Origin of the sequence: Stenotrophomonas maltophilia R551-3, assembly GCF_000020665.1 — a bacterium.
GTDB lineage: Bacteria > Pseudomonadota > Gammaproteobacteria > Xanthomonadales > Xanthomonadaceae > Stenotrophomonas > Stenotrophomonas maltophilia_L.
Map to the genome: position 1 here is coordinate 1,492,866 of NC_011071.1, position 110,879 is coordinate 1,603,744.

Annotated in this window: 106 protein-coding genes and 8 tRNA genes (2 of these 114 cut by a window edge); 66 read left to right on the forward strand and 48 right to left on the reverse strand. The window is 66.2% G+C overall.

The window, feature by feature from the left end; translation table 11 throughout:
• From phoU to pstS (SMAL_RS06740), 6 genes are all read right to left on the reverse strand, one after another.
• Positions 1-118 carry the 5' end (the start) of a phosphate signaling complex protein PhoU gene (gene phoU, locus SMAL_RS06710; RefSeq protein WP_087943698.1) on the reverse strand. 596 nt of this gene lie to the left of the window's left edge, so the window shows 118 of its 714 coding nt (coding positions 1-118); its start codon is at positions 116-118; the stop codon falls past the left edge of the window.
• A 91-nt stretch (positions 119-209) separates the two neighbouring features.
• Positions 210-1,040 (reverse strand): phosphate ABC transporter ATP-binding protein PstB, encoded by an 831-nt coding sequence (pstB, locus tag SMAL_RS06715; protein ID WP_005408788.1) that lies wholly within the window; start codon positions 1,038-1,040, stop codon positions 210-212.
• 19 nt (positions 1,041-1,059) lie between these two features.
• Positions 1,060-1,923, reverse strand: coding sequence for a phosphate ABC transporter permease PstA (gene pstA, locus SMAL_RS06720; protein WP_004151398.1), 864 nt, complete (start codon positions 1,921-1,923; stop codon positions 1,060-1,062).
• Positions 1,923-2,891: a phosphate ABC transporter permease subunit PstC gene (pstC, locus tag SMAL_RS06725; protein WP_012510550.1), complete on the reverse strand. Its 969-nt coding sequence runs from the start codon at positions 2,889-2,891 to the stop codon at positions 1,923-1,925. Before pstC ends, pstA begins: the two co-directional genes overlap by 1 nt.
• An 82-nt stretch (positions 2,892-2,973) precedes the next feature.
• A complete protein-coding gene (pstS, locus tag SMAL_RS06730; RefSeq protein ID WP_012510551.1) occupies positions 2,974-4,062 on the reverse strand; it encodes a phosphate ABC transporter substrate-binding protein PstS in 1,089 nt (362 codons plus the stop codon).
• Positions 4,063-4,704: 642 nt separating this feature from the next.
• A complete protein-coding gene (gene pstS, locus SMAL_RS06740) occupies positions 4,705-5,721 on the reverse strand; it encodes a phosphate ABC transporter substrate-binding protein PstS (protein WP_012510552.1) in 1,017 nt (338 codons plus the stop codon).
• A gap of 552 nt (positions 5,722-6,273) precedes the next feature.
• On the opposite strand from pstS (SMAL_RS06740), the gene SMAL_RS06745 reads away from it, so the two are divergent.
• The gene (locus SMAL_RS06745) at positions 6,274-7,506 is read left to right on the forward strand and encodes a porin (protein WP_004151438.1); all 1,233 of its coding nucleotides are present in this window, start codon (positions 6,274-6,276) and stop codon (positions 7,504-7,506) included.
• Between the two features lie 80 nt (positions 7,507-7,586).
• Here the strand turns inward: SMAL_RS06745 and nth are convergent, their stop codons facing one another.
• From nth to SMAL_RS06760, 3 genes are read right to left on the reverse strand one after another with little or no spacing between them, the layout of a single operon-like run.
• On the reverse strand, positions 7,587-8,279 hold the full coding sequence (gene nth, locus SMAL_RS06750; RefSeq protein ID WP_004151462.1) for an endonuclease III: 693 nt from the start codon (positions 8,277-8,279) through the stop codon (positions 7,587-7,589).
• Positions 8,279-8,632 carry a hypothetical protein gene (locus SMAL_RS06755; protein ID WP_012510553.1) on the reverse strand — a complete coding sequence of 118 codons (354 nt, stop codon included), beginning with the start codon at positions 8,630-8,632 and terminating at the stop codon, positions 8,279-8,281. The genes nth and SMAL_RS06755 overlap by 1 nt, the downstream gene beginning before the upstream one ends.
• Positions 8,633-8,636: 4 nt before the next feature.
• Positions 8,637-9,419 carry an enoyl-CoA hydratase-related protein gene (locus SMAL_RS06760; RefSeq protein WP_004151463.1) on the reverse strand — a complete coding sequence of 261 codons (783 nt, stop codon included), beginning with the start codon at positions 9,417-9,419 and terminating at the stop codon, positions 8,637-8,639.
• Positions 9,420-9,586: 167 nt separating this feature from the next.
• Here SMAL_RS06760 and SMAL_RS06765 point away from each other — a divergent pair, with 167 nt between their 5' ends.
• From SMAL_RS06765 to SMAL_RS06775, 3 genes are all read left to right on the forward strand, one after another.
• A complete protein-coding gene (locus SMAL_RS06765; RefSeq protein ID WP_004151465.1) occupies positions 9,587-10,288 on the forward strand; it encodes an FKBP-type peptidyl-prolyl cis-trans isomerase in 702 nt (233 codons plus the stop codon).
• A 285-nt stretch (positions 10,289-10,573) separates the two neighbouring features.
• Positions 10,574-11,377 (forward strand): CoA pyrophosphatase, encoded by an 804-nt coding sequence (locus SMAL_RS06770; RefSeq protein WP_012510554.1) that lies wholly within the window; start codon positions 10,574-10,576, stop codon positions 11,375-11,377.
• Positions 11,374-12,276: a sulfurtransferase gene (locus tag SMAL_RS06775; protein WP_012510555.1), complete on the forward strand. Its 903-nt coding sequence runs from the start codon at positions 11,374-11,376 to the stop codon at positions 12,274-12,276. Before SMAL_RS06770 ends, SMAL_RS06775 begins: the two co-directional genes overlap by 4 nt.
• Before the next feature lie 427 nt (positions 12,277-12,703).
• Here SMAL_RS06775 and SMAL_RS06780 read toward each other — a convergent pair whose 3' ends face one another.
• The gene (locus tag SMAL_RS06780; RefSeq protein ID WP_004151497.1) at positions 12,704-13,270 is read right to left on the reverse strand and encodes an N-acetylmuramoyl-L-alanine amidase; all 567 of its coding nucleotides are present in this window, start codon (positions 13,268-13,270) and stop codon (positions 12,704-12,706) included.
• Positions 13,271-13,342: 72 nt separating this feature from the next.
• Between SMAL_RS06780 and SMAL_RS06785 the strand changes: the two genes are divergently transcribed.
• A complete protein-coding gene (locus SMAL_RS06785) occupies positions 13,343-13,870 on the forward strand; it encodes an alpha/beta hydrolase (RefSeq protein WP_012510556.1) in 528 nt (175 codons plus the stop codon).
• Positions 13,871-14,014: 144 nt separating this feature from the next.
• The gene (rlmKL, locus tag SMAL_RS06790; protein WP_012510557.1) at positions 14,015-16,153 is read left to right on the forward strand and encodes a bifunctional 23S rRNA (guanine(2069)-N(7))-methyltransferase RlmK/23S rRNA (guanine(2445)-N(2))-methyltransferase RlmL; all 2,139 of its coding nucleotides are present in this window, start codon (positions 14,015-14,017) and stop codon (positions 16,151-16,153) included.
• A gap of 121 nt (positions 16,154-16,274) precedes the next feature.
• Here rlmKL and SMAL_RS06795 read toward each other — a convergent pair whose 3' ends face one another.
• The 7 genes from SMAL_RS06795 to aptA form a co-directional block, all read right to left on the reverse strand.
• Entirely contained in the window at positions 16,275-16,604 is a 330-nt protein-coding gene (locus SMAL_RS06795; protein ID WP_012510558.1) for a DUF3325 domain-containing protein, read from the reverse strand.
• Positions 16,601-18,238: a PepSY-associated TM helix domain-containing protein gene (locus SMAL_RS06800; protein ID WP_012510559.1), complete on the reverse strand. Its 1,638-nt coding sequence runs from the start codon at positions 18,236-18,238 to the stop codon at positions 16,601-16,603. The genes SMAL_RS06795 and SMAL_RS06800 overlap by 4 nt, the downstream gene beginning before the upstream one ends.
• Entirely contained in the window at positions 18,235-18,549 is a 315-nt protein-coding gene (locus SMAL_RS06805; protein ID WP_004151582.1) for a DUF3649 domain-containing protein, read from the reverse strand. The genes SMAL_RS06800 and SMAL_RS06805 overlap by 4 nt, the downstream gene beginning before the upstream one ends.
• A 107-nt stretch (positions 18,550-18,656) precedes the next feature.
• Positions 18,657-20,882: a TonB-dependent siderophore receptor gene (locus SMAL_RS06810; protein WP_012510560.1), complete on the reverse strand. Its 2,226-nt coding sequence runs from the start codon at positions 20,880-20,882 to the stop codon at positions 18,657-18,659.
• 291 nt (positions 20,883-21,173) lie between these two features.
• Complete coding sequence (locus tag SMAL_RS06815) at positions 21,174-22,460, reverse strand: DUF445 domain-containing protein (RefSeq protein ID WP_012510561.1); 1,287 nt, start codon at positions 22,458-22,460, stop codon at positions 21,174-21,176.
• A gap of 118 nt (positions 22,461-22,578) precedes the next feature.
• Positions 22,579-23,457: a ParB N-terminal domain-containing protein gene (locus SMAL_RS06820; RefSeq protein ID WP_012510562.1), complete on the reverse strand. Its 879-nt coding sequence runs from the start codon at positions 23,455-23,457 to the stop codon at positions 22,579-22,581.
• Positions 23,458-23,520: 63 nt separating this feature from the next.
• On the reverse strand, positions 23,521-24,873 hold the full coding sequence (aptA, locus tag SMAL_RS06825; RefSeq protein WP_012510563.1) for an omega-aminotransferase AptA: 1,353 nt from the start codon (positions 24,871-24,873) through the stop codon (positions 23,521-23,523).
• A 166-nt stretch (positions 24,874-25,039) separates the two neighbouring features.
• On the opposite strand from aptA, the gene SMAL_RS06830 reads away from it, so the two are divergent.
• Positions 25,040-26,536 (forward strand): aldehyde dehydrogenase, encoded by a 1,497-nt coding sequence (locus SMAL_RS06830; RefSeq protein ID WP_012510564.1) that lies wholly within the window; start codon positions 25,040-25,042, stop codon positions 26,534-26,536.
• Positions 26,537-26,689: 153 nt separating this feature from the next.
• Here the strand turns inward: SMAL_RS06830 and SMAL_RS06835 are convergent, their stop codons facing one another.
• Positions 26,690-27,331, reverse strand: a complete 642-nt coding sequence (locus SMAL_RS06835; protein WP_012510565.1) for a hypothetical protein — start codon at positions 27,329-27,331, stop codon at positions 26,690-26,692.
• Positions 27,332-27,478: 147 nt separating this feature from the next.
• Between SMAL_RS06835 and SMAL_RS06840 the strand changes: the two genes are divergently transcribed.
• Positions 27,479-28,780, forward strand: coding sequence for an MFS transporter (locus SMAL_RS06840; protein ID WP_012510566.1), 1,302 nt, complete (start codon positions 27,479-27,481; stop codon positions 28,778-28,780).
• Here SMAL_RS06840 and SMAL_RS06845 read toward each other — a convergent pair.
• The 3 genes from SMAL_RS06845 to SMAL_RS06855 all read right to left on the reverse strand — a co-directional run bounded on the left by SMAL_RS06845 (position 28,761) and on the right by SMAL_RS06855 (position 32,293).
• On the reverse strand, positions 28,761-29,222 hold the full coding sequence (locus SMAL_RS06845) for a bacteriohemerythrin (RefSeq protein ID WP_012510567.1): 462 nt from the start codon (positions 29,220-29,222) through the stop codon (positions 28,761-28,763). The two genes, SMAL_RS06840 and SMAL_RS06845, sit on opposite strands and share 20 nt — an antisense overlap.
• Positions 29,223-29,307: 85 nt before the next feature.
• A complete protein-coding gene (locus SMAL_RS06850; protein ID WP_012510568.1) occupies positions 29,308-30,651 on the reverse strand; it encodes a diguanylate cyclase in 1,344 nt (447 codons plus the stop codon).
• A 58-nt stretch (positions 30,652-30,709) separates the two neighbouring features.
• Positions 30,710-32,293: an MASE1 domain-containing protein gene (locus tag SMAL_RS06855; RefSeq protein ID WP_041864493.1), complete on the reverse strand. Its 1,584-nt coding sequence runs from the start codon at positions 32,291-32,293 to the stop codon at positions 30,710-30,712.
• 327 nt (positions 32,294-32,620) lie between these two features.
• Between SMAL_RS06855 and SMAL_RS06860 the strand changes: the two genes are divergently transcribed.
• Positions 32,621-33,046 (forward strand): hypothetical protein, encoded by a 426-nt coding sequence (locus tag SMAL_RS06860; protein WP_012510570.1) that lies wholly within the window; start codon positions 32,621-32,623, stop codon positions 33,044-33,046.
• Positions 33,047-33,173: 127 nt separating this feature from the next.
• On the opposite strand, the gene SMAL_RS06865 is transcribed toward SMAL_RS06860, so the two are convergent.
• Together SMAL_RS06865 and SMAL_RS06870 are read right to left on the reverse strand one after the other, a co-directional pair.
• Positions 33,174-34,772, reverse strand: coding sequence for an MASE1 domain-containing protein (locus SMAL_RS06865; RefSeq protein WP_012510571.1), 1,599 nt, complete (start codon positions 34,770-34,772; stop codon positions 33,174-33,176).
• A 198-nt stretch (positions 34,773-34,970) separates the two neighbouring features.
• Positions 34,971-36,248, reverse strand: a complete 1,278-nt coding sequence (locus tag SMAL_RS06870; RefSeq protein ID WP_012510572.1) for an NAD(P)/FAD-dependent oxidoreductase — start codon at positions 36,246-36,248, stop codon at positions 34,971-34,973.
• A 161-nt stretch (positions 36,249-36,409) separates the two neighbouring features.
• Here SMAL_RS06870 and SMAL_RS06875 point away from each other — a divergent pair, with 161 nt between their 5' ends.
• The 3 genes from SMAL_RS06875 to SMAL_RS06885 all read left to right on the forward strand — a co-directional run bounded on the left by SMAL_RS06875 (position 36,410) and on the right by SMAL_RS06885 (position 39,763).
• Entirely contained in the window at positions 36,410-37,171 is a 762-nt protein-coding gene (locus tag SMAL_RS06875) for a gamma-glutamyl-gamma-aminobutyrate hydrolase family protein (protein WP_012510573.1), read from the forward strand.
• Positions 37,168-38,562: a glutamine synthetase family protein gene (locus tag SMAL_RS06880; RefSeq protein WP_012510574.1), complete on the forward strand. Its 1,395-nt coding sequence runs from the start codon at positions 37,168-37,170 to the stop codon at positions 38,560-38,562. The genes SMAL_RS06875 and SMAL_RS06880 overlap by 4 nt, the downstream gene beginning before the upstream one ends.
• 91 nt (positions 38,563-38,653) lie before the next feature.
• Positions 38,654-39,763 carry a polyamine ABC transporter substrate-binding protein gene (locus SMAL_RS06885; RefSeq protein ID WP_004151739.1) on the forward strand — a complete coding sequence of 370 codons (1,110 nt, stop codon included), beginning with the start codon at positions 38,654-38,656 and terminating at the stop codon, positions 39,761-39,763.
• Between the two features lie 56 nt (positions 39,764-39,819).
• Here the strand turns inward: SMAL_RS06885 and SMAL_RS06890 are convergent, their stop codons facing one another.
• Complete coding sequence (locus SMAL_RS06890; protein WP_012510575.1) at positions 39,820-41,220, reverse strand: flavin-containing monooxygenase; 1,401 nt, start codon at positions 41,218-41,220, stop codon at positions 39,820-39,822.
• A gap of 273 nt (positions 41,221-41,493) precedes the next feature.
• Here SMAL_RS06890 and SMAL_RS06895 point away from each other — a divergent pair, with 273 nt between their 5' ends.
• The 4 genes from SMAL_RS06895 to SMAL_RS06910 all read left to right on the forward strand — a co-directional run bounded on the left by SMAL_RS06895 (position 41,494) and on the right by SMAL_RS06910 (position 45,846).
• Positions 41,494-42,630 carry an ABC transporter ATP-binding protein gene (locus SMAL_RS06895; RefSeq protein WP_012510576.1) on the forward strand — a complete coding sequence of 379 codons (1,137 nt, stop codon included), beginning with the start codon at positions 41,494-41,496 and terminating at the stop codon, positions 42,628-42,630.
• Positions 42,627-43,559, forward strand: coding sequence for an ABC transporter permease subunit (locus SMAL_RS06900; RefSeq protein ID WP_012510577.1), 933 nt, complete (start codon positions 42,627-42,629; stop codon positions 43,557-43,559). The genes SMAL_RS06895 and SMAL_RS06900 overlap by 4 nt, the downstream gene beginning before the upstream one ends.
• Entirely contained in the window at positions 43,556-44,398 is an 843-nt protein-coding gene (locus tag SMAL_RS06905; RefSeq protein ID WP_008267688.1) for an ABC transporter permease subunit, read from the forward strand. Before SMAL_RS06900 ends, SMAL_RS06905 begins: the two co-directional genes overlap by 4 nt.
• An 83-nt stretch (positions 44,399-44,481) precedes the next feature.
• Positions 44,482-45,846, forward strand: coding sequence for an NAD-dependent succinate-semialdehyde dehydrogenase (locus tag SMAL_RS06910; RefSeq protein ID WP_012510578.1), 1,365 nt, complete (start codon positions 44,482-44,484; stop codon positions 45,844-45,846).
• Positions 45,847-45,986: 140 nt separating this feature from the next.
• Here the strand turns inward: SMAL_RS06910 and SMAL_RS06915 are convergent, their stop codons facing one another.
• The 7 genes from SMAL_RS06915 to SMAL_RS06945 form a co-directional block, all read right to left on the reverse strand.
• Positions 45,987-47,009 carry a magnesium and cobalt transport protein CorA gene (locus tag SMAL_RS06915; protein WP_012510579.1) on the reverse strand — a complete coding sequence of 341 codons (1,023 nt, stop codon included), beginning with the start codon at positions 47,007-47,009 and terminating at the stop codon, positions 45,987-45,989.
• Between the two features lie 6 nt (positions 47,010-47,015).
• Positions 47,016-48,242, reverse strand: a complete 1,227-nt coding sequence (locus SMAL_RS06920) for a lipoprotein N-acyltransferase Lnb domain-containing protein (protein ID WP_428999159.1) — start codon at positions 48,240-48,242, stop codon at positions 47,016-47,018.
• Positions 48,243-48,262: 20 nt separating this feature from the next.
• Positions 48,263-49,144: a CorC family transporter gene (locus tag SMAL_RS06925; protein WP_004151956.1), complete on the reverse strand. Its 882-nt coding sequence runs from the start codon at positions 49,142-49,144 to the stop codon at positions 48,263-48,265.
• 64 nt (positions 49,145-49,208) lie between these two features.
• Positions 49,209-49,766 (reverse strand): hypothetical protein, encoded by a 558-nt coding sequence (locus SMAL_RS06930; RefSeq protein WP_012510581.1) that lies wholly within the window; start codon positions 49,764-49,766, stop codon positions 49,209-49,211.
• A gap of 28 nt (positions 49,767-49,794) precedes the next feature.
• The gene (locus SMAL_RS06935) at positions 49,795-50,403 is read right to left on the reverse strand and encodes a hypothetical protein (protein ID WP_012510582.1); all 609 of its coding nucleotides are present in this window, start codon (positions 50,401-50,403) and stop codon (positions 49,795-49,797) included.
• 42 nt (positions 50,404-50,445) lie between these two features.
• Positions 50,446-50,931 (reverse strand): rRNA maturation RNase YbeY, encoded by a 486-nt coding sequence (gene ybeY / locus SMAL_RS06940; protein WP_012510583.1) that lies wholly within the window; start codon positions 50,929-50,931, stop codon positions 50,446-50,448.
• Complete coding sequence (locus tag SMAL_RS06945) at positions 50,928-51,914, reverse strand: PhoH family protein (RefSeq protein ID WP_012510584.1); 987 nt, start codon at positions 51,912-51,914, stop codon at positions 50,928-50,930. The genes ybeY and SMAL_RS06945 overlap by 4 nt, the downstream gene beginning before the upstream one ends.
• Before the next feature lie 518 nt (positions 51,915-52,432).
• Here SMAL_RS06945 and SMAL_RS06950 point away from each other — a divergent pair.
• The 3 genes from SMAL_RS06950 to SMAL_RS06960 all read left to right on the forward strand — a co-directional run bounded on the left by SMAL_RS06950 (position 52,433) and on the right by SMAL_RS06960 (position 55,436).
• On the forward strand, positions 52,433-53,383 hold the full coding sequence (locus SMAL_RS06950; protein WP_012510585.1) for an HlyD family secretion protein: 951 nt from the start codon (positions 52,433-52,435) through the stop codon (positions 53,381-53,383).
• A gap of 65 nt (positions 53,384-53,448) precedes the next feature.
• On the forward strand, positions 53,449-54,327 hold the full coding sequence (locus SMAL_RS06955; protein WP_050767030.1) for an ABC transporter ATP-binding protein: 879 nt from the start codon (positions 53,449-53,451) through the stop codon (positions 54,325-54,327).
• Positions 54,324-55,436, forward strand: coding sequence for an ABC transporter permease (locus SMAL_RS06960; protein ID WP_012510587.1), 1,113 nt, complete (start codon positions 54,324-54,326; stop codon positions 55,434-55,436). The genes SMAL_RS06955 and SMAL_RS06960 overlap by 4 nt, the downstream gene beginning before the upstream one ends.
• 66 nt (positions 55,437-55,502) lie before the next feature.
• Here SMAL_RS06960 and miaB read toward each other — a convergent pair whose 3' ends face one another.
• Both miaB and SMAL_RS06970 read right to left on the reverse strand, forming a co-directional pair.
• Positions 55,503-56,921, reverse strand: coding sequence for a tRNA (N6-isopentenyl adenosine(37)-C2)-methylthiotransferase MiaB (miaB, locus tag SMAL_RS06965; protein WP_012510588.1), 1,419 nt, complete (start codon positions 56,919-56,921; stop codon positions 55,503-55,505).
• A gap of 169 nt (positions 56,922-57,090) precedes the next feature.
• Positions 57,091-57,711 carry a glutathione S-transferase family protein gene (locus SMAL_RS06970; protein ID WP_012510589.1) on the reverse strand — a complete coding sequence of 207 codons (621 nt, stop codon included), beginning with the start codon at positions 57,709-57,711 and terminating at the stop codon, positions 57,091-57,093.
• A gap of 80 nt (positions 57,712-57,791) precedes the next feature.
• Between SMAL_RS06970 and SMAL_RS06975 the strand changes: the two genes are divergently transcribed.
• From SMAL_RS06975 to SMAL_RS07005, 7 genes are all read left to right on the forward strand, one after another.
• On the forward strand, positions 57,792-58,760 hold the full coding sequence (locus tag SMAL_RS06975) for a helix-turn-helix transcriptional regulator (protein WP_012510590.1): 969 nt from the start codon (positions 57,792-57,794) through the stop codon (positions 58,758-58,760).
• A gap of 46 nt (positions 58,761-58,806) precedes the next feature.
• Positions 58,807-59,721: a lytic transglycosylase domain-containing protein gene (locus SMAL_RS06980; RefSeq protein ID WP_012510591.1), complete on the forward strand. Its 915-nt coding sequence runs from the start codon at positions 58,807-58,809 to the stop codon at positions 59,719-59,721.
• 211 nt (positions 59,722-59,932) lie between these two features.
• On the forward strand, positions 59,933-60,553 hold the full coding sequence (petA, locus tag SMAL_RS06985) for a ubiquinol-cytochrome c reductase iron-sulfur subunit (RefSeq protein ID WP_004151998.1): 621 nt from the start codon (positions 59,933-59,935) through the stop codon (positions 60,551-60,553).
• The gene (locus SMAL_RS06990; RefSeq protein ID WP_012510592.1) at positions 60,553-61,812 is read left to right on the forward strand and encodes a cytochrome b; all 1,260 of its coding nucleotides are present in this window, start codon (positions 60,553-60,555) and stop codon (positions 61,810-61,812) included. Before petA ends, SMAL_RS06990 begins: the two co-directional genes overlap by 1 nt.
• A complete protein-coding gene (locus SMAL_RS06995; protein ID WP_012510593.1) occupies positions 61,805-62,554 on the forward strand; it encodes a cytochrome c1 in 750 nt (249 codons plus the stop codon). Before SMAL_RS06990 ends, SMAL_RS06995 begins: the two co-directional genes overlap by 8 nt.
• Positions 62,555-62,688: 134 nt before the next feature.
• Entirely contained in the window at positions 62,689-63,324 is a 636-nt protein-coding gene (locus SMAL_RS07000; RefSeq protein ID WP_004152019.1) for a glutathione S-transferase N-terminal domain-containing protein, read from the forward strand.
• Positions 63,325-63,408: 84 nt separating this feature from the next.
• Positions 63,409-63,861, forward strand: a complete 453-nt coding sequence (locus tag SMAL_RS07005; protein ID WP_004152036.1) for a ClpXP protease specificity-enhancing factor — start codon at positions 63,409-63,411, stop codon at positions 63,859-63,861.
• Between the two features lie 153 nt (positions 63,862-64,014).
• Here SMAL_RS07005 and SMAL_RS07010 read toward each other — a convergent pair whose 3' ends face one another.
• The 4 genes from SMAL_RS07010 to SMAL_RS07025 all read right to left on the reverse strand — a co-directional run bounded on the left by SMAL_RS07010 (position 64,015) and on the right by SMAL_RS07025 (position 66,667).
• Positions 64,015-64,365, reverse strand: coding sequence for a DUF3301 domain-containing protein (locus SMAL_RS07010; protein WP_012510594.1), 351 nt, complete (start codon positions 64,363-64,365; stop codon positions 64,015-64,017).
• Between the two features lie 67 nt (positions 64,366-64,432).
• On the reverse strand, positions 64,433-65,434 hold the full coding sequence (locus SMAL_RS07015) for a DUF2272 domain-containing protein (RefSeq protein WP_012510595.1): 1,002 nt from the start codon (positions 65,432-65,434) through the stop codon (positions 64,433-64,435).
• A gap of 115 nt (positions 65,435-65,549) precedes the next feature.
• Positions 65,550-66,401: a carboxylating nicotinate-nucleotide diphosphorylase gene (gene nadC, locus SMAL_RS07020; protein ID WP_012510596.1), complete on the reverse strand. Its 852-nt coding sequence runs from the start codon at positions 66,399-66,401 to the stop codon at positions 65,550-65,552.
• The gene (locus SMAL_RS07025) at positions 66,398-66,667 is read right to left on the reverse strand and encodes a Trm112 family protein (protein ID WP_012510597.1); all 270 of its coding nucleotides are present in this window, start codon (positions 66,665-66,667) and stop codon (positions 66,398-66,400) included. The genes nadC and SMAL_RS07025 overlap by 4 nt, the downstream gene beginning before the upstream one ends.
• 58 nt (positions 66,668-66,725) lie before the next feature.
• On the opposite strand from SMAL_RS07025, the gene purE reads away from it, so the two are divergent.
• From purE to SMAL_RS07040, 3 genes are all read left to right on the forward strand, one after another.
• The gene (purE, locus tag SMAL_RS07030) at positions 66,726-67,229 is read left to right on the forward strand and encodes a 5-(carboxyamino)imidazole ribonucleotide mutase (protein WP_004152080.1); all 504 of its coding nucleotides are present in this window, start codon (positions 66,726-66,728) and stop codon (positions 67,227-67,229) included.
• On the forward strand, positions 67,226-68,374 hold the full coding sequence (locus SMAL_RS07035) for a 5-(carboxyamino)imidazole ribonucleotide synthase (protein WP_012510598.1): 1,149 nt from the start codon (positions 67,226-67,228) through the stop codon (positions 68,372-68,374). Before purE ends, SMAL_RS07035 begins: the two co-directional genes overlap by 4 nt.
• Positions 68,375-68,486: 112 nt before the next feature.
• Positions 68,487-68,828 (forward strand): carboxymuconolactone decarboxylase family protein, encoded by a 342-nt coding sequence (locus tag SMAL_RS07040; RefSeq protein WP_012510599.1) that lies wholly within the window; start codon positions 68,487-68,489, stop codon positions 68,826-68,828.
• 38 nt (positions 68,829-68,866) lie between these two features.
• Here the strand turns inward: SMAL_RS07040 and SMAL_RS07045 are convergent, their stop codons facing one another.
• Positions 68,867-69,445 (reverse strand): superoxide dismutase, encoded by a 579-nt coding sequence (locus SMAL_RS07045; protein WP_012510600.1) that lies wholly within the window; start codon positions 69,443-69,445, stop codon positions 68,867-68,869.
• A gap of 119 nt (positions 69,446-69,564) precedes the next feature.
• Between SMAL_RS07045 and grxD the strand changes: the two genes are divergently transcribed.
• The 11 genes from grxD to SMAL_RS07100 all read left to right on the forward strand — a co-directional run bounded on the left by grxD (position 69,565) and on the right by SMAL_RS07100 (position 82,985).
• Positions 69,565-69,885: a Grx4 family monothiol glutaredoxin gene (gene grxD, locus SMAL_RS07050; RefSeq protein ID WP_004152129.1), complete on the forward strand. Its 321-nt coding sequence runs from the start codon at positions 69,565-69,567 to the stop codon at positions 69,883-69,885.
• Complete coding sequence (locus SMAL_RS07055; RefSeq protein WP_004152130.1) at positions 69,882-70,658, forward strand: SDR family NAD(P)-dependent oxidoreductase; 777 nt, start codon at positions 69,882-69,884, stop codon at positions 70,656-70,658. Before grxD ends, SMAL_RS07055 begins: the two co-directional genes overlap by 4 nt.
• A 230-nt stretch (positions 70,659-70,888) precedes the next feature.
• The gene (locus tag SMAL_RS07060; protein ID WP_012510601.1) at positions 70,889-74,134 is read left to right on the forward strand and encodes a TonB-dependent receptor; all 3,246 of its coding nucleotides are present in this window, start codon (positions 70,889-70,891) and stop codon (positions 74,132-74,134) included.
• Positions 74,135-74,387: 253 nt separating this feature from the next.
• Entirely contained in the window at positions 74,388-75,776 is a 1,389-nt protein-coding gene (gene ppnN, locus SMAL_RS07065) for a nucleotide 5'-monophosphate nucleosidase PpnN (protein WP_004152180.1), read from the forward strand.
• Positions 75,777-75,949: 173 nt separating this feature from the next.
• Complete coding sequence (locus SMAL_RS07070; protein ID WP_004152181.1) at positions 75,950-76,465, forward strand: GspH/FimT family pseudopilin; 516 nt, start codon at positions 75,950-75,952, stop codon at positions 76,463-76,465.
• Complete coding sequence (gene pilV, locus SMAL_RS07075) at positions 76,462-76,959, forward strand: type IV pilus modification protein PilV (protein ID WP_004152182.1); 498 nt, start codon at positions 76,462-76,464, stop codon at positions 76,957-76,959. The genes SMAL_RS07070 and pilV overlap by 4 nt, the downstream gene beginning before the upstream one ends.
• Positions 76,960-76,967: 8 nt before the next feature.
• Positions 76,968-78,125, forward strand: a complete 1,158-nt coding sequence (locus tag SMAL_RS07080) for a PilW family protein (RefSeq protein WP_004152183.1) — start codon at positions 76,968-76,970, stop codon at positions 78,123-78,125.
• A gap of 5 nt (positions 78,126-78,130) precedes the next feature.
• On the forward strand, positions 78,131-78,652 hold the full coding sequence (locus tag SMAL_RS07085; protein ID WP_004152184.1) for a pilus assembly PilX family protein: 522 nt from the start codon (positions 78,131-78,133) through the stop codon (positions 78,650-78,652).
• A gap of 13 nt (positions 78,653-78,665) precedes the next feature.
• Positions 78,666-82,430, forward strand: coding sequence for a pilus assembly protein (locus SMAL_RS07090; RefSeq protein ID WP_004152185.1), 3,765 nt, complete (start codon positions 78,666-78,668; stop codon positions 82,428-82,430).
• 23 nt (positions 82,431-82,453) lie between these two features.
• On the forward strand, positions 82,454-82,861 hold the full coding sequence (locus tag SMAL_RS07095; protein WP_004152186.1) for a type IV pilin protein: 408 nt from the start codon (positions 82,454-82,456) through the stop codon (positions 82,859-82,861).
• Positions 82,862-82,908: 47 nt separating this feature from the next.
• A tRNA-Asn gene (locus tag SMAL_RS07100) sits at positions 82,909-82,985 on the forward strand.
• A 52-nt stretch (positions 82,986-83,037) separates the two neighbouring features.
• Here SMAL_RS07100 and SMAL_RS07105 read toward each other — a convergent pair.
• Positions 83,038-83,532 (reverse strand): GspH/FimT family protein, encoded by a 495-nt coding sequence (locus tag SMAL_RS07105; RefSeq protein WP_012510602.1) that lies wholly within the window; start codon positions 83,530-83,532, stop codon positions 83,038-83,040.
• A gap of 170 nt (positions 83,533-83,702) precedes the next feature.
• Here SMAL_RS07105 and uvrB point away from each other — a divergent pair, with 170 nt between their 5' ends.
• From uvrB to SMAL_RS07120, 3 genes are all read left to right on the forward strand, one after another.
• A complete protein-coding gene (uvrB, locus tag SMAL_RS07110; RefSeq protein ID WP_012510603.1) occupies positions 83,703-85,727 on the forward strand; it encodes an excinuclease ABC subunit UvrB in 2,025 nt (674 codons plus the stop codon).
• Positions 85,728-85,833: 106 nt separating this feature from the next.
• Positions 85,834-85,908 (forward strand) — tRNA-Val (locus SMAL_RS07115).
• Between the two features lie 98 nt (positions 85,909-86,006).
• Positions 86,007-86,081, forward strand: a tRNA-Val gene (locus tag SMAL_RS07120).
• Between the two features lie 91 nt (positions 86,082-86,172).
• Here the strand turns inward: SMAL_RS07120 and SMAL_RS07125 are convergent.
• The 4 genes from SMAL_RS07125 to SMAL_RS07140 all read right to left on the reverse strand — a co-directional run bounded on the left by SMAL_RS07125 (position 86,173) and on the right by SMAL_RS07140 (position 87,836).
• Positions 86,173-86,514, reverse strand: a complete 342-nt coding sequence (locus tag SMAL_RS07125) for a hypothetical protein (protein ID WP_012510604.1) — start codon at positions 86,512-86,514, stop codon at positions 86,173-86,175.
• Positions 86,515-86,743: 229 nt separating this feature from the next.
• Positions 86,744-86,935, reverse strand: coding sequence for a hypothetical protein (locus tag SMAL_RS07130; RefSeq protein ID WP_012510605.1), 192 nt, complete (start codon positions 86,933-86,935; stop codon positions 86,744-86,746).
• 31 nt (positions 86,936-86,966) lie between these two features.
• A complete protein-coding gene (locus tag SMAL_RS07135; protein WP_012510606.1) occupies positions 86,967-87,155 on the reverse strand; it encodes a hypothetical protein in 189 nt (62 codons plus the stop codon).
• Positions 87,156-87,266: 111 nt separating this feature from the next.
• Positions 87,267-87,836, reverse strand: a complete 570-nt coding sequence (locus SMAL_RS07140) for a TlpA family protein disulfide reductase (protein ID WP_012510607.1) — start codon at positions 87,834-87,836, stop codon at positions 87,267-87,269.
• A 162-nt stretch (positions 87,837-87,998) separates the two neighbouring features.
• Here SMAL_RS07140 and SMAL_RS21090 point away from each other — a divergent pair, with 162 nt between their 5' ends.
• Complete coding sequence (locus tag SMAL_RS21090; protein ID WP_004152240.1) at positions 87,999-88,139, forward strand: hypothetical protein; 141 nt, start codon at positions 87,999-88,001, stop codon at positions 88,137-88,139.
• A 54-nt stretch (positions 88,140-88,193) separates the two neighbouring features.
• Here SMAL_RS21090 and SMAL_RS07145 read toward each other — a convergent pair whose 3' ends face one another.
• The gene (locus tag SMAL_RS07145) at positions 88,194-88,478 is read right to left on the reverse strand and encodes a hypothetical protein (RefSeq protein ID WP_004152241.1); all 285 of its coding nucleotides are present in this window, start codon (positions 88,476-88,478) and stop codon (positions 88,194-88,196) included.
• A 32-nt stretch (positions 88,479-88,510) separates the two neighbouring features.
• Positions 88,511-89,278, reverse strand: coding sequence for a MipA/OmpV family protein (locus tag SMAL_RS07150; protein WP_012510608.1), 768 nt, complete (start codon positions 89,276-89,278; stop codon positions 88,511-88,513).
• Positions 89,279-89,422: 144 nt separating this feature from the next.
• Here SMAL_RS07150 and SMAL_RS07155 point away from each other — a divergent pair, with 144 nt between their 5' ends.
• From SMAL_RS07155 to SMAL_RS07225, 15 genes are all read left to right on the forward strand, one after another.
• Entirely contained in the window at positions 89,423-90,094 is a 672-nt protein-coding gene (locus tag SMAL_RS07155; protein ID WP_012510609.1) for a response regulator transcription factor, read from the forward strand.
• Between the two features lies 1 nt (position 90,095).
• Positions 90,096-91,439 (forward strand): sensor histidine kinase, encoded by a 1,344-nt coding sequence (locus tag SMAL_RS07160; protein ID WP_004152244.1) that lies wholly within the window; start codon positions 90,096-90,098, stop codon positions 91,437-91,439.
• A gap of 58 nt (positions 91,440-91,497) precedes the next feature.
• Complete coding sequence (locus tag SMAL_RS07165) at positions 91,498-93,897, forward strand: DNA internalization-related competence protein ComEC/Rec2 (RefSeq protein WP_012510610.1); 2,400 nt, start codon at positions 91,498-91,500, stop codon at positions 93,895-93,897.
• 3 nt (positions 93,898-93,900) lie between these two features.
• The gene (locus SMAL_RS07170) at positions 93,901-94,563 is read left to right on the forward strand and encodes a MotA/TolQ/ExbB proton channel family protein (protein ID WP_004152322.1); all 663 of its coding nucleotides are present in this window, start codon (positions 93,901-93,903) and stop codon (positions 94,561-94,563) included.
• A 3-nt stretch (positions 94,564-94,566) separates the two neighbouring features.
• Positions 94,567-94,989, forward strand: a complete 423-nt coding sequence (locus tag SMAL_RS07175; RefSeq protein WP_004152323.1) for an ExbD/TolR family protein — start codon at positions 94,567-94,569, stop codon at positions 94,987-94,989.
• A complete protein-coding gene (gene msbA, locus SMAL_RS07180) occupies positions 94,986-96,734 on the forward strand; it encodes a lipid A export permease/ATP-binding protein MsbA (RefSeq protein WP_004152324.1) in 1,749 nt (582 codons plus the stop codon). The genes SMAL_RS07175 and msbA overlap by 4 nt, the downstream gene beginning before the upstream one ends.
• The gene (lpxK, locus tag SMAL_RS07185; protein WP_012510611.1) at positions 96,734-97,753 is read left to right on the forward strand and encodes a tetraacyldisaccharide 4'-kinase; all 1,020 of its coding nucleotides are present in this window, start codon (positions 96,734-96,736) and stop codon (positions 97,751-97,753) included. The genes msbA and lpxK overlap by 1 nt, the downstream gene beginning before the upstream one ends.
• 75 nt (positions 97,754-97,828) lie before the next feature.
• A complete protein-coding gene (gene kdsB / locus SMAL_RS07190) occupies positions 97,829-98,602 on the forward strand; it encodes a 3-deoxy-manno-octulosonate cytidylyltransferase (RefSeq protein WP_012510612.1) in 774 nt (257 codons plus the stop codon).
• Positions 98,599-99,087, forward strand: a complete 489-nt coding sequence (locus SMAL_RS07195) for a low molecular weight protein-tyrosine-phosphatase (protein ID WP_004152327.1) — start codon at positions 98,599-98,601, stop codon at positions 99,085-99,087. The genes kdsB and SMAL_RS07195 overlap by 4 nt, the downstream gene beginning before the upstream one ends.
• The gene (locus SMAL_RS07200; protein WP_012510613.1) at positions 99,084-100,496 is read left to right on the forward strand and encodes a hypothetical protein; all 1,413 of its coding nucleotides are present in this window, start codon (positions 99,084-99,086) and stop codon (positions 100,494-100,496) included. Before SMAL_RS07195 ends, SMAL_RS07200 begins: the two co-directional genes overlap by 4 nt.
• Complete coding sequence (gene uvrC / locus SMAL_RS07205) at positions 100,493-102,337, forward strand: excinuclease ABC subunit UvrC (protein WP_004152329.1); 1,845 nt, start codon at positions 100,493-100,495, stop codon at positions 102,335-102,337. The genes SMAL_RS07200 and uvrC overlap by 4 nt, the downstream gene beginning before the upstream one ends.
• Before the next feature lie 18 nt (positions 102,338-102,355).
• Positions 102,356-102,982 carry a CDP-diacylglycerol--glycerol-3-phosphate 3-phosphatidyltransferase gene (gene pgsA, locus SMAL_RS07210; RefSeq protein WP_012510614.1) on the forward strand — a complete coding sequence of 209 codons (627 nt, stop codon included), beginning with the start codon at positions 102,356-102,358 and terminating at the stop codon, positions 102,980-102,982.
• Positions 102,983-103,152: 170 nt separating this feature from the next.
• A tRNA-Gly gene (locus tag SMAL_RS07215) sits at positions 103,153-103,228 on the forward strand.
• Between the two features lie 138 nt (positions 103,229-103,366).
• A complete protein-coding gene (locus tag SMAL_RS07220) occupies positions 103,367-104,473 on the forward strand; it encodes an NAD(P)/FAD-dependent oxidoreductase (RefSeq protein ID WP_012510615.1) in 1,107 nt (368 codons plus the stop codon).
• A 115-nt stretch (positions 104,474-104,588) separates the two neighbouring features.
• A tRNA-Gly gene (locus SMAL_RS07225) sits at positions 104,589-104,664 on the forward strand.
• 66 nt (positions 104,665-104,730) lie between these two features.
• Here SMAL_RS07225 and SMAL_RS07230 read toward each other — a convergent pair.
• Positions 104,731-105,078 carry a hypothetical protein gene (locus SMAL_RS07230; protein WP_041864496.1) on the reverse strand — a complete coding sequence of 116 codons (348 nt, stop codon included), beginning with the start codon at positions 105,076-105,078 and terminating at the stop codon, positions 104,731-104,733.
• A gap of 190 nt (positions 105,079-105,268) precedes the next feature.
• Between SMAL_RS07230 and SMAL_RS07235 the strand changes: the two genes are divergently transcribed.
• From SMAL_RS07235 to SMAL_RS07250, 4 genes are read left to right on the forward strand one after another with little or no spacing between them, the layout of a single operon-like run.
• Positions 105,269-106,732 carry an efflux transporter outer membrane subunit gene (locus SMAL_RS07235; protein ID WP_041864497.1) on the forward strand — a complete coding sequence of 488 codons (1,464 nt, stop codon included), beginning with the start codon at positions 105,269-105,271 and terminating at the stop codon, positions 106,730-106,732.
• A complete protein-coding gene (locus SMAL_RS07240; protein ID WP_012510618.1) occupies positions 106,729-107,868 on the forward strand; it encodes an ABC transporter permease in 1,140 nt (379 codons plus the stop codon). The genes SMAL_RS07235 and SMAL_RS07240 overlap by 4 nt, the downstream gene beginning before the upstream one ends.
• A gap of 10 nt (positions 107,869-107,878) precedes the next feature.
• Positions 107,879-108,607, forward strand: coding sequence for an ABC transporter ATP-binding protein (locus SMAL_RS07245; RefSeq protein ID WP_012510619.1), 729 nt, complete (start codon positions 107,879-107,881; stop codon positions 108,605-108,607).
• Positions 108,604-109,518, forward strand: coding sequence for an HlyD family secretion protein (locus SMAL_RS07250; RefSeq protein WP_012510620.1), 915 nt, complete (start codon positions 108,604-108,606; stop codon positions 109,516-109,518). Before SMAL_RS07245 ends, SMAL_RS07250 begins: the two co-directional genes overlap by 4 nt.
• 2 nt (positions 109,519-109,520) lie before the next feature.
• Here SMAL_RS07250 and SMAL_RS07255 read toward each other — a convergent pair whose 3' ends face one another.
• Both SMAL_RS07255 and SMAL_RS07260 read right to left on the reverse strand, forming a co-directional pair.
• Positions 109,521-109,970: a hypothetical protein gene (locus SMAL_RS07255; RefSeq protein ID WP_012510621.1), complete on the reverse strand. Its 450-nt coding sequence runs from the start codon at positions 109,968-109,970 to the stop codon at positions 109,521-109,523.
• A complete protein-coding gene (locus SMAL_RS07260) occupies positions 109,963-110,364 on the reverse strand; it encodes a hypothetical protein (protein WP_012510622.1) in 402 nt (133 codons plus the stop codon). The genes SMAL_RS07255 and SMAL_RS07260 overlap by 8 nt, the downstream gene beginning before the upstream one ends.
• A 128-nt stretch (positions 110,365-110,492) precedes the next feature.
• On the opposite strand from SMAL_RS07260, the gene SMAL_RS07265 reads away from it, so the two are divergent.
• The 3 genes from SMAL_RS07265 to SMAL_RS07275 form a co-directional block, all read left to right on the forward strand.
• Positions 110,493-110,568, forward strand: a tRNA-Gly gene (locus tag SMAL_RS07265).
• Between the two features lie 142 nt (positions 110,569-110,710).
• A tRNA-Gly gene (locus tag SMAL_RS07270) sits at positions 110,711-110,786 on the forward strand.
• A 67-nt stretch (positions 110,787-110,853) separates the two neighbouring features.
• A tRNA-Cys gene (locus tag SMAL_RS07275) sits at positions 110,854-110,879 on the forward strand; it runs 48 nt beyond the window's last position.

The following is a 110,879-nucleotide window of genomic DNA, read 5'->3' on the forward strand; positions in this document are numbered from 1 at the left end:
TCGCCGCTTCGAGCTGGGCGACGGCCATCTCGCCCATGCGCACGATTTCGGCCACCAGGCGCTGCTGCTCTTCGTCGTAGCTCTTGACGATGTGGTCGTTGGGAAGATTCATGTTCATTCCACTCTGTAGAGTCGAGCCACGCTCGACTGACGTGATTTGTAGAGTCGAGCCATGCTCGACTGACATTGTCTGTCTGTCGACTGGCGTTTCAGCCGAAGCGACCGGTGATGTAATCCTCGGTCTGCCGCTGCGACGGCTGCGAGAAGATCACTTCGGTGCGGTCGTGCTCGATCAGGTCGCCCAGGTACATGAAGGCGGTGTAGTCGGACACGCGCGCGGCCTGCTGCATGTTGTGGGTGACGATCACGATGGTGTACTCGTGCTTGAGCTCTTCGACCAGCTGCTCGATGCGGCTGGTGGAGATCGGGTCCAGCGCCGAGGTCGGCTCGTCCAGCAGCAGCACCGACGGGCGCAGGGCCACCGCACGGGCGATGCACAGACGCTGCTGCTGGCCACCGGACAGGCCCAGTGCGCTCTGCCCCAGCTTGTCCTTCACTTCGTCCCACAGCGCGCCCTGGCGCAGCGCCTGCTCGACGCGGTCGGCCATGTCGGCCTTGCTCAGCTTCTCATGGTGGCGGATGCCGTAGGCCACGTTCTCGAAGATGGTCATCGGGAACGGCACCGGCTTCTGGAACACCATGCCGACCTTGCTGCGCAGGCGGTTCATCGGGTACTTCGGCGACAGGATGTTCTCGCCGTCCAGCAGCACCTCACCGCGTGCTTCCAGCTTCGGGTACAGCGCGTAGATGCGGTTGAAGATGCGCAGCAGGGTCGACTTGCCGCAACCGGAGGGACCGATCAGCGCGGTCACGCGCTTTTCCGGAATCTCCAGGTTGATGCCCTTCAGGGCATGGAACTTGTCGTAGTAGAAGTCCAGTCCACGCGCAGCCAGCTTCACCGGCGACGGCGTGTGCAGGCTCTCGTGCGAGGACGGCACGGCGATGCGCTGCATCGGCACGGCGTTGGAAAGGTCGTTCATGGCGTTATCCACGGAAAGGTCAGTCATGGGAGATACGGTTGCGCAGCAGGATGCCGCGGGCGGCAAGGCTGACCAGCAACACGAAGACAGTCAGCACCAGGGCACCGGCCCAGGCCAGCACCTGCCAGGATTCATACGGGCTGCCGGCGAACTGGTTCATCACCACCGGTACCGAGGCCATCGGCTGGAAGATGTTGTTGTTCCAGTACTGGTTGCCGAAGGCGGTGAACAGCAGCGGTGCGGTCTCGCCGGAGATGCGGGCCAGCGCCAGCAGGATGCCGGTGATGATGCCGGCCGAGGCACTGCGGTACAGCACCTGCACGATCACTTTCCACTGCGGGATACCCAGCGACAGCGCCGCCTCACGCATCTGCGAGGGCACCAGGCGGAGCATCTCGTCGGTGGTGCGCACCACCACCGGCAGCACGATGAAGGCCAGCGACAGTGCACCGGCGAACGCCGAGAAGTTGCCGCCGGTCTGCATCACGTACAGGGTGTAGACGAACAGACCAAGCACGATGGACGGCGCCGACAGCAGGATGTCGTTGACGAAGCGGACCACGGTGCCGGCCTTGCGGGCGTTGCCGTACTCGGCCAGCCAGGTGCCGGCCAGCACGCCGAGCGGGGTGCCGATGCCGATTGCCAGCGCACACATCACCGCACTGCCGAAGAAGGCATTGGCAAGGCCGCCTTCCTGCATCGGCGGCGGCGTCATCTTGGTGAACAGATCCAGGTTGATGCCGGCAAGGCCCTTGGAGGCCAGGGTGAACAGGATCCAGCCCAGGAAGAACAGGCCGAACAGGGCGGTGGCGCAGGACGCGGCAATGGCGATGACATTGCCGATGCGGCGGCGCAGATACAGCGAATCAGCGGTGCTGGACATCAGTTGCCCTCCTTGCGGGACAGGCGCATCAGCATCAGGCGGGCAATGGCCAGCACCACGAAGGTGACGATGAAGAGGACGAAGCCGAGCAGCAGCAGGGCCGAGCGGTAGGTTTCAGTGGCTTCGCCGAAATCGTTGGCGATCAGCGCGGCGATGGTGGTGCCCGGTTCCAGCAGCGACGGCGACAGGCGCACGCTGTTGCCGATCACGAAGGCCACCGCCATCGTCTCGCCCAAGGCGCGGCCGAGGCCGAGGAAGATGCCGCCGATCACCGCCGAGCGGGTGTAGGGCAGCACGATGTCCCAGCTCACTTCCCACTTGGTGGAACCCAGCGCATAGGCCGATTCCTTCAGGCGGGTCGGCACGGTCAGGAACACTTCGCGCATCACCGAGGAGATGAACGGAATGACCATGATGGCCAGCACGAAACCGGCAGTGAGCATCCCGATGCCCAGCGGCGGGCCCTGGAACATGGGACCGATGATCGGCCATTCGCCCAGGGTCTCGTTGAGGAACGGAGTGACGTACTCGGTCATCACCGGCACCAGCACGAACAGGCCCCACATGCCGTAGATGATCGAGGGAATGCCGGCCAGCAGTTCGATGGCGGTACCGACCGGGCCACGCAGCCAGCGCGGCGCGACTTCGGTGAGGAAGAAGGCGATGCCGAAACTGACCGGCACGGCGATGACCATCGCGATGGCGGCGGTGACCAGGGTGCCGTAGATCGGGGCGAGGGCACCGAACTTGTTTTCGACCGGATTCCAGTCGGCAGAGAAGAAGAAGCTCAGGCCCTGCATCTGCAGGGCATGGCGGCCGCCCCACAGCATCGACAGCGCGGCGCAGGCCAGGGCAATGAGGACGAAGATGACGGTGCCGACCAGCACCCATCGGAACAGTTTGTCGTTGCGGGCATCACGCGCATCACGCGTGGACGGGGCGGCTACAGGCTGGGCGATGGCATTCATGGGGACGGCGGGGCCAGGAAGGGGCGGGGCGGCACGGCGTGGCAGAGGCGGTGCCCGCGCGGGGCGGGCACCGTCATGTCCATCACTTCAGGTCAGTCGCCCAGTAGGCCTCGATCTGCTTGACCAGGTCGGCCGGCAGCGGCACGTAGTGCAGCTCGTTGGCCTGGGTCTGGCCGTTCTCGAAGGCCCACTTGAAGAAGGCCAGGGTGTCCTGGTTGCGCTTGGCGTCCTTCGGCTGCTTCTGCATCAGCATGAAGTTGGTGGCGGTGATCGGCCACGCCTGCTCGCCCGGGGCGTTGGTGATGACCAGGTTGAAGTCCTTGGCGCTGGCCCAGTCGGCGCTGGCGGCCGCAGCGGCGAAGGTTTCCGCGCTCGGCTCGACCCAGTTGCCGGCGGCGTTCTGCATGGCGGTGTACGGCATGCCGTTCTGCAGGGCATAGGCCAGTTCGACGTAGCCGATCGAGCCCTTGATCTGCTTCACGTACGAAGCGACGCCTTCATTGCCCTTGCCACCGACGCCGTCCGGCCACTGCACCGAGGTGCCTTCGCCGACCTTGGTCTTCCACTCCGGGCTGACCTTGGACAGGTAGTTGGAGAAGTTGAAGGTGGTGCCCGAACCGTCCGAACGGTGGACCAGGGTGATCTTGCCGTCCGGCAGCTTCACGCCCGGGTTGGCGGCGACGATGGCCGGGTCGTTCCAGGTCTTGACCTTGCCCAGGAAGATGTCGGCCAGCAGGGCGCCGCTGAGGCGCAGCTTGCCGCCTTCCAGGCCTTCGATGTTGACCACCGGCACCACGCCGCCGATGGCGGACGGGAACTGCGCCAGGCCGGCCTGGGCCAGCTCTTCGCTGCTCAGGGGCTTGTCGGAGGAACCGAAGTCGACGGTGCCGGCCTTGATCTGGGCGATGCCGCCACCGGAGCCGATCGACTGGTAGTTGATCTTGGCGCCGGTGCTGGCGTTGTAGTCAGCCGACCACTTGGACACCAGCGGGAAGATGAAGGAAGCGCCGGCGCCGGACACTTCGGCGGTCACCTTGGCACCGGCAGCGGCCGGGGCGGCGGCACCGTCGGCAGCCGGCTGCTGCGCGGCCTGCTTGTCGCCACCGCAGGCCGACAGGCCCAGGGCGATGGCCAGGGAAAGGGCGGCGAGGCCGGCCGAGTGCAGTTTCATGGTCACTCCATAGCGGGGTAGAGCCGACGGCGTCGGCGGATGCGGCTATGAAATGATGTTTTTGTTACAGCCGTATTACGACGATGACAGAGGTGTCCTGGATCACGTTCTGACAAGGGTTTCACGGGGTTGGCCCCGATTCCGCGGGCCCCCGGGGACCCCCGATCTGCGCACCGACCATGACGGTCGGTTGGCCCTTCTAGAGTCGAGCCAGGCTCGACTGCTCCTTGCCCTCGATAGGTGCGGACTCCTTGCCCTCGGTAGGTGCGGACCGTTGGTCCGCACGCTCCAGCACCCAGCCGAGCATGGGCTCGGCTCTACAAACGCCCTTGCCTTTGCTCCCGCTCTTGCCTTCCATGACCCCACCGCGCCCCCGATGAACTGTCGAGAGGCGGTGGGCCAGGACGTGCAGGACCGTCCACGGCATGGATGCCGTGGCCGAGCCCCCAAGGAAGGGTTTACGGCGTGTCCTGCACGCCCTGGCCCACCGACTCACCCACGGATCAGCGAAGGCGCAAACGCTCTTCACGACCGACCCCTAAAAACAAGAAGAGCGCGAGATCTCGAGGATCTCGCGCCCGGGTGGGATCGGCGGGGGAGAGAGGACCCGCCGATCCCGTTCCTGCGGGGGAACGCGCTTGCTTACTTCAGGTTCTGCGTCCAGTAGGTCTCGATCTGGCGCACCAGGCTGTCCGGCAGCGGCACGTAGTCCAGCTGGCGGGCCTGGGCGTCGCCGCTCTTGTAGACCCAGCGGAAGAACTCCTGGGTGGCCTTGCCGTTGGCAGGGTTCTTCGGCTTCTTGTGCACCAGGATGAAGTTGGTTGCGGTGATCGGCCAGGACTCGGCGCCCGGGGCGTTGGTCATCACCAGGTAGAAGTCCTTGGCGCTGGCCCAGTCGGCGCTGGCAGCAGCGGCGGCGAACGAGGCGTCGCTCGGCTGCACGAAGCGGCCGGCGGCATTCTTCATCGCGGTGTACGACAGCTTGTTCTGCAGCGCGTAGGACAGTTCGACGTAGCCGATGCCGCCCTTGATCTGCTTCACGTAAGCGGCAACGCCTTCGTTGCCCTTGCCGCCGATGCCGGCCGGCCACTGGACCGAGGTGCCTTCACCGACCGAGCTCTTCCACTCCGGGCTGACCTTGGACAGGTAGTTGACGAAGTTGAAGGTGGTGCCCGAACCATCCGAACGGTGCACGACGGTGATCTTGGCGCTCGGCAGGGTCACGCCCGGGTTCAGTGCGGCGATGGCCGGGTCGTTCCAGGTCTTGATCTTGCCCAGGAAGATGTTGGCCAGCACGGTGCCGTCCAGCTTCAGCGCGCCCGGGGCGATGCCGGCAACATTGACCACCGGCACCACGCCGCCGATCACCGACGGGAACTGGGCCAGGCCCGCAGCGGCCAGTTCTTCCGGCTTCAGCGGGGCGTCGGAGGAGCCGAAATCAACGGTCTTGGCCTTGATCTGGGCGATACCACCACCGGAACCGATCGACTGGTAGTTGACCTTGTTGCTGGTGGCGGCGTTGTAGTCGGCCGACCACTTCGACATCACCGGGTAGATGAACGAGGCGCCCGCGCCGGTGATTTCAGCGGCGTTGGCGGCGAACACGGACGACGCTGCGAAGACGGCAACGGCAACGCGCGACTTGAAGGCGTGGATCACGGGGTGGCTCCTGGGTTGATTGGGATGCGGGGTTACCCGCCCGGCGCACATTCCATAACGGTTCGATGACAGCGCAGGGACCGTTGTATGACGCAACCGTTACAGTGCTGCCCGGCGCCCGCACAGCAGGGGTGTGAAGGTTCTAAGTGCTGCGGGCAACGTGATGACCAATGCAACGGAGACGGACCTGGCCCGGTTGCGATCACGTTCTATATGTCGCTGATGGCCTGCCCGCTGTGGTCGTCAATGCCATCCCTGCCTGGCATTCCGCAGTGATGCCGCGTCATCCACGCGAAACCAGCGGTGCCGGTGAAGGTCCCGCAGCGACAGGTCCGCGCATGAACGCTGATACGTGACGCCATATGCGGCAAGGGATCGACAAGGATGTGGCGGCAAATGAGTCGTACGCATGACCGCACGAAGAAATCTGTGGTTGGTGCTCAGGTTGTCATTCGGCTGTCATGGTTTTAACGGAATGTTCGCAAAACGCTTGACCGGCCTGCCGGCGTGGCGTTCTGCCCAAGCCATTCCAACCCTCTGGAGAAATCCAAAATGCGTTCCCATTTGCTCGCCGCCGCGGTCGTTGCAAGCCTCGGTCTGGTTTCCGCCGACGCCTTCGCAGCTCCCGCCAGCACGGGCGTATCCCAGGCACAGCTGCAGCAGCTGCAGGCGCAGATCGCTGCCCTGCAGGCCCAGGTCCAGCAGTTGCAGAACGATTCGCAGGCGCTGCAGGCACAGTCTGACGCGCAGTCCGAAGTGAACATCACCCAGGCCCAGGCTCTGGAAGGTGCACAGAAGACCCAGACCAGCGTCGACAAGCTGGCCAAGCTGGTCAATGACAACAAGATCGGCGGTCGCATGTTCTTCGACCTGACCAACATCGACAAGACCAGCAACGGCAAGGACACCGCCGCCAGTGGCACCGGTCTGGACGTCAAGCGCTTCTACCTGACCGTCGACCACAAGTTCAACGACATCTGGTCGGCCAACCTGACCACCGACTTCCAGTACAGCTCGGCCATCGGCAACACCGAACTGTTCGTCAAGAAGGCCTACGTGCAGGGCAGCTTCGACCCGGCCTTCAACCTGCGCGTCGGTGCCGCCGACATGCCGTGGATTCCGTACGTCGAGAAGTTCTACGGCATGCGTTATGTCGAGAACACCCTGACCGATCGCCTGAAGTACGGCAACTCGTCCGACTGGGGCCTGCATGGCTTCGGCAACCTGGGCAACAACTTCAACTACGCGGTCTCGGTCGTGTCCGGCGCCGGTTACAAGAACCCGACCCGCAGCAAGGGCATGGACGTGGAAGGCCGCGCGGCCTATACCCCGAACGAGAACTTCGTGGTTGCCGTCGGTGGCTACAGCGGCAAGCTGGGCAAGGAAACGGACATCCAGAGCGCCGAGAACACCTACACCCGCGCCAACGCGATGGTCGCCTACGCCAGCAGCGACTTCCGCGTCGGTGGCGAGTACTTCCAGGCCAAGAACCTCAACAACGTGATGACCGTTGCTACCGACAAGACCAGCGGCTGGTCGGTGTGGGGCAGCGTGCGCGTCACCGACGGCGGCATCAACGTGTTCGGTCGTTACGATGACACTGACGTCAGCAAGACCCTGGACCCGACCCTGAGCGACAAGTACTGGAACGTCGGTGTCGAGTTCCCGGTCATGAAGAACCTCAAGCTGTCGACCGTGTACAAGTACACGCACCTGGCCAACGCCGGCGACAAGAAGAACGACAAGACCAAGGAATTCGGCGTCTGGGGCGACCTGTCGTTCTGATCACCTGAAGCACCTTGTCTGCAAACGAGGACGGCGGGCCCTGCGCCCGCCGTCTTCGTTTTGTCACACCACGAACGCGGTCACGCCTCGGCAGTGGTCTTTTCCTTGAACCGGCACAGGTCGGCGATCACGCAGCCCGGGCAATCCGGCTTGCGCGCCTTGCACACATAACGTCCGTGCAGGATCAGCCAGTGATGCGCGTCGAGCAGGAACTCGGCCGGAATCACCTTCACCAGTTTGTCTTCCACTTCGCGCACGTTCTTGCCTGGTGCCAGGCCGGTGCGGTTGGAGACGCGGAAGATATGCGTGTCCACCGCCATCACCGGTTCACCGAACGCGGTGTTGAGCACCACGTTGGCGGTCTTGCGGCCCACCCCCGGCAGCGCTTCCAGCGCGTCGCGATCACGTGGCACTTCACCGCCATGCTTTTCCAGCAGGATCGCACAGGTGGCGATCACGTTCTTCGCCTTGGCATTGAACAGGCCGATGGTGGCGATGTACTGCTTCAGCCCGTCTTCGCCGAGCGCGAGGATCTTCGCCGGCGTGTTGGCCACCGGGAACAGCCGGCGCGTGGCCTTGTTGACGCCGACGTCGGTGGCCTGCGCCGACAGCGCGACCGCCACCAGCAGTTCGAACGGCGAGCTGTATTCCAGCTCGGTCTTCGGGTGCGGGTTGAGTTCGCGCAGCCGGGTGAACATCTCCACCACGTCGGCGCGCGGCATCACGCTGCCACGGCGCGCCGGTACGCGCGCGGTCTTCTTCGCAGTGGCCATTACTGTTCCTTGCCGGTGGCGCGGGCCTTGGCCCGGGCGAGAATCGCGGCCGCCGCAGCGGGCAGCGCGGGCTTCACGTCCGGTGCTGCGGCGGGCGTGCGCCTTGCGTCGCGTTCGGCCTCACGTCGCGCCAGACGCACGGCACGGGTGCGGTAGCGTTCGCGTGCGGCCCAGGCATTCTGCAGCTGCTGCTGGGCCTGGCGCAGGCGCTGTGGAAGCTCCGGGTGGCCGGGCAGCAACTGCTCGTCGCCGGCGCGGGCCACATAGTCCATCAGGCCGGCCTGCAGGGCGCCATCGAGATCGTCTGCCTGGACCCGGGCGAACAGCTGCGCGGGGTTGGGTCGGGATGCCATGGCGTCAGCGGTTCTGGAAGGCCGGCGGACGGCGCTGCAGGAAGGCGCTGGTGCCTTCGCGCATGTCCTCGGTGGCAAACAGCAGACCGAACTGCGCGCTCTCGTACTCCAGCCCGGCATCCAGGCTGCATTCGCCGCCCACGTGCACTGCGTCGAGCAGGCCACGCAGGGCCAGCGGCGCCGAGCGTGCCAACTGGCGGGCGATGTCCTGCACGCGGTTGTCCAACGCGTCGGCGGGCACCACCTCGTTGACGATGCCCAGTTCCAGCGCGCGCGCCGCGTTGATCGGAGCACCCAGCAGGCAGAGCTCCAGGGTGGCGGCGCGGCCGCACAGGCGCAGCAGGCGCTGGCTGCCACCGAAGCCGGGAATCAGGCCGAGGTTGATTTCCGGTTGGCCGACTTTGGCGGTATCGGCGGCGATGCGCAGATGGCAGGCCATGGCCAGTTCCAGGCCGCCGCCCAGCGCAAAGCCGTTCACGCGGGCGATGACCGGCTTGGGCATGCGTTCGATCTGGCGCATCAGGGCCTGGCCCAGCAGCGAGAAATCACGTCCCTGAACCGCGCTGAGTGTGTTCATTTCGGCGATGTCGGCACCGGCCACGAAGGCCTTCGGGCCGGCACCGGTCAGCACCACCACGCGTACCTCCGGGGCGGCGGCGGCGGCGCTGAACGCCTCGGCCAGGGCCTGCAGGGTGGCGGCGTTCAGGGCGTTGAGCTTGTCCGGGCGCTGGACGGTCACGGTGCGGATGGCGCCGTCGTCGGCGACAGCGATCAGGGCATCTGCCACGGGGAAACTCCAGAAACGTTAAAAAATAGTGATATTGAACTCTGCAAACGCAGACGGGTCTTAGCCTGCATCGTGAGTAGCGGTTACACGTTGCGCCCGTTATCCTAACCCGTCGCCTCAGGGCGGCGCAGAACGTCCCTGAGTTACCACCCCTGGAGAACTGTTTGATGAAGTTGCGTTCTATCGCGGTCGCCGTCGCGGCCCTGGCCCTGACGGGCAATGCCTTCGCCCAGGACATCGCGTCCGAGAAGGGCAAGCTGAGTTATTACTTCGGTTACGACTACGGCAACAACCTGGCGGAGCTGACCGGTCGCGGTGAGCAGCTGGACATCAACTCGGTGGTGAAGGGCCTGCAGGACGCCTACGCCAAGAAGCAGCCGGCCATCACCGCCGAGCAGCTGAAGCCGGCCGTTGAAGCGTTCCAGAAGCGCGAGCAGGGCCGTGCCCAGGCTGCCAAGGCCGAGTACGAAAAGGCTGCTGCCGAAAACAAGACCAAGAGCGATCAGTTCATCGCGGCGAACAAGGCCAAGGCTGGCGTGCAGTCCCTGCCGAGCGGCGTCCAGTACCGCGTGGTCGAAGCCGGCAAGGGCGCCAAGCCGACCCAGGCCAGCACCGTGCAGCTGGAAGTGGCCGGTCCGTTCCCGTACGGCCAGCGCCCGACCGAAGCCCGCCCGGCCCAGCAGATTCCGTCGATCAAGGTCAGCGAAGTCGAAATGAAGGCCATGCGCGAGACCCTGCTGCAGATGCCGGCAGGCTCGAAGTGGGAAGTCACCCTGCCGCCGGACCAGGCCTACGGTGCCGACCCGCGCACCCCGTTCCCGCCGAACGTGGCTGTGCAGTTCGAGATCAAGCTGGTCAGCGTCAAGTAAGAAACAGCGTCAACATCAACGCGCCGGTGATCCCACCGGCGCGTTTTTGTTTGCGCGCGGTTGCAGAGTCGACTGTCAGTCGACTGCTACGGAAATGCCTCGGTAGAGTCGACTGTCAGTCGACTGCTCTGCGGCCAGCCTGGGGAAATGCCCGCGCTACGCGCGATAGTCGACTGACAGTCGACTCTACCGTTCACGGTCCGCCTCGCGGCCAGCATGCCGCGCGCCGCATCTTCAATCCGCGCAAATCCAGCGTAATCGCGCTACTGTTGCCGAGTGCAAACAATGGAAGAAACGGCGCGTGTTGTCGCAAGTCCCTGCATCGGCGTGTGCAAGCTGGATCCAGACCGGCAGTGCACCGGCTGCGGGCGGCATCTCGATGAGATCGCACGGTGGTCGTCGATGAGTGACGACGAACGCAGTCGCATCCTGCATCGCGTGCAGCCATTGCGCGAACAGCTCCAGCAATCCCTGCGCGGCTCACTGGCCGACCATCACCGCCTGATGCGCGCGCTGCATCCGCTGGCCGATCCCCCTGCGGGTGATGGCTGGAACCGCAGCGAACTGATCGACCTTTTGCCGCCGGGACCGCCGGTGGAAGCGGCAGTGCTGGCCGGTATCGTGCCGCGCGCCAACGGTGCACAGGTGATCCTCACCCGCCGCACCGAAACCCTGCGCACGCATGGTGGTCAGGTCGGATTCCCCGGTGGCCGTACCGAACCCGATGACCGTGACGCACTGGCCGCCGCACTGCGCGAGAGCCAGGAAGAGATCGCACTGGCCCCCGGCCAGGTGCAGGCATTGGGCTATCTCGATCCGTTCGTGACCATCACCGGCTACCGGGTCACCCCGGTGGTGGCGGTGGTCGATCCGGATTTCGTGCCGGTGCCGCAGCCCAGCGAAGTGGCCGAGGTATTCGAGGTGCCGCTGGACTACCTGATGGCCGCCGACAACCTGCGCCAGGTCGAAATCAATCATCGCGGCCGCGTCCGCCATGTCCTCGAGTACGGTTGGCCGGGCCAGCGTATCTGGGGGGCAACCGCGGCCATCCTGTACAACCTGCGTCGCCGCTTGGAGCAAGTGCAATGAAGCCGATCGATCCGCCGTGGACCACGCTTGTCGATGTCGCCACCCTGGCCGCAGTGTTGGGCGAAGGTGTGCGCGTGGTCGATGCACGTGCCACCGCCAGTACAGCCGTGCGCGTGGTCGATGCGCGTTCCTCGCTGGCCGATCCACAGGCCGGCAGCGGCCAGTACCTCGCGGGACATGTTCCGGGCGCGGTGTATGCCGACCTCAATCGGGACCTGTCGGATCTGACCCGCAGCGACCACGGCCGTCACCCGCTGCCGGACAGCGATGCCTTCGCCGCGAAGCTCGGCCAGTGGGGCATCGGTCCCGACACCCAGGTGGTGGTCTACGACGGCAGCGATGGCAGCATGGCCGCCTCGCGCCTGTGGTGGCTGCTGCGCCTGATCGGGCACAGCAAGGTGGCCGTGCTCGACGGTGGCATCGCCGCCTGGCAGGCCGCAGGTCACGCGTTGGCAACCGGCCAGGGCGAAGTAACGGCGCTGCCGGCTTACCCGGGCCGTTTCGACACCACCCAGATCGCCAATGCCGATGAAATCACCGCCCGGTTGAAGCATGCGCCGGGCTGGTTGGTCGACGCACGCGCAGGCGAGCGCTTCCGCGGCGAAGTGGAGCCGCTGGACCCGGTCGCCGGTCATGTGCCCGGTGCGGTCAACCGTCCGTTTGCGCTGAACGTAGTCGACGGCCACCTGCGCGATGCACAGGAACTGCGTGCCGAACTGCAGGGCGTGATCGGTAACCGCGATCCGCAGCAGGTGGTGCTGATGTGCGGCTCCGGCGTGACCGCCTGCCACCTGCTGCTGGCGATGGAAGCGGCCGGTCTGTCCGGCGCACGCATCTATGCCGATTCCTGGAGCGGCTGGGTCAGCGACAGCACCCGCCCGGTGGCCAGCGGCGCCTGAGCCGCGCGGGGTCGGATCCGTTTCCCAACGGGAAACGGCTCTGACCCCCTTGTGCCCGATCTGCACGCAAAGAGCAGTCGAGCGTGGCTCGACTCTACAAAGGCACCTTCCAATCGATTCGATCCCGTGCCGACCAACGGTCGGCACCCACCAACAGCAGCGGGAACCTGTCGAAGGCGGGGTGGGTCCGGTTGCGGGGGCGTGAGCCGCATGGGCCCGAGGCATGCCTCGGGCGGGTTGGGCAGGACGCCCAACCCCGGTCTTGCCGTGTGCGCAGGACAGCGCACACGAGCAAGCCGCGGCCAAGCCCCATGGACGTACTTGCGGCGTCCCTCGCAACCGGACCCACCGTGCCATCCCACGGAATGCAAGCTCTTGACGTTGACGTTGACGTTGCCTCTGCAGGTGCAGGGCGCAGCCCTGCTGCTTACTCCAACCCCTGCAGCGGCACCTTCGCCAGCACCCGCGCCCAGGGGAACAACGGTCCCGGGTCGCGTTTGCGCGCCACCATCAGCGCCGGGTCATCGCTGGCCGGCACCTGCTCCAGGTCCAGCTGGTCGTGCCCGGCAATCCGCCGCAGCGACGGGTAGCGCGCTACCAGCGCCAGCAACAGCTGCTCAAGCGCCTGAAGCTGCGCCTCGGTGTAGGGCTCGTCCATCGCCTGCTGGCGGCTGTCGAACCAATACGGGTAGCGGCCGGTATTGACCAGCTCAATGCCCAGCGTGTGTGCGTTCATGCCACGCACGTGGTGGGCCACGCGTTCCGGTGCCACGTACTGCAGCACGCTGCCATCGCGGTCGATGTAGAAGTGGCCGCTGTTGCCAGCGCCGCTGTCATACAGCACGCGCTCGCCGTACTCGCGGGCCATCGCCAGATCGGGCAGCTCGGTGCAGTGGATCACCACCATCTCCAGCGTGGCCGGGTCGCGCAGCGGCAGGCGGTCTTGGTAGGGCAGGGGCTGCAGCTGCAGGCCGGGCAGGAGCGGGTTGGGCATTCGGCGATGCTAGCATTGCGGCATGAACCTGCCTTCCCTTTCCTCGTCGGCCTGCTCCCATGGAGCGCGCGCATGAGCCGCGGCCACTGCATCCTGTCCCACGGTTTCGAGAGCGGCCCGGAGGCGACCAAGGTCACCGCGCTGGCCGACGTGGCGCAGCGCCTGGGCTGGACCCATGAGCGCCCGGACTACACCGACCTCGATGCGATGAGCGAGGTCAGCAGGGTGGGCGATGTGCCGACCCGCCTGCGCCGCCTGGTCGAACGCACCGCCATCGCTGCCCAGCAGGGCCCGGTGGTGCTGGCCGGCTCCAGCCTGGGTGCCTACATCTCTGCCATCGCCTCGCTGCAGGTGCCGGTGGCCGGCCTGTTCCTGATGGTGCCGCCGACCACCATGGGCCCGATGCCGGCGCTGGACGCCGCGCCGGTGCCGACCACGGTGGTGCAGGCCTGGCATGACGAGGTGGTGCCGGCCGCAGGCGTGATTGCCTGGGCCCAGGCGCGTTCGGCCCAGCTGCTGCTGGTCGACGACGGCCACCGCCTGGAACGCCATGTGGAGGCCTCTGCGCAGGCCTTCGAGCGCCTGCTGCACCAGCTGTGAAGCCCGGGCGCACGGCGCGCCCGCCCGCATTGACTACAATGGCAGCCCCGCCGCCCCCGGCGCGGGCCTGCCGGCCGTGTCCACGGCCCTCCTTCTTGAATGGCCCGGCTCCCTGCCGTGCCTGACCACCTGTGAACCGATCCCGTGAAATTTTTTGTCTCCTGCGCCAAGGGCCTGGAATACCTGCTTGCCGATGAGCTGTCGGCCCTGGGCCTGGAAAAGGCCACTGCCACCATTGCCGGCGTCAACGCCGAGGGCGAACTGGAGCAGGCGCTGCGGATCGTGATGTGGTCGCGCCTGGCCAGCCGCGTGCTGTGGCCCATCGACGCGTTCGAGTGCCCGGACGAGCAGGCCCTGTACGACGGCGTGCGCGCCCTGCCGTGGCACGAGCACATCAAGCCGGAAATGACCCTGGCGGTGGATGCGCACGTGTCCGGCGACAAGATCACCCATGCGCGCTTCGCCGCGCAGCGGATCAAGGACGCCATTGTCGACCGCATGCGTGACGAAGGCCTGGAACGCCCCTCGGTCAACACCGATCTGCCCGACGTGCGCGTGAACCTGTCACTGCGCAAGGGCCGTGCCTCGCTGTCGATCGACCTCGGCGGCGGCTCGCTGCACCGCCGTGGCTGGCGAGGCGCCGCCCACGAGGCGCCGCTGAAGGAAAACCTCGCCGCCGCCCTGCTGCTGCGCGCGCAGTGGCCGCGCCTGCACGCCGCCGGTGGTGGCCTGCTGGACCCGATGTGCGGCAGTGGCACGCTGCTGATCGAAGGTGCGCTGATGGCCGCCGACGTCGCCCCCGGCCTGATGCGCCACGGCAGCCTGCCGCCGAGCCGCTGGCTGGGTTTCGACAAGGCCGCCTGGAAGGCGATCCAGAGCGAGGCACGTGACCGCGAAGCTGCTGGCCTGGCTGCGCTGAAGCCGGTCATCCACGGCAGCGACATCGACCCGACCGCAATCCAGGCCGCGCGCGAAAATGCTGAAGTGGCCGGCGTCGCCCATGCGATCCGTTTCACCCGCGCCGATGTGGCCGACCTGGCTGCGCCGGAGCAGGAAATCGGTGCGGTGGTCTGCAATCCGCCGTACGACGAGCGCCTGGCCGCCGATCCGGCGCTGTACCGTGCGCTGGGCAACGCGCTGCAGAAGGCGGTGCCGCAGTGGCGTGCGAGCCTGCTGTGCGGCAACGACGAGCTGGCCTTTGCCACTGGCCTGCGTGCGGGTAAGAAGTACCAGATGTTCAACGGTGCGCTGGAATGCGCGCTGATCATCTGCGACCCGATCGCCGTGCCCGGACGCGACCCGGCTCAGCCGCGTGAGCTGAGCGAAGGCGCGCAGATGGTGGCCAACCGCCTGCGCAAGAACCTGAAGAAGTTCAAGAGCTGGCGCGCCCGAGAGGACATCACCTGCTTCCGCGCCTATGACGCCGACCTGCCGGAATACGCGGCGGCCATTGATGTCTACGAGGAAGACGGTGGCCAGCGCCGTACCTTCCTGCACGTGCAGGAATATGCCGCGCCGGCCGCGATTCCGGAAAACGACGTGCGTCGTCGCCGCAACGAACTGTTGGCCGCTGCACGGGAAGTGTTCGGCGTGCCGCCGGAGCAGGTGTCGATGAAGTCGCGTGAGCGCGGCAAGGGCGGCAGCAAGTACGGCCGTTTCGAACAGCGTGATGAATTCATCGTGGTGCGTGAGAACAATGCGCTGCTGCAGGTGAACCTGTTCGACTACCTTGACACCGGCTTGTTCCTCGACCACCGCCCGCTGCGCCGGATGATGGCCGAGCAGGCGCTTGGCAAGCGCTTCCTCAACCTGTTCTGCTACACCGGCGTGGCCAGCGTGCAGGCCGCCGTGGCCGGTGCGGCCAGCACCACCAGCGTCGACTTGTCGGCGACTTACCTGCAGTGGTGCTACGACAACCTGGCGCTGAACGGGCAGGGCGGCAACCAGCACCTGCTGGTGCAGGCCGATGCGATGGCCTGGCTGGAAGGCGACCGCGGCCAGTACGACGTGATCTTCTGCGATCCGCCGACGTTCTCCAACTCCGCGCGTGCCGACGACTTCGACGTGCAGCGCGAGCAGCTGAAACTGCTGCGTGCAGCGGTGGCGCGGCTGGCGCCAGGTGGCGTGCTGTACTTCTCCAACAACTTCCGCCGCTTCAAGCTGGAAGAGAACGCCATCGCCGAATTCGCCCAGTGCCGCGAGATCACCGCGCGCACCATCGGCCCGGATTTCGAGCGCAACGCGCGCATCCACCGTGCGTGGGAACTGAAGCGGTTGGGGTAAGCCGATGTTCGGGGTCGGATTCCCTGCGTGAAGCGCAGGGGCTCTGACCCCATCCGGATCTACGTACCCCGAGGTCAGAGCCCTTGCGCTGCGCGCTAGGGATCCGACCCCGGTGGCTCTGCTACAGCAACGCCACCAGCAGCCCGGCCACAGGCAGCGCGATCGCCAGTGGTGCGATCCACTTCGGCCGGTACGGGTACAACCCGAACGACAACACCACGCCGCCCACGGTCATCACGCCCAGCCACAGCACCGGGCCCATTGCCCAGCCGTGGTCGACCACGCACAGTGCAAACGCTACCGTCAGTAGCGCCCAACCCAGCACCCGCCACTGCGTGCGCCGTGCCGGCGCGGCCGCGGCCTTGCCATGCAGGTCATGCTGGTGTTTCTCCATCGCCAGCGACAACGCGGTGAACGCAGAGAACGACAGGGTCAACGCCAGCAACATCATGCGCTGGCCTCCGCTTCGGCGGTTTCCGCAGCGTCAACCGGGGTTTTGGGCGCCGCCGCGGCAGCCGCACGTTTCTTTTTCTCGGCCGCGCTCAACGGTGGCGTCCAGCGCTGCATGCGCCAACCGCACAATGCCAGCATCGCACCGAAGGCGATCATCGACAGGTCAAAGCCGGCCAGCACCCAGTCGCCGTTGCGCAGGGTGTTGCCCAGGTGCGCATGCGTGGTCAGTGCATTGACCACCGGCACCAGCGCGAACGCGGCTGCGCCCAGGTACAGCTGCCACGCCCACATCATCCGCTTCGGCCAGATGAAGGCGGCCAGCAGTGCCGCGCCCCAGGCGTAGAAGAACACGTTGGCCTCGGCGCTGGAGCGCTCGGCGATGTCCAGCGGCAGCAGGCGGTTGCCCCAGAAGTACGCTGCAAAGGCGATCGGCAGGCCGGCCACGGTGCCGATGTTCAACGCATCGACCAGGCGCAGGCCGAAGCCTATGCGGCCACTCTTGGCGTGCTTGGGCCGTTCCTTCACCGCCCACAGCACCACGCCGCTGGCCACCATCAGGCAGCCGACCAGGCCGGACAGGAAGAACAGTGCGCGCAGGCCCCAGTCGGCGAAGCGCGCCAGGTGCAGGCCGTATAGCACGCCGCGGGTGGCGGTGGCGCCACCGGAAGGCGGTGTTTCTTCCAGCAGCGTGCCGTTGACCATGTCGTAGCGCACGGCCGGGGTGTCGGTGGACAGGCGCTTGCCGTCACGCTGGCGGATGTCGATCACTGCATTGGCCGCGCCCGGGTTGGATACGGTGAAGCCGGCCACCTCCACGCCGTGCCAGTGCGCTCGCGCGCTGTCCAGCAGCTGCGCGATCGGCAGCGGCGTGGCGCGGCCTTCGGCCGGCGCGGTCACCTCCGGCATGCCGCCGAAGGCTTCGCTGAAGAACTTGTCCTCGTCCTGTGGGTAGGCGACTTTCACCCCCCACGGCAGGTACATGATCATCAGGGTGACGATGCCGGTGTAGGTGATCATCGCGTGGTAGGGCAGGGCCATCACCGCGCTGACGTTGTGGAAATCGAGCCAGGAACGCAGGCCCTTGTCCTTGCGGAAGGTGAAGAAGTCCTTGAAGATTTTCTTGTGGGTGATGACACCGGTGATGATCGCCACCAGCATGAACATCGCGCAGAAGCCGACCAGGTAGCGCGCCCACAGCACAGGAATGTAGTGCAGGTCAAAATGCAGGCGGTAGAAGAAATCACCGCCTCGGGTCTCGCGGGCCTTCAGTGCCTGGCCGGTGTTCGGGTCCAGTGTGGCATCGCCGAAGCCACCGCGACGGCCACGGCTGGGATCGGCCAGCTCCGGCGGCAGCCGCCAGAACATCTGCATGGCGGGATTGCGCGGCTGCGGCAACGTTACGAACCAGTTCTCGGCCTGCGCGGCATTGGCCTGCAGGTAATCCACGGCACGCTGCGCGGCGACGTCGATGCTGACGTTGCTGGAGGGCAGCTCAGGACGCATCCAGCGGCTGATTTCCTCGCGGTAGTAACTGGCCGTGCCGGCCATGAAGATCAGCAGCAGCAGCCAGCCGACCAGCAGGCCGGTCCAGGTGTGCAGCCAGGCCATCGACTGACGGAATCCGTTCTTCATGCCCAGGCCCCCAGCATGCGCGCGATGACTGCCATCAGCAGGGTGGGGGCGAGGATGCCGACCCACGCACGCAGCGCACTGCGCGTGGCGAACGCCCACAGCGCCGCGCAGGCGGCCACCAGAATGGCCAGCAGCATGCCGGTCAGCACGGTCTGGCCACGTGCGCCGGGCAGCGCCACCGCGCAGAACACGCTGGTCACAGAAGCCAGCGCGTAGCCGCCGAAGATCGCCGCCAGCGAGCGTGACAACACGCTCCAGCGCGGGTTGGAGAAGAAGGTGCGGGGGCTGGCGGTTGCGGGCGAGCGGTCCACGGCATTCCTGCAGGTTTCAGTGAAAAGGAACCGGCGCACCGCAGCGCGCCGGGGTTGGCCATCCGTGGCCGGGCACCGGTCGCAGAACCGGTGCCATCCATCGAGGGTCAGAGCTTCCAGCGCAGTGTCATCGTCACATTGCGCGGTTCGCCCCAGAACACGCCGTCATAGAAACCGACGCGGTTGTAATACTTCTTGTCCAGCAGGTTGTTCACGTTTACCTGCGCGGTGAAGTTCTCGTTGAAGCGATAGCCCGCCGACAGGTTGAGCAGGTAGATGTCGCCCTGTTCGATTGCCACGCGGTCGCGCTTGCCGCTGGTCAGGAAATCCGCACGCGGCTTGTTGCTCAGGCTCCAGATACCGCTCTGCCAGGTGGCGCCACCGCCCAGCCAGAAGCGGCCTTCAGCGCCGCCCGGTCGCCAGCTGGCGTTGAGGCGGAACAGATCGACCGGGACGACGGTGTTCTGGCGCACGCCCTGCGCATTGCGGCTGACGGTGTGGGTGAAGCCGGCCGCCAGGTTCCAGTTCTCACCAAGGCTGCCTTGTGCTTCGATCTCCCAGCCCTTGACCTTGTTGCCCTTGCCGGTGGATCGGTAGGCACTGACCCCACCCGGCAGCGAGTTTTCCGGCACCGAGTCATCGAGCTCGGCAACGTTGTCCTTCTGGCCCTTGAACACGGCCGCGGAAGCATTCAGCAGACCGTCGAAGAACTCGGCCTTGACGCCGGCCTCCCACATGTCACCGACCACCGGTTCGAGGTAGTTGTTGTCCCGGTCACGGTAGTTCTGCGGCTGGAAGATGTCGGTGTAGCTGACGTAGCCGCTGAAGTAACGGTTGAAGTCGTAGATGAAGCCGGCATACGGAGTGAGCGAGTCGTCCGGCTTGTAGCCGCTGCGACGCGTATCGGTCAGGCGACCGGCGGCGTCATGGGTGTAGTTCCAGGTGCGCGTTTCCCAGCTGCCGTAGCGCGCGCCGAGCACCGCGGTCAGCGGATCGGCCAGCTGCAGGCGCGTCGCCAGATAGGCCGCGCGCTGGCGCAGTTCGTCTTCAGAAGCCAGATAGCCCAGGCGGGTAACCTGCAGCGGCGCGACGTCGCCGTTCCAGCGGTGCCAATCCGGTACACGGGTGTAGCTGTCCGGGTAGGCAGCAGTGTCGGTGGCAGGTACTTCACCCTTGCGCACCGATTGGCCGAAACCGAGCACCAGCTCGTGTTCCCGGCCGAACAGCAGGAACGGACCGCCAACGTTGAAGTCGAACACCTGCATGTCGCCGTTCTCGCCGAAGCTGCCGACGAAGGCGCTGATGCCGCTGCCATCGGCATTCGGGTAGCCGGAGGCCCCGTACCACACTGCACCGTCGGTTTCGCGCTTGGAGCGGGTATAGGCGGCCTTGGCGGTCCAGCCGTTGCCCAACTGCTGCTCAAGGCGTGCGAATGCGCTCTTTTCGATGATCGGCCAACTGCTCCAGCGGGCGGACGGGTTGGTCGAGCGCGGCAGGTTGGCGGGCTGGCCATCGGACCCCCAGTACGGCACCACGCCCCAGGTCACGCCTGTGGTGCGCGGCGACTGGTATTCGTAGCCGGCCTCGAGCAGGGTCGTGTCGGTGATGTCGGCCTGGACGATGCCGTAGAACACGTCCTTGTCCAGTTTGTAGACATCGCGGAACGAGTCACTCTGTTGTTTGGCCGCCACCACGCGCGCGCGGATGCGGCCGTCGAGCGCAACCGGGCCACCGAGGTCGGCCTCCAGGCGCTGGTTGCCCCAACGCCCGAGGGTCAGGTTGGCGCTCATCTGGAAGCTGTCGGTAGGACGCTTGCGCACGAAGTTGATGGTGCCCGAGGGATCGCCGGCACCGGTGGTCAGGCCGGTTGCGCCGCGTACCACTTCGATGCGGTCATAGATCACGCTGTCGGTGTTGGTCTTGATGTACCCACCGAAGGTGTTGAGCATCCCATCGACCTGGAAATTGGTGATGTTGTAGCCGCGCGAGACGTAGTTGATGCGCTCGCTGTCGGTGACCGATACCGCCACGCCGGTGACCTGGCCCATCACATCGGACAGCGAGAACAGGCCCATGTCGTCCAGGCGCTGGCGGGTGACCACGGTCATCGACTGCGGTGTCTGGCGCAGCGACAGGCCGAGCTTGGTGGCCGTGCTGGCACGCTTGACCGTATAGCTGTCGACGATATCGCCGTCAGCGGTGACCTGGACCGTATCCAGCGTGCGCGCGGAAGGATCGGCAGTGCCGTCGGCGTGGGCCAGCGGGGCGATCATCAGTGCGGTCACGGCCAGGGCCAGCAGAGTGGGACGAGGGTGGTTCAGCGGCATTGCCATCAGTGCGATTCCATGCAGGACGAAACAAGCGATGGAATGCGCAGACGCAGCAGCCGTGCGCTTCGCGCACGTCGCCCAGCAAGTCCCATCGACGGTGCGCCACCCGTGTAATGCGGGCGACCCGGTAGTCGGGGGATGTACACGGGCGAAGGGGCGGGTGGGTGCGTGCTTCCGTGCCCCGCTTGGCTAAGCGTACAACCGATCGGCAAATGATAGGCATTCGCATTTCGTTAATCAAGCGTGACGAATTCCGTCTCCACGCAGGGCGTGGATCGACTACCGCATGGGCGCCTAGAACCTGAACACCACCGTCGCTGCATGCAGCAGCAGGCCGATCAGGCCGCCCACCAGGGTGCCGTTGAAGCGGATGAACTGCAGGTCGCGGCCCACGCTCAGTTCCAGCTGTTCGACCAGATGCCGCTCGTCCCAGCCCTTCACGGTCTGCGCGATATGCGTGGTCACGCCCTCGCGCAGGCGGCCGGTGAGGCGCTGGGCGCCCTCCAGAAGATGCTGGTTCAGCGCGTCGCGCAGGGCCGGGTCGGCCTGCAGGCTGCTGCCCAGTGACGCGAGGCTGCGCTGCAGGTGGCCGACCAGCGCCGAATCCTCACGCTGCAGGTCGGCACGCAGGCTGGCATGGATGCGCGCCCACAGCCCCTGCACGTACTCCTGCAGGGCAGGGTGGTCGATCATTTCCTGTTTGAGCTGTTCGATGCGCTCGGCCAGGACCGGGTCCTCGCGCAGGCGCTGCACGTAGTTCTGCAGCCAGCTCTCGTAGTCCTGGCGCAGCGGATGCTGCGGCTCGGCCAGCACCTGCTGCAGTTCTTCCAGCACCGCCCGCGCCAGTCGCTCGGCCAGGCTGTCGCCGATCTCATCGATCGGCTTGACCCAGTTCACCGTGCTCGACAGCGTCGGCCACTCGCGCTGGATGTAACGCACGATCAGCTGCGAGGCGCGCTCCTTCACTTCCGGCTGCTCCAGCCAGCGTCCCAAGCGCTGCAGGCCCTCGTCCAGCACGCGCTGGTGGCGTCCGTCGGCGGTCAGCAGGGCCAGCAGCTCACCGGCGGTGGCGGCGGCATTCCACTGCCGCAGCTGCTGCACCACGAAGGCGTGCAGCTGCCGACGCACCGCGGCTTCGTCGAAGAAGTCCAGCGCCTGCAAGGCCCAGCCGCGGGCCATGTCGGCCAGCATCCGCGAGCGCGCCGGATCGGCCAGCCAGCTGCCGAGGCGGCTGGCCGGATCGAATACCTGCAGCTTGGCCAGCAGCACCTGTGGCTCCAGAAACTGGTCGCGCACGAACAGGGCGAGGCTGTCGCCGATGCGTTCCTTGCTACGCGGGATGATTGCCGTATGCGGGATCGGCAGGCCCATCGGCCGCCGGAACAGCGCGACGACGGCGAACCAGTCGGCCAGTGCGCCCACGGCCGCTGCTTCGCAGAAGGCCGAGACCCAGGCCCAGATGCCGCGCTCGCCCTGCCAGTGGCTGACCGCGAAACCGGCCAGCATCAACAGCAGCAGGCCCAGCGCGAGGGCTTTCAGGCGCCGCAGCTGTGCGCGGCGCGGATCGTGGGCAGGCGTCATGGCGGAAGTCTAACCGGCACGGCATGAGCATCTGGTAGTGCCGGCCGCTGGCCGGCATCCGCAACGCGCCCGGAACGTTCATGGGGTTGCCGGCCAGCGGCCGGCACTACCCGTTGGTTCAGAGCGCTTCCAGCTGCTTGCGCAACGCGGCCAGCTGCGCGCGCAGGGTGTCGTTCTCGCGGGTCAGCGCGACCACGCGGCGGCGCAGCGCCGGGGCATCTTCGCCCAGCTGCTCCAGTGCCGACAGCACCTCGGCGTCGCGGCTGGCGATCTGCTCCTCGTCGGCTTCCTCGAAGTCCATCTCGGCCGCTTCGGGCTTCGCTGCGCGCGGCTTGCGCTTGGACTCGCGCACGCGCTTGGCGGCCTGCTTCAGCTCGTCCTTGCCACCGGCGGCGGCGGCACGCTGCTCGTCTTCCGGCAGGTCGGCCACGGCAGCGGCGGCGCTGATCGAGATCATGCCGGCTTTCACCGCTTCCACCACCTCGGCCGCGGCCTGGGCGTGGATGCGTTCGATCATGCCGACCTGGCTGGTGCTCAGCTTGGCCTCGCGGGCCAGTTCGGCACGGCTGACCTTCGGCGCCGGTTCCCACGGTGGGCTGTCCTCACCGGCCTCCTCGACCGTCTCGGCAGTGCCGTCGCTCTCGCGCTGCAGCTGCGCCTGCTCGACCTGCTTGCGGGCGGCCAGGATGTCGCGCTTGCGCAGCGCCAGCACGCCGCGCTGGAAATCGGACACGCTGCGGCGGCCCAGGTGCTGCTCGATCATCCACAGGTGCACGTCTTCCATGCTCTTGAAACGGGTGTTCTGCACGGTGTTGAAGGGCAGGCCATGCTTCTGGCAGATGCCGAAACGGTTGTGGCCATCAACCAGCACATCGCCCCACAGCACCAGCGCATCGCGGCAGCCTTCGGCCAGGATGCTGCGCTCCAGCGCGTCATGTTCGTCCGCGGTCAGCGGGTCGATGTAGGCCTTGAGTTCTTCTTTGACGACGATATCCATGGGCACGGCAACGAGCAGGAGCGGAACCGACCATTGTACCCGCTCGACGCCACCGGTCCGGACTCAGGCGGTGGCCCGGATCATCTCGCCCAGGATGCCGGTGATCTGGTCGATCTGCGCCTTGTCCACGATCAGCGGCGGCGACAGTGCGATGATGTCGCCGGTACAGCGCACCAGCAGCCGGCCGTCGTGGAAGCAGCGCCGGAACACCTCGTAGCCGCGGCTGCCCGGCGCATCCCGGCGCGGCGCCAGTTCGACCGCACCGACCAGCCCGAAGTTGCGGATATCGATCACGTTGGGCAGGCCCTGCAGGGCATGCAACCGCTCCTGCCAGTACTCGCCCAGCTCGATGGCACGCTCGAACAAGCGTTCTTCCGCGTAGACGTCCAGCGTGGCCAGCGCCGCCGCGCAGGCCAGTGGATGGCCGGAGTGGGTGTAGCCATGGAACAGCTCGATGGCCTGCGGCGGCGCCTGCATCAGGGCCGCATGCACGGCATCGCTGGCCAGCACGCCGCCCAGCGGCACCGCGCCATTGCTGACCGCCTTGGCGAAGGTCAGCAGGTCCGGGGTGACCCCGAAGCGCTGTGCGGCGAACGGCATGCCAACCCGGCCGAAACCGGTGATGACCTCGTCGAACACCAGCAGGATGCCGTGGTGGTCGCACAGCTCGCGCAGCCGCTGCAGGTAGCCCGGCGCGGGCAGGATCACCCCGGCGGAACCGGCAATGGGCTCGACGAATACGGCGGCGATTGTCGAGGCGTCATGCAGCGCGATCAGCCGTTCCAGGTCGTCGGCCAGCTCCGCGCCCTGACGTGGCAGGCCCTTGCTGAACGCATTGCGCGGCAGGTCCAGGGTGTGCCGCAGGTAATCCACTCCACCCAGCTGCAGGCTGAATGGCTTGCGGTTGTTGGGCAGCCCGCCCAGCGCCATGCCGCCGAAACCGACCCCGTGATAGGCCTTTTCGCGGCTGATGAAGCGGGTGCGCTGGCCCTCGCCGCGCTGGCGGTGGTAAGCCAGCACGATCTTCATCGCGGTATCCACTGCCTCGGAGCCGGAACTGGTGAAGAACACATGGTTGAGCGGAGGCGGCGCCAATGCCGCCAGCCGCTGTGCCAGCGCGAACGCCGGTGGCGACCCCATCTGGAACGCGGGCGAGTAATCCAGGGTACGCGCCTGCTCGACGATGGCGTTGACGATGTGCGGCCGCGCGTGGCCGGCATTGCAGCACCACAGGCCGGCGGTGCCATCGAGGATCTGGCGGCCGTCGACGTCCTCGTAGTGCATGCCTTCGGCCCGTACCAGCATGCGCGGTGCGGCCTTGTACTGGCGGTTGGCGGTGAACGGCATCCAATACGCGTCCAGTGACTCGGGGCGCTGGGTGGCCAGGTCGTGCAGGTCGCTTTCGGGACGCTTCATGCCAGCTCCATCGGGTCCGATGCGATGAATGTAGCGCAGCCGCGTCACGGCGAGGTCGCGGCGGCTGTCCGCCGGGCCATGCCCGGCGGGCACATTGGATCGCTGATCACGGTCGGGTCGCGACCACATCGGTATAACCAAGACTTGTTGACCGCTGGAGCTTCCCATGGCCGATTTCCCCGACCGCAGCCATTGGCAGACGCTGGCCCTCCAGCTGTCGATGCCGGGCCAGGCCTTCATCGACGGCCGCTATGTCGATGCCGCCAGCGGCGCCCGCTTCGACTGCATCAGCCCGATCGACGGTCGCGTGCTGGGCGCGGTTGCCGACTGCGACGCGCAGGATGTGGAGCGCGCGGTACTGGCCGCGCGGCGCAGCTTCGAGGCGGGCCACTGGTCGCAGGCGAGCCCGGCGCATCGCAAGCGCGTGCTGCTGGCGCTGGCGGCATTGGTGGAGGCGCACGCTGATGAACTGGCCCTGCTGGAAACCCTGGACATGGGCAAGCCGGTGCGTGACGCCCGCCGTATCGACCTGCCCGGCGTGGTGCGCTGCCTGACCTGGACCGCCGAAGCGGTGGACAAGCTGTATGGCGAGATCGCGCCGACTGGCCCGCACGAGCTGGGCCTGGTCACGCGCGAGGCTGCCGGCGTGGTGGCCGCCATCGTGCCGTGGAATTTCCCGTTGCTGATGGCCTGTTGGAAGATCGCGCCGGCGCTGGCGATGGGCAACTCGGTGGTGCTCAAGCCTTCGGAGCGGTCGCCGCTGAGTGCGCTGCGGCTGGCGGCGCTGGCCGCCGAGGCGGGCCTGCCGGAGGGCGTGCTGAACGTGCTGCCGGGCCATGGCGCGCGCGTCGGCGAACCGCTGGCCCTGCACATGGATGTGGATGTGTTGGCGTTCACCGGTTCCACTGCCACCGGCGCGAAGCTGCTGGAGTATTCCGGGCGATCCAATCTCAAGCGGGTCTGGCTGGAATGCGGCGGCAAGAGCCCGCACGTGGTGTTCGCCGACGCGCCCGATCTGGACGCGGCGGCCAAGGCCGTGGCGCAGGGCATCTTCTTCAACCAGGGCGAAGTCTGTACCGCCGGGTCGCGCTTGCTGGTGCAGCGCTCGATCCGTGAGGATTTCGTGCACCAGGTGGTTGCTTATGGCCAGCACATGCAGCCGCAGCATCCGCTGGACGCCGACGCGCCGATGGGCGCGCTGGTGGACGCCGCGCATCTGGACAAGGTGATGCGGGATATCGCACGCGCCGAAGCTGAAGGTGCCCGCCTGCTGTTGGGCGGGCATCGTGCCGAGGTGGAGGCGGGTGGCAGCTATGTGCAGCCCACGGTGTTCGACCAGGTGCGCCCGGAGCAGGCCTTGGCACGCGAGGAAGTGTTCGGGCCGGTGCTGGCGGTGCTCGGTTTCGACGACGAGGCCGAAGCCGTGCGCGTGGCCAACGACAGCCGCTACGGACTGGCCGCCGGTCTCTGGACACGCGATCTGGGCCGCGCGCATCGGGTTGCGCGCCAGCTGCGCGCCGGCAGCGTCTGGGTGAACGGCTGGGATGGCGGCGACATGACCGCACCGTTTGGTGGTTACAAGCAGTCCGGCAACGGCCGCGACAAATCGCTGCACGCCTTCGACAAGTACAGCGAGATCAAGGCCACCTGGATCCAGCTGTAACGACGCGGCTGCTTGACCGCTGTTCGCTCTTTGTAGAGTCGAGCCTTGCTCGACTACTTTTCGTTCTTCGGTAGAGCCGAGCCATGCTCGGCTGCTTCTCGCGAAGAGCAGTCGAGCCTTGCTCGACTCTACAGAAGGAAGACAGCTGTCGAGCTACCGGCAGCGGGCGCTCACCTGCAGCACTGCCGCACGCAGCATGTCGCGGTCGGCTTCTTCGACGGCATTCTGGAAGTAATCCATGTCCTGCCGGCCCAGCTCACACGGGTCGACGATGTATCCCGGTGGCCACAAACCCAGCAGTTGCGCTACGCCATGCACGATCTGCTCGGGGGTCATCTGCCGACGGATCCGGAAGTAGTTGCGGCGCGGCCCGAACGCCGGATGGACCTCGCGCCGACCGATCAGGCGCGGCGCCACGCCCGCTGCGCTGATGCCGTCGCCGCCATCGATGCTGCCCGCAGGCAGGTCCAGCATCAGTGGCGCCATTGCAGGCGATTCCTCGAACGCGGGGGTACTGGCATCCGTAGGTGCCGCCGGGGGCGGGCGTGGCGCTGTCGATGCGGCCGGGCGCGCTGCCTCTGCGGTGGGCTGCGCCGGGCGCGGTTGCGCCGGCACGGGCTGCTTCGGTGGCAGCCAGTACAACGTCATCCTGGCGCCTCCGTCGCTGCGCAGCGTCATCCTGCCGCTGCCCAGCAGCCACACTGCCATCAACCCATGCACCAGCAGCACCACCAGCCATGCCGCCATGCGCGGCAGCTTCGGCGAATCGGACCACGACAGCGCGACTGCAGTCATCGGCAAAGCATCCATGCAGGGACCGGTGGCGCAGCCTAGCGGGTGGCCCGAAAAATTCCGTTGGCATCGGTCTCGGCTGAAACCATCGCCCCGTGCTGCCACCGGCCCGTGGCAGAATCGGGCGATCCGCCGTTACCCGTGTTGCCGATGTCGACGATCACCGCTGCCGCACCGCCCGTGAATTCCCCCCGCCGTGTCCTGCTGGCCAGCCTGATCGGCACCACTATCGAGTTTTTCGATTTCTACATCTACGCCACCGCCGCGGTGCTGGTGTTCCCGCACCTGTTCTTCCCGGACAGCAGCGATCAGGCGGCGCTGTTGCAATCACTGGCCACCTTCGCGGTCGCGTTCATCGCCCGCCCGGTGGGCTCGGCGGTGTTCGGCCACTTCGGCGACCGCATCGGCCGCAAGGCCACGCTGGTGGCCGCGCTGCTGACCATGGGCGTGTCCACGGTGCTGATCGGCCTGCTGCCTACCCATGCGCAGATCGGGCTGTGGGCCCCCGCGTTGCTGGCGCTGTGCCGTTTCGGCCAGGGCCTGGGGCTGGGTGGCGAATGGGGTGGGGCGGTGCTGCTGGCCACCGAGAACGCGCCGCCGGGCAAGCGCGCCTGGTACGGCATGTTCCCGCAGCTGGGCGCACCGCTGGGCTTCCTGCTGTCGGCCGGCATCTTCCTGGTGCTCGGCCGTTGCCTGAGCCAGGACGACTTCCTGCAGTGGGGCTGGCGCATTCCGTTCGTGGCCAGCGCGTTGTTGGTCGGCCTCGGTCTCTGGGTGCGCCTGAACATCCACGAGACGCCCGATTTCAAGCAGGCGCTGGAACGCAAGGCGCCGGTGCGGCTGCCGATGTGGACGGTGCTGCGTGACCATCCGGTACCGATGCTGCTGGGCACCCTGGGCGCGTTCGCCACCTTCGTGCTGTTCTACCTGATGACGGTGTTCAGTCTCGGTCATGGCACCGCGGTGCTGGGCTACAGCCGCGAGCAGTTCCTGCTGATGCAGATGGCCGGCATGCTGTTCTTCGCGCTGGGTATCCCGCTGTCGGCGCGCTATGGCGACCGTTGGGGCACGCGGCGCACGATGATCGTCGCCAGCGTACTGATCGTCGGCTTCGGTGTGCTGTTCGCACCGCTGTTCCAGCCGCACAGCCCGTGGCTGGTCACCGGCTTCCTGTGCCTGGGCCTGTTCCTGATGGGCCTGACCTACGGCCCTTGTGGCACCTTCCTGGCCGAGATCTACCCGGTGGAAGTGCGCTATACCGGTGCCTCGTTGTCGTTCAACCTGGCCGGCATCCTGGGTGCGGCACCGGCGCCCTACCTGGCCACCTGGCTGGCTGAACGCTTCGGCCTGGTCGCGGTGGGCTACTACCTGTGCCTGACCGCGGTGGCGACCCTGTGCGCGCTGATCGCGCTGCATCGGCGCGCACTGCGGCTCAACCAAAGAAGCGCTTGAGCGTGCGCCCCAGCCAGCCGCCGCTCTGGTGTTCGCGGGCGAACTGGTTCAGGTGTGCCTTGACCTGATCGGCGTAGGCCTGGTCATCGCCGCGGATGTGGTTGAACAGCCAGCGCGAGAGCATGGTGCGCAGCTCGTCGCTGATGTCTTCGCCAGCCTGGAAGCGCAGCCGGTACTCGGCCACGCGCTTGATGAAGACCTCATGCACGCGCTTGTGCGCGGCACAAAACGGATAGCCCGCTTCCTCCATCAGCTCTTCCTCGAACGCGAAGTGCGACATGGTGTAGTCCACCACCTCGTCGATGACTTCACCCACTGCCGCACGCTGCATGCTGGTCTGTGCCACGTGCAGGTGGTTGAGCATCTCGATGATGCGGCGATGTTGCTGATCGATCACATCGATGCCGATGTTCAGATCGTCCTGCCAGACCAGTAGTGCCATCCCCGGCTCCCCTTCATGCGTATGTCGGGGCCGACTGTAGAGCCGCCGCGCGGGTGCGGCGTTGATCTGGATCAAAGCGGTCCGGTCAGGGCAGGGCCGGCTCGCGCGGGCGCAGCGGGCTGGCCACCGTGGTGCAGCTGACCCGGTTGCGGCCACCGGCCTTGGCCAGGTACAGCTGGCGATCGGCCTCGGAGATCAGCCGATGCAGTGCATCACGCTGCGGGCGCAGGCAGCACAGGCCGATGCTGACGGTCATGCGAAGCGTCGCGGTGCCGATGTCCACTTCCAGTGCGGCGATGCGCTGGCGCAGCTCCTCGAAGTACAGCAGTGCCTCGTCCTGTTCCATGTCCGGCACCAGCAGGCAGAACTCCTCGCCACCGAAGCGTGCGATCAGGTCCTGGCTGCGTGCGTGCGCGGCCACTGCACCGGCCACCGCGCGCAGCGCATCATCGCCGGCCTCGTGGCCGTGAGTGTCGTTGATGTGCTTGAAGTGATCGATGTCGATCATCGCCACTGCCACGCACTGGCCATGCAGCTGCAGCTGCGGCAACTGGCGCTGGCTCTGTTCCAGGAAGCAGCGGCGGTTCGGCAGGCCAGTGAGGAAGTCGCGGGTGGCCAGGTCCTGCAGGGTGCCGATCAGCTCCAGCTGGTCGACGTTCTGCGAGACACGGCAGAAGAACTCTTCGCGCGAGAATGGTTTGCGCAGGAAGTCATTGGCACCGTTCTTCAGGAAGCGCGGGATCAGGGAGGCGTCGGTATTGCCGGAGATGCCGATCACCGCCACCTTGTCGCGCGAGCGCAGGGTGCGCAGGCGGCGGGTGAATTCCACGCCCTGCATGCCGGGCATTTCCTGGTCGACCACCGCCAGGCGGATTGCCGGATGCGCCTCGATCGCGGCCAGGCCCTCGTTGCCATCGGCCGCTTCGTGCACCTCATGGCCATACATGCGCAGCAGGGCGGCGGCATAGCCGCGCGCGGACGGCGAATCGTCCACCACCAGCGCCGCGATGCGACGGTTGCGTTCCAGCCGCTGTACCAGCCACACCAGGTAGTCGATGCTGCCGGGGGTGTTCTTCAGTACGTAGTCGATGATCTGCTGCTGCAGCACGCGCTTGCGCAGGTCCTCGTCGTACACGCCGCTGACTACCACGGTCGGCAGGTCACGCTTGAGGAAGAACTCGACTACCGCATCGCGGTCGCCGTCGGCCAGCACCAACCCGGTCAGCACCAGGAACCAGCCGCCACCCTCGCTCAGCAGGCGATCGGCCTCGGCCAGGGTGGAGGCGATCACCACCGGCAGTTCCAGGCGCTGCTCGATGGCTTCGCGCAGCATGCCGGTGAACGCACGGGAATTTTCGACCAGCAGGATCCGCTGTGGCAACGGATCGGCCAGGTCGCCATCGACGGCGGCCTGCGGCAGGACGGGCATGATGCGGTGGCTCACGAAGGAGGGCTCGGCACGGATAGCGGCGGTTTCGGGCGTAACTTTAGCCGGGCAGGGGGCGCGGTTGGGCCGGCTGTGGGATCGGGGATTGAGGCGTCGTGGTCGGTTCGTGCAACACGAGACGCAGTCGGTTGCCACGACAATGCACCGCGCCGCCGTAGGCCAGTATCCTGCCGGCGAGACGTTCGAAGGCCTGGTGGGTTGTCTGCGGCGACAATGCACAGCCACGGTCAAGCAGGGCAATGACCGCTACGATGCCACGGCGGCTGCCAACACTGCCGCATCGCGCCCGCACGCAGACTTGCCCCGCTTCCAGTTCCAGCAGCAGCGAAACCGCTTCGATCAATGTGCGGTAGATCGCCAGTTGCAGATCCACATTCAGCGCGGAGGGATTGCCTGTCAGCCGGGGCTGCGTGACGCGGTGGGTGTTGCTCCATATTTCGTAAGCGCCGCCGCCCTGAAGGGCAACATAGAGCCCGACCTGCTCCAGTCCCGTAGGGTAGACCAGACTGGCCTGTTCACGAAACAGGCGCGAGTGCACGGAAGTGGCGTGTTGCAGGCTGTTGGCTACCGCATGGTGGCCCTGGGACCTCAGCCAGCTGATCATCTCGCCGAGCGAATTATCCATGCCTTCGCCCAGGTGCTTGAGGTGGGCAGCGCGCTCGCGAAGTTCACGTTCGCTGGTCTGGTGTGAACTGCGTGCCAGGCGCAGGGCGTTCCGCTCGGCCTGCCAACGGGCCTGCGCGCGTTGATGGTGGTAGCTGATGCTGGATCCCAGCGCGAGCAGTGCGATGCTCATGACTGCCATGTTCTGCTGGGTGGCGAACGTGCCGAGGTCGAAAGAAGACGGCAGGCCAGTGCTGGGCGTAGCGCCGTGAAGCGGGAGATTCAATAGCGGAATCGCGATGGCAGCGCCACGCCACCCATGCATGAAGGTCAGGGCGATGGCGGGCAGCGCCGCCAGCAGGACAAGGTGTGTGCGGGTGGTATGGGCACTGCCGGCTGTCAACTGCATGCCCAACCCCAGTATCAGCATCGCCAGAATCGCCACAGCCGTAGGCGCGACAAAGCGAGCGCTCCAACTGGGTTCTGCATGCCGCTGGCTCCATAGGAAGGCCAGCGGGACCAGTGTGATGATGGCGGCGAAGTGGCCAAAGATCGTCCGATCAACCGCGTCCAGCAGGTTGCTCGGCGGCGGATTCGACCAGAGAACGTATGAAATGCTCAGATTGAGAGCCGGGACGAACAGCGCCGTGCAGATCGACAACGAAAGCAGCCAGAGACCGGTGGCTGCTTCGGAGGGTGTTCTCATCCGATGCAGGTAGACCACCAGCATCGCCATCGGCATCAGCAGCGTCGAAGCCAGGATGACCCAGTCCAGGCCATAGGTGTCGATCATGGGGATGCGCAGCGTTGCGAAGTACGCATACTCGCCCAGCAGTAGATATGGCCACAGGCGGGTCGGGACAATCAGCAGCGCGGCAGCCCGGATACCCGCTGGCAGGAAAAACTGGTCCAGCGAGAACTGGCGCGAGGTGAGGCAACTCAAGGCATAGACGGCCGCGAGTGCGATGCCGGCTGGTCGGATCCGGAAGCTCAGTTCAATTGCGTTCTTGAATCGGTCCAAGCCTGGGCCTCCCTTGCTTCGGGGCATCACGCCAAGCTCCCGGTGTGGACACTATCTATAGACGAAGGGACGTGCAATCTCCAGGGCTGCATCGAGCGCCCGTAGAGGCGCCGGTAGACAATGCCTGATCGTCAGCGGCGGACGCAATTTTCCACATGGCGTCCGGATGCGTGCCGCTATGTATCAAGGAAGCCAGTAGACATATAGTGGTCCTTGCATGTCCGGGACAGGCAAGGGGCTGTGCGGCGGAGCATCGACTCCGGCGCTCGACTCAACCGGGTGGGTGTTTCACCGTGCTCATCATTTTCTTTACCAAGGAGGAAAAAAATGCGAATAGCTAATGCTGGAGCGGCATTGGGATTGGTCATCGCCGCTAGCCTGCCGGTGTCGGCTTGGGCGCAATCCGACGACCACGGAATCCGTATGAGCCAGCGGGGTCTGGGGGAGGCATTCCCTGCAACGGTCAATATGAGCCAGGATCCTGCTTGGCAGGTCTACGGTTTCCAGCGTGATGGCATTTCCTATTTCCAGGTAAATGACCTCGCTGGCCGCGTGCAGGTCATCATTGGCAGTGCTGGTGGTGTTTTCTGGGCGCTCCCGGCCGGCAAGGCGCAGATACCCGTATCGTTGCCGGGCCAGCCGTTGCCCATGCCAGACAATGCAATCCGCTCGCTGGTTTATCGGGGCAACGGTTTCGTGCTTGTGCGCTATAGCGCAGGTACGAGTGTGGTATGGGCCATCGAAACGCAGTAATCATTGGTCAGCAGGGGGCGCACGTCGCCTGCTGGTCGACTGTTTCCAGCCAGCTTTCCGTCAGCCATGTGCCCGTTCACCGGGCACGCCGGGGCGGCAGCGGTCACGCATTGGCCTGCTCTTGGTCCTAGGCGGAGGAGGCTACGCGGGAACCGAATGAATCTCTTTCGAGATGTTCGCGCCGTGTCGTGGTGCCTGACTCCACCAGCACCATGACAATGCGGCTCTGACGGCAATGAACGGAGCCACCAAACGCCAGCGCACGCCCGGCCAACCGCTCCCTGACCAGGCTGGAGGTTGTCGCAGACAACGCGCGATGCCGATCCAGCAGCGAGGCTGTCATCACAATTCCACGCTGTTGCCCCGCGTTGATGCAGCGCGCCCGCACGATGACCTGCCCAGATTCGCTCTTCAACAGCAGAGATACTGCGTCGATGAGAGTCCGGTATGCCGTCAACTGTAGGTCCAGGCTGAGCTGGCAAGGATCACCGGCCAGGCGCGGTTCGGCTACGCGGTGCGTATTCATCCAAGCCGAACGTACACCGCCGGCTTGCAGTGCGACATACAGCCCCAACTGCTCAAGCGCGGTGGGGTACACCAGACTGGCCTGTTCGCGGAACAGCCGGGAGTGCACATTGGCTGTGTGTGTCAGGCTGCTGGCGATCGCCGAATGACCGTGGCTGTTGAGCCAGTTGATGACTTCTGAAAGCGACAGATCGATGCCATCACCCAGCTTGCGCAGGTGAATCGCGCGTTCGCGAAGATCCGATTCGCTCGCCAAGTGAGAGCTGCGCGCGAGATTGATGGCGTTCTTTTCTCCCACCTCACGCAGCTGATAGCGCCGGTGATAGTGGCTGATACGCGAGCCAAGCAGCAGCAGTGCTACGCCCGTAATGGCCATGATTTGCTGCGTCGTGAAGGTTGAAGCGTCGAAAGCCGCTGCATAGGGCTTTGGCGTAGTCAGGCCGATGATCAGGTTCAACGCGGGCACCCCGATGGCCGCACCGCGCCAGCCATGCAGGCACGTCAGAGCGATCGCCGGAAGACCCATCAGCAACTGCAGGGACGTCCTGAGTGTACTGGCTTCGGTGGGAATCAACGATGCGGTAACGCCGAGCAATGTCATCAACAACAGGGCTACGGCGGTGGGACCTGTGAAAATGGTCTTCCAGTGTGGCTCGGTGTTCCTCATTGCCCAAAGCAATGCGAGGGGAGTCACCGTAAGGATGGCAATGAAATCACCGACACTGAAACGAACTGCGCGGGAAAGGAACGCAAGCGCCGAATCTGCGGGTGGCGTTGGCCAAAGCAGTTGGGAAAGGCTCACATTCAAAAGAGTGACCACGATGGAGGAGAGGAACGCGATGGCCAGCAAACGGGAGGTGACCGAGTTCGCCAAAAATCTGCGGGCCCAGTGGGTGATGAGCATTACTGCGGGCATCAGCAAGGCTGAAGCGAGGGCGGCCCAGGCTACGCCGTATTTCTCGATCATCGGCAATCGCATCTGCGCGAAGTAGGCATACTCGCCCAACAGCAGATAAGGCCAGAGTCGCGGTGGGCATAGCAGCACCGCAGCCACGCGAACGCCGGCGGGCAGATAGAACTGATCGAGCGAGAGCTGGCGTGTAGCCCAGCAGGCAATCGCATACAGCACAGCCAAGGCAAGTCCTGCCGGATGGATGCGCAACTTCAGCTGCAGGCCTTCATTCCACCAGTTCAATCGCACTACCCCTTCACAGTACGTTCCCTGTCAGCATCCATTCGCCGCGGGACCCGGTTCTTACCGACGGTATCGACACGCGTTCGATTATGCAATCGTTGCTGCGTTCTGCCGGGCAAGTGAGAAAATCATCACATGAATACCCGCGGCGATGAGTTTCACAGTTTTCGAGGGAGGTCAGATTCAGCTCGCTTCCCGATCAGCTCACCACAACGCATCCCGCAATTTGTACCAGGACATCGCCGCCACCAGCAGCGGCGTGCGCAGCAGCCGGCCACCGGGGAAGGGGGCATGCCGCAGGCGCTGGAACACGTCCAGACGCTCGCTCTGGCCGGCAATGGCGGCGGCGATCACCTCGCCGGCCAGCCCGGCGGCGGCCACCCCATGGCCGGAGAAGCCCTGTGCGAAGTACAGATTGCCGTCCAGCCGGCCCCAGTGCGGGGCGCGGTTGCGGGTGATGTCCACATAACCGCCCCAGACCTGGTCCAGGGCCACGTCGGCCAGCTGCGGGAACACCTGGTGCATGCGCCGCTGCATCACGCCGTGCAGGCCGGGTGGGGGCAGGGCCGAGTAGCTGGCGCGGCCGCCGAACAGCAGCCGGTGGTCGTGGCTGAGGCGGAAGTAGTCCAGAGCCCATGCGGTGTCGGCCACGGCCATGTTGTTGCCGATCAGGGCCCGGGCGCGTTCAGCACCCAGCGGCTGGCTGGCGCCGATATAGGTGCCCACCGGCATGATCCGCCGTTCCAGCTCGGGCAGCAGGCCCTGCAGCCAGGCGTTGCCGGCCACCACCAGATGCGCAGCGCGCACGCTGCCCTGAGCGGTATGCAGGGAAGGCTGTGGTCCCCGCTGCACGCGGGTCACCGCGGAGTTCTCGTGGATCACCACGCCGGCGGCGCGCGCCGCATCGGCCAACCCGCGTGCATACGCCAGCGGTTGCAGGTGCGCGCTGAGCGGGTCGAACATCGCGGCGCGGTAGCGTGGGCTGTCCAGCTGCGCGCGCAGGGCATCACGGTTCCACCATTGCATCGGGTAGTCGTAGTGGCGCTGCAGGTGCTCGCAGTTGGCCAGTAGTTCACGCTCATGCCGTTCGCGGATGGCGACGCTGGCATGGCCTTCCACCCAATGGCAGTCGATGCCGTGGCGATCGATGCGGGTGCGCATCGCCTGCACCGCGTCACGCGACCAGTCGAACAGGTGGCGCGCATCGTCGCGGCCGAGCTGGCGCTCCAGCTCGCCCACCTCGCAGCCATAGCCCACCAGCGCCTGGCCACCGTTGCGACCGGACGCGCCCCAACCGATCCGCTGCGCGTCCAGCACCACCACGCGCTGGCCACGCGTAGCCAGTTCCAGTGCTGCGGTCAGGCCGGTGTAGCCCGCGCCAAGCACTGCGACATCGGCCTGCACATTCCCCTGCAGCGAGGGAAGTGCGGGCGGCTCGGGCAAGCTGGCGGCGTACCAGCTGGGCGGGAAGGCGGCGCTCATCGCAGGCCTTGCGGGCGCAGTACGGACGGGCGGAGCGGGGGAGGGCGATCAGCGTTCACGCGCTTAGTTTCGCCGATGCGTGACGGCCATGGTGTGACGGCGACGACTTGCCGCGTTCGCCGGGCGACGGGTAACGTGTCGGCACGCCAAGGAGTTTTCCCATGCGCCGCCTGCCCTGGGTGGGCCTGCCCACCGACAGCACCGTGCTCGGCCATCACCGCTTTGCGGTGGCCGGCGAGAAGTACGTGCGCGCGCTGGCCGAGGCGGCCGAGGTGACCCCGGTTGTGTTGCCGAGCCTGCGGCCTCCTTTGCCGGCTGGCGAATGGCTGCAGGGGCTCGATGGCCTGCTGTTGACCGGCGCGGTCAGCAACATCGAACCGCAGCACTATGAGGGCGGCCGCAGCTGGCCAGGCAATCCGCACGACCCGGCGCGCGATGCCAATGCCTTTGCGTTGCTGCACGAGGCGCTGGCGCTGGATCTGCCAGTGCTGGCGATCTGCCGCGGCTTCCAGGAAGTGAATGTCGCGCTCGGTGGCAGCCTGCATCCGCAGGTGCATGCGGTGCCGGGCCTGGCCGACCACCGCGAAGACCCGCAGGCGCCGGTGGAGGTGCAGTACGGGCCGGCCCATGCAGTCACCCTGGCCGCCGATGGCTGGCTGGCCACGTGGCAGGGCAGCGATCGCGAGCAGGTCAATTCGGTGCACGGGCAGGGCATCGCCCGCCTCGCCGAAGGCCTGCAGGTCGAGGCCTGGGCCGACGATGGCCTGATCGAGGCCGCACGCAGTCCGCACCATCGTTTCGTGCTCGGCGTACAGTGGCACCCGGAGTGGCGTGTCATGCAGGCGCCGTTCTATCACGCTATTTTCCGTGCGTTCGGCCAAGCTTGCCGGCAGCACCAACAGAACCGACTGGATTCCCGATGAGTTCCCGAACGCGCCCGCGCAAGACGGCTACGCCCCCCGCACCGCAGGAAAGCAGTCTGCTGCGCTGGCTGAAGGAGCGGCGCATCACCGAGGTCGAATGCCTGGTGCCGGACATCACCGGCAACGCGCGCGGCAAGATCATTCCCGCCGACAAGTTCTCTCATGATTACGGCACGCGCTTGCCGGAAGGCATTTTCGCGACCACCGTAACCGGCGAGTTCCCGGACGATTACTACGACCTGACCTCGCCTTCGGATTCGGACATGATCCTGCGTCCGGACCCGGATACCGTGCGCATGGTGCCGTGGGCCACCGATCCGACCGCGCAGGTCATCCACGATTGCTACACCAAGACCGGCGAGCCGCACGAGCTGGCGCCGCGCAACGTGCTGCGACGCGTGTTGGACGCTTACACGGAGCTGGGCCTGCGCCCGGTGGTGGCGCCGGAGCTGGAGTTCTTCCTGGTGCAGAAGAACACCGATCCCGATTTCCCGCTGCTGCCGCCGGCCGGTCGCTCGGGGCGGCCGGAAACGGCTCGCCAGTCCTACTCGATCGATGCGGTCAACGAATTCGACCCCATCCTCGACCTGATGTACGACTACTGTGATGCGATGAAGCTGGACGTGGATACGCTCATCCACGAGTCCGGCGCGGCGCAGCTGGAAGTCAACTTCACCCATGCCAATGCGATGGACCTGGCCGACCAGGTGTTCCTGTTCAAGCGCACCATGCGCGAATCGGCGATGCGTCACGGGGTGTATGCCACCTTCCTGGCCAAGCCGATGGAGAACGAGCCGGGCAGCGCCATGCACATTCACCAGAGCCTGCTGCGGATAAGCGATGGCCAGAACGTTTTCACCGGCGAACATGGCGGGGAAGATTTCAGCCCGTTGTTCGCGCACTACCTGGCCGGCCTGCAGAAGTATGTGCCGATGGCCATGGCGTTCTTCGCGCCGAACGTGAATTCCTACCGCCGGCTGGTGTTTGGCGAGGTCTCGCCGAGCAACGTGCACTGGGGCTTCGACAACCGCACCTGCGGCCTGCGCGTGCCCTTGGATACGCCGGAGAACATGCGTGTGGAGAGCCGCTTCGCTGGCTCTGACGCCAACCCTTACCTGGCGATGGCTGCGACCCTGGCCTGTGGCCTTCTCGGTATCCACGAGCGGCTGGCACCGGATGCCCCTGTGACCGGCAGCGCCAAGGAGCTGGGCTACAACCTGCCGCGCTCACTGGGCGAAGCGCTGGACGGGCTGGAGCAGTGCAGCGAGCTGCAGGCCCTGCTGGGCGAGCGCTTCTGCCGTGCCTACATTTCGGTCAAGCGCAAGGAATACGAGACCTTTTTCCGTGTCATCAGTTCGTGGGAGCGCGAGTTCCTGCTGCTGAACGTCTGAGCATCTGGAATAGAAAAATCCGCCGCCGGGGGGTAGGCTGGCACCCGTCGCCGGCCCCGCCGGCCCCCCTTCCCGCATTCTGGAGCACCCGATGAAGCTGCGTATCCTCACGCTCGGCCTGGCCTCCGCCATGCTTGCCGCCTGCAGCGGTGGCAATGGTGGCGCGCAGGACAGCCAGGTCCTGAACGTCTACAACTACAGCGACTACATCGCCGAGGACACCATTCCGACCTTCGAGAAGGAGAGCGGGATCAAGGTGACCTACGATGTGTTCGACAGCGATGAGATGGTCGAGACCAAGCTGCTGGCCGGCAACAGCGGCTACGACGTGGTGGTGCCGACCCTGAACTTCTTCGGTCGCCAGATCCAGGCCGGCGTGTTCCTGCCGCTGGACAAGAGCAAGATCCCGAACCTGGCCAACCTCGATCCGGCGGTGATGAAGCGCATCGCCACCCAGGATCCGGGCAACCAGTACGGCGTGCCGTACATGATCGGTACCACCGGCATCGGCTACAACGTGGAGATGCTGAAGCAGCGCTTCGGCGGCAGCACCGACATCGCCAACAGCTGGGACCTGGTGTTCAAGCCGGAGAACATCAGCAAGATGAAGGACTGCGGCGTGACCATCCTGGACACGCCGGCGGACATGATCCCGATCGCGCTGCATTACCTGGGCCTGGACCCGCACAGCGGTGACCCGGCCGAGCTGCAGAAGGCGGCCGACCTGCTGAAGTCGATTCGCCCCTACGTGCAGAATTTCCACTCCTCGCAGTACGTGGGGTCGCTGGCCAATGGCGGCACCTGCCTGGTGGTCGGCTGGTCGGGTGACATCATCCAGGCCCGCGACCGCGCCGAGGAGGCCAGCAACGGCGTGCACGTGGCCTATTCGATCCCGAAGGAAGGCGCCCCGCAGTGGTTCGACATGCTGGCGATCCCGAAGGATGCCAAGCATCCGGAAGCCGCATACGCCTTCATCAACTACCTGCTGCAGCCGAAGGTTGCCGCGGCCAACACCAACTTCATCCACTACGCCAACCCGGTGCCGACCGCGACCCCGCTGGTGGATGAGGCGATCCGTACCGACCCGACCATCTACCCGCCGGCCGACGTGGCCGAGAAGATGTTCACCTATTCGATCAACACGCCGGAAACCGACAAGCTCTACACCCGGCTGTGGACCGAAGTGAAGACTGGCAGGTAAACGGTCCTGCCCGCTGGAAGACAGCGGTAGCGCCGGGCCATGCCCGGCGGATGGCCTCAGCCCTTCCCGGAGGCGGCACCGCCGCCCCGGCGAAGGTGCCGCAGGATCGCCGGCAACAGGTCACGTGCATCGCGACCGCCGTTGCACAGGAACGACGAACTCATCCGCTGCAGGTTGTGCATGCCGATGAAGAACAGCCCCGGATGCGGTGAAACGCCGAACTCGCCGAGCGGATAGCCATGTGCGTCCAGCACGCCCTGCACGTCGAGCCACGGCCATTCGGCGACGAAGCCGGTGGCCAGCACCACCGAACGGATGCCTTCCGTCCGCAGATCCAGTTCACGCGGGGCGGCGTCCGGCTCCCAATGCAGATAGACCTCGTCGGGAATGTAGCGGGCATCGTCGGTGCGCGGTTCGGGCCGCGTGGCGTAGTACGCGCTGGCCAGCGAATCGAGATAGGCATATTCGGTCCGTGTCGCCTCGATCGCGGTGCGCAGCTGCGGGCGCACATCGGCGAAGCGGGCGACGTTTCCATCGAAGCCCTGCAACCGACCCAGCAGCCTGATGCCTGCGCGGTGCATCGCCAGCAGGCTGATCGAGCTGCCCAGGCCGGCACGCCCCTTGCCGGAAATCAGCGGGAATTCGGCGGTACGGGCCTTGCGCAGCGCATCCGGTTCTCCGGCCAGGACGGCGGCCGCTTCACTCACATGCTGGTGGATACGCCCGGCCATGTCCCACCAGGTCATCGAGTCCTTGCCGCGCAGCCGGCGGGTATGCGAATGCCGCTGGGCCAGTGACCAGTGCACGCTGCGACCGCTGTCGCGCAGGTCCTGGGCGATCTGCGCGCCGGACTGGCCGCCACCGATGACCAGCACGCCGCCGTCGGGCAGCGGGCGGGGGCTGCGGTAGTCGCCGGAGTGCAGCACCGTCAGACCCCGCGCGGGCGCGAACGGGACCCGGGGCATCCGCGCGCGCCGGTACTCGCCGGTGGCGACCACAACCGCCCCAGCGCGGATCAATCCGTGGCTGGTTTCGATGGCATAGCCGCCCGATTCGGGCGTGACCCGCTGAACCGCACAACCTTCGCTGATCGGCAACGAACGTTCGTCGGCATAGTCGCGCAGCCGCCGGATCACCTCGGGGGCCCCCATGAAACCTTCCGGGTCGTCGCCCGCATAGGCATGGCCGTGCAGGGCCATCGTCGCGTTGGCGGTGTTGGTCTGGAATGAATCCCAGCGCCGCTGCCAGCTGGCGCCCACGGTTTCGGCCTCCAGCACACGATGCTCGACGCCCGCTTCCTGCAGGAGCGCGCTGAGGGACAGCCCGGCCTGGCCGGCGCCGATGATGACCAGCGGCAGCGTTGCAGGCAGGGAGCCCGGCAGGCGGGGCGGGAAAGGGGAGGGGCGGTCCGGGGAAATCACCAGGGTGGGTCCATGCAAGTGCTTGATCCGGGCCATTGCGCGGGGAATGCCCCGGGCCTTCAACAGATCCGGTTCTGAAAAACGTTGCAGATCGAGGCGTCGCCTGTGGTGTCTGGCCGTGACGACCGCAGGGTCGTCCAGGGGAGCCCGGGCCTTTGCGCGGGCAGGCCACCATGGCGGGGGAAAACCGACACTCCTAGGGCGCCCGGAGCCGGCCAGCGGCCGCTTCCGCCTGCCGCCGTCATATCCCCTGGGCCCCCCGGCCGTTAGAATGGCGGCCGCTGTCCACCGCCCGCTCCCGGAGCCCCCATGCCCGTTGAAGCCCAGCCGGTAGCCACCGTCGTCGACACGACCGGTGCGCCCGGCTATCTCTCCATTCGTGACCTGCGCAAGGAATTCGACGGTTTCGTCGCCGTTGACGACGTCAATCTGGACGTGCGCAAGGGCGAGATCTTTGCCCTGCTCGGTGGCTCCGGCAGTGGCAAATCGACCCTGCTGCGCTGCCTGGGTGGCTTCGAGACGCCCACCAAGGGCAGCATCACCCTCGACGGCCAGCGCCTGGACGCGCTGCCGCCGTATCAGCGGCCGGTCAACATGATGTTCCAGTCCTATGCCCTGTTCCCGCACATGACGGTCGAGCAGAACATTGCCTTCGGCCTGAAGCAGGATGGCCTGGGTAAGGACGCGATCAGCAAGCGCGTCGGCGAGATGCTGGACCTGGTGCAGATGGGCCACCTGGGCAAGCGCAAGCCGCACCAGCTGTCCGGCGGCCAGCAGCAGCGCGTGGCGCTGGCGCGGTCGCTGGCCAAGGGGCCGAAGCTGCTGCTGCTGGACGAGCCGATGGGCGCGCTGGACAAGAAGCTGCGCTCGCAGATGCAGCTGGAACTGGTCAGCATCATCGAATCGTCGGGCGTGACCTGTGTGATGGTCACCCACGACCAGGAAGAAGCGATGACCATGGCCACCCGCATCGCAGTGATGGATGCCGGCTGGATCCAGCAGGTCGGCAAGCCGGACGAGGTCTACGAGCAGCCGGCCAACCGCTTCGTCGCGGGCTTCATCGGTTCAGTCAATTCCTTCGACGGCGTGATCGACGAGGACCTGCCCGAGTACGTGACCGTGCGGACGCCGCTGTTCCCCGCGCCGATCTACATCGCCCATGGCATCACCTGCTATGAAGGGCAACCGGTCGCGTTCGCGCTGCGCCCCGAGAAGGTGATGATCGGCAAGGACGAGCCGGAAGGGCACACCAACAAGGCGCAGGGCGTGATCGAGGACATCGCCTACTTCGGCAGCCATTCGGTCTATCACGTGCGCCTGCCCAGTGGTGCCAAGGTGCTGGCCAACTTCGCCAACTCGCAGCGCTGGGCCAGTGACGGCCTGACCTGGGGCGACGAAGTGTGGGTGCATTGGCGCGACAACGACGGCGTGGTGCTGACCTCATGAGCGTCGCCGGCCTGAAGCGCTGGCTGCCGGGGCTGCGTGCCACGGTGATCGGCATTCCGTACCTGTGGCTGCTGCTGTTCTTCGCAGTGCCGTTCCTGATCGTGCTGATGATCAGCTTCTCGCACAGCCGGGTCGGCTCGCCGCCGTACACCTGGCTGCTGCAGTACGTGGACGGCGCGTTCTCGCTCAAGCTCAACCTCGAGAACTACCTGGCCCTGTTCCGCGACTCGATCTATGCGCAGGCCTTCCTGAGTTCGATCAAGATCGCGGCCATCTCCACTTTCCTGACCCTGCTGATCGGCTACCCGATGGCCTATGCCATCGCCCGCCTGTCGCCGGCCGCGCGCAACGTGGCAATGATGCTGGTGGTGCTGCCGTCGTGGACCTCGTTCCTGATCCGCGTGTATGCGTGGAAGGCGATCCTGGACCGCAACGGCCTGCTCGACCAGTTCCTGCAGTTCACTGGCCTGCAATCGCTGATGACCAGCATGGGCCTGCCCAAGCTGCAGCTGATCGACACCCCGACCGCCGCCTACATCGGCATCGTCTACTGCTACCTGCCGTTCATGGTGCTGCCGCTGTACGCCAACCTGGTCAAGCACGACCACCGCCTGCTGGAAGCGGCCTACGACCTCGGTGCCAAGCCGTGGCAGGCGTTCCTGCGCATCACCCTGCCGCTGTCCAAGGCCGGCATCATCGCCGGTTGCATGCTGGTGATGATCCCGGCGATCGGCGAATTCGTGATTCCGGAAATGCTGGGTGGCTCGGAAACGCTGATGGTCGGCCGCCAGCTGTGGAATGAATTCTTCAACAACCGCAACTGGCCGGGCGCCTCGGCGATGGCGGTGGCGATGATCCTGTTGCTGCTGGTGCCGATCCTGCTGTTCAACCGTTCCCAGCAGCGCCTGCTGGAAGGGAAGCAGGCATGAGCCCGCGTTCCGCCAAGGGCCTGGGGCTGGGCGTGCTGCTGCTCGGCTTCGCCTTCCTGTACCTGCCGATCCTGTTGTTGATGTTCTATTCATTCAACAGCTCGCGGCTGGCGATGGTCTGGGCCGGGTTCTCCACCCGCGCCTACAGCGACCTGTTCGCCGACCGCGCGCTGATGGACGCAATGTGGACCAGTCTGGTGGTGGCGTTCTGGACCGCCTGTACCGCCACCGTGCTGGGCACGCTGGCGGCGATGGTGATGACCCGCTTCAAGCGCTTCCGTGGCAAGCCGCTGTTCGGCGCGCTGGTGACCGCGCCGCTGGTGATGCCGGATGTGATCCTCGGCTTCTCGCTGATGGCGCTGCTGGCCTCGATGGGCGCGATTCCCGGCTTCCCGGCACGTGGCTTGACCACCATCTGGATCGCCCACGTCACCTTCACCCTGTGCTTCGTCACCGTGGTGGTGTCCTCGCGCCTGCAGGAAATGGACCTGTCGCTGGAAGAAGCCGCGATGGACCTGGGCGCGAGCCGGCTGACCGTGTTCGGGCGCATCACCCTGCCGATCATCGCACCGGCGCTGGTGGCCGGTTGGCTGCTGGCGTTCACCCTGTCGCTGGATGACGTGGTGGTGGCCAGCTTCGTCGCCACACCGGGCTCGACTACGCTGCCGATGAAGGTGTTCGCCTCGGTGCGCATGGGCATCAGCCCGAAGATCAACGCGTTGGCCACCCTGCTGGTGTCGGCGGTGTCGATCGCCGCGGTGATCGGCTGGTACATCAACGCGCGTGCCGAGAAACGGCGCCAGCGCGACCTGCAGCTGGCACGGCAGGACAACGGCTGAGCACACGGTTTGCCGACAACGTCGGCAACACCCGGCTCACGGACAGCGGCGCACAATGGGGATCTTCCAGATGGAGATCCCCCATGATCGTCGAGATTGTCGACCCGGCCACCGGCCAGGTGACCTACCGCCATGAACTGATGGGTGCTGCCGACGTCGAGCAGCGCCTGCAGGCCGCTGCCGATGCCTTCCCCGGCTGGGCCGAGCGCTCGCTGCAGGAGCGGGGGGCGATCCTCAAGCAGATCGCTGGCCAACTGCGTGCGCGCCGCGACGATCTGCAGCAGGCGATGACCCATGAGATGGGCAAGCTCAAGGCAGAGGCGTTGGCCGAGGTCGACAAGTGCGCGGCGGCCTGCGAGTACTACGCCGACCATGCTGCCGACTACCTCAAGCCGCAGCTGATCGACACCGAAGCCCAGCGCAGCTATGTGCGCTACGAGCCGATCGGCTGCGTGTTCGCGGTGATGCCGTGGAATTTCCCGATCTGGCAGGTGTTTCGTTTCCTCGCCCCGGCGTTCATGGCAGGCAACGTGGCCCTGCTCAAACACGCCAGCAACGTGCCGCAGTGCGCCGACCTGATCCTGGCGGTATGCCGTGACGGTGGCCTGCCTGACGGCGTGTTCGATGTACTGCACATCGACAACGACCAGGCGGCCGAGGTGCTGCGCGACGCACGGGTGAAGGCGGTGACACTGACCGGCAGCGAGCGGGCAGGGCGCTCGATCGCGTCCAACGCGGGCAGCCAGCTGAAGAAGTCGGTGATGGAGCTGGGTGGCAGCGATGCCTTCGTGGTGCTCGACGATGCCGACCTCGACAAGACCGTGGCGGCTGCGGTGAAGTCGCGCTTCGATAACAGCGGGCAGACCTGCATCGCGGCCAAGCGCTTCATCGTGGTCGAGGCGGTGGCCGATGAGTTCACCCGGCGCTTCGTGGAAGCCGCGGCCGAGCGCCAGTACGGTGATCCGGACGAGCGCGGTACCACGCTGGCGCCGATGGCCCGTGCCGATCTGCGTGACGAACTGCACAAGCAGGTGCAGGCCAGCGTGGCCAAGGGCGCGCGGGTACTGCTGGGTGGTGAGCCGATTGCGGGTACACATGCCGGCTATCCGGCCACCGTGCTCGATCAGGTCGGCCCGGGCATGCCGGCCTACGACGAGGAGCTGTTCGGGCCGGTGGCTGCGGTGATCCGTGTCAAGGATGAGGCCGAGGCACTGCGCGTGGCCAACGACACCCGCTTCGGCCTGGGCGGCAGCGTGTGGACGCGCGATCCGGTGCGCGGCGAACGTTTCGCGCAGCGCATGGAATGCGGTGCCGCGTTCGTCAACGCCATCGTCAAGAGCGACGCGCGGCTTCCGTTCGGCGGCAGCAAACAGTCCGGTTTCGGCCGGGAGCTGGCCGACCACGGCATCCATGAGTTCATGAACATCAAGACCGTCTACGTGGCTTGATGCCGAACGGTAGTGCCGGCCGCTGGCCGGCATTGCCTGGTTGCCGGCCAGCGGCCGGCACTACCAGAAGCGGGTCATGCGCCACGACCAACGGTCGTGGCCTACCGGTCCGGTGGGTATCGACCGTTGGTCGATACGCCCTACAACCACTTCGCGCGCTTGAACAACCGGTACAGCCCCACGCACACGCCACCCACGCCCACGATCATCAGCGGGTAGGACCACGGCTCGCTCAACTCCGGCATGTGGCTGAAGTTCATGCCGTACCAGCTGGTGATCAGCGTCGGCGCCGCCAGCAGCGCGGCCCATGCACCCAGCCGCTTGACCGTCTCGCCCTGCGCCAGCGTCACCAGCGACAGGTTCACGCTCAGCGCGGTGCCCAGCATCTCGCGCAGGGTGTCGATCACATCGCTGATGCGTACTGCGTGGTCGTGCACGTCGCGGATGTACAGCTTCACTTCGTCGGGGATCAGCTCGCCCTGGTAGCGGCGCAGCTGCGCCAGCACGTCCTGCAGCGGTGCCACCGCCATCCGCATCTTGTTCAGCTCGCGCTTGAGCTCGTACAGCCGCACCACCGTGCTGCGCTTGTAGGTGTCGGCGAAGATGTCCTTCTCCAGCAGCTCCAGGGTGTCGCGGAAGCGGTGCACGATGGGCAGGTAGTTGTCGACCACGAAGTCGGTCACCGCGTACAGGCAGTACGACGGGCCCATCTTCAGCAGCTGCGGCTCGCGTTCCACCCGCGCACGCACCGGGGCATAGGACAGCGAAGCGCCATGGCGTACCGTCACCAGGAAGCGCGGGCCGAGGAAGGCATGGGTTTCGCCGTACTGGATGCGCTCGTCGACCATCTGCGCGGTGGTCACCACCACGAACATGGAATTGCCGTAGGTCTCGACCTTGGGCCGCTGGTGCGCGTTGCGCGCATCCTCGATGGCCAGGTCGTGCAGGCAGAACTCTTCCTGCAGTTTCAACAGCACATCATCATTGGGGTCGTACAGGCCGACCCAGACGAAGCCGTTGCCACTGGCAATGACATCGCTGATGGCGTCCAGGGTGATGTCGTGGCGTTTGCCCTCGTCATCGTAGTGGACGCAGTTGATGACGCAGGCGGGGTTGGCCGAGGCGGGCGCGGCAGCAGAGGCGGGCAATGACATGCCCGCCATCGTGCGTCAGGGCTGTGTTTTGGACAAGTGAGGAGTACGCCCCAGCACCCATGCCAGCGCGACGTGGACGGGCAGCAGCAGCACGATCCACTGCACGTTGTACTGTGCCTGCAGGCTCAGCCAGTGCAGTACCAGCGCGGCCACCGCCTGTACCGCCAGCAGCCACAGCACGATCCTGAACATGCGGCCCGGCACGCGACGACGCAGCAGGGCGATTGCACCCGGCAACAGCAGCACCGCCAGCGGCGAGAGCAACAGCAGGTTGCGGTTGGCCCATGCGGCGTAGTGGATGCTGAAGCCCCACAGGAACACCAGCACGCCACCAAACAGGGCGCACAGCAGCCAGAACGGCAGGGCCAGCCCGGCCAGCAGGCGCGGGCGGTTGCGCAGCGCCAGCACGCCGCCGGCCACGATCAGCCCGAGCAGCAGCCACGGCCACCAGCGGCGCGCGAATTCCTTCGGCTCCGGATCGATACGGTGCGGCAGCAGTTCCTGCTCGGACTGCACCAGCGGACGGCCATCGCTGTTGCGTGCCTGGCGCAGCGCATCGGCCAGGCGCATCGGCACGAAGGCTTCCTGCCAGCGCGACAGCGGCTGGTCGGCGAACGGCCCGAGGCCGACATCGAAGCCCAGCCACATCCACGGTGCCGGCGACGCCAGGCGGACCGATTCACTGCGGTAGGTGTTGCCGCGCGAGCGCCCCGACAGCTGCGACTGCAGGCCGCCACCCAATGCCTTGTCCAGCGTGTCGCGCACCATCGTGGCGCAGTTGGCGGTGTAGTAATCGTAGTGGTAGCGCGCGTTTTCCGGCTTGGCCCGCTCGGCCAGGTCGGCGGCCAGCGAACGTGCCTGGTCCGGGCGCAGGTCCAGCCACTGCACGCTGGCACCGCGGCCGGTCTCGTCGTAGTACGACAGGTCCTGCTGCAACGGCAGCGCCACCAGGTAATACATCATGTCGCCGCGTGCGAAGCGGCTGATGAAATCGTCCTCGGACGGATCGAAGTAGCCGAAGTTGTACGAGGTTGCCTCACCGCTCACCGGATCGAGCACGACGATGGCATCGTGACCGAAGCGTTCGAAGAACACGGTGCCCGGCTGCATGGTCACCACGCCGATGCGCGGGGCAGGGGCTTCAGCGATGGTCGCGGGTACGGCAGGTGTGGCTGCCACCGGCTGCGCGAAGGCGGCCAGCGGCAGGGCCATGGCCAGCACGCACAGTACCAGCCACGCCATGAGGATCAGGCCACCGCGCTTCAAGCGTCGTCCTGCGCGTCCGGCGGCAGCACGGTCACGTGGAAGGCCTGCACCCGGCGCGCATCGGCGCGGGCCACGCGGAACATGAAACGGTCCAGCGCCAGCTCGTCACCGACTTCCGGCAGATGGCCCACGGCCTCGGTGACCAGGCCACCGATGGTGTCGTAGTCCTCGTCGGAGAAGGTGGCACCGAAGCGCTCGTTGAAGTCGCCGATCGGGGTCAGCGCGTCGACCACGTACTGGCCGTCGGACTGGATGGCGATCTGCGCCGAGGGATCTTCAGCCTCGTCATGCTCGTCGTCGATGTCGCCGACGATCTGTTCCAGCACGTCCTCGATGGTGACCAGCCCGGCGACACCGCCGTACTCGTCGACCACGATGGCCATGTGGTTGCGCGACAGGCGGAACTCCTTCAGCAGCACGTTGAGCTTCTTCGCTTCCGGGATCAGCACCGCCGGGCGCAGCAGCTCGCGCACGTTGGCCGGGCCGTTGTCGGCAACCACGCCGCGCAGCAGATCCTTGGCCAGCAGGATGCCAAGGATGTCGTCCTTGTTCTCGCCGTGCACCGGGAAGCGCGAATGGCCGGATTCGACCACCTGCTTCATCAGTTCCAGGAAGGGCGCTTCGACCGGCAGCGAGACCATCTGCGAACGCGAGATCATCACGTCGCCCACGGTCAGCTCGGCCACCGAAATGGCGCCTTCCATCATCTTCAGGGTATCGGCGGCGATCAGACCCTCTTCCTGCGCGGTGTGCAGGACAGCGACCAGCTCGTCGCGGGTATGGGGTTCGCCGGAGAAGGCGGAGGTCAGGCGTTCAAGCCAGCCGCGCTTCTTTTCACTGTGCTCCGCAGGGGAGCTACTACTGTCGTCTTCTGACATCTCTGGAAAAAAGGCACCCGGCAGGCCGGGCGTTGGCCCAAGTCTAGCAGGATGTGGCGGCCTGTCAGTGACTGCCGGTGGCCGGGGTTGGGGCGGCCGGGGCCGGCTCATCCTCGGGCAGGTCCAGGCTGTAGGTGCAGCCGGCCAAGGTCTTGCCGGGGTGGGAGGCCACGGTGGAGACGCTGAGGATGATCGACTCGATCTGGGCCTCGCCGGTCTTCGGGTCGGTCACGTCGCGGCTGACCAGTTCTCGGCCGGCCATGAACTTGCCGTCCTGATCGTAGCCGGTCTCCAATTCCAGCCGTTTGGCCAGCGGGCGTGGGTCGGCCTGGTCGAGCACCGCCATGATGCTGGCGCCGGCCACCGCCACCCGCTCGGTCTGTTGGCCGAAGACGGTGATCGGGCTGGCCAGCCGGAACTCGCTCATGAACTGGTTGCCCTGCGGCAGCGGCTGCAGGCCCTGGGCCACGGCCTTCAGCGGATCGGCCAGCAGCGGCGCCAGCGCGGCCTGCTCGGCCACGCCCTGGCGACATTCGATCAGGGCCGGCAGGTCCAGGCTGGAGGCGAAGGCCGACGGGACCGCAAGGACACACAGCAGGGGCAGGCAGCAGCGCAGTGACACGAGCGGTTTCCGCAGGCGGGGGCCGCCATCATAGCTCCGGCGAGCGCCTGAACGGCCAGGTGAGAAGGCGCAGGAAACCGATCATCGCCCGCCGTACGACCATCAGCGACAGGGTCAGCACGACCGCAAGCATGGCGATCTGCATCGATTGCCCTGCGATGCGTGCCACGGCCGGCCACAGGCCCTGGCTGGTCAGCCAGGGCATCAGTTCCGCTGCGGCTGTCCTGGCCACGTTCGTGTAGATCGCGGCCAGCACGAACAGCACCAGCAGCGAGGTGCGGCTGGCATGGAAGAACGGGAGCGCGTTCACGGAGCGGCCCAGGCGGCGGTGCAGGATCATCCGCCACAGGACCGGAAGGGTCAGTGCACCCACCAGCGTCAGCACCATCGACGTTTCAAGCAGACCGGGGAGATGGGCCGGTTCCAACCGTCCGCTGAGGTGCGGGCCGATCATGCCGATCGCCAGCCCGGCCAGCAGGCACACGGGCGAGAGCAGGGCCAGGCTGCGCGGCAGCCAGTGCCTGCCGGCGGGATCGCGGGTGCTGATGCAGCGCACGGCATACGCGCCCAGCACCAGCAGCATGGCGAACAAGCTGGCGCCGATCACAAACATCATTGAGCCGTTCCCCGAGGTCATCCTTGTTCCTCTCGTGATTCTTGGCGACGGGCGGCGGCCCGCTCAGCGCTCGCCGGCGTAGGGATCGGCGATGCCAAGCTCGGCCAGGATCTCGCGCTCCAGCTGCTCCATCGCCTCGGCTTCCTTGTCGTCTTCGTGGTCCCAGCCGAGCAGGTGCAGCACGCCGTGCACGGTCAGGTGCGCGTAGTGGGCGTTGAGCGCCTTACCCTGTTCGTCGGCTTCGCGCGCCACCACCGGTGCGCAGATCACCAGGTCTCCGAGCAGCGGGAACTTCACGCCCTTGGGCAGGCCTTCGGGCACGTCGGCCGGGAAGCTGAGCACGTTGGTCGCGTAGTCCTTGCCACGGTAATGGCGGTTCAGCGACTGCCCTTCCTTGGCATCGACCACGCGGATGGCCAGGTCGGCCTCGCGGATGCGGCCCTTCAGTGCAGCGGCCACCCACTTGCGGAAGCTGACGGCCGCCGGCAGGCCGGCACGCGGCAGGGCGTAACTGATGGCGACGTCCAGTCGCACGGGACCACGGGTCATGGAGTCGCTCCAGGTTGGATCTGATGCAGGTCGCGGCGGTCGTAGGCACTGACGATACGCGCCACCAGCGGATGACGGACCACGTCGCGGGATTCGAAGAAGGTGAAGCTCACGCCCTCGACCTCGCGCAGCACATCGATGGCATCGCGAAGGCCGGACTTCACATGCTTGGGCAGATCGGTCTGGGTCAGGTCACCGGTGACCACCGCGGTGGAGCCATAGCCCAGGCGGGTCAGGAACATCTTCATCTGCTCGATGGTGGTGTTCTGTGCTTCGTCCAGGATCACGAATGCATCGTTGAGCGTGCGGCCCCGCATATAGGCCAGCGGTGCGATCTCGATGACGTTGCGCTCGAGCAGCTTCACCACCTTTTCCACACCCATCATCTCGTACAGGGCGTCGTACAGCGGTCGCAGGTAGGGGTCGACCTTCTGGCTGAGGTCGCCGGGCAGGAAGCCCAGCTTCTCGCCGGCTTCCACCGCCGGGCGCACCAGGATCAGGCGCTGCACCCTCGATTCATTCAGAGCTTCGACCGCGCTGGCCACGGCCAGGAAGGTCTTGCCGGTGCCGGCCGGACCGATACCGAAGTTGATGTCGTGGCTGGCAATCTGGTGCAGGTAGCGGCTCTGGTTGGCACCGCGTCCGCGCACCGTGCCGCGCTTGACCTTGATCGCCACGTCCTGTGCTTCGTAGGAGCGCTCGGCGATCTGTTCGACATTGGCCTGCGCCAGGCGCAGATGGATGGCGTGGTTGTCGAAGGTGGTCTCACCGGCTTCGGCATACAACGCCTCGACCAGCTTCTGCGCCTCGGCGATGGCCTCGTTCGGCCCGCTGATGCGGAACACGAAGCCACGGTTGGCGATCTCCACGCCGAGCTTCAGCTCGATCTGGCGCAGGTGGCCATCGAAGGGGCCGCACAGGTTGGCCAATCGCTCGTTGTCTTCCGGCGACAGGGTGAAGTCTCGATGATCGATGCTTTTCATTGCCTTGGGTGGGGCGGAAGCCTTCCACCGCAGTGTATTCAGGGAGGACAAGGGTAGCGCGCGCACGGGGCGCACGGCCAGAAGGAGGGCGATACAGCGTTTTCCACACCCGGTGTGGACGGGAGCTGAGGAAACCTGTGGATAGACCTCTGCAGTGCTTGTGCCACAAGCCTCATGAGAAGCTGGTGAAAAAATCGTCACGGCCGTAAGGGCTCCCGCATCGACAGGACGGGCGCGTCGTGAGGAGGGCACATCGCAGCGTTCCGCCATGCACTCCGGGATTCATCGTGATGGCAGCGCAGGTTCCACTGCCAGGCGAGCAACGGGACCGTGCCGAGCCGGTTTTCCACACCCGCTGTGGAATGATGCTGAATCAACCTGTGGATAGGTGGTTCAGACCCTTGTCGCAAGGGCTTCGCCACGCCGTGGTGAAAAAACCGCCAGGGCTGATCGGGATCATTGTGGGTGCACGGGGCACATGGCACCGTAGCGCCGTCGCAGGAGGGGCTGGCACGGATATGGGCAATGGCATGCGTCGATTTGGGCTGGTAGGCATCGGTCTGCTGGCAGGGTGTGGGCAGGCACCGCCCACCGCACTGGGCACGCTGGAATGGGACCGGATCACGGTGCCGGCGCCGGCAGCCGAAGTAATCGCCACGGTAGACGTGCACGAAGGCCAGCAGGTCAAGGCCGGCGCGGTGCTGATGCAGCTCGACCCGGCCCGCGGCGACGCGCAGTTCGCTGCCGCTCAGGCCGACACGGCGCGAGCGCAGGCGCAACTGGAAGAACTGAAGATCGGGCCGCGCCAGGAGCAGATCGCGCAGGCACAGGCACAGCTGACCGCATTGCGCGCACAGGCGGCCGAGGCCAGTGCCTACTACCGCCGGGTGCAGCCATTGGCGCAGCAGCGCCTGATCGCCGCCGCCGAACTGGATCGCGCGCGCGCCGCCGCCGGCAATGCCGAGGCCAGCGTGCGTGCTGCCGAGCAGGCCTGGCTGGAGCTGGTGCACGGCAGCCGCGCGCAGGACATCGCCCAGGGCCAGGCCGCCGCCGAAGCCGCACAGGCACAACAGGTCGTGCAGGGGGTCAACCTGCAGAAACTGCAGCTGCGCGCGCCACGCGATGGCGTGGTCGATGCCTTGCCGTATCGGCAGGGTGACCAGGCCCCCATCGGCGCACCGCTGGCGGTGATGCTGGTCGGCGAGCGTCCCTATGCGCGTGTCTACCTGCCGCAGCCGCTGCGCCTGCAGGTCACCGTAGGGCAGGCTGCACAGGTGCAGTTGGAAGGGGGCGGCACCGTGCTGAAGGGGCGCGTACGTTCGATCCGCAGCGAGCCCTCGTTCACGCCGTACTACGCACTGACCGGCGACGACGTCGCGCGCTTGAGCTATCTGGCCGAGATCGAAGTGGACGAGGCTGCGGACATGCAGAAGCTCCCGGCCGGGTTGCCGGTGCAGGTGCGTTTCTGAACACCAGTGAGGACATCGCGGTCCGCGCACGGGGGCTGACGCGTCGCTTCGGCGAACTTCTGGCCGTGGACAACGTCGACCTGACCGTGCCGCGGGGCCAGGTCTACGGCTTCCTGGGCCCGAACGGGTCCGGCAAGTCGACCACCATCCGCATGCTGTGCGGCCTGCTGGAACCCAGCGCAGGGCAGATCGAGGTGCTGGGACTGGCGGTGCCCGAGCAGGCAGAGGCGCTGCGCCGGCGCATCGGCTACATGACCCAGCGCTTCTCGCTGTACGAAGACCTGTCGGTGCGCGAGAACCTGGAATTCCTCGCCGCCATCCAGGACCTGCCGCGTGCGCAGGCCCGGCAGCGGATCGAAGCGCTGCTGCAGCAGTACCGCCTGCAGGACCGGCAGCCGCAGTTGGCCGGCACCCTCAGCGGTGGGCAGAAGCAGCGCCTGGCGCTGGCCGGTGCGGTGATACATGGGCCGGAACTGCTGTTCCTGGACGAGCCGACCAGTGCGGTCGATCCGGAATCGCGCCGCGATTTCTGGGAGGCCCTGTTCGAGCTGGCCGACGCCGGTACCACCGTGCTGGTTTCAACCCATTACATGGACGAGGCCGAGCGCTGCCACCGGCTGGCGATTCTCGATCGTGGCGCACTGGTGGCCGACGGCACGCCGGACGAGCTGTGTGTGCAGCTGCAAGGCCGCACGTTGCAGGTCACGTCGGTACAACCGCGTCAGGCCAGCCGCGCGCTGGCCGCATTGCCTGGCGTGCTGAGCGTGGCGCAGATCGGCACTCAGCTGCGCGTACTGTGCAGCGAGGGGACGGCAGATGTCGCTGAGCTACGCCATGCATTGGCCGGTGCCGATCCGCAGGCCAGCATTGAGCCGGTGGCGCCGAACCTGGAAGACGTCTTCGTGGCCGCCACCCGCGGCCGCGGCCGGGAGCCGGCGGCATGAACCTGCGCCGGCTGTGGGCGATCATGCTCAAGGAACTGCGGCAGCTGCGCCGCGACCGCATCACGCTGGCGATGATCGTCGGCATTCCGGTAATGCAGCTGCTGCTGTTCGGCTACGCGATCAATCTCAACCTGCGCCATCTCGACGCCGGTGTCGCCGACCAGGCCAACAGTGCGGCGTCGCGTGCGCTGGTGCAGGACATGGTGGCCACTGGTGTGATCACGCCGCGCAGCGACACCTACACGCCTGATGAGCTGATGCAGGCGCTGCGCCGAGGCGAAATCAGTGTCGGCATCGTGGTGCCGGCCGACTTCGAGCGTCGTCGCTTCGATGGACGCGAGGCAGTGCAGGTACTGGTCGATGGCAGTGACACGGTGGTGCAGAGCGCGGCGATCCAGCTGGCGCAGGTGCCGCTGGAGGCACGACCGACCAGCAACACGCGTCCCCTGCGCGAAGGCAGCATCGCTGGTGGTCCGATCAGCGTGACCAGCTTCTACAACCCGCAGCGGCGTTCGGCAGTGAACATCGTGCCGGGCCTGATCGGGGTGATCCTGACCATGACCCTGGTGATGTTCACTGCCGTGGCGGTGGTGCGCGAACGCGAGCGCGGCAACATGGAACTGCTGATCGCCACGCCGGTGTCACGCAGCGAACTGATGGTCGGCAAGGTGCTGCCCTATGCGGCCATCGGCCTGCTGCAGACCACGCTGGTATTGGTGCTGGGCACCTGGCTGTTCCAGGTGCCGATCCGCGGCAGCCTGCTGGACATCTATCTGGCCGCGGTGCTGCTGGTGCTGGCCAACCTGGCGCTGGGCCTGTTGATTTCCACGCGCGCACGCTCGCAGTTCCAGGCCATGCAGATGACCCTGTTCCTGTTCCTGCCGTCGATCCTGCTGTCGGGCTTCATGTTCCCGTTCGCCGGCATGCCGCGGCCGGTGCAGTGGCTGGCCGAGGTGCTGCCGCTGACCCATTTCCTGCGCCTGGTGCGCGGCATCATGCTGCGCGGCGCCTCGCTGTGGGAGCTGTGGCACGACGCGCTGGCACTGCTGGCCTTCATCGTGGTGATGATGACGCTGGCGATCCTGCGCTTCCGCAAGCGCCTGGATTAGGGAATGCCGACCAACGGTCGGCATCCACAACTACCGCGGTGGGTGCCGACCGTTGGTCGGCAAACCTTATTCCGCCACCACGCGCGCGCGCAGCGAATTGGTCAACGCTTCGGTGATCACAACATCCACGAACTGGCCGATCAATCGTGCCGGCGCCGGGAAATTCACCGAACGCATGTTCTCGGTCTTGCCGGTCAGCTCGTTCGGGTTCTTCCGCGAAGGACCTTCCACCAGCACCGTCTGCACGGTACCGACCATCTTCTCGGAGATGCCGGCGGCGTGTGCATTGATGCGCTCCTGCAGGCGCGACAGGCGTGCGTGCTTCTCGGCGTCGCTGATCGTGTCCTCCAGATCCGCAGCCGGGGTGCCCGGGCGACGCGAATAGATGAAGGAGAAGCTGTGGTCGAAGCCGATGTCCTCGATCAGCTTCATGGTCTTCTCGAAGTCGGCATCGGTCTCGCCGGGGAAGCCGACGATGAAGTCCGAGCTGATCGAGATGTCCGGTCGCACCGCGCGCAGCTTGCGGATCTTCGACTTGAATTCCAGTGCGGTGTAGCCGCGCTTCATCGCCGACAGCACGCGGTCGCTGCCGGCCTGCACCGGCAGGTGCAGGAAATTGGCCAGCTGCGGGACGTCGCGGAACGCATCGATCAGCGAATCGCTGAACTCCAGCGGGTGCGAGGTGGTGAAGCGGATGCGGCCGACGCCATCGATCTCGGCGATGGTGCGGATCAGCAGGCCGAGGTCGGCGAATTCGCCGTCGCCATACGGGCCGCGGTAGGCGTTGACGTTCTGGCCGAGCAGGTTGATCTCGCGCACGCCCTGCGCGGCCAGCTGCGCCACTTCCACCACCACGTCCTCGAACGGGCGGCTGACCTCGGTGCCGCGGGTGTAAGGCACCACGCAGAACGAGCAGTACTTGGAACAGCCTTCCATGATCGAGACGAAGGCCGAGGCACCGTCGGCGCGCGGCTCGGGAAGGCGGTCGAACTTCTCGATCTCGGGGAAGCTGATGTCCACCTGCGGACGCTTCTGCTCGCGCCGTGCGCGGATCAGTTCCGGCAGGCGGTGCAGGGTCTGCGGGCCGAACACTAGGTCGACGAACGGCGCGCGCTTGATGATCGCTTCGCCTTCCTGCGAGGCGACGCAGCCGCCGACGCCGATGATGACTTCACGGCCCTTGTTCTTCAGGCTCTTCCACACGCCCAGCTGGCTGAACACCTTCTCCTGCGCCTTCTCGCGGATGGAGCAGGTATTGACCAGGATGACGTCGGCGTCGTCCGGGCTGTCGGTCAGTTCCAGGCCATCGCTGGCGGCAAGCACGTCGGCCATCTTGGCCGAGTCGTACTCGTTCATCTGGCAACCGTGGGTCTTGATGTACAGCTTGCCTTTCACCTGGTCGGGCTTGCGCGGACCGGCGGGCAGGGCAACGAGCGGGGTACCGCCCGGCGTGGCGGGCGGAAAGACGTCTGGCGTCCCGGTCATGGCGCTTAATCCATTCGGGTGGCGGGAAAGCGGGCAATTCTACCCGCATCCCGGAGCGTCCGCCCGGTGCAACGCCAACGGCACCGCGCTGCGCGCTCGCGGGGCATGGCCCCGCGCTACCTGCATCCCGCCCCGTTCGGTAGCGCCGGGCCGTGCCCGGCGGGTGCGCTTAAGCCGCTGCCAGCTCCGCATCAATCTGACGCGAACGGTCAAAGGCGGTCATCGCACTCATTCGCGCGATGTAGTCAGCCGTGGCCGGCGCCGGCTGCACCAGGCCGAAGGCGGTGGTCCAGGCCAGCGCATTGCCCCACAGCACGTCGGCGGCGCTCATCGTCTCGCCGAGCAGGTACGGCCCCTGTGCCAGCTGGGCTTCGATCACCTGCAGCACCGTCTCCGCGTCGTTGTAGGGCGACATCAGGCGCGGCGGCGGCTCGCGGTGCATTGCCTTGTCGATCATCGCCGGCTCGAAACAGGCGCCGTAGAAGGCCATCCAGCGCAGGTAGGGGCCGCGCAGGGCGTCGCCGATCGGCGGGGCCAGCCCGGCTTCCGGGTACAGGTCGGCCAGGTACAGGTAGATCGCCACCTGTTCGGTCACCAGTGCGCCGTTGTGGACGATGGCCGGCACCTTGCCCATCGGGTTGATGGCCAGGTAGGCCGGGGCCAGGTTGGCGCCGGCCTTCAGGTCCAGCACCTGCATGCGGTAGTCGGCACCCAGCGCTTCGAGCAGGGCCACGGCGCCGCTCGAGCGTGAACGGGCGGCGTGGTACAGGGTGATCTGGCGGGATGTCATGGCATTGCTCCTTGCGGTGGGTGGTGAACTGGAGCTCATCCTGGGGCACTATTGCGGACGACTTCTGTCCTCGATCCTTCATGCGCCATACCGCCCATCGACTGCTGCGCCTGATCGCCCTGCTGCAGGCCCGCCGCCAGTGGTCCGGGGCCGAACTGGCCGAGCGCATGGGTGTGGACCGGCGCAGCATCCGCCGTGACATCGAGCGCCTGCGCGAGCTGGGTTACCCGGTACAGGCCTCGGCCGGCGTTGGTGGCGGCTACCAGCTGGGGTCCGGCGCGCCGGTGTTGCCGATGCTGCTGGACGAGGAGGAGGCGACCACCCTGGCCATCGCGCTGCGTGCGGCCTCGGCCACCGTCGCCGGGATCGACGACACCGCGCGTGGGCTGCTGTCCAAGCTCGACCCGCTGGTGCCGGCCCGCCGTCGCCAGCAGGCGGGCGAGGTGCATGCAGCGACGGCTACCCTGTCCGATCTTCCGTCAACCGATGCACGCCTGCTGGGCCGGCTGGCCCTGCATTGCCGGCAGGCGGCGCGGCTGGCCTTCGAGTACCGCAGTGCGCAGGACGCGGTGACCCAGCGCGAGGTCGAGGCCCAGCATCTGGTCAATTACGGTCGGCGCTGGTACCTGCTGGCCTGGGATCTGGGGCGCCAGGACTGGCGCACCCTGCGCGTGGACCGGATGGGCGCGGTACGCGAATGCTCCGAGCCGGGCATGCACCGACGCACCCCGGCACCGCCGGATGTAATGGTGCGGCAGGCAGTCAGCCAGGCCCCGTTCGCGCTGCAGGCGATCCTGCGCCTGGCCGGCAGCCGCGCCGAGCTGGAAGGGCGCATTCCGCCGTGGTGCGGCGTGCTGGAGGCCGATGGCGCCGACCATTGCCTGCTGCGCATGGGCGCCGAGAGCCGCGGCATGATGCTGGCGCAGATCCTCAGCCTGGACCGCGTGCCGGTGGCGCTGTGGACCACGCCACCGGGTCTGCGCGACGAGCTGGCGCAGCGCCTGGCTGGGCTGGGGCAGGTGTTGGCTGTGGCGCCGGTCACAGCCTGAGCCGCATCGCTTGGCAAGCTCCGGCGAAGCTGGGACACTCGCCGCCATGAAGGGGATACTGGGGACAACGGCGATCATCATCGCTGCGCTGACCGCTGCGCCGGCCAGCGCCGGCAGCCTGTACAAGTGCCAGGGTGCCGACGGCGTCACCAGTTATGTCAGCAAGCGTGTAGCCGGGGCCCGCTGCAGCACCATCAGCTACAGCCGCGATACCCGCCCGGCACCGCGCCCGGTGGTTTCCGCGCCGAAACCGTCTCCGGCCACCGTGGCCAGCATCGAGCGCAATCCGGTCGCTGTGGCGGCCAGTGCGGCAGCACCGGCCGTGGCTGGGCCAGCACCTGCAGCTGCTCCCGCGCCCCAGGCCACCCCACGTGGCGGCCGCATGGTCAGCGGGCAGGTCTATTCCTTCATGAAGGATGGGGTGCGCCACTACACCAGCGCCCGGCCGACCCAGGTGGCCAATCTCGGCCCGGTGCGCACCATCCGCTACAGCTTCATGGAGCGCTGCTACGCCTGCGGGGTCAACCCGCGCGTGGACTTTGGCACGGTGCGCTTGAACACCACCGCGTTCCAGAGCGAGATCACCTCGGCCGCACGCGAGTTCGGCGTCGACGAGGCGGTGGTGCGCGCGATCATCCATGCCGAGTCGGCCTACAACCCGACCGCGCTCAGCCGCGCGGGTGCGCAGGGCCTGATGCAGCTGATGCCGCCCACCGCCGCCCGCTTCGGGGTCGGTGATTCCTACGATGCCGGGCAGAACATCCGCGGCGGCGTGCAGTATCTTGCGTGGCTGCTGAAACGCTTCAATGGCGACCTGACCCTGGCCGCCGCCGGCTACAACGCCGGCGAAGGTGCGGTCGACCGCCACGGTGGCGTGCCGCCTTACAGCGAAACCCAGTACTACGTGCGCCGGGTCGGCCAGCTGGCCGAGCGTTACCGCACCGCCCTGAGTCACCAGTAGGTGCCGTTAACGGGTGGGTGCCGACCGTTGGTCGGCACTCATTTGAAAGGTAGTGCCGGCCGCTGGCCGGCAACCCCGCAATCAATGTTGTTGCAATGCGTTGTGTGGCGCGCGACGGTTCCGCTACACTCGGCCATGATTCAATGCGGCTCTGGCCCCCACCGGAACCGTTGGCAGCCTTAAAGCTACCTAATCAATATCGGAGTGCCGGATGGCAAACGATGGGGTACACGATCCAGTCAACACCGGACGTCGGCGTTTTCTTTCTGCCACCACAGCCGTGGTGGGCGCCGTCGGCGTCGGATTCACCGCAGTCCCTTTCATCAAATCCTGGAATCCCAGTGCGCGGGCCAAGCTTGCCGGTGCACCTGTGGTGGCCGACATCAGCGCGCTGCAGGAAGGCCAACGCCTGATCGTGGAATGGCGTGGCCAGCCGATCTGGATCGTCAAGCGGTCCAAGGCCATCCTCGACGCGCTGCATGGGCTGGATGGCCGTCTCAAGGACCCCGAGTCCGGTGAGAAGGACCAGCAGCCGGACTACGTGCTGAAGCAGAACCCCGAGCTGCGTTCGATCAAGCCGGACATTTCCGTGCTGGTCGGCCTGTGCACGCACCTGGGCTGCTCACCGGAAATGGTCGCCGAGATCCGGCCTGAACCCTACGACCCGCAGTGGAAGGGCGGCTACTTCTGCCCCTGCCACAAGTCGCGCTTCGACATGTCCGGCCGTGTCTTCAAGGACGTGCCGGCGCCGATCAACCTGAAGGTGCCCGCGCACCACTACCAGGACGACAACACCATCATCATCGGTGTCGATCCGCAGGGGGCTGCCTGATGGCCAATATCCTCAGCCGTACCGCCAGCGGCGTGGCCGACTGGGTCAATGCCCGGGCACCGGGCCTGATGCCGGTGTACCGCAAGCACGTCAGCGAGTACTACGCGCCGAAGAACTTCAACATCTGGTACTACTTCGGTTCGCTGGCGCTGCTGGTGCTGGTCAACCAGATCGTCACCGGCATCTTCCTGACGATGCACTACAAGACCAACGCCGCCGAGGCGTTCGGTTCCATCGAATACATCATGCGGGACGTGGAGTGGGGCTGGCTGATCCGCTACATGCACTCCACCGGGGCCTCGCTGTTCTTCATCGTGGTCTACCTGCACATGTTCCGCGGCCTGCTGTACGGCAGTTACCAGAAGCCGCGCGAGCTGGTGTGGATTCTCGGCATGCTGATCTACCTGGTGCTGATGGCCGAAGCCTTCATGGGCTACGTGCTGCCGTGGGGCCAAATGTCGTTCTGGGGCGCCAAGGTGATCATCTCGCTGTTCGGCGCCATCCCGGTGATCGGCAACGGCCTGACCGAATGGATCATGGGCGACTACCTGCCCAGTGATGCCACGCTCAACCGCTTCTTCGCACTGCATGTCATCGCCTTGCCGCTGGTGCTGCTGTTGCTGGTGGTGCTGCACCTGGGCGCGCTGCATGAAGTGGGGTCGAACAACCCGGACGGGGTGGAGATCAAGAAGGGGCCGAAGGGCAACCGCTGGTCGCCGAACGCACCGGCCGACGGCATCCCGTTCCACCCGTACTACACGCTCAAGGACGGTGTCGGCGCCGGCTTCCTGCTGATCATCGCGGCTTTCATCATCTTCTTCGCACCTGCATTCGGTGGCCTGTTCCTGGAGCACGACAACTTCACCGAGGCCAACCGCCTGGTGACCCCGGAGCACATCAAGCCGGTCTGGTACTACACCCCGTACTACGCGATGTTGCGGGTGGTGCCGAACAAGCTGGGTGGCGTGCTGGTGATGTTTTCGGCCATCGCCATCCTGTTCCTGGTGCCCTGGCTGGACCGCGCGCGGGTGAAGTCCTACCGCTACCGCGGCGTGCTCTCGAAGGTGCTGCTGGGCGTATTCGCGGTGTGCTTCGTCTGGCTCGGCGTGATCGGCTCCGGCCCGGGCACCGACGCGCATGAGACCTACATCGGGCGGGTGCTGACCTTCCTGTATTTCGCGTTCTTCATCACCATGCCGCTATGGACACGCTTGGACAAGACCAAGCCGGTACCGGAGAGGGTGACCACCCATGACTGAGCGCTGGATGGTCCGGCTGGCCCTGGCGGCCACCCTGATGCTGGGAAGTTTCCTGGCCTCCGCCGCCGAAGGCGGCACCAAACTGCTGCAGGCCGGCAACGACCTCGGTGACCGCGCATCGCTGCAGCGCGGCGCGCAGCTGTACATGAACTACTGCTCCGGCTGCCATGCGCTGAAGTACCTGCGCTATTCGCGGATGGCGCAGGACCTGGGCCTGACCGAAGAGGAGGTGATGAACAACCTCAACTTCACCGGTTCGGCGATCGGTGACCCGATCCCGGTGGCAATGCCCAAGGAAAACGCCGAAAAGTGGTTCGGCAAGATGCCGCCGGACCTCAGCCTGATCTCGCGCGTGCGTGGCAGCGACTGGGTCTACACCTACCTCAAGTCGTTCTATCTGGACAGCAGCCGGCCGCTGGGCTGGAACAACGCGCTGTTCGCCAACGCCTCCATGCCCAATCCGCTGTGGGAAATGCAGGGCCTGCAGCACGCCGTGCACGGAAAGCCGGAAGCGCCGGGCATGGACCCGCCGGTGACCGGCCTGCGCCTGGAAACGCCAGGCAACGTCGATGCCGGCCAGTACGACCAGGCCGTGCGGGACATCACCAACTTCCTCGAATATGCCGGTGAACCGGCCGCACTCAAGCGCCAGCAGCTGGGCGTGTGGGTGATCCTGTTCCTGGCCCTGTTGACCTTCCTGCTGTACCTGCTGAAGAAGGAATACTGGAAGGACGTTCACTGATTCTGCCGCCGGCCATCGCACGGGCCTATTGGCTTTTGTGATGGTCGGTTGCACACTCGGGGAGGAGTCGATCGCTGGCACGGTGCCGGCGGCGCCGATGCGGCAGGCGGTCTCCTGTCGTGGGAGAGCCTTTGATGGCGGCGAGCGTACGCATGCGCAATACACTGACGCTGTTTTCCTCGAACGACGACGTACTGTGCCACCGTGTACGCCTGGTCCTGGCGGCCAAGGGTGTGAGCTTCGATTTCGTTCCGGTCGATCCGCAGAACCCGCCCGAAGACCTGATCGACCTCAATCCGTACCACTCGGTGCCGACCCTGGTCGAGCGCGAGCTGGTGCTGTACGCGGCGTCGGTGGTCAGCGAATACCTCGATGAGCGCTATCCGCATCCGCCGCTGATGCCGGTTGATCCGTTGTCGCGTGCCCGCATCCGGTTGGCCATGCTGCGCATCGAGCACGACTGGGTGCCGCAGGTGCAGGCCATCCAGCTGGGCAACAAGACCCAGGCCGAAGCGGGGCGCAAGCGCCTGAAAGAACTGCTGACGGCCTCGCTGCCACTGTTCAAGGCCAGCAAGTTCTTCCTCAACCCGGAAATGAGTCTTGCCGACTGCGCGATGGCCCCGATCATCTGGCGGCTGCAGTCGCTGGATGTGCCGCTGCCGAAGGACGGCAAGGCGATCGAGGACTACGGCAACCGCATCTTCCGTCACCCTGGTTTCATCCGCAGCCTGACCGATCAGGAAAAGAAACTGCGCGATCTGCCGGTCTGATCCCGTGCGGGATTACCCGTCTGCACGCCGACCGGCGTGCAGGCGATCTGCCCCGGCAGGGCGCCGGGCGCGTACACTTCACGCATGACCGAAGACTTCTTCCACATGACCAGCCACCGCCCGTACCTGCTGCGGGCGCTGGTGGAATGGATCAACGACAACCAGCTGACCCCGCACATCCTGGTCGACGCCGGCGTCCCCGGCGTGCAGGTCCCGCCTTCGGCGGTCAAGGATGGCCGGGTCGTGCTCAACATCGCCGAGCGCGCCGTCGTGCGGCTGATGATCGACAACGAGATGGTGAGCTTCTCGGCGCGCTTCTCGGGCACCAGCTATCCGGTGCAGGTGCCGATCAGTGCCGTGCTGGCCGTCTACGCCCGCGAGACCGGGCAGGGCATGGCGTTGCCGGATGACATTCCCGGCGCCGAAACCGCGCCGACCAGCGACGAGCTGTTGCACGACGAGGACACGCCGCCGGACGATACGCCGCCGGCCAACCCACCGCCGAAGGGGCGCCCGAACCTGCGCGTGGTCAAGTAACCTAGCCGACGCCGCCCCTCAAGGGCGGCGTTTTTCGTTTAATGGCGTAGCGCTGGGTGCCGTCAGGTTGTGGGGGCGAGATGGGGCGGATGCCGACCGTTGGTCGGCACACCGATGCCGCTGTGCTCGCCGGGCATGGTCCGGCGCTACCGCCTAGATGTCCTCGGCATCATCCACGTCCGCACGGATCTGGCTGATCCGTGCTGCACCCGGTCCAGTGAACGAAATCAGCTGATCGCCGCGCAGCACCATGCGCCCGACATGGCGGTCGATGCCATCGTAGGAATACTCGAACTTGAAGGTGCGCTCGAAACCGAGCCGGCCGTCCTCGCCGCGCGACAGGCGCAGGCCGGTAGCGTGCACCGCCTGGTCCAGCCATTGCACGTCGGCGGCACGGCAGGCGTTGCGGCCCAGCTCGACCGCGCGCTCGGCAGCCGAACGCGCAGCGTTCCAGAAGAAGTAGATGATTCCGCCGGCAATCAGCAACAGCAGCAGGGTGGGCATGGGGTCAGCCGTCAGATGTCGATCCCGCAAAGATGGCGGCGAACGCGCGCTGGATCAAGCGCGGGATTCAACGCGTTGGCTGCGCGCCGCCCGAGAGCGGTTGCGGCGGCATGACGACCGGCTGCGGCGCGGGTGCGGGCTGCATCGGCGTTGCTGTTGGTGTGGGCATCACCAACGGCGCGGTTGCGGTCAGCTGCAGTAGTGCCGCCCAGTCCTGGCGGTTGAAGCTGCACTCGTCCTCGCGGCCCGGCGTGCAGCTGGGATCGATGCCGGTGCTGTTGCGCTCACGCGCCGGCGGTAGCTGGATCAGGCCGGTGCGGTCCAGCGGCAGCAGGCGCATCGCCACGGTGTTCATCACATTGCCGCCGACCAGGTACAGCGTCTGGTCGCCGCCGAGATTGGCCGCGACCACCACTTCGCAATGCGACTTCCAGTGGCCGACCGAGCCATTGCCCAGTGCCTGTACCAGCCCGCTGTAGCTGAGCGTGCTGCTGCGGTCGCGCAGGAAGCACAGAAGGTCGCCCGGCGCTGGCTTGGCCGTGGCCGGGTCGACCAGCCGGTAGGGCACGCCTGACGGGCCGCCCTGGTAGGCGGCACGGATGTAGTCGATATGGCGCGGCGAGGTGTTGAAGCCAGGGACGCCGGCACGCACCATCACCCAGGAAATGAACGCCGCCGACCACGGATTGTCGACCAGGAAGGCGCGGCAGTCGCTGTCGGTGTAGCGCGTACCCAGCGGGGCCAGGCAACTGCTGGCGCCGGCGATGCTGCCCATCGCGTTGAGCGTGCCGCTGTCACGCCAGTAGCCGGCCACGCGCCGCCAGGCGATCAGGCCGTTGTCGGCAAGGTGGTCGCTTTCTGCTTCGGTGACGCTGAGGCTGGCGGCGCGCCCATCGCGGTCGATGAAGGGCCGGTACCAGAGCCGATGCTCATTGCAGGCGGTGTTGCGGACGGCCACCGCCAAGGGGCTCAGGCCAAAGCGTGGCGGCACATCGCAGGCTTCGGCGGCAGCCGCGGACAAGGGGGCAGCTGCCAGCAGCAGGCAGGCAGGCAAGAGCATCCGGCGCATGCGCGGCTCCTGTGGGGGATGGCCGCAGCGTCGCAGTGCCGTCGTGAACGCCGGGTGTGAGATCGGGGTCAGATCCCTTTTCCCGAGGAAAAGGGATCTGACCCCAGCCCCGGCCTCAGCCCGGTGGCGGGCCCAGCTTCAGTGACAGGTCGATGGCCTGCACGTGCTTGGTCAGTCCACCGATCGATATGCAGTCCACGCCGTCTTCGGCGATCGAACGCAGGCCACCCAGGCCGACGCTGCCGGAGACCTCAAGTGGAATGCGTCCGGCCGTAATGCGCACCGCCTCGCGGCGCAGATCGGGACTGAAGTCATCCAGCAGGATGCGTTCGCAGCCGGCTTCCAGTGCCTGTCGCAACTGCTCCAGATCCTCGACCTCGACCACCAGCGGCAGCTGCGGCCATTGCCGGCGTGCAGCCGCCACGGCGGCAGCCAGCGAACCGGCGGCACGGATGTGGTTTTCCTTCAGCATCACCGTGTCGTACAGGCCGAAGCGGTGATTCTCGCCACCGCCGCAGCGCACTGCGTACTTCTGCGCCAGGCGCAGGCCCGGCAGGGTCTTGCGGGTGTCGAGGATGCGCGTGCCGGTACCTTCCACGGCCGCCACGTAGCGGGCGGTGGTGGTGGCGGTGGCGGACAGCGTCTGCAGGAAATTCAGCGAGGTGCGCTCGGCGCTGACCAGGCTGCGGCTGCGGCCATGCAGCAGGGCCAGTACGGTGCCGGCGGTGACTGCATCGCCGTCGGCAACGCGCCATTCGATGCGCACATCGGGGTCGAGTGCGCGATGGGTGGCGTCGAACCAGGGGCGGCCGGCGATCACCGCATCCTGCTTGCACAGAAGGTAGGCGCTGTCGGCCTGGTCGGGCAACAGCGCGGCTGTGACGTCGCCGCTGCCGAGGTCCTCGGCCAGCGCACGCGCGACATCGGCGGCGACCACGGCCGCATCCGGCGTCGGCAGCGTGCTCATGCGGCCGGGAAGTCGGCGATCTGCGCGGTGGGGATGGCTTCCTCGGCCAGCAGTACCGGGATGCCATCGTCGACGCGGAACACCTGCTTGCGGTCGCGGGTGACCAGCGCCTCGCGCAGCGGCTGCGCCAGCGGGTTGCCATCGGCCTTGTTCACCGCGCCGGTGGAAATGGCCTTGTTGAGGGCTTCCAGGCCCCCGCCATCCAGCAGGGACAGGGGCTGGCGGGTGTCCGGCGACACCAGCAGGTCGAGCAGCTTGCGATCCATGGTTCTTCGTCTTGCGTGGAAGATGGCTAGAATACGTCTTTAAGGCAGGTGACGGCCAATGACCCCCAACCCGATCGCGCCGCTTGTCGGCATCGTCATGGGTTCCCGCTCCGACTGGGAAACCATGCAGCACGCCGCCCAGAAGCTTGAAGCCCTGGGTGTTCCGTTCGAAGTGAAGGTAGTGTCCGCGCATCGGACGCCGGATGTGTTGTTCAGTTACGCCGAGCAGGCGGGCCCGCGTGGCCTGCGCGCGATCATCGCCGGTGCCGGCGGGGCCGCGCACCTGCCGGGCATGATCGCGGCCAAGACCGCGGTGCCGGTGCTGGGCGTGCCGGTGCAGTCCAAGGCCCTCAACGGCATGGATTCGCTGCTGTCGATCGTGCAGATGCCGGCCGGCATCCCGGTCGCCACCTTCGCCATCGGCAATGCCGGCGCCTCCAACGCCGCGCTGTTCGCCGCGGCGATGCTGGCCAGCGACCAGCCGGTGATCGGCCAGGCGCTCGACGCTTTCCGTGCGCGCCAGACCGAAGACGTGATGGCCCACGACGATCCGCGCCAATGAGCCTGACCGTCGGCATCCTGGGCGGCGGCCAGCTCGCCCGCATGATGGTTCTGGCCGGTGCGCCGCTGGGGCTGAGATTCGAACTGTATGACCCGGCGGCCGACGCCTGCAGTGGCCCGCTGGCGCCGCTCACCGTCGGCGCTTTCGATGATCGCCAGGCGCTGGCGGATTTCGCCGCCAAGGTCGACGTGGTCACCTTCGATTTCGAGAACGTGCCTGCCGACAGCGCGCAGTTCCTGGCTGAGCGCGTGCCGGTCTACCCGCCGCCGGCCGCACTGGCCGTGGCCCAGGACCGGCTGAGTGAGAAGACTCTGTTCCAGCAGCTGGGCATCCCGCTGCCGGCTTTCGCCGACATCCGCAGTCGTGACGAGCTGGCCGCGAAGGCCGCCGAGTTCGGCCTGCCGTGCATCCTCAAGACGCGCCGCCTCGGCTATGACGGCAAGGGCCAGTTCCGGCTGCGCAGCGAAGCCGACATCGACGCGGCATGGGATGCGCTGGGCGCCCAGGTTGAACGCACCGGCCTGATCCTGGAGGGCTTCGTCGCCTTCCAGCGCGAGGTCAGCGTGGTTGCCGTGCGTGGCCGCGATGGCAGCTTCGAGGCCTGGCCGGTCACTGGTAACTGGCACGTCGACGGCGTGCTGTCGGCCAGCGTGGCCCCGGCCGTGCTGTCGGCCGCCGAGCATGAGGCCGCGATCGGCTATGCCCGCCGCATTGCAGAGCACCTGCAGTATGTCGGTGTGTTCGCGCTGGAGCTGTTCTGCCGCGATGGCGAACTGCTGGCCAACGAGATGGCACCGCGCGTGCACAACTCCGGCCACTGGACCATCGAGGGCAGCGAGACGTCGCAGTTCGAGAACCACCTGCGTGCGGTGCTCGGCCTGCCGCTGGGCAGCACCCGCATGCTCGGCCATGCCTGCATGCTGAACTGGCTGGGGGCGATGCCCGACCCGCTTCCGGTGCTGGCCCAGGCCAGCGGCCACTGGCATGACTACGGCAAGGAAGCGCGCGATGGCCGCAAGGTTGGCCACGCCACCCTGCGCGACGATGATGCCGATGCGCTGGCCGATGCGCTGGAGCAGGTCGGCCTGGAGCTGGATCGCCAAGCCCAGGTGGCGCCGGCGGTACACGCGCTGCGCAGCCGCTGAGCCCGGTAGTGCCGGCCGCTGGCCGGCAATGCAACGGTGTGGCGCGCCGGTGCAGGCATCGGCGCAACACTCCCGGTGGTAGCGTGGAACTCCTTTCACTGGAGTCACCGCCATGCTCGACTGGAATGCCTACCGCAAGGAGTTGAAGGGCCGTATCGGCGAGATCGGCAAGCTTTCACCGGATACGGTCAAGGGCTACGCGACGCTGGCCAATGCCGGCGCGCAGACCAATCATCTCGATGCCAAGACCCGCGAGCTGATCGCGCTGGCGGTTGCGGTCATCACCCGCTGCGATGGCTGCATCACCGTACATGTGGATGCTGCGCTGAAGCACGGCGCCAGCCGCGAGGAAATCGCCGAAGCGCTGGGCGTGGCGGTGTCGCTCAATGCCGGTGCGGCGCTGGTCTATTCGGCGCGGGTGATGGATGCCGTGGCCGGGCACGAGAGCGCGTGAGGTCCACCGTGTCGCCGGGCCATGCCCGGCGGATGGCCTCAGCGCAGCTGGCTTTCGGCGAATTCCCAGTTGACCAGCTGCCAGAACGCGTCCAGATAACGCGCGCGGTCGTTCTGGTAGTCGGTGTAGTAGGCGTGTTCCCACACATCGCAGCACAGCAGCGGCGTACTTTCGCCGGTCAGCGGCGTGCCGGCATTGCGGGTGGCTTGAATGCCCAGCTGGCCGCCGGGATGCTGCACCAGCCACACCCAGCCTGAGCCGAACAGCCCCAGCGCGGTACGGTTGAACTCCTCGCGCAGGCGCTGCACGTCGCCAAACTGGCGCTTGACCAGTTCGCCCAGCCGGCCCTGTGGCTCGCCGCCGCCGCGTGGGCGCAGGCATTGCCAGTAGAAGCCGTGGTTCCATGCCTGGGCCGCAGCGTCGAACAGCCGGCCCTGGGTGTGGCGGACGATCTCTTCCAGTGACGCTTCCTCCCACTCGGTGCCGAGGATCCCGGCATTGACCGCATCGACATAGGCGCGATGGTGGCGGCCGTGGTGCAGTTCCACGGTCTGCGCGGACAGGTGCGGCAGCAGGGAGCCGGAGAGGTAGGGCAGGGCAGGCAATTCGACGGGCATGGACGGGTTCGTGGCAAGGGGCGGCGGCGGCCGGTTCCATCGGCTTACAATGGCGGCTACCTTGGGCAGTCTAGCCGACCATCGCGGTCGGTTTGTCCGGCGAAGCAAGGAGTGTGGTTGTGGCGGTAATGCAGCAAATCCAGGCCGAGGTCGATCGTTACCCGCTCGTCTTGTTCATGAAGGGCACCCCGCAATACCCGATGTGTGGCTTCTCCAGCCGCGCCGTACAGGCGTTGATGGCTGCCGGCGCCGTCACCCTGCGCACCGTCAACGTGCTGGAAGAGCCGGAAATCCGCGCCAATCTGCCGCGCTTCTCCAACCTGCCGACCTTCCCGCAGCTGTTCATCAATGGTGAGTTGATCGGCGGCTGCGACATTGTCATGGAACTGTTCGAAGCCGGCGAGCTCAAGCGCATCGTCGAAGAGGCGACCCAGGGATGAGCGCCTGGCCATCGACGTCACCGACGGACGGGGCGCTCGATGGCCGCCCGTTGCAGGACCGTGTGGTGCTGGTTGCCGGCGCTGGTGGCGGGTTGGGCAGTGCCGCAGCGGTCGCAGCGGCTGCCGCCGGGGCCACGGTGGTCCTGATGGGGCGCAAGCCGCGCCGGCTGGATCGCGTCTATGCGCAGGTCCAGGCCGCCGGCCCGGAGCCGCTGCTGTACCCGCTGGACCTTGAGGGGGCCGGCCCCGACGACTATGCCGAACTGGCCCAGGCCCTGCAGCGCGAGCTGGGCCGCCTGGACGGCCTGCTGGTCTGCGCCGCTCACTTTCCGGGGCTGACCCCGTTCGAGCTGGCCGATCCGGCCAGCTTCGCCCGCGCCGTCCACGTCACCCTGACCGCGCCGGCCTGGCTGGCCCAGGCCTGCCTGCCGCTGCTGCGGCAGCGTGAGGATTCGGCACTGGTATTCGCCGTCGATGCGCCGGAACGGGTCGGGCAGGCCTACTGGGGCGGCTACGGCGTGGCCCAGCACGGCCTGCGCGGCCTGATTGCCAGCCTGCACGACGAACTTGGCCGCAGCCCGGTGCGGGTCAGCGGCCTGTATCCCGGCCCGCTACGCACGGCGCTGCGTGCCCGGGCCTATTCCGTTGACCAGGATCCTGCTGCCCAGGGCCCGGAAGCGGCGGCGGCGGCGGCCGTGACCCTGCTGTCCAGCGCAGGGGGCGCGTGGCGCGGGCAGGTCCTTGACGCCAGTGGAATGAACCCGGTCGAGTAAGTCCCGGGGAAAGACGGAGTGAAGAACCCGTCACGATTGCGTTGCGATCCGGTGCCGTTTGTCGCACAACCGTCACATCCGTGGCGTAGCGTGTTAATCTAGTGTTAACCGTTTCGGCAGCTGCCGTTCACGGTAGGGAACCCCAGATAAATGTCCGAACAGCCGCCCGCAAGGCTGCTTGGATGCGCTTTTTTTCCGCCATCGCCAACTCGCATCGAGGCTACCGAAAAATGACTCACCCACTCCGGATGTCCAAGCTTACCCTTGGTCTCGTGGCTGCACTTGCTGCCGCTCCTGCCTTCGCCCAGAGCACCTCTGCCGGTGTCGGCGGCCAGGTCATGTCCGCTGCAGGCCAGCCTGTTGCCGGCGCTGAAGTCACCATCACCCACACCGAGTCGGGCACTGTTTCGCGTGCTACCACCGATGCGTCGGGTCGTTACAACGCGCGCGGCCTGCGCGTGGGTGGCCCGTACACCATCACCATCACCAAGTCCGGTGAAGGCACCAAGACCGAAGAAGGTGTCTTCCTGAACCTGAACCAGGTCAACACGATCAATGCCAACCTGGGCGGCGACCTGGCCGCTACCAACCTGGATGCAGTGAACGTCGTCGCCACCGCGGGTGGCCTGGACCTGTTCAGCGCCACCAAGATGGGCACCGGCACCAACGTCACCCGCGAGACGATGGACGCGCTGCCGTCGGCCAACCGCAACATCCAGGACTACATTCGCCTGGACCCGCGCATCTCGCAGGTCAGCAAGGCTGACGGTGCGATCTCGGCCGGTGGCCAGAACACCCGTTACAACGCCATCCGCATCGACGGCATCAGCGCCTCCGATCCGTTCGGCCTGGGCTCCAACAACCTGCCGACCGAGCGTCAGCCAGTGTCGATGGATGCCATCCAGGAAATCAACATCGACCTGGCCAACTACGACACCACCATCGCCGGTGGTACCGGTGCGGTGATCAACGCCGTGACCAAGTCGGGTACCAACGAATTCCACGGCACCGTGTACGGTTCGTACCGCGACAAGGACATGGTCCGTTCGCGCCTGGAAGGTGACCGTACGGACTTCAACGGCTTCAAGGACGAGAAGACCTACGGCATGACCTTGGGCGGCCCGATCGTCAAGGACAAGCTGTTCTTCTTCACCAACTACGAAAAGTACGAGCGCAGTGGCGGCGGCGTCAGCCTCGGCGATAGCCCGTACAACAAGGCCGGCGGCATCAGCGATGCCGATATCGCACGTGTCCAGAAGCGCATGTCGGACTTGGGTTATCCGGTCGGTGGCATCGGCGCGTTGGACAACAAGACCGAGATCGAAGAATACGCGGTCAAGCTGGACTGGAACATCAACGAGAACCACCGTGCAGCCCTGCGCTACAACAAGATGAAGCAGGACGTCGTCCGCTTCCCGCAGGTCAACAACAGCGCGATTTCGCTGAGCGACTTCTGGTACACGCAGCCGACCGAATACGAAACCTGGATGGGTGAACTGTTCAGTGACTGGTCCGAGAACTTCTCGACCGAGTTCAAGGTCTCGCACAAGGACTACTCGTCCAACCGCGTCGCTGCCTCGCACCTGCCGCAGATCCGCGTGCGCTTCGGCAACAACTCGCTGTACCTGGGTACCGAGCAGAACACCCATACCAATCTGGTTGAGTCGAAGGAGCTGAGCGCCTTCGGTGCTGGTACCTGGTACATCGGTGACCACACCGTCAAGTTCGGTTTTGATTACACCGACAACGACCTGATGAACTTCTACGGCCGCAACCTGTACGGCGCGTATGAGTTCGCCGACCTGGCTGCGTTTGAAGCCGGTACCCCGTCCGCCTACCAGGTGCGTGTCCCGCGCGCTGGCGGCAGCGTGGATGACATCCCGGCCAAGTTCCATCTGAAGAACACCGGCCTGTTCATCCAGGACACCTGGGCGATCAACTACAACCTGAGCCTGATGTTCGGTGTCCGTGTGGACATGCCGGACTTCAGCACGCAGCGCCTGTACAACCCGCGCATCGAGCAGCTGTATGGGTTCAACAATACCCAGCTGGTTGACAAGAAGCTCATCCAGCCGCGTGTTGGCTTCAACTACACCTTCGACAGCGATCGTCCGACCCAGCTGCGCGGCGGCGTGGGCCTGTTCGGTGGCGCTGCCCCGAACGTGTGGCTGGCGGGCGCTTACCAGAACACCGGCCTGAACTACTCCGAGTACAACCTGACCCGTAACCCGGGTGGTTTCAGCTTCGATGCGGACAATCCGTTCATTCCGAACCCGTCGCTGGCGTCGGCGCGCCAGAACGTCGACCTGATCGCCCCGGGCACCCGCCTGCCGTCGGTCTGGAAGGCCAACCTGGCCTTCGATCATGAGCTGCCCTGGTACGGCATCGTGGCCTCCGCCGAGCTGCTGGTCACCAAGGTCAAGGATGGTCTGTACTTCGATCGTCTGGACGTCATGACCCCGAACGCCAAGCGCTCGGTTGGTCAGGATGGTCGTGCGCTGTACTGGAACGACTACGGCATGAATGGCGCAAATGCTGGTCCCAACGGCATGCAGGCTGGCCAGAAGAACGGCCGCGCCTGTGCGGCCACCGATCTGACCTGCCCGGGTGACCGTGTCAACCGTCCGGGTGATATCGGTGATGTGATCCTGCTGCGCAACACCGACAAGGGGCGTGGCTCGCAGGCCACCTTCTCGCTGGCCAAGCCGCTGACGGAGAACTGGGGCTGGTCGCTGGGTTACACCTACACCCAGTCGAAGGAAGTGAGCCCGCTGACCAGCTCGCAGAACACCTCGAACTGGAACAATACGCTGAGCCTGAACGCGAACGACAATGTCGCGTACAACTCGCGTTACGCGATCAAGGACCGTATCACCGGTACCCTGGAGTGGAAGCACAACTTCTTCGGTGACAACGCCACCCGAGTTGGACTGTTCTATGAAGGTCGTTCGGGCCGTCCGTACAGCTACGTCTACTACAACGACGTGAACGGCGATGGCGCGGGTACCAATGACCTGTTCTACGTGCCGAAGGGCCCGGGTGACGTGCTGTTCACCGGCGGCGCCGACATGGAGAAGAAGTTCTTCGACTGGCTGGCGCAGAATCCGGAGCTGGAGGCCTATCGTGGCAGCACGGTGCCGGCCAATGCGCACCGCGCCAAGTGGGTCAACAGCTTCGACGTTCGCATCAGCCAGGAATTCCCGGGCTTCGCGAAGACCCACAAGGGTGAGATTGCGCTGGACATCATGAATGTCGGCAACCTGCTCAACAAGAAGTGGGGCCTGATCGACGATTACGGCTTCTACGCCACTCGTCGCGTTGCCAACTACTCGGGTATCGACCCGGCTACCGGCAAGTACCTGTACAACTTCACCGGCCGTACCGACAACTCCTCGATCCAGGAAAACAACAACGACAAGGGCAACACCGCCGTGTCGCGCTGGTCGATGCAGCTGACCGTGAAGTACAAGTTCTGATCCGTCAGAGCCTGAAGCAGTAAGTGAAAACGGCCGGGGAAACCCGGCCGTTTTCCTGTGTGGTCGAAAGTCCTTGCAGGTCACCTGGCATCGGCGTAGCATCCAGAAATGTGCGCGGTGCCAACGCCGCCGATGCGGTCCCGGAAAGGCGAACGCGGGAAGCACACATCCAACGGTCGGGCTTCCCGGCCGTTTTGCTTTTTAAGGGGGCGGCAGTACAGTCGGAAACCTTGAAGGAAGCGAAAAATTGGACATGACCACGAACGAAAAATCAGCCCGCGCACTGCCGGTGCAGGACGCGCGGATCTACCCGCGCGGTGGGCTGGATGTGCTGTCGCGGGCCGAAGTGGCTCGCCTGCGCGATGCATCTGCCGGCGGCATGCACGAGCTGCTGCGCCGATGCGCGCTGGCCGTGCTGACCAGCGGCAGTGCCTCTGACGATCCGCGCGCGGCGCGCGATCTGTATCCCGATTTCGACATCCAGGTGGCGCAGCAGGATCGCGGCGTGCGTATCGACCTGGTCAATGCGCCGGCAATGGCCTTTGTCGACGGCGAGATCATCCGCGGTGTCGCCGAACTGCTGTTCGCGGTGGTGCGTGACCTGGCCTACATGGCCATCGAGATGGGCCCGGCCTACGCGGCCGAACTGGAGTCGTCCGAAGGCATCACCAACGCGGTGTTCGGCCTGCTGCGCAACGCACGCATCCTCAACCCGGGCGACCCGAATCTGGTCGTGTGCTGGGGCGGCCACTCGATCTCGCGCGACGAATACCTGTACACCAAGCAGGTGGGTTACGAGCTGGGCCTGCGCGGCCTGGACATCTGCACCGGCTGCGGCCCGGGCGCGATGAAGGGCCCGATGAAGGGTGCCACCATTGCCCACGCCAAGCAGCGCCGTACCGTGACGCGTTACATCGGCCTGACCGAGCCGGGCATCATTGCCGCCGAGTCGCCGAACCCGATCGTCAACCACCTGGTGATCATGCCGGACATCGAGAAGCGCCTGGAGGCCTTCGTCCGCATCGGCCACGGCATCATCGTGTTCGCCGGTGGCGTCGGCACCGCCGAGGAGATCCTGTACCTGCTCGGCATCCTGCTGCGCGAGGAAAACAAGGACCTGCCGTTCCCGCTGATCCTGACCGGCCCGACCGTGGCGGCGCCGTACTTCGAGCAGATCGACCGCTTCATCCGCCTGACCCTGGGCGATGCGGCCGCCGAGCGCTACGAGATCGTCATCGGTGACCCGGTCGCGGTAGCCAAGAAGATGGCCAACGGCATCAAGCGTGTGCGCGAACACCGCCTGGCGCAGAAGGACTCGTTCTTCTTCAACTGGTCGATCGAGATTCCGTGGGAATACCAGCAGCCGTTCGTGCCGACCCACGAGGCGATGGCCGCGCTGGACCTGCACCACGGGCGTGCGCCGCACGCGCTGGCGGCCGACCTGCGCCGGGCGTTCTCGGGCATCGTGGCCGGCAACGTGAAGGAAGATGGCATGCGCCGCATCGAGCAGTTCGGGCCGTTCCAGATCCATGGCGATACGGACATGATGCAGGCCCTGGATGGGCTGCTGCGTGCCTTCGTCGAGCAGCGCCGGATGAAGATCTCCGGCGAATACCAGCCCTGCTACCAGGTGCTGGCCTGATCGGCCCGGGGTCGGATCCCATCGGGCTCCGACCCCCGCCCCGGGCGGCCGACAGGGCAGGGCCTGTCAACCCTTTGACGCCGGTCACCCCGGATTGACCGTTCATCCTGCCGCCGCTTGCCGGTGGCAGGGCGATGGCCCATCGTGGCCATCAACACGCTGGGGAGCGTCCAATGTCTTTGCGCCGGCAAAACGGCTTCACATTGATTGAGTTGATGGTCACGCTGACCGTCTTCGTGATCCTGGCGTCGATCGCCTATCCCAGTTTCCGCGGCATGATCCGCTCGAACCGCCTGGCGACCGCCAACAATGAACTGATTGCGCTGACCGGCCTGGCGAGAAGCGAAGGCATCCGCAACAGCCGGGGTGGTGGCGTCTGTGGCAGTACCGATGGCACCGGTTGCGATGGCGAGTGGTCCAAGGGCGTCCTGGCATGGTCGGATCTCGATGGAGATGGCCAGTTGGGGAGCAGTGACACCGTGTTGCGGTTTTCGCAGGGCAACCCTCAGTTGAGCGTGGTGGGGCCTGCGGGCGCGACCATCGCGTTCGACGGTCGCGGCCGGCGCAGGGCGGCTGCGGACCAGACGCTGGTGCTGTCGCCGGACACCTGCAAGACCGGTGAGCCCAAGAGTACGTTGACGATCAACCAGTCCGGCCAGGTCCGGGCGACCAAGGGGACCTGCTCATGAGCCGACGCAACCTTGCCCGCCCGCGTTCCTCGCAGGGCGGTTTCAGCCTGATCGAGGTGATGGTGGCCGTGCTGATCCTTGCCTTCGGACTGCTGGGCTTCGCCTTGCTGCAGACCACCAATGTCCGCTTCGTGCAGAGTGCGAACTACCGTACCCAGGCCACCAATCTGGCCAATGACCTGATCGAACTGATGCGCGCCCAGCGCACCGATACCCTGGCTGGAGGTGCTTACTCCGCCGCTTCGTTCTCGGCCGGCTCGGTGACCGCAAAGGGCGCCTGCGCCTGGCCGACCGGCGCCGCAGTGACGCCGAAGACCAACGTGGCCCGCTGGCAGTGCGAGGTCGTCAAAACGCTTGGCGAAAAGGCCAGTGCGGAGGTGAAGTTCACCCAGAGCACCGGTCAGGTCAGTGTCGCGATCACCTGGGGAGACCAGCGCTGGGACCCCGAGAATCCCGACAGCCTCACCACCTTTGGCTTGACCACTTTCCTGTGAACGTGCCCATGAGTCCGTCTTCGCGAATCCGCGGCCTGTCGCTGATCGAACTGATGATCGCCATGGTCATCGGCCTGGTGTTGATGCTGGGCATCACCCAGATATTCATTGCGTCCCGCGCGGCGTCGCGCCTGTCCGAGGGCGCTGCCCGCACCCAGGAGAATGCCCGCTTCGCGTTGGATTTCCTGCAGCGCGACCTGCGCATGGCCGGTCATTTCGGTTGCGTGAACGACCAGGCACATGTGATCAAGAACACGGGCGATGTCCGCTACAACCTGGGAATCGCTTCCGGCAGCGGTGATCCTCTGGACTTCTCTGTACCGGTACAGGGCTATGAAGCTGCCGGCACCGCGCCGACCAACACCCTGACCCTGGGTCGGGCATGGAGTGCCGCAGGCTCGGTGCCCAAAAGCATCACCGATCTGAAGCCGAAGCCGCTGCCCGGCAGCGACATTCTCGTGCTGCGGCTGCTGAGCCCGGAGGGAGCCGTGCTTGCATCGGCAAGCGTGGACGGTACCGCCACCACGTTGACCGTATCCAGCGACGGCATGGCGCGTCTCAAGGCCAATGCCGCGGGTACTCCCACCGTATTCGCGCTTGCAGACTGCACCCGTGCCGACGTGTTCTCGGGCGCCATCACTGGTTCTACGGTAAAGGTCGACAAGGTCGACCTCACGGGTTACTCGGTCAACAACGCGATGACCATGCTGTACCGCGCCGATGGCCTGGTGTACTACATCGCGACCAACGGCAACAACGAGCCATCGCTGTTCCGGGCACGTGCCAATGGCGCGGGTGGTTACGGTGCCGGCGAGGAGCTGGTGGAGGGCATCGAGAACATGCAGGTCCTGTACGGCCTGGATGCGACGACCGACATCGCTCTGGCTACGCCGCCCACCGGGCGCATCGTCGATCAACGTGTAGCCAGCAGTGTCAGTACCGCTACCGATGCGACGGCAACTGCCGCGTGGCGGCGCGTCGGCATGGTGCAGGTCGGTCTGCTGGCCAGGAGCCCGCAGCGCGCTTCGGCCGAAGCACCGGGTACGGCCGACAACTATCTGGGCGTGCTCGGGGTGACCATCGCGCCGGGCGATCCCTATGATCAGCGTCATCGCGGGGCCTATGAAGTCTCCGTTGCGCTTCGCAACCGCCTGTTCGGGAACTGACGACCATGCGTCCAATCACTCGCTTTCCGCGTCGTTCCTTCTCTGGTCCTGCCCGCCAGCGTGGTGCGGTGCTGTATATCTCGCTGATCCTGTTGATTCTGCTGGCCCTGCTGGGAGTGATAGGCATGCAGGTGGCAGGCATGCAGGAGCGCATGGCATCGGGCTACCGCGCTGGCAGCCTGGCGTTCCAGAACGCCGAGGGTGCAGCGCGCAGTGTCGAGAATGCAGTGGAAAACATCGCCAACCGGAAGGATGCCGGGGACAACCCAGCGGTGTCGGCCTCTGACATCAGCCAGCAGTGCGACGATGGATTCGATCCGTCCGGGTGGGTAGCGAAGACCAAGCTGGGCAGCAAGCCTGCCGTCAATGTCCGTGAAATCCAGGGGTGCATCCAGGGGGAAGGTGCTCTGGACATGGGCAGGTCGGTGGAGAAGCCAACGCCGGTTTACCAGATCACCACCTATGCCGGTGACACAACCGGTGATGCGACGTCGCGTGCGGCGATCGATACCGTATTCAAGCTGTGAGGGTGGGGAACCCATGAAAACGCGCAATCGCAGAATCCTGGCAGGCATCGGCCTTGCTGTTCTGGCCGCTGGTGGCTATCTGGCGCATACCCTGTTTGCCGCCCAGGCTCAGGGTGTGCTGGCACAGGAGCCGATGAACGTGCAGACGCGTGCGACGCCGGCCTTCATCATGGCGGTGGATGATTCAGGTTCGATGAACTTCGAACGCATGTTCCCAGGTGGTGACGGGCGCATGCGCTGGAACAGCAATACGAGTAGCTTCTTCAACAACGATGGAAGCTTCTTCAGCGTTGGCTCGGCATGCGCCAACAACTCGGTAGACTGCTACCTCTACCTCTACCCACATGCGGATTTCAACAAGGAGTACAGCCCAGGGCGCGCCATTCCGCCGCTGGATATCTACGGCTTTGCTCGTTCGCATATCTATAACGCCAGCTATTTCAATCCGGGTGTGACCTATAGGCCGTGGACGAACGCCGATGGCACGCTATGGGCCGACGCGACGATCACCCAGACCCGCGCCGATCCGCGTTCCGGGCAGCGCGGCTACAACGCCGTCTACAACATGACGGTCAATCGCGCTGATACTTCCGAGAAGTTCCAGTTCGTCAACGGCATGCGGATTCCCGACCTTAGTGGTACTGGCAATGAGTACTATGTCGACAGCTGGTGGGACGGTGGATGGAAGACTGCTGGGATCAGCAACACCGGCAACACCACTTATGCGATCAACTATTTCCCGGCCACGTTCTACCTGCCTGCTGCCGCGGATGCACCCGCCGGATACAAGACCGATGACACCAATCGTCCGGTGATCAGCGGTGCCTGTGGCCCGGGCTGCAACATGCGCCGCTACCAGATCAAGTCGGGCAATTACACAAGCCCGGCGGCCTACAACGCGGCAATCCAGAATTTCGCCAACTGGTTCCAGTATCACCGCAACCGTGTGCTGGCCATTGTCGGCTCCTCGACCGCCGCGCTGGTGAGCGTGGATACGATGCGCGTGGGTTACTTCACCATCAACAAGCTCAGCAACGCGACCATGTACGACATGGTTACCAACCGAGCTGACCTGTACAAGCAGATCTACGCCCTGACCGCCAATGGCGGCACGCCCAACCGGCGCGCAGTGGAGTACCTGGTCGACCAGTTCCGGCGGACCGATACCGACGCGCCTGTGCAGCTGGCCTGCCAGCGAAATGGCGGCATGCTGTTCACCGACGGCTATACCAACTCCGGCAATGCGCCGAATGGGTCCTTCGGTGACGCTGACTCGGTGAACTCGACCCATTTGCCATCCATTCCTTTCGCCGATGGCTACAGCAACACCATTGCCGACATCGCGGCGGCCGCCTATGCCGGTGCCCGTACGCCACTTCGCACCGGGACCAGCTTCCCGGCCGGTCAGGTGCCGGTGAGTGACAAGTGCAACACATTGGACAAGGGCAGTCCGGACTGGAAGCGTCTGGACTGCCAGACCGATCTGCACATGAACTTCTATGGCGTGACCCTCGGTGCGCAGGGACGCATCTACGGTGTCAACCAGTCCGCAACCGAGGACCCGTACAAGAACGCGCCAAACTGGGCCGGCAACGGCAATCCGCTGGATGTCGATGACGGTACCGTCATCGATGAGCTGTGGCATGCCGCTGTCAACACCCGCGGTGAGTTCATCAACGCACAGACGCCGGCTGATGTGACCGAGGCCATGCGACGTGTGCTGTCCTCGATCACCGGTGGTGCATCGCCGTCGGGCACGATCGGTATCAGTGGCGCGCGCATCGGCGCAGGCTCGCTGGCGGTCACGCCCCGCTATGACATCACCAACAGTGGCACTGACTGGTCGAGCAAGCTGAGCGCTGCCAGCGTCAAGATTAACGCGGATCAGGTGGCGGAGTTCACCGAGGTATGGGAAGCCTCCAGTCGTCTTTCCCCGTCTGGACGGCGGATTGTGGCAAACAAGGCCGGTGCGCCGGTGGACTTCAACAGTGCCCGGATCAGCCTGCAGGATCTGTGCAGCAAGCCCAGCGGCAAGTACGCATCGATGCTGGTCTGTTCGACGGACAAGCTGACGACGATCAAGGCCGATCTTGCCAGTGCCATCAACTATCTCAGTGCGGACAGTTCAACCGAGGTCCGCAACGGCGGCAAGTACCGTGACCGGACAACACCGCTGGGCGACATCGTCAATTCGGCGCCGGTGGTGAGTTCGCCGCTGGACGACTTTGGTTACCGCCAGCTGGGCGGGACCTTGGCCAAGAGCTACACCGACTACCTTGCTGCCAAAGCCAAATCGCGCCGGTACATGGTCTATGTCGGCGCCAACGACGGCATGCTGCACGCCTTCGACGGCGGCATGGGGGCCGATGCCAAGCAGGACGGTGCCGGTGGCAGCGAGAGTTTTGCCTACATTCCGGCCACGGCGCTTGGTCACATGGCCAACCTGCTGTTTCCCTACAAGTCCGATACGTCTGACCAGACCTTCCGTCATCGTTATTACGTCGATGGCCCGGTTGCCGTATCCGACACCTTCAATGGCACTTCCTGGCAGACCAGTCTGGTTGGCACCACCGGTGCGGGTGGTCGCTCGGTATTCGCGCTGGATGTGAGTGCGCCGGGCAGCTTCGGCACCGGCAACGTGCTTTGGGAAATCAGTGACATCAATTCTTCGCTGAAGGACGAGGTGCGCAACAGCATCGGATTCGTGCTTGGCAAGCCAGTGATCGTGCCTGTGAAGAGCGGAACGGGTGTGGCGTGGAAGGCGATCTTCGGCAACGGCTATGGCAGCGCCAACGGAAAGGCTGTGTTGTTCGTGGTCGACATGGCCAGTGGCGACATCCGGATGATCGAGGCTGTGGAAGGTGCCACCGGCTCCACCGTGTCCGGTGATAACGGCCTGGGCAACGTGGTCGTGGTCGATCGCTGGACGGGTGCGGGTCAGGATGTACGTGGTCGTGACGGATTGGCGGACACGGTCTATGCGGCGGACCAGCGCGGTGCCTTGTGGAAGTTCGACCTGACCAGCAGTGCCAACACCACGCTGACCGTGCCGGTGTTCACCAGCCAGCTCAGCCAGGATTCCTCTGGCAAGAGCTATCGGCAGCCGATCACAGGTGGTATGACTGCTGCAACCGGTCCGTCGGGCGGGGTGATGCTCTACTTCGGTACCGGCAGCTTCTCGTTCACCAGTGACAAGGATGACAAGGCGCAGCAGGCGCTGTATGCGGTCAACGACCTGTCCGGCAAGAGTGTGACCTCGACGCTGACCGCTGCCAATCTGGTTCCCTACACAGCAGCGGCGCCGGCCGCGAACAGCGATGAGCGCAAGATCAGTGCAGGAACGGCCCCGGCCAGTGCGAGAGGCTGGATGATCCAGTTGCCGGCCGGCAACGGTGAGCGTGTTGTCGGCAATCCACTGCTGGTCAGCGGCATCGTCTTCATGCCGACCTACGTGCCCAACATGCAGTCGGTCGGCTGTTCGACCAGTGGCTCGAACTGGCTGTTCGGACTGTCCTCGATCAGCGGTGCGCCAATGCTGGAGAACGTACGCTATGGATCACCGACCGGTAGCCGGCCTGCTTCCGGTACGGCAGCCATTGCATTGAAGACGGGAGGCACTGCGCCAGTGCGTGATGTCTCCTTGTCGGTGCTGCCGCGTCCGACGGACAAGTCCCCACCTGGCGGCAGTTCGTGCTGGATGGCCGCCGGTGCCGCCGGCAGCCAGTCGCTGTATCTGCCTTATCCCTGCGGTCGCCAATCCTGGCGCCAGCTCCAATGATTCCGATGCAAGGAACCCATCACATGCTTGCTGTCTCCTCGCCTCGTCGTGCGGCTGGCTTCACGCTGATCGAGCTGATGATCGTGGTGATCGTCATCGGCATCCTGGCGGCAATCGCAATTCCGTCCTATCAGAACTACGTGAGGCGATCGCATCGCGCGGTGGTGAAGGCGGACCTGGCCGAGTATGCGCAGCGTGCCGAGCGCTACCACTCAAGCAACAATTCCTATTCCGGATTCGCGCTGCCGAGCAAGGTCTCGCCACGCGAAGGCGGAACGGCCCGCTACAACCTGGCGTACAAGGGGGACGGTACAACCTTCACCATCACCGCCACGCCACAGGGCACGCAGACCAAGGACAGCTGCGGCAAGCTGAGCCTGGACCAGGCCAACCGCAAGACGGCTGAAGCGACCCTTTCGGACTGTTGGTGAATCGGGTGTTGATCTTCCGGTAAACGGTCAGTACAATGCGCCTCCCCGCCCGAATAGCTCAGCCGGTTAGAGCACTTGACTGTTAATCAGGGGGTCGTTGGTTCGAGTCCAACTTCGGGCGCCAGATACTGCAAAAGCCGCGAGAAATCGCGGCTTTTGCTTTTTTGCGCGCATGTTCAGCAAGGCATGTCGCGGTCCACGCGTTCACTGCGTGTGCGCCCGCCGTTGTTGACCACCAGCTTGCCATGCAGCTGGCTGCCGGCGCAGATGCGCAGGGTGAGATTGGCGCCGGGGCTGCGCCCGTCGGCCTGGAAGAACAGCTGCGGGCGGCCACTGCTGGCCTGGGCCAGGATCAGGACATCGGAACGCCCGCGCTGGTGCGTCAGTACCACGTCGGATGATGACGGCGGTCCTCGCCGGGTGCCGCTGCGGTAGACGATCCAGCCGGTGCTCCAGTCGCTGGTGCAGTGCAGTCCATCATCGCTGGCGCACACGCCGATCAGCTCCCGCCGCTTCAGGGCTTCGCTGCGGGCACTGGAAAGACCCGCATGCAGGCTCAACTGCAGGGCATCTGCGCGCTGCCGCAGCAGCAGGGACTGCAGGGAGGGCCAGCCGGCCGCCAGCAGCACGGCCAGCACCGCCACGACCGCCAGCAGCTCGACCAGGTGCATGCCACGCGATCCGTGGGTGCAGGGGGGGGAGGGCGCGCTCATGTGCTCAGCGTCCCCGCCCGACACTGGGTGCGCCATCGGGCATTGCCGTCCCGGAGCGCCGGATAACCCCTCAGCCGGCCGTCACCCCTTGCCTCGTATACTTACCTTTCCCGTGAACTGGCCCCCCCATGAGCGACCGTTTTGAACTCGTCTCGCCGTACTCGCCGGCGGGCGACCAGCCTGATGCCATCGCGAAGCTGACCAGCAACTTCGAAGCGGGCATCGCCAAGCAGACCCTGCTTGGCGTGACCGGCTCGGGCAAGACCTACACCATCGCCAACGTCATCCAGAACGTGCAGAAGCCGACGCTGATCATGGCGCCGAACAAGACGCTGGCGGCGCAGTTGTATGGCGAGTTCAAGGCGTTCTTCCCGCACAACGCGGTGGAGTATTTCGTCAGCTATTACGATTACTACCAGCCGGAAGCCTACGTGCCATCGTCGGACACCTTCATCGAGAAGGACAGTTCGATCAATGAGCACATCGAGCAGATGCGACTGGCCGCGACCAAGACCCTGCTGTCGCGCCCGGACGCGATCGTGGTGGCGACGGTGTCGGCGATCTACGGCCTGGGCGCGCCGGAAGATTACCTGTCGCTGCGGCTGATCCTTTCCAAGGGCGAGCGCATCGACCAGCGCGACCTGATCAATCACCTCACCCAGCTGCAGTACACGCGCAACGAATACGAACTGCAGCGCGGTACGTTCCGCGTGCGCGGCGAGGTGATCGACGTGTTCCCGGCCGAGTCGGACAGCGAAGCGCTGCGCATCGAACTGTTCGATGGCGAGGTCGAGAAGATCACCCTGTTCGATCCGCTGACCGGTGAGACGATGCGCAACCTGATGCGCTTCACGGTCTACCCGAAGACCCACTATGCAACCACGCGCGAACGCGTGCTGGCAGCAGTGGAAACCATCAAGGTCGAGCTGAAGGAGCGGCTTGAGCAGCTGTATGCGCAGAACAAGCTGGTCGAAGCGCAGCGCCTGGCCCAGCGCACCCAGTTCGACATCGAGATGATGGCCGAGGTCGGGTTCTGCAACGGCATCGAGAACTACTCCCGCCACCTGACCGGCAAGAACGCCGGTGAACCGCCGCCGACCCTGTTCGATTACCTGCCGCCCGATGCGCTGCTGGTGATCGACGAGTCGCACGTGACCATTCCGCAGATCGGTGCCATGTTCAAGGGCGACCGTTCACGCAAAGAGACGCTGGTGGAGTTCGGATTCCGCCTGCCGTCGGCGCTGGACAACCGTCCGCTGCGCTTCGAGGAATGGGAAGAGCGCTGCCCACGCAGCATCTACGTGTCGGCGACGCCGGGGCCGTACGAGTATCGCGAGGCGGGCGAGGAGATCACCGAACTGGTGGTGCGACCGACCGGCCTGATCGATCCGGTGGTGGAGATCCGGCCGGTCGGTACCCAGGTCGATGACCTGATGAGCGAGGCCAACGAGCGCATCAAGGCGGGTGATCGCGTGCTGGTCACCACCTTGACCAAGCGCATGGCCGAGAACCTCACCGAGTACCTCACCGAGCATGGCATCCGCGTGCGCTACCTGCACTCGGATGTGGATACCGTCGAGCGCGTGGAAATCATCCGCGACCTGCGCCTGGGCAAGTTCGATGTGCTGGTGGGCATCAATCTGCTGCGCGAAGGCCTGGACATGCCCGAGGTGTCACTGGTGGCGATCCTGGACGCGGACAAGGAGGGCTTCCTGCGCTCCACCGGCTCGTTGATCCAGACCATCGGTCGCGCCGCGCGCAATGTGCGTGGCAAGGCGATCCTGTACGCCGACAAGATCACCCGTTCGATGCAGGCGGCGATCGACGAGACCGACCGTCGCCGTGCAAAGCAGGTGGAGTACAACGAGGAGCACGGCATCGTGCCGCGCTCGGTGGCGCGCCCGATCGTCGATGTGCTGGAAGGTGCGAGGTCGGATGCGGCCGAGAAGGAAGCCAAGAAGGGCAAAGGCAAGGGCAGGGCCGGGGTGGCCGAGGAAGCGGCCGACTATCGTTCGCTCAGTCCGGCCCAGTTGGCGGCCCGACTCAAGGCGCTGGAGCAGAAGATGTACCAGCATGCCAAGGACCTGGAATTCGAGGATGCCGCACGTGTCCGCGACCAGATCCGGCAGCTGAAGGAGGCCAGCCTCGGCTGAACGCGGCAGTGCAGCATCATCTTCACAAAAGTGTTGCGCTTCACGGCCGCCATCCGTAATATACGCGGCCTGCACCGACGCATTCGCGGAAATGCAGAAGCAATACGGGCGGTTAGCTCAGCGGTAGAGCACTACCTTGACATGGTAGGGGTCACAGGTTCGAACCCTGTACCGCCCACCACGAAGCCTTCGCAGGAGGGCTGTCGTGAACTGGAAAGCCCGGCCCTGGCGCCGGGTTTTTACGTAGCAGGGCCAGCCTTCGGGCGGCAAGAACAAGATGGGCGGTTAGCTCAGCGGTAGAGCACTACCTTGACATGGTAGGGGTCACAGGTTCGAACCCTGTACCGCCCACCACCTGGCTCCCGGCACTGCCGGTGCAGCGGTGGATCACGATGAAAGCCGGCCCTGTGGTCGGCTTTTTTCGTTCCTGGTGGCTTTCGGTGGATCAGTGCCGTGTGACCAGATCGTCGATGCTGACCATCCGCTGCAGCTTCCAGTGGCCGTCCACCCGTTCCCAGAGCTGTGCAACGTGCGCCGAGCCCGCTTGCGAGTGCGGGCCGCCAGCCGGATCGGGCAGGGGGCGCTGGTTGCCCAGGCGCAGTACGCGATCCTGGCGCAGGTGATACAGCTGCATGGTCGGCGCTTCGGTACCCCGGCGCGGCGCCGATGGCGTTGCCACGCGCTCGGCCTCGGCCTGCAGGATCTGGCCACGCAGGGCGGAATCCCCGGTGTCGGCATCGCTACCGAACAGGCCAGCGCACAACAGCAGCAGGGCAAGCATCGGCATGGCACGGTGCTCCGGAGAAGGGAGTCCAGCGTGTCACTGCCAACTGCCGTGTGAAACCGGTATGCGACGAAAGCCGGTAAAGCGCGTGCCAATGCGGCCCGGAGAGGATGAAACGTGGGGGCAAAAGTGCCGGGCCGCCCTTGAGGCGGCCCGGCGTTGTGGCCAATGCGGGTTGGCCGTCACATCCACGCTCGGTGGACGGGAGTCCGGTCTGTCGACTCTGCCGTTGTCAGGGCACCTGGCAGCAGACGCGACCACCACTCCAGCGGCCGTTGCCGCCGTACTGGCAACCTGGCGTGTACTCGCAGCCGGGAGCGAATCCCGTCTTGGCCGGAGCCGCGAAGGCTTGGGCACCACCGAAGGAGAGCGCGGCCACGATGGCGACGCCACCCATCCATGCATACAGCTTCTTTCCGATCATAGGTATCTCCAGGAGTCGGCGTGGAAGTGGATTACAGCGGATCGCAGCACAGTACCTGGCCATGCTTGCCCGAGCTGCCGAACGGGCACTGCGGATGCGGTTCGCAGCCCGGCGCGAAACCGGTCTTGGCCGGAGTGGCGAAGGCCTGGGCAGCGCCGAATGAGAGCGCGGCGACAACGACGATACCAGCGACGGACGAAAGCACTTTCTTTCCGATCATGTGTATCTCCTTGGGTTGGCAGTGTGGTGTTGCAGTTGCCGAAGGCACCGGGGTGCCGGTTGTGGCGCGAATGCATGGGCCGAGCGCAGCAGCGCGGAAGTGCGCCCTCGCTCAGGGCAGGGTGACGTCAGGTGTCAGCGCCTTGATGGCGGCCTTTACGGTGTTTTCGTCGAGTTGGCCGACATGCTTGTATGCAACGCTGCCGTCTGTAGCGAGCACCATCAGCATGGGCGTAACGGTGATGCCGTAGCGCTTGGCAGCGTCCCCCTCACTGTCGATGGCGATCGGGAAGCGCATCGAATGCTTGCCGGCGTAGTCGGCCAGTGCCTCGTAAGGCGGCAGGCCCACACCAACCAGTTCGCTGGGCCCGCGTGCCGCATCAATTGACTGCAGCTGCGGCATCGAAGCCAGGCAGTAACGGCAGGCGGTGGAAAAGAAGTAGAGGATCTGCGGCAACGCACGCGTGCCGCCGATGTCGACATGGGCACGCTGGGTGGTCTTCAGCGCCAATGGCTCGGGGCGGGCGCCGATCGCTGCGCCGTGTGCTTCAACCCGCATGTTCTGCAACTGCGCCGCCATGTCATCGTTGATCTGGCGCAGCTGGCGGTTCTGCCAGCCCAGCACGAGAATCAGCGCGGACAGCAGCAGGGCAACAACAGGGAACAGGACGCGCTTGAGCATCGATCATCCTTGAACGCAGCGTTGGATCGAACATACCCGATCTGGCGCGCGGATTGTTAAGCAATCGTTCCTTGAATGCCCGGCGATGCCGTGGCTGTACTACAGTGGCGCGTGCGCAGCCATGCGCTGGCACTTTCCATCCAACACCAGGAGCCTTCAGCGATGAGCGAGCACGTCCCGGTTTCCAGACCCAATCCGTTTTTCGAACTGCTGTTCGGCGGCAACATGCTGGAGGGCACCTTCAAGGCGGTGATCTGGGTGGCCCTGCTGGCGGCGGTATTGGCCTGGACCACCTTCCGCTGAGTGGAGCCCGCACGGCGCGGCACGGGTGCACGTACCGGCGTTGAACGCCAACGATCAGGCGCTGAAGGCCTGCCGCAGGCTGCGCAGCGTCGCCTGGCGATGCTCCTTGGCGGTCGCTTCGCCCATTTCCAGTTCCTGCAGGCGCAGCCCGACCAGGGTCATCGACAGCGCGTAGCCGCGTGCCGCGTCGGCCACGCGGGACAGGCCCAGCGCCCGTCGTGCCAGCGCGTTCACGTGCTCAAGGTCGGGCATGAGGACGAGGTAGGCGCGCTCGGCGCTGTCCAGGTCGGGCGCACGCAGGATCGCGTGCGCTTCGGTGGTGGGGGAGACGGAGGCCATGTGGGGTGTCCTTGTCCGTAACGGGCGCTCGATCAGAACGAGCGCATCAGGGAAACGAAGGCCGACGTCTGTGTTCCGCGCCGCGCCATCGGGCTGTCCTTCACTGCATCGCCGAACCATTGGTTGGCGACCACGCCGGTCGCACGCCACTTCGTGCCCAGGGGCGTGCTGACCGCGATCTGCAGACTGGGCGACGTCGCACTACCCGGGTTGTAGGCGGCAAGCCCCGAGCGCACCGCTTCTTCGTCGCTGATGCCGTAGTAGTAATCGAGCAGGCGTGCACTGGAATGCACCACACCCACCCGGGGCACCCAGGTGAAGCGTCCGGCCTGGATCGGGTAGCTGTAATGCAGGCGCGATTCAATGCCGCCGCCATGGCCGGTGACCTCGCGCATCACGCTGGCTTCGACGATGCCCCAGTCCGCGCTGTACTCGCCGTTGAGCCCGGCCATGGCCGACATCTGCCGGCTGTGCAGGCGGCGCAGCTGCGGATCGTTCACGTCGTCGGTCTTGAAGCGCAGCGTGTACGGGGTGACCGCTGCCGACAGGCGCAGGCCCTGGCCCTTGTACAGGTACATGCCCAGCGAGCCGGGGCTGGCGAAGAAGCGCTGGCCCTGCCAGGCAATGGACGGTACGACCAGCGGCTTGACGTCATAGTGGGCGTACGCACCAGAGGTCGCCCCCGCGCTGATACCGGCCTGCACGCCCGGGTTCTGCTCGGCGGCGTACGCTGCCAGCGGCAGGCCGATGGCGGCGGAGAACAGCAACGGGCGCAGCAGGTTCGGGGACAGCGACGGCATCGATCAACCACTTTGCGGGGGATGGCTGCGCATGGTGAGGGCTCAACATTGTCAGAACATTGCGCCTGTGCAATCGGCAGCCCGGAGGGGAAAAAGCCGACGGCAGGCACTATGATCTGCACCGTTTCCGCAACCGAGCCGCTGATGCGCATCCTCCTGGTCGAAGACGATCCCGATCTGTCCCGTGCCCTGCAATCGGGCCTGGAGCGGCAGGGCGTGGTCGCCGACGTGGTCGGCAGCCTGGCCGAGGCGGCGATCGCGTTGCGTGAGCCGGTGCACCAGCTGATGCTGCTCGACCGGCAGCTGCCCGATGGCGATGGCGCAGGTTTCGTCGCCACCGCGCGTTCGCTACGGCCGAATCTGGCGGTGATCATGCTGACCGCCAAGGGCACGTTGTCGGACAAGGTTGAAGGGCTCGATGTCGGCGCCGATGACTACCTGGTCAAGCCGGTGGCAATCGAGGAGCTGATGGCGCGCATCCGCGCGGTGTCGCGGCGGCCGTCGGCGATGGTGACGCCGAGCCTGCGTCTGGGCCGGCTGGAATTCGACTTCGAATCGCTGCAGGCGCAGGTGGAGGGCCAGCCGCTGGCGTTGCCACGGCGCCAGGTGCTGGTGCTGCAGGCATTGGCGATGCGGCAGGGGCGGACCGTCACCCGCAGCGCGCTGGAGGCGGCGGTGTACGGGTTCGATGATGAGATCCAGTCCAATGCGCTCGACGCGCATATCTCCAAGCTGCGCAAGGCACTGCAGCAGGCCGGGGCGGGCGTGGAGATCCATGTGATCCGCGGTGTCGGCTACCTGCTGGCGGAGGGCTGAGATGGCGCGTCCGATCCGTTCCATCACGCTGGGTCTGGCCTGGCGCCTGTTCCTCGCGCAGGCCTTCACCGTGCTGTTCGCGGTGGTCGCGCTGATCCTGACCTGGGGCGACAAGGACACCTGGGGCATGGACATGTTCATGGCCGAGGCGGTTGCCAAGGCGGTGCACAGCGAGGGCAGCCATTTGGTCCTGGACGAAGCACGCTGGCGCAGGCTGGACGCGGAGGCGGGTGGCAACCTGTGGTTCGCGGCCGTCGATGACAAGGGCGTTTGGCTGGAGCGCGGCACCATCCCTGCGATCCACGCACCGCTGCTGGCGCGTCTGCCGACGCTGGGTGCCACCGAACTCGGCTCGCTGGTGCCACCCTACCTGGACGTGGCGCGGGTGATGATCCGCAACGAAGATGGTCGCCGTATCACGGTGATGGTCGGTGGCGCGCCGAAGGGTGGTCTGCTGGACGGCGCACTGATGGTGCTGCGCCTGATCGGCCTGTGGTTCTTCCTGCCGTTGATCGTGGTCACGTTGCTGGTGATGCCGACGGTGATCCATCGCGCGATGCGCGGGGTGCGCCGTTCCGCGCAGCAGGCCAAGGAGCTGGATATCGGCCAGCCGGGTGCACGACTGGATGCACAGCTGGTGTCGACCGAGGTCGCACCGCTGGTGGAAGCTTTCAACGATGCCATCGACAAGGTGCAGCAGGGCTATGCTGCGCGCGACAAGTTCCTCGCCGACGCCGCGCACGAACTGCGCGTGCCGATCGCAGTGGTGCAGGCGCGCTTGTCGCAGCTGCCACAGGGCGAGTTGAAGTCGCAGCTGCTGACCGACGTGGCCCGCCTTGGCAACGTCGCCGAGCATCTGCTCGACCTGCAGCGGCTTGACCGCAATGTCGGCGCACTGCAGCGGCTGGACCTGGCGCTGCTGGTGCGCGAAGCGGCCGCGGATCTTGCGCCGTTGGTCGTCGGCGCTGGATATGGCTTTGAAGTGGATGCACCGGAAGTGCCGGTGTGGATCCACGGCGACAGCCTGGCGCTGGGGCGGGTGATCGCCAACCTGGTGCACAACGCCATCGTCCACGGCGGTGGGCGGGGCACCATCTGCGTACGGCTGGACGCGCGCGGCCTGCTGGAAGTCAGTGACCAGGGTGCAGGCATTCCGGTCGGTGACCGCGAGGCGATCTTCGAGCCGTTCCATCGGCTGCGTGCGGCCGGCAGTGGTAGTGGCCTGGGCCTGCATCTGGCCAAGGAAATCGTGCAGCACCATGGTGGGTCGGTCAGCGTGGGTGAAGCGATCGGCGGCGGCGCCAGTTTCCGGGTCAATTTCCATCGCGGTAGCGTCCGCCGCTGACGCCAATACGGGTTGAAGCCCGATAGGCAACCTGCTGCTCCGGCAGCAGGCTGGGGTGATGGTCGCCGAACGATCCGCTCCGCCGCTGTTTGGCAGTGGTTGCGCCGCCTGTCTGGTGCTGGGCGCGCTGACCTGCGTACAGCTGCCGGTGCTGCCGCCAGTGTGGTTGTGCGTGCCGTTGGCCATCGCCAGCGTCGCAGGCTGGATCGTGCCTTGGCGCGGTCGCGCGTGGGCGGCTGCGCTGTTCGGCCTGTCGTGGGCAGCATTGCACGGGTATTGGGCCTTGCAGGCCCAGCTTCCACCCGGAGGGCCCGCGCAGGACGCGCAGGTTCGTGGCCGAGTGGTTGATCTTCCACACAGTGGCCCCGGCTACACCCGTTTCGTGCTGAAGGTCGACGAGGCCGATGCGCTGCCCTCGTTGCGTGGCAGGCGCCTGCAGATCACCTGGAACGATCCATGGCGTGGACCGCCTATGAGCGGCGCCGAAGGTGGGCGCCATGCGGTTCGAGCTGGCGCGCATTGGGAGCTGTCGCTGCGGGTGCGGGCACCGCGTTCGCGGATCAATCCTGGAGGCTTTGACGGCGAGCGCCATGCATTGCTGAGGGGGATATCCGGCACCGGTACGGTGCGCGATCCGGCGAGTGCGCGTGAGCGGCGAGCCGCGCACGGCCTGCCGGCCTGGCGCGAGCGCAGCAGTGCTGCCATCGCCACCCAGGTGGCCCATCCTGCCGCTCGCTTCGTGCAGGCGCTGGCACTGGGCGATACCCGCGGCTTGTCCGATGCAGACTGGGAACACCTGCGCGCACTGGGCCTGACCCATCTGGTCGCCATCTCCGGATTCCATGTCGGTGTGGTTGCCGGCTTTGGCGTGATGCTGTGCCGGGGGCTGTGGTGGCTGTGCCCAGGGTTGGCCCGCCGCTGGCCACGGCCGCAGGCGGCCGCGTGGGGCGCCGCATTGGCGGCGGTAATCTACGCGGTGGTCGCCGGCGGCGCGCTGCCCACGGTGCGCGCCGCGCTGATGATCGGCGTGGTTGCGTTGGCCCGCGCCGGGCGTCGTCCGGTAGGTGCGGGGCAGGGGTTGGCACGGGCTGCTGTGGTGATGCTGCTGCCGGCGCCGCTGTCGGTGCTGGCCGCCGGCTTCTGGCTCAGCTTCGGAGGCGTGCTGTGGCTGCTGTGGTGCCTGCCGCGGACCGGGCCGGAGGGCGTCGGCGGTGGCCTGCGCGGATTCCTGGCCGCACAGGGGGTGGCCAGCCTCGGCCTGCTGCCCTTGTGCGTGGCGCTGTTCGGTGGCACCGCGCGGTTGGGGCCGCTGGTCAACCTGCCGATCATCCCGTGGTGGACGCTGCTGGTGGTGCCGCTGTCGCTGCTTGGGACCGGGCTGCATGCGCTGCACGACGGGGCGGGGCGCTGGGCATGGCGCGCCGCTGCCGGGCTGTTCGAGTTCAGCTGGCAGGCCCTGCAGCCGCTAGCACAGCATCCGCAGGCGATGTGGTGGCTGGCCGAGGCGCCGCGCTGGGCGGTACCCGCAGCGTTGCTGGGGGTGTTCTGGTGGCTGCTGCCTCGCGGGAACGGCGGCGGCCTGGCCGGCCTGTTGTTGTGCCTGCCGCTGCTGTGGCCGGCACGTGAGGCACCGGCGGAAGGGGAGCTGGAACTGCTGGTGCACGATGTTGGTCAGGGCACGGCGGTGCTGCTGCGCACCGCGCGGCACGCGCTCTGGTACGACGTCGGGCCGCCGACCGGCGGCGATGGCAACGAGCGAATCCTGGTCCCGGCCCTGCGCGCGCTGGGGCAGGCGCCGCCGCAGCAGGTGATGCTCAGCCACGATCACCTCGACCACACCGGCAGCCTGCCCAACCTGCGTCGGCAGTTGCCGGGGCTGCAGCTGCTGGCGCCGCCGGGCAGCGCTATCGCCGGTACCCGGTCGTGCCAGCAGGGGCTGCGCTGGCAGTGGGACGGGGTCGATTTCCAGGTGCTGCATCCGGCGCCAGGCAGCCGCCACGCCGAGAACGAGGACAGCTGCGTGCTGCGTGTCGCCAGCCGCCATGGCGTGGTGCTGCTGGCCGGCGATATCGGACACCCTGCCGAGCAGGCGCTGCTGCAGGCGTCCCCAACGGCATTGAAGGCGGACGTGGTGCTGGTGCCGCACCATGGCAGCGGCGGCAGCTCCAGCGCGCCGTGGGTGGCCGCCGTATCACCACGGCTGGCGCTGGTTTCGGCCGGCCACCAGAACCGCTTCGGCCATCCCCGCCCGGATGTGGTCCGGCGCTGGCAGGCGCAGGGGGCCGAAGTGCTGGCCACGGCCGATTCCGGTGCGATCCGCGTATGGCTTGGCGCACAAGGGATGCAGCTGCGTGAACAGCGTATCCACGCATCCCGCTGGTGGGATGCCGTTGGGCGGGCGCGGTCGGCTGCTATCCTATCGACGATTGAACAAGCGGCCGTTGGGCCGGAGGGTTGAAACGTGTGGGAACTGGTCAAGGCCGGTGGCTGGCCGATGGTGCCGCTGCTGCTGTTGGGCGTACTGGCTTTGGCGATCATCCTGGAGCGTTTCTGGTCCCTGCGGCGCACTGAAGTGCTGCCGCCCGGCCTCGGCCAGGAAGTGCGCAACTGGGCGGCACGCGGCAAGCTCGACCCGGCACACCTGCAGACCCTGCGTGGCAACTCGCCGCTGGGCGCGCTGCTGGCCGCTGCGCTGGAAGCGCGCAACCGGCCACGTGACCAGCTCCGTGAACGCATCGAAGACACCGGCCGCCACCTGGTGCACCGCATGGAGCGCTTCCTCAACGCGCTGGGCACCATCGCGTCGGCCGGCCCTTTGCTGGGCCTGCTGGGCACGGTGATCGGCATGATCCAGATGTTCCTGGGCATCCTCGACCACGGCGTGGGTGATGTGAACCAGCTGGCCGGTGGTATCGGCAAGGCGCTGGTGTGCACCGCCACCGGCATGATCGTGGCCATTCCGGCACTGATGTTCCACCGCTACTTCAAGGGCCGCATCCACGGCTATGTGGTGGAGATGGAGCAGGAAGCCAGCGCGCTGCTGGATACGCTCGACGGCCGCCCCGGGGTATTGAACCCGGCGCCCGCCGCGCGTTCGGCCAATGCTGCCACGGCGAAGGCCTGATCGATGCGTATCGGCAACGACCGATCCCAGGATGAGCCGCATATCGACCTGGTGCCGCTGATCGACGTCATCCTGGTGCTGATCATCTTCTTCGTGGTCACCACCACGTTTGACGCGCGTTCCACGCTGCAGGTGCAGCTGCCCACTGCCAGCCAGCAGCAGACCAACGAGCCGCCGCGCTCGCTGAGCGTGCTGATCAATGCCGAAGGCCGCTATTTCATCAATGACCAGGAAGTGCTGCGCAGCGACGTCGAGTCGGTCAAGCAGACCATCGCCGCCGTGGCCGGCAGCGACCGTGAGCAGACCGTGCTGCTGCGTGCCGACGCACGCACTCCCTACCAGGCCGTGGTGACCGCGCAGGATGCGCTGGGTCAACTCGGTTTCCGCCGTATTGCCATTGCAACAGCACCCGAGGTGCGTCCATGAGTTCCAATCACGCGCCGGTGTGGCCGATCTACAAACGTCTGCTGGGGTACACCCGCGCCTACTGGGTGTTCATGGTGGCTGCGGTCATCGCCATGGTGGTCGAAGCCCTGGCCGGCTATCACTTCACCAAGCTGATGGAGCCGCTGGTCAACCGTGGCTTCGTCAATCCCGAGCCGCGCATGGCGGTGATCTTGCCGCTGACCATCCTCGGCCTGTTCCTGATGCGCAGCGTCGCCACCTGGGTAAGCGACTACGCGCTGGCCAAGACCGGCCGCAGCGTGGTGCGCGACCTGCGCGAACAGGTCCTGGCCAAGTACCTGCACCTGCCGTCCTCGCACTTCGATACCGAAGCGACGCCGGTCATGGTCAGCCGCCTGAATTTTGATACCGAACAGGTCACCCAGGCCAGCGCTGATGCGCTCAAGACCGTGGTCGCCGACACCCTGACCATCATCGCCATGCTGGCGGTGATGCTGCAGATGAGCGTCAAGGTCACCGTGGCCATGCTGGTGGTGGTGCCGTTGATCGGCGTGATCGTGTCCTACGTGGGCAAGCGCTATCGCCGCATCAGCCGTGGCATCCAGGACGGCATGGGCTCGATGGCGCAGACCGCCGAGCAGTCGCTGGCCGCGCAGCAGGAAGTGAAGGTGCATGGCACCCAGCAGCACGAGATCTCGCGTTACTCGCGCCTGGCCAACCGCATGCTGTCGCTGAACATGAAGGTGGAAGTCACCCGTGCTGCCGCCTCCAGCGTGGTCCAGTTCCTGGCGGCGCTGGCGCTGGCGGTGATCGTCTGGGTGTCCACCCGCGAAGCGCTGGCTGGCCGCCTCAACGCCGGCCAGTTCATGGGCCTGATGACCTCGATGATGGCCATCATTCCCTCGCTGCGCCGCCTGACCAGCGTGCAGACCTCCATCTCGCGGGGTGTAGCTGCCGCCGAACGCCTGTTCAGCATCCTCGACATGCCGGTCGAGCGCGACGAAGGCCGAAATGCAGTGCAGCGCGTGCGCGGTGAACTGGCGTTCGACCACGTCATGCTGCGCTACCGCGAGGACAGCGGCATTGCCCTGGACGACATCAGTTTCGTCGCCAAGCCGGGTACGGTCACCGCCATCGTCGGCCGTTCCGGTAGCGGCAAGACCAGCCTGATCCGGCTGGTGCCGCGCTTCTACGAACCCAGTGGCGGGCGCATCACCCTTGATGGCGTGGCGCTGGATGACTATCCGTTGGCCGACCTGCGCCGCCAGGTGGCAATGGTCGGGCAGAAGGTCATGCTGTTCGACGACACCATCGCCGCCAACATCGCCTATGGCATGGACGCGAGCGTTGAACAGATCCGTGCAGCGGCTGAAGCTGCCAACGCGTGGGAATTCATCGAGCGCATGCCGCAGCAGCTGCAGACCCCGGTCGGCGAGAACGGCGCACTGTTGTCCGGCGGCCAGCGCCAGCGCCTGGCGATCGCCCGTGCGATCCTGCGCGATGCGCCGATCCTGATCCTGGACGAAGCCACCGCCGCGCTCGACAACGAATCCGAGCGCCTGGTGCAGGACGCGCTGCAGCGCCTGATGCCCGAGCGCACCACGCTGGTCATCGCGCACCGCCTGTCGACCATCGAGCATGCCGACCAGGTGCTGGTGATGGATCACGGCCGCATCGTCGAGCGTGGCACTCACAAGGAACTTCTGACCATGGGCGGGCTGTACCAGCATCTGCACAGCATGCAGTTCCGCGAAAGGCAGGACTGATGGCCGGCAAGGGTACCCAGACCCCGCCGTACTGGTACGACGGTAGCCCGGTTCCGTGGGCGATGCGCCTGCTGGCGCCGCTGTACGCCGGTGTCACCGCGTTGCGCCGGCGTGCCTACCGGCGCGGCTGGCGCAAGCACTACACGCTGCCGGTGCCGGTCATCGTGGTCGGCAACATCACCGCCGGTGGCACTGGCAAGACGCCGCTGACCATCGCGCTGGTGGAGCGCCTGCGTGCCGCTGGCTGGAAGCCGGGCGTGGCCAGCCGTGGCTACGGCCGCGAAGACGCCGACAAACCGCTGTGGGTGCAGGCCGACACGCCGACCGCCAAGGGTGGTGACGAGCCGGTGCTGATCGCCTGGAAGACCGGGGTGCCTGTGCGGGTGGACCGCGACCGTGTGGCCGCAGGCAAGGCCCTGATCGAAGCCGGTTGCGACGTGATCGTCTGCGACGACGGCCTGCAGCACTACCGGCTGGCGCGCGACATCGAGATTGAAGTGGTCGATGCCCAGCGTCGCTACGGCAACGGCCGGATGATCCCCGCCGGGCCGCTGCGCGAACCGGTCAGCCGTGCCAGTGAATGCGACTTCCGTGTAGTGAATCTGGGTCAGGCCGACGAAGAAAGCGCGGCGCAGGCCTGTGGCTTCGGCCAATGGCCGATGGCGCTGCACATCGACAGCGCGCAGCCACTGGCCGGTGGCCGTGCGCGCCCGCTGGCGTACTTCAAGGGCCAGCGCGTGCACGCCGTGGCCGGTATCGCGCATCCGCAGCGCTTCTTCGACATGCTGCGTGCGCGTGGCATCGGCGTGGTGCCGCATGCTTTTGCTGATCATCAGGCGTACCAGCCGCAGGACCTGTCCTTCGGCAGCCAGCTGCCGGTGCTGATGACTGAAAAGGACGCGGTGAAATGCCGCGCGTTCGGCAATGACTGGTACTACGCGGTCCCGCTGCGCGCCGAGCTGCCTGCCGCGTTCTGGGTGGCGCTGACCGACCGCCTGGACAAGCTGCGACCGAACTGAGTGGCACAGCGGCGCTTGCATTCACGCGCCGCCGGCCGCATTCCCGTTGTAACGAGCCTGCCGAGTACCGCCCGCATGACCGAATTCGTCGTCGCCATTCCGGCCCGCTATGCCGCCTCGCGGCTGCCAGGCAAGCCGCTGCGCCTGCTGGGCGGTGAGCCGCTGGTGCTGCACGTGGCACGCCGCGCGCTGCAGGCCGGGGCTGGCGAGGTATGGGTCGCCACCGACGATCAACGCATTGCCGACGCACTGTCCGGGCTGGCCGAAGTGAAGGTAGCGATGACCGCCGCCTCGCATGCGTCCGGTACCGACCGCCTGGCCGAATGCGCGCGCATTGCCGGCTGGGCCGACGACACCGTGGTGGTCAACCTGCAGGGCGATGAGCCGTTCGCACCTGCGGCCGGCATCCGTGCGGTGGCCGAGGCACTGGTCGGTGGCAATGCGCCGATGTCGACCCTGGCCACGACCGTCGAAGATGCGCACACCCTGTTCGATCCGAACGTGGTGAAGCTGGTGCGCAACGTGCGCAACGAGGCCATGTACTTCAGCCGTGCGCCGATCGCCTGGCACCGCGATGGCTTCGCACGCAGCCGCGATACGCTGCCGGCCGGGCACAACTGGTTGCGCCATATCGGCATCTACGGCTATCGCGCCGGCTTCCTGCAGCAGTTCGCGGCGATGCCGCCGGGCCAGCTGGAGCAGGTCGAATCGCTGGAACAGCTGCGCGTGCTGGAAGCGGGCTTCCCGATCAGCGTGGCGATCTCGCCGGAACCGTTCCCGCCCGGCATCGACACCCCTGAGGACCTGGAGCGCGCCGAAGTGCTGCTGCAGGCAATGGCCGCACGATGAAGCTGCTGGTCGTCTGCCTCGGCAACATCTGCCGTTCGCCGATGGCCGAAGGTGCGCTGCGCGCCTGCCTGGACGCGTCGCCGCTGGCTGGTCGGGTGCAGGTCGATTCGGCCGGCACCGGCGACTGGCATGTGGGCGAGCCACCGGACCGGCGCGCGATCGCCTGCGCGGCCGGGCATGGCGTGGACATCGGCGGCCTGCGCGCGCGCCAGCTGCAGGTCGCGGATTTCGACCGCTTCGACTGGATCCTGTGTGCCGATGAGGCCAACCTGCGGGATGCCGGTCGCTTGGCCACCCCCGCCCAGCGAGAACGCCTGGCGCTGTACCTGCCGTGGTCCGGCGGGCAAGGCAGGGGTGCGATCCCGGACCCGTACACCGGCGGCAGTGAGCATTTCGAACAGGTCTGGACATTGGTCGACGATGCTGCAAAACGAGCAGTGGCACGACTGTTGCATGACGCCGACTCCGGCATAATCGGGCCATGAACGTCCAGCCCGTCCCGGACCTGCCCGAGTTCGCCACCTGGCTCAATGCCACCCCCTGCACCCTGACCGAACTGCGCGGTCGGCCGGTGGCGCTGTTGTTCGTCAACGCCGCCTCCGCCTGGAGCGCGCAACGCCTGGCCGAGTTCGGCCAATGGCTGTCGCGCCACCCCGGCAAGCTGCAGCCGCTGGTGCTGCAGGTGCCGCGCTTCGATTTCGAACGTGAGGCCGACGCCGCACTGAAGCTGCTGCGTCGCCAGGGTCTGACGATGCCGGTGCTGCTTGATGCCGACTGGGATGGCTGGCGCCGCTTCGGCGTCACCGCCTGGCCGACCATCGTGCTGCTGGATGCGCAGGGGCGCGAGCAACAACGGTTGGTCGGGCAGGGCGCACCCGGCGAACTGGAGCGTGCCTTGAACGCGCTGTGCGAGGGCGCACCGTCGGCGCCGCCGCGCGGTGGCAGCGAGCTGCATCCGGAGCCGCGCCACGCGCTGCGCTTCCCGCTTGGCCTGGCGGTCAGCACCGAACGCCTGTACATCGCCGACAGCGGCCATCACCGCATCCTCGAATGCAGCCACGGTGGCCGCATCCTGCGCCAGTTCGGGCTGGGCACTGCCGATTTCATGGATGGCAACCTCGCCGAGGCGGCCTTCCACCGCCCGCAGGCGCTGGTGCTGGAGCGCGATTCGCTGTACGTCGCCGACACCGGCAACCATGCCGTGCGCCGCATCAACCTGCTGACCGGCATCGTCGACACCCTGTGCGGCAACGGCCGTCCCGGCGCGCCGGTGGAAGGCCCGGTCGCGCAGGCCAGGCAGGTGTCGCTGGACCATCCGGTCGGCCTGGCCATCGCCGACAACCAGCTGCATATCGCCATGGCCGGTGACAACCGCATCTGGAGCTACCACCTGGGCCAGCGCAGCCTGCAGTGGCGCGCCGGCAGCGGTTCCATCGACGAACGCGATGGCAGCGGCCACCTGGCTGCCTTTGCCCAGCCCACCGCACTGGCCGTGGTGCAGCAGGTGCTGTACGTGGCCGACGCGTTGGGTTCCTCGATCCGTGCGCTGCAGCTGCGTGGCGACCTGGTGCAGACGCTGGTCGGGCAGGGGCCCTGGCGCTTCGGCAATGAGGACGGCCCGCGCACCCAGGCCAGCCTGCAGTTTCCGCAGGCGATGGCACTGAGCCCGGATGCGCCGCTGCTGTGGATCGCGGATACGGGCAACGGCCGCCTGCGCACCCTGCGCCTGGGCGGTGGTGAACTGACCACCCAGCCGCTGCCGCGCCGCCTGCATGGTCCGGCCGGTCTGGCAGCCGGTGCGGGCGCGGTGTGGATCGCCGAGACCGATGCCCACGCCGTGCTGCGTTTCGACCCCGACAGCGGCGTGCTCAGCGAAGTCCCGATCAGCGAATGACCGACGTATCCGCTCCGGTCTTCGACGGCAAGGCCTTCGCGGCCCAGCTCAGCACCGCCCCCGGCGTGTACCGCATGTACGCCGCCGACGACACCCTGTTGTACGTCGGCAAGGCGCGCGCGCTGCGCAACCGTGTCGGCAGCTACTTCAACGGCAGCCCGAAGAACGCGCGGATCATGTCGATGATCTCGCAGATCACGCGCATGGACGTGACCGTGACGCGCTCGGAAGCCGAGGCGTTGCTGCTGGAAAACCAGCTGATCAAATCGCTGTCGCCGCGTTACAACGTCTCGTTGCGCGACGACAAGACCTATCCGCACGTGCTGCTGACCCGAGAGGACTGGCCGCGCATCGCGCTGCATCGCGGTCCGCGCGCCATTCCCGGACGCTACTTCGGTCCGTATCCCGGCGTTACCGCCGTGCGCGAAACGCTGAACCTGATGCACAAGCTGTTCAAGCTGCGCAGCTGCGAGGACAGCGTGTTCCGCAACCGCTCGCGGCCGTGCCTGCAGTACCAGATTGGCCGCTGCAGTGCGCCGTGCGTGGAGCTGGTGCCGGCGCCGGAGTACGCCGAATCGGTGCGCCGCGCCGCGCTGTTCCTGGAAGGCAAGAGCGACGAGCTGACCCGCGAACTGGGCGAACAGATGCAGGCCGCCAGCGAGGCGCTGGAGTTCGAGCAGGCCGCGCGCCTGCGCGACCTGATTTCCTCGCTGCGCAGCATGCAGACCCGCCAGTACGTGGATGGCCGCGCCGCCGACCTCGACGTGCTGGCCGTGGCCATGCAGGGCTCGCAGGCCTGCGTGCTGCTGCTGGCCTTTCGTGATGGCCGCAATCTCGGTACCCGCCCGTTCTTCCCGCGCACCAATGGCGAAGAGAGCCCGGAAGAGGTGTTGGCCGCGTTCGTCTCGCAGTACTACATCGAATTCGAGCCGCCGCGCGAGATCCTGCTGGACCGCGAGATTCCTGACGCCGACCTGCTGGTTGCCGCGCTGTCTGCCTCGGCCGAGCGCAAGGTGCAGCTGAAGTGGAACGTGCGCGGCGAACGCGCCGGCTACGTGGAACTGGCCAGCCGCAATGCGCAGCTGACCCTGGCCACCGAACTCAACAGCCGCAACGCGCAGCACGCGCGCAGCGATGCCTTGCGCGACATGCTGGGTCTGGCAGAGCCGGTCAAGCGGGTCGAATGCTTCGACATCAGTCATACGCTGGGCGAGGCCACCGTGGCCTCATGCGTGGTGTTCGACGCCGCCGGCCCGGTGCGTGCGCAATACCGCCGCTTCAACATCAGCGGCATCGAGCCGGGCGACGACTACGCCGCCATGCGCCAGGCCATCGACCGCCGCTTCCGCCGTGCGGTGGAAGAGCAGGGCGTGCTGCCGGACGTGCTGCTGATCGACGGCGGCGCCGGCCAGTTGGCCCAGGCCCAGGCCGCGCTGGCCGACCTGGGCGTGGAAGGCGTGCTGCTGGTGGGCGTGGCCAAGGGCGTGGAACGCCGCGCCGGCCACGAAGCGCTGGTGATGCCTGACGGTCGCGAGCTGCGCCCGGGCGCGGCCAATCCGGCGCTGCAGTTCATCCAGCAGGTGCGCGATGAGGCGCACCGCTTCGCCATCACCGGCCACCGCGGCCGCCGCCAGAAGGCGCGGATGACCAGCAAGCTGGAGGACATTCCCGGTATCGGGCCGCGCCGCCGCGCCAGCCTGCTCAAGCATTTCGGCGGCCTGGTCGGCCTGAAAGCCGCTGGTGAAGCGGAAATCGCCAAGGTGGAAGGCATCAATGACGCCCTCGCGGCACGTATCTACGCTAACCTGCACGGGTTGGCCACGCCTGATGCGGCCGAGTAGAGAGAGAAGCACGCAAGCATGAAGTTGACCCTGCCCACCTGGCTGACGTTGTTGCGGATCGTGATGATCCCGGTGCTGGTGCTGGTGTTCTACCTGCCCTACACCTGGACCAACTTCGCTTCGGCGGCGATCTTCGGCCTGGCCGCGATCACCGACTGGCTCGATGGCTGGATCGCACGCCGTTACCAGCTGGAGTCGGCCTTCGGTGCCTTCCTCGACCCGGTCGCGGACAAGCTGATGGTGGCAGTGGCGCTGTTCCTGATCGTGCAGGGCCACCCGACGCCGTGGATGGCGTTCTGGGCGGCGGTCATCGTCGGCCGCGAGATCGCGGTGTCGGCACTGCGCGAATGGATGGCCGAACTGGGCCAGCGCGCCAAGGTGCGCGTGGCGATGATCGGCAAGGTCAAGACCACCGCGCAGATGGTCGCACTGTTGTGCCTGCTGTATTCGGTGGCCCCGAACGTGCCGGTGGAAGACATCTGGATGGGCTGGCCGGTGTTCCACATCGGCGACTGGACCCTGGCCATTGCCGCGGTGCTGACCCTGTGGTCAGGCCTGCAGTACCTGCACGCCGCTTGGCCGAGCCTGCGCGATGACGAGCGCGCTGCGCGCGAGCGTGCACGGCAGAAGAAGCTGGGCAACTGAGCCTCGGGGTCGGATCCCTTTCCGCAGGAAAGGGCTCTGACCCCACCGATGCGTTGACCCCATCGATGCGCCCATCCACGCATGGCGTGGATACGCAATGCAAGGTGCCTCGCAGACCCTAAAAAAGCGCTTGACGCCATCCTTGGAATAGGTAAAATTTCGCCTCCCAAGCGGGAATAGCTCAGTTGGTAGAGCGCAACCTTGCCAAGGTTGAGGTCGCGAGTTCGAGTCTCGTTTCCCGCTCCAGATTCAAGAAAAACGCTCCCGAAAGGGGGCGTTTTTCGTTTGCGTCCAACGCGCTTCATCCCCACTTCACCGCCACCCCATCGCCTCAACACGCGCATTGGCGAAGCTGCATCTCCGTTCCAATCCGGTGGTGTCGCGATGCCTCATCAATCCTCGGCCTACGACCACGACGTGGTCATCGTCGGCGCCAGTTTCGCCGGCACCGCCTGCGCGTTGGCCGCTGCCCAGTATGGCTTGCGCGTCTGCGTGCTCGAACGCAAGGCCGCCCCCGGCGAGCGTCTGCACACCACCGGCATCGTGGTGAAGGAAGCGATGGAGCAGACCTGGCTGGGGCGCATGCCCGAACACCTGGTGCAGCGCGTTGCCAATGTGCGGCTGTATGCGCCGAACCTGCGCAGCGTGTTGTTGGCCGCGCCGGGCTATTACTTCCTCACCACCGATACGCCGAACCTGATGCGCTGGCTGGCCAGCGAGCTGCGCGCGAATGGTGTCGACCTTCGCCTGCAGCAGTCCTTCACCGACGCCCATCGCAGTGGTGACGGCTGGCTGGTGGAAGGGGGAGGGCGGTGCGCCTACCTGGTCGGCGCCGATGGCGCGCGCTCACGCGTTGCCCAGCGCACCGGCCTCGGCCAGGTGCGTGACAACCTCTACGGCATCGAACGTGAGTTCGCCGGCCTCCAGTTGCCGCAGGGCGACGCACTCCATTGCTTCGTCAGCAAGCGCTTTGCACCGGGTTACATCGGCTGGGTCGCACAGAACCCGACCGGGCTGCAGGTCGGCTTGGCGCTGCGCCATGACCCGAACCAGGTGCGGCCGCCTGATATCGGTGGCTTTCTTGAGCACGTGCGCGATGTGGTCGGCATTCCGCCTTCGGCGCGTCCCTCGGCCACCCGCGCAGGGCTGGTGCCCTGCGGCCGGCCGGATGGGCCGTTCACCGGCCAACGCGTGATCCTGACCGGCGACGCGGCGGGCATCGTCTCACCACTGTCCGCCGGAGGCATCCATTCCTCGTGGCGGCACGGTTGGGCGGTCGGCGAGGCGATTGCCCGCCATCTACGTGGGCAAGGGCCGGAAGCGGAACGGGTGGCGCGGCAGGTGGCGCCGGCATTCCATGGCAAGCGCCTGCTGCGCTGGGCGATGGATCATCTGCAGGCCGACTGGCCGCTCAACGCACTCCTGCACACGGCGACCACGCGGCGCATTGCCGAGCAGGTCTACTTCCATCGCCGTGGCCTGCGAACCTGAGGTATCGGTCCTGGGGGCCTGAACGCCGCCCCACAATGCACGCGAAAATTCCTGTTGACGCCGTGCAGCAATATCGACACAATAGCGCTCCTTCGACGCAGGTCGAACGGAATCTGCGGGAATAGCTCAGTTGGTAGAGCGCAACCTTGCCAAGGTTGAGGTCGCGAGTTCGAGTCTCGTTTCCCGCTCCAGATTCAAGAAAACGCTCCCGAAAGGGGGCGTTTTTCGTTTGTCACACCGGTTGCACCACCGCCGCGCTAGCGTGCCTTGCCGGGCAGGGCGCTGCACCAGGTCAGGGCATCCTGCCGGTCGAAACCGGGGCAGCGGTTGTCCCGCCGGATGTAGACGTAGGGAACGTCGTCTTCGTAGGTGAAGTGGTAGTAGTAGGTCCGGTCCTTTCCGTACAGCCAGTAGTTCGACGAGCCCTGGTTGATGGCATTTGGCTCGAACGTGAAGATCGAAGATTCACGGGGGATGAAGTTGCTGCGCTCCATCAGTAGCAGCATGGCGTTCGAGACCAGTGGGGTGGTCAGGACGAGCACGATCACGCCGACAGTCACTGTCGTGATCGAGCCAATCAGTAGCCAGCGACGTTGGTGTTTCACGGGCAGGCAGCACCGAAGTAGGGCAGTGCCGCAATGTGCAATACGCCGTGAAAGTCGTCCAGTGTTCCGTGTCGAGAACGCGCTGAAAGCGTGGTGAAAGGCTGGGGCGGCATTGCCTGAACCGCACGCCTGTTGTGACCTTTTTCGGACCAATTCTCCATGTTCGCTCCACAATCGCACGGTAGCCTTCATGCTCCTTCTACACGTTGGCGGGCTGGTGGTCAGGCGTATCACTTCAGTGGCAGTGCCCAGGACCGGGCGCGGACTCACCCTGCATGCAGTGCTGCGCCCTGGTGCGTTGTTGGCAAGCCTGGCCCTGGCCGGTTGCATGTCGGTGACTGTTCCGGACCTGCCTGACCGCACGCCCAGCACCTGGACCCAGGTGCCGCAGGGCCAGGGCGTGGCAGTGGACGCCAAACAGTGGTGGAAAGTGCTGTCCGACCCGGCGCTGGACGGCTTGGTCGATCAGGCCATCGCCGGCAACCTCGACCTGCAGCAGGCCACGCTGCGCCTGCAGGCCGTTCGGATCGTCGCCGGCACCTCGGACTCGCGTTTCCTGCCGGAAATCTCGGCCAGCGCCAAGCAGGTGCAGGACGCCGCCGCAGTCGATACCTACTTCCATGCCGGCATCGAAGCGATCTGGGACCTGGGCCTGTTCGGCGCCGCCGAGAGCGCCCAGTTGAGCGCGCAGGCGTCGGCCGGTAATGCCGAGGCGCTGCGCAATGCCGCACAGGTGGCGGTGATTGCCGACGTGGTGCGCAGCTATCTGGACCTGACCGTGGCACAGGCCCAGCAGGACCTGCTGGCCCGGCAGCAGACCGTGGATGACCGCGGCGAACAACTGGCGCTGGTCCGCCAGCGCCTGCGCCTGGATGAGCCGGGCGAGCTGGACCGCCTGCGTGCACGCCAGGCGGCCACCCGCGCGGCCACGGCGCAGGCCCGCGAGAATGCGGACAACGCTGCCCGTGCGTTGGCCCTGCTGCTGGGACGTGATGGCCCGGATCCAGCCTGGCGCGCCTATCGCACGCCGCCGAAGCTGGGTTCGTTCTCGCTGCAGCAGGTGCCGGCCGATCTGCTGCGCCACCGTCCGCAGATTCTGCTGGCCGAATCGGAAGTGATGCAGGCGGCGGCCAGCAAGGGCTCCGCACGTGCCGCGATGTATCCGCGGGTCAGCCTCGGCGGCTCGATCCTGTACGCGTACAACCTCACTCAGAACGCCCGCTCCAATTCCGACTCCAGTCCCTCGATCGGCCCGTACATCGATATCCCGCTGTGGGATTGGGGGCAGCGCCGCGCGCGCTTCAATGCCGATGAAAAGCAGCTGGATGCCGCGTTGCTCGGTTATCGCAAAGCGGTACTGGAGGGCGTGAGTGAAGTAGAGGGCGCGCTGGGCAGCCTGGCGCGGCAGGACAGCAGCATCCAGTCGCTGCGCGCGGCCAATGATGTTGCCGGCCAGCAGGTCAAGCGACAGGCACGTCAGGTGCAGCTGGGCCTGTCCAGCGAGTTCGATGGCTTGGACACGCAGCGTGCCGCACTGGCTTCGCAGGCGGACCTGATCGGTGCCCAAGGTGCCCGCGTGCTGGCGTTTGCTTCGCTGTACCGCGCCCTCGGCGGCGCACCGCTGCCGGTCGAAGCCGAGGACGCGTCGCAATGATTGCACTGGCCCGCAAGACCCTGGCCTATGAGTGGCGCCGGTTCCTGCCGGTGGTACTGGCGATGTGCTTCGCTGGCGTGCTGCTGATCGTGCAGGCGGCGCTGGTGCTGGGTATCTTCGGTACCGCCGCGATCTACGTGAAGGCGTCTTCCGCCGATATCTGGGCCGGCTTTCCCGGCACCCAGAGCGTGAACTACGGCCATGCAATCAGCGCGGATGTGGAAAGCCACCTGCGCATGGACCCGGAGGTCACCCGCGTCGAACCCTACGAATGGGTCGATGGCGAATGGCGTTCCAGCGCGCAGGGTACCGGCAACGTGTCGGTGTACCTGTCCGGCATCTCCACCCAGGACGACGCGATGATGTTCGCGCGCATCCTGCCCGCCGACCTGCGCGCGCAGCTGCGCGAGCCGGGCGCGGTGATCGTCGACAGCGCGGATCTGGATACGCTGGGCGTGGATCTGCAGAACAACCGTGCCTGGATCAACGGCAAGGCGGTGCGCGTGGTTGCCGCACAACCGGGCCTGCGTGGCCTCGGTGGCGTCAACGTGCTGGCCTCGCTGGATACCGCGCGCGCCATCGCCGGTACCGACCCGCATGAGGGCAGTACCTATTTTGTGGCGGGCCTGCGCTCGCCGGACCTGGCCAACGGCGTGCGTGACCGCCTGGCCGCGTCGATGGGGCAGGCCACGCCGGTCGAGTTCTGGACCGCACCGGAGTTCGCCAGCCGCTCGCAGCAGTACTGGCTGTTCGATACCGGTGCCGGCATCGCAGTGCTGTTCATGGCGGTCATCGTCTGCTTTGTCGGCGCGGTGATCACCAACCAGTCGTTCGCTTCGGTGGTGGCCGGTTCGGTGCGCGAGTACGCCACGCTCAATGCACTCGGTGCCGGGCGCTATGCGCTGGCGCGGGCGGTGTTCGAACAGGCACTGTTGATCGGCGGCGTGGGCATGTTGTTGGCGGCGGCCTTCAGTACGGTGGTGCTGTTGATCGCGCAGACCCAACGTGTACCGGTGCAGCTGACGCCGATGGTGATCATCGGCTGCGTGGCACTGGTCGCGGTGATGGCCATGCTCTCCAGCATCATGGCGGTACGCAGTGTCGTCCGCTCCGATCCATCGTTGCTGCTGCGTTGAGGGCCGGCCGATGACTTCTACACGCGCCGTCGCCCCGACCCTGCAGGCCGATGCATTGGAAAAGGGTTTCATGTCCGGGGATGTGCAGGTGCCGGTGCTTCGCGGCCTCTCGCTGGACATCTACCCCGGTGAGCTGACCCTCGTGTCCGGTCCGTCTGGTTGCGGCAAGAGCACGCTGTTGTCGTTGCTGTCCGGCCTGTCCGCGCCCGACGGTGGCCGCGTGCACGCACTCGGCCAGGACGTGGGCCACATGACGCGCAGCGAAGTGGAGCGCTTCCGCCTGCACCATGTCGGCTTCGTGTTCCAGGGCTTCAACCTGTTCCCGGCGCTGACTGCACTGGAACAGGTGCAGCTGCCGCTGGGCTATCGCGGCATGAGCAATCGCGAAAGCGAACCGCTGGCGCGCAAGGCATTGGACGAGGTCGGCCTGACCCATCGCAGCCACATGCGTCCGGCGCAGTTGTCCGGTGGCGAGAAGCAGCGCGTGGCCGTTGCCCGCGCCTTCGCCAAGTCGCCGACGCTGATCTTCGCCGACGAACCGACCAGTGCGCTGGATGCCGAGAATGGCCAGCGCGTGATCGACATCCTGCATCGCTACGCACGTGCGCATGGCGCCACCGTGCTGTGCGTGAGCCACGATCCGCGCCTGATCCGGCATGCCGATCGGGTGATCGCCATGGAAGACGGCATGGTCCGTGATGACCGCCGCCAGAACGAAACTGTAGAGTCCGCCCCATGACCAAGACGTCGCACCTGCTTCCCCTCAGCCTGGCCCTGTCCGCGGCATTGCTGCTCGGCGCCTGTTCCAAAGAGGCGCCCGCCCAGGCATCCGCCGGTAAGGCCAGCACTGCTGCCGCCGACAAGGTCGCGGTCGCGCGCGGCATCATCGACGTCGAGGGCGGTTTGATCGCGCTGGCACCGCCGGTGGATGGCTCGATCACTGCCGCGCCGGTGAAGGAGGGCGCCACGGTGAAGAAGGGACAGCTGCTGCTGTCGCTGGATGGCGCCCTGCTGCAGCAGGAGGTGGCGATGGCCACTGCCGATCTCGCCTTGGCCAATGACCGTCTGAAGGGCAGCCAGGCGCAGCTGCGCGAACTGGAGCGCAATGCGACCCGCCTGTCCACCGGCGCCAGCGAAGGCGTGTCGTCCAACCAGCAGGCCGATGCAGCCAGGCAGCAGCTGGCCGGTGTGCGCGCCGATGTCGACGTGGCCGGTGCGCAGGTCGACATGGCCCAGCACAAGCTGGAGCACGCGAAACTGAAACTGCAGCAGATGTCGCTGAGCGCACCGGAGGCCGGCACCGTGGTCGGCCAGGTGCCGGGACTCGGTGCATTCGTGCAGGGTGGCAAGCCAGCGATCTCGCTGCTGCCGGCACGCCCGCTGCAGGTGCGTGCCGAACTCAGTGCTGCCTACGCCGATGCCGTGCAGGTGGGCATGAAGGCCGCCGTGGTGCCGGACAGCGATGGCGCTGAAAACACCGGCTCACTGCCACCCGCACGCGTGGTGCGCATCAGTCCGGTGTTCGCGCAGGCGCGCCTGCCCGAAGACGCTGGGCGTGGCGTGGCCAAGGTGGTGGAGTGCGTGCTGGAGTTTGATGGCAACGCCAAGGCGCGGTTCGGCCAGCATGTGCGGGTGGAGTTCCGGAAGTAAACCTAGTGCTGAGGCGGGGCCACCGAACTATTCCTGCGCCGCCTGAGTCTCCGCCATGCACTTAGCAACGACACCACGCACAGCGCCAGCAGCAGCCCCACGTCCAGCAGCAGCAACCACAGCAGGTGCATGCCCTGCACCGGTGGTTGGTGCATCGCCGACAGCAGCCATGGTATCGACCAGGCCAGCAGCAGCACGAAGGCGATCAGCAGGCGCAGCCACAGTCGCCCCAGTTTCCAGGGCTGCACGATCAGTGCAGCAACCACCAGCTCGACGGTGCTCAGCAGCGCGAACACGATCACGGTGCTGGTCGGGTAGGGCAGTGTGCCGCCTTCCAGGTGGCGCAGCAGCCAGTAGTCCGGCGTGAAGCCGGCATTGACCAGTGCGGCGATCAGCGCCAACCAGGTCAGTGCGACCAGCAGCCAGAACAGGCGGATGTAGCGCTCAGGCATGAGGGGAGTCCGGTGCGGGAAGTGCCGTGCCGAGTGATGCAGTGCGCAGGGTGGCGAAGATCGCGGCCAGTGTCAGCAGGCCTGGCCCGACGGTGAAGTACGCCAGGCGCAGCGGGTGGTTGTGCATCAGCGTCCAGGTCGCGAACGCCAGCGGAACCGCCAGCACCAGCAGCTTGGCGGAGAGCGGCCGCAGCACCGCGATCATTGGCTGGGCGCCAAGGAACATCCAGAACAGGTAGAACTGCGCGATGCCCAGGCTGATGTCGCGATGGGAGGTGAAGCCGAAATGGTCGCGATACCAGTTCATTCCCAGTGGAATCAGCGTCCAGTACAGCAGGGCCACCAGCAGATGCAGCAGCAGGGCGATCAGCAGGGGCTTGCCACGAAGGAACATGGGCTTACCGGACCGGGCGGGGCAGCGTACCCCAGTGCGGGCGCCGCTGACTGCGTCGCGTGAAGACTGTTGACGACGTGAAGGAATTTGGACACAATAGCGCTCCTTCGACGCAGGTCGGAGAATCTGCGGGAATAGCTCAGTTGGTAGAGCGCAACCTTGCCAAGGTTGAGGTCGCGAGTTCGAGTCTCGTTTCCCGCTCCAGATTCTACAGGGCCCCGTCAGGGGCCTTGTTTTTCTCCCGCCCCGGCAAGGCGGGGCCCGTTGAGCCACAAGGCTTTTCGCGCAGTCAGAAATGTGAAATCGCTGGTGTGTGTTCCGGATTTCCGGTACCATGTCGGCTTATGCGGGAATAGCTCAGTTGGTAGAGCGCAACCTTGCCAAGGTTGAGGTCGCGAGTTCGAGTCTCGTTTCCCGCTCCATGTTCCGACAGGCCCCATCGCGGGGTTTTGTCATGTCAGGGACATCGTTCCTGGCGCGCAGTACGTTGGCCTCATGGCAGAGTGGCTATGCAC

Excerpts from the sequence above, each read along its gene's own strand:
- SMAL_RS07060 (WP_012510601.1), top strand. The coding sequence starts at position 70,889 with ATGACTCACCCACTCCGGATGTCCAAGCTTACCCTTGGTCTCGTGGCT.
- SMAL_RS06845 (WP_012510567.1), bottom strand. The coding sequence starts at position 29,222 with ATGGCACTACTGGTCTGGCAGGACGATCTGAACATCGGCATCGATGTG.
- SMAL_RS06995 (WP_012510593.1), top strand. The coding sequence starts at position 61,805 with ATGACTGAGCGCTGGATGGTCCGGCTGGCCCTGGCGGCCACCCTGATG.
- uvrB (WP_012510603.1), top strand. The coding sequence starts at position 83,703 with ATGAGCGACCGTTTTGAACTCGTCTCGCCGTACTCGCCGGCGGGCGAC.
- SMAL_RS07040 (WP_012510599.1), top strand. The coding sequence starts at position 68,487 with ATGCTCGACTGGAATGCCTACCGCAAGGAGTTGAAGGGCCGTATCGGC.
- SMAL_RS06745 (WP_004151438.1), top strand. The coding sequence starts at position 6,274 with ATGCGTTCCCATTTGCTCGCCGCCGCGGTCGTTGCAAGCCTCGGTCTG.
- SMAL_RS06875 (WP_012510573.1), top strand. The coding sequence starts at position 36,410 with ATGCGCCGCCTGCCCTGGGTGGGCCTGCCCACCGACAGCACCGTGCTC.
- SMAL_RS07090 (WP_004152185.1), top strand. The coding sequence starts at position 78,666 with ATGAAAACGCGCAATCGCAGAATCCTGGCAGGCATCGGCCTTGCTGTT.
- SMAL_RS06830 (WP_012510564.1), top strand. The coding sequence starts at position 25,040 with ATGGCCGATTTCCCCGACCGCAGCCATTGGCAGACGCTGGCCCTCCAG.
- SMAL_RS07035 (WP_012510598.1), top strand. The coding sequence starts at position 67,226 with ATGAGCCTGACCGTCGGCATCCTGGGCGGCGGCCAGCTCGCCCGCATG.
- SMAL_RS06810 (WP_012510560.1), bottom strand. The coding sequence starts at position 20,882 with ATGGCAATGCCGCTGAACCACCCTCGTCCCACTCTGCTGGCCCTGGCC.
- SMAL_RS06990 (WP_012510592.1), top strand. The coding sequence starts at position 60,553 with ATGGCCAATATCCTCAGCCGTACCGCCAGCGGCGTGGCCGACTGGGTC.
- ybeY (WP_012510583.1), bottom strand. The coding sequence starts at position 50,931 with ATGACCCGTGGTCCCGTGCGACTGGACGTCGCCATCAGTTACGCCCTG.
- SMAL_RS07000 (WP_004152019.1), top strand. The coding sequence starts at position 62,689 with ATGGCGGCGAGCGTACGCATGCGCAATACACTGACGCTGTTTTCCTCG.
- SMAL_RS21090 (WP_004152240.1), top strand. The coding sequence starts at position 87,999 with ATGAGCGAGCACGTCCCGGTTTCCAGACCCAATCCGTTTTTCGAACTG.
- SMAL_RS07260 (WP_012510622.1), bottom strand. The coding sequence starts at position 110,364 with ATGTTCCTTCGTGGCAAGCCCCTGCTGATCGCCCTGCTGCTGCATCTG.
- SMAL_RS06880 (WP_012510574.1), top strand. The coding sequence starts at position 37,168 with ATGAGTTCCCGAACGCGCCCGCGCAAGACGGCTACGCCCCCCGCACCG.
- petA (WP_004151998.1), top strand. The coding sequence starts at position 59,933 with ATGGCAAACGATGGGGTACACGATCCAGTCAACACCGGACGTCGGCGT.
- SMAL_RS06820 (WP_012510562.1), bottom strand. The coding sequence starts at position 23,457 with ATGGATATCGTCGTCAAAGAAGAACTCAAGGCCTACATCGACCCGCTG.
- SMAL_RS07220 (WP_012510615.1), top strand. The coding sequence starts at position 103,367 with ATGCCTCATCAATCCTCGGCCTACGACCACGACGTGGTCATCGTCGGC.
- SMAL_RS06975 (WP_012510590.1), top strand. The coding sequence starts at position 57,792 with ATGCGCCATACCGCCCATCGACTGCTGCGCCTGATCGCCCTGCTGCAG.
- SMAL_RS06800 (WP_012510559.1), bottom strand. The coding sequence starts at position 18,238 with ATGAAGAACGGATTCCGTCAGTCGATGGCCTGGCTGCACACCTGGACC.
- SMAL_RS07160 (WP_004152244.1), top strand. The coding sequence starts at position 90,096 with ATGGCGCGTCCGATCCGTTCCATCACGCTGGGTCTGGCCTGGCGCCTG.
- ppnN (WP_004152180.1), top strand. The coding sequence starts at position 74,388 with ATGACCACGAACGAAAAATCAGCCCGCGCACTGCCGGTGCAGGACGCG.
- msbA (WP_004152324.1), top strand. The coding sequence starts at position 94,986 with ATGAGTTCCAATCACGCGCCGGTGTGGCCGATCTACAAACGTCTGCTG.
- SMAL_RS07015 (WP_012510595.1), bottom strand. The coding sequence starts at position 65,434 with ATGCGCCGGATGCTCTTGCCTGCCTGCCTGCTGCTGGCAGCTGCCCCC.
- SMAL_RS07105 (WP_012510602.1), bottom strand. The coding sequence starts at position 83,532 with ATGCACCTGGTCGAGCTGCTGGCGGTCGTGGCGGTGCTGGCCGTGCTG.
- SMAL_RS06770 (WP_012510554.1), top strand. The coding sequence starts at position 10,574 with ATGGAAGAAACGGCGCGTGTTGTCGCAAGTCCCTGCATCGGCGTGTGC.
- SMAL_RS07235 (WP_041864497.1), top strand. The coding sequence starts at position 105,269 with ATGCTCCTTCTACACGTTGGCGGGCTGGTGGTCAGGCGTATCACTTCA.
- SMAL_RS06785 (WP_012510556.1), top strand. The coding sequence starts at position 13,343 with ATGAGCCGCGGCCACTGCATCCTGTCCCACGGTTTCGAGAGCGGCCCG.
- SMAL_RS07165 (WP_012510610.1), top strand. The coding sequence starts at position 91,498 with ATGGTCGCCGAACGATCCGCTCCGCCGCTGTTTGGCAGTGGTTGCGCC.
- SMAL_RS06900 (WP_012510577.1), top strand. The coding sequence starts at position 42,627 with ATGAGCGTCGCCGGCCTGAAGCGCTGGCTGCCGGGGCTGCGTGCCACG.
- SMAL_RS06850 (WP_012510568.1), bottom strand. The coding sequence starts at position 30,651 with ATGCCCGTCCTGCCGCAGGCCGCCGTCGATGGCGACCTGGCCGATCCG.
- SMAL_RS06915 (WP_012510579.1), bottom strand. The coding sequence starts at position 47,009 with ATGGCGGGCATGTCATTGCCCGCCTCTGCTGCCGCGCCCGCCTCGGCC.
- SMAL_RS06795 (WP_012510558.1), bottom strand. The coding sequence starts at position 16,604 with ATGATGTTGCTGGCGTTGACCCTGTCGTTCTCTGCGTTCACCGCGTTG.
- SMAL_RS06815 (WP_012510561.1), bottom strand. The coding sequence starts at position 22,460 with ATGACGCCTGCCCACGATCCGCGCCGCGCACAGCTGCGGCGCCTGAAA.
- pgsA (WP_012510614.1), top strand. The coding sequence starts at position 102,356 with ATGAAGTTGACCCTGCCCACCTGGCTGACGTTGTTGCGGATCGTGATG.
- SMAL_RS07045 (WP_012510600.1), bottom strand. The coding sequence starts at position 69,445 with ATGCCCGTCGAATTGCCTGCCCTGCCCTACCTCTCCGGCTCCCTGCTG.
- SMAL_RS06755 (WP_012510553.1), bottom strand. The coding sequence starts at position 8,632 with ATGGCATCCCGACCCAACCCCGCGCAGCTGTTCGCCCGGGTCCAGGCA.
- SMAL_RS06895 (WP_012510576.1), top strand. The coding sequence starts at position 41,494 with ATGCCCGTTGAAGCCCAGCCGGTAGCCACCGTCGTCGACACGACCGGT.
- SMAL_RS07125 (WP_012510604.1), bottom strand. The coding sequence starts at position 86,514 with ATGCCGATGCTTGCCCTGCTGCTGTTGTGCGCTGGCCTGTTCGGTAGC.
- SMAL_RS07025 (WP_012510597.1), bottom strand. The coding sequence starts at position 66,667 with ATGGATCGCAAGCTGCTCGACCTGCTGGTGTCGCCGGACACCCGCCAG.
- nadC (WP_012510596.1), bottom strand. The coding sequence starts at position 66,401 with ATGAGCACGCTGCCGACGCCGGATGCGGCCGTGGTCGCCGCCGATGTC.
- SMAL_RS06840 (WP_012510566.1), top strand. The coding sequence starts at position 27,479 with ATGTCGACGATCACCGCTGCCGCACCGCCCGTGAATTCCCCCCGCCGT.
- SMAL_RS06905 (WP_008267688.1), top strand. The coding sequence starts at position 43,556 with ATGAGCCCGCGTTCCGCCAAGGGCCTGGGGCTGGGCGTGCTGCTGCTC.
- SMAL_RS07150 (WP_012510608.1), bottom strand. The coding sequence starts at position 89,278 with ATGCCGTCGCTGTCCCCGAACCTGCTGCGCCCGTTGCTGTTCTCCGCC.
- SMAL_RS06860 (WP_012510570.1), top strand. The coding sequence starts at position 32,621 with ATGCGAATAGCTAATGCTGGAGCGGCATTGGGATTGGTCATCGCCGCT.
- pilV (WP_004152182.1), top strand. The coding sequence starts at position 76,462 with ATGAGCCGACGCAACCTTGCCCGCCCGCGTTCCTCGCAGGGCGGTTTC.
- pstB (WP_005408788.1), bottom strand. The coding sequence starts at position 1,040 with ATGAACGACCTTTCCAACGCCGTGCCGATGCAGCGCATCGCCGTGCCG.
- SMAL_RS07130 (WP_012510605.1), bottom strand. The coding sequence starts at position 86,935 with ATGATCGGAAAGAAGCTGTATGCATGGATGGGTGGCGTCGCCATCGTG.
- SMAL_RS07070 (WP_004152181.1), top strand. The coding sequence starts at position 75,950 with ATGTCTTTGCGCCGGCAAAACGGCTTCACATTGATTGAGTTGATGGTC.
- SMAL_RS06835 (WP_012510565.1), bottom strand. The coding sequence starts at position 27,331 with ATGACTGCAGTCGCGCTGTCGTGGTCCGATTCGCCGAAGCTGCCGCGC.
- pstC (WP_012510550.1), bottom strand. The coding sequence starts at position 2,891 with ATGAATGCCATCGCCCAGCCTGTAGCCGCCCCGTCCACGCGTGATGCG.
- SMAL_RS06920 (WP_428999159.1), bottom strand. The coding sequence starts at position 48,242 with ATGGCGTGGCTGGTACTGTGCGTGCTGGCCATGGCCCTGCCGCTGGCC.
- SMAL_RS07145 (WP_004152241.1), bottom strand. The coding sequence starts at position 88,478 with ATGGCCTCCGTCTCCCCCACCACCGAAGCGCACGCGATCCTGCGTGCG.
- SMAL_RS06935 (WP_012510582.1), bottom strand. The coding sequence starts at position 50,403 with ATGACCTCGGGGAACGGCTCAATGATGTTTGTGATCGGCGCCAGCTTG.
- SMAL_RS07195 (WP_004152327.1), top strand. The coding sequence starts at position 98,599 with ATGAAGCTGCTGGTCGTCTGCCTCGGCAACATCTGCCGTTCGCCGATG.
- SMAL_RS06885 (WP_004151739.1), top strand. The coding sequence starts at position 38,654 with ATGAAGCTGCGTATCCTCACGCTCGGCCTGGCCTCCGCCATGCTTGCC.
- kdsB (WP_012510612.1), top strand. The coding sequence starts at position 97,829 with ATGACCGAATTCGTCGTCGCCATTCCGGCCCGCTATGCCGCCTCGCGG.
- SMAL_RS07200 (WP_012510613.1), top strand. The coding sequence starts at position 99,084 with ATGAACGTCCAGCCCGTCCCGGACCTGCCCGAGTTCGCCACCTGGCTC.
- SMAL_RS07010 (WP_012510594.1), bottom strand. The coding sequence starts at position 64,365 with ATGCCCACCCTGCTGCTGTTGCTGATTGCCGGCGGAATCATCTACTTC.
- SMAL_RS07155 (WP_012510609.1), top strand. The coding sequence starts at position 89,423 with ATGCGCATCCTCCTGGTCGAAGACGATCCCGATCTGTCCCGTGCCCTG.
- SMAL_RS07005 (WP_004152036.1), top strand. The coding sequence starts at position 63,409 with ATGACCGAAGACTTCTTCCACATGACCAGCCACCGCCCGTACCTGCTG.
- SMAL_RS07175 (WP_004152323.1), top strand. The coding sequence starts at position 94,567 with ATGCGTATCGGCAACGACCGATCCCAGGATGAGCCGCATATCGACCTG.
- aptA (WP_012510563.1), bottom strand. The coding sequence starts at position 24,873 with ATGAAGCGTCCCGAAAGCGACCTGCACGACCTGGCCACCCAGCGCCCC.
- SMAL_RS06890 (WP_012510575.1), bottom strand. The coding sequence starts at position 41,220 with ATGGCCCGGATCAAGCACTTGCATGGACCCACCCTGGTGATTTCCCCG.
- nth (WP_004151462.1), bottom strand. The coding sequence starts at position 8,279 with ATGGCCACTGCGAAGAAGACCGCGCGCGTACCGGCGCGCCGTGGCAGC.
- SMAL_RS06950 (WP_012510585.1), top strand. The coding sequence starts at position 52,433 with ATGGGCAATGGCATGCGTCGATTTGGGCTGGTAGGCATCGGTCTGCTG.
- SMAL_RS07080 (WP_004152183.1), top strand. The coding sequence starts at position 76,968 with ATGAGTCCGTCTTCGCGAATCCGCGGCCTGTCGCTGATCGAACTGATG.
- SMAL_RS06780 (WP_004151497.1), bottom strand. The coding sequence starts at position 13,270 with ATGCCCAACCCGCTCCTGCCCGGCCTGCAGCTGCAGCCCCTGCCCTAC.
- pstS (WP_012510551.1), bottom strand. The coding sequence starts at position 4,062 with ATGAAACTGCACTCGGCCGGCCTCGCCGCCCTTTCCCTGGCCATCGCC.
- SMAL_RS06960 (WP_012510587.1), top strand. The coding sequence starts at position 54,324 with ATGAACCTGCGCCGGCTGTGGGCGATCATGCTCAAGGAACTGCGGCAG.
- uvrC (WP_004152329.1), top strand. The coding sequence starts at position 100,493 with ATGACCGACGTATCCGCTCCGGTCTTCGACGGCAAGGCCTTCGCGGCC.
- SMAL_RS07135 (WP_012510606.1), bottom strand. The coding sequence starts at position 87,155 with ATGATCGGAAAGAAAGTGCTTTCGTCCGTCGCTGGTATCGTCGTTGTC.
- miaB (WP_012510588.1), bottom strand. The coding sequence starts at position 56,921 with ATGACCGGGACGCCAGACGTCTTTCCGCCCGCCACGCCGGGCGGTACC.
- SMAL_RS07255 (WP_012510621.1), bottom strand. The coding sequence starts at position 109,970 with ATGCCTGAGCGCTACATCCGCCTGTTCTGGCTGCTGGTCGCACTGACC.
- SMAL_RS06775 (WP_012510555.1), top strand. The coding sequence starts at position 11,374 with ATGAAGCCGATCGATCCGCCGTGGACCACGCTTGTCGATGTCGCCACC.
- purE (WP_004152080.1), top strand. The coding sequence starts at position 66,726 with ATGACCCCCAACCCGATCGCGCCGCTTGTCGGCATCGTCATGGGTTCC.
- SMAL_RS07250 (WP_012510620.1), top strand. The coding sequence starts at position 108,604 with ATGACCAAGACGTCGCACCTGCTTCCCCTCAGCCTGGCCCTGTCCGCG.
- SMAL_RS06925 (WP_004151956.1), bottom strand. The coding sequence starts at position 49,144 with ATGTCAGAAGACGACAGTAGTAGCTCCCCTGCGGAGCACAGTGAAAAG.
- SMAL_RS06970 (WP_012510589.1), bottom strand. The coding sequence starts at position 57,711 with ATGACATCCCGCCAGATCACCCTGTACCACGCCGCCCGTTCACGCTCG.
- SMAL_RS06980 (WP_012510591.1), top strand. The coding sequence starts at position 58,807 with ATGAAGGGGATACTGGGGACAACGGCGATCATCATCGCTGCGCTGACC.
- lpxK (WP_012510611.1), top strand. The coding sequence starts at position 96,734 with ATGGCCGGCAAGGGTACCCAGACCCCGCCGTACTGGTACGACGGTAGC.
- SMAL_RS07240 (WP_012510618.1), top strand. The coding sequence starts at position 106,729 with ATGATTGCACTGGCCCGCAAGACCCTGGCCTATGAGTGGCGCCGGTTC.
- pstA (WP_004151398.1), bottom strand. The coding sequence starts at position 1,923 with ATGTCCAGCACCGCTGATTCGCTGTATCTGCGCCGCCGCATCGGCAAT.
- SMAL_RS06870 (WP_012510572.1), bottom strand. The coding sequence starts at position 36,248 with ATGAGCGCCGCCTTCCCGCCCAGCTGGTACGCCGCCAGCTTGCCCGAG.
- SMAL_RS06945 (WP_012510584.1), bottom strand. The coding sequence starts at position 51,914 with ATGAAAAGCATCGATCATCGAGACTTCACCCTGTCGCCGGAAGACAAC.
- SMAL_RS07095 (WP_004152186.1), top strand. The coding sequence starts at position 82,454 with ATGCTTGCTGTCTCCTCGCCTCGTCGTGCGGCTGGCTTCACGCTGATC.
- SMAL_RS07140 (WP_012510607.1), bottom strand. The coding sequence starts at position 87,836 with ATGCTCAAGCGCGTCCTGTTCCCTGTTGTTGCCCTGCTGCTGTCCGCG.
- SMAL_RS06765 (WP_004151465.1), top strand. The coding sequence starts at position 9,587 with ATGAAGTTGCGTTCTATCGCGGTCGCCGTCGCGGCCCTGGCCCTGACG.
- SMAL_RS07055 (WP_004152130.1), top strand. The coding sequence starts at position 69,882 with ATGAGCGCCTGGCCATCGACGTCACCGACGGACGGGGCGCTCGATGGC.
- SMAL_RS07085 (WP_004152184.1), top strand. The coding sequence starts at position 78,131 with ATGCGTCCAATCACTCGCTTTCCGCGTCGTTCCTTCTCTGGTCCTGCC.
- SMAL_RS06910 (WP_012510578.1), top strand. The coding sequence starts at position 44,482 with ATGATCGTCGAGATTGTCGACCCGGCCACCGGCCAGGTGACCTACCGC.
- SMAL_RS07245 (WP_012510619.1), top strand. The coding sequence starts at position 107,879 with ATGACTTCTACACGCGCCGTCGCCCCGACCCTGCAGGCCGATGCATTG.